This is a genomic window from Brucella sp. NBRC 12950, assembly GCF_030268145.1.
Taxonomy (GTDB): Bacteria; Pseudomonadota; Alphaproteobacteria; order Rhizobiales; family Rhizobiaceae; genus Brucella.
Map to the genome: position 1 here is coordinate 1 of NZ_BSQC01000017.1, position 113142 is coordinate 113142.

Sequence of the window (113142 nt, forward strand, 5' to 3'; positions counted from 1 at the left end):
CAATACGCCACGCAAATGTCTGGGGTACAAAACGCCTGCAGAAGTCTTTCGGCAAAAATTAGTCGCAAACAGACATCGTTATGCGTAAGCTCAAACGGCAAAAGTCGCGCTTCAGCATGACCTCACATTGGGTTGGGTCCGTTTGTGCGTGCTGTAACCGACTGACGACTGCGACGCCTGCTCTCTTTTGAAGAGCCAACCGATGTTTAACGCTGGCTCATAAACGAAACCGGATGAAACAGTGCTCATCCGGTTTTAGCCTAAGCTTTAGATCTTCTGCCCGACATCGATACGATTACCGTCCGGATCTTCAAACACAAAAGCCCGCAAGCCGTAATCCTTGTCCTGCAAGCCTTTTATGATCCGCATACCGTTCTGTTTGCAGATGTTGTGCAGAGCATCAACATTATCGACCAGCATATGTGCAATGTTGAAGTTTGCAGCTTTGTGATCTTTCTGCAGTGAAAGATGCAGTTCACCTTTCTCATTTCGGAGGATCATAAAGCCAACAGGATTTCCGTTTTCGAAGACTTTTTCGAAACCAAGAATTTCACCGTAAAAATGATAGGCTCGGGCCATGTCTTTGACAGGAATCATAGCCGCAATTCGTCCGAAACCGACATTCTGATTAGCGATATCGTTCATCGCATAACCTCTGTTTGCGAAGGCTCAATCTTCAGCCAGACGGTGCTTCTGAAAGAAATGCGCTTCAGTGTTTTTGTGAGAAGGACGGTGCCAACACATCTACATTTATGCTGTTTTTATCGGGATGGGAACTGTTTCCGTTTGATTGTAATCATTTCCCTGATGCTCCATTTCAATGTAGCTGCTGATTGTCGATCTAGGATCCCAATCTAAGACCAAAGCATGCGTGTAATAGTTGTCTGCTTAGGCTATTACCTCCATGCGCCGACTCCGATCGTCAGCCTAAGCGCTTCGCGTACCGGAGAGCGTTGTTTCCGGCCTAAAGCCGGTCTGCAAGGAAGGTAGATACCATGTTGGAAGCACGTATCAGGAACACGTCTCTGCGTGATAAGATCAACACTGCGGAAGAAGCAGCAAGCCTGATCAAAGATGGCATGATTGTCGGCATGAGTGGATTTACCCGCGCTGGCGATGCGAAAGCTGTCCCACTCGCAATGGCTGCACGCGCTGCCGCTGATCCATTTCAGATTACGCTGATTACCGGTGCCTCCCTTGGCCATGATGTCGATAAGCTGCTGACTGAAGCGCATGTTCTGGCGCGCCGTATGCCTTTTCAGGTGGATCGCACATTGCGTGCAGCGATCAACCGCGGCGAAGTCATGTTCATTGATCAACACCTGTCCGAGACTGTCGAACAGCTGCGCTCCAACCAGATCGGCCCTATCGATTATGCTGTGGTCGAAGCGCTGGCCATCACAGAGAATGGCGGCATTATCCCGACAACGTCGATTGGAAATTCAGCGAGCTTCGCAATTCTGGCCGAGAAGGTCATTGTCGAGGTCAACCTGAACCAGCCATTGGCGCTGGAAGGGCTTCACGACATCTATATTCCAACCAAGCGCCCTTCCCGTGATCCAATCCCGGTGACGGCTTGCGACAGCCGTGTCGGCCTGCCCTATATTCCGATTCCACCTGAAAAAATCGCCGGCATTGTTATTACGCATGAGAACGACAGCGCCTCAACGGTCGAACCTGCTGATGGCGAAACCGTTGCGATTGCGTCGCACCTTATCAAGTTCCTGTTGAATGAGGTCGAGGCTGGTCGTCTCGATCTGACGCTTAACCCGCTGCAAGCTGGTATTGGCACTATTGCAAATGCAGTTCTGAACGGTTTTGCCGAAAGCCCGTTCCATAATCTTCGCATGTATAGCGAAGTGCTGCAGGACAGCACCTTCGATCTGTTCGATGCGGGCAAGCTTGATTATGCATCCGGCTCGTCTATCACACTCAGTCCTACCTGCGGCGAGCGCGTTTTCAACAATATCGACCGCTATCGTGACAAGCTGATCCTGCGTCCGCAGGAGATCAGCAATCATCCGGAGGTCATTCGTCGTCTGGGCATTATTGGCATCAATACCGCCCTTGAGTTCGACATTTACGGCAACGTGAATTCGACCCATGTCGATGGCACCCATATGATGAACGGTATTGGCGGTTCCGGTGATTTTGCGCGCAACGCCTATATCTCGATCTTCGTGAGCAAGTCCGAAGCCAAAAACGGTGCCATATCGTCAATCGTGCCGATGGTGACGCATGTTGATCATACTGAGCACGATGTTGATATTCTGGTCACTGAACAAGGCCTCGCCGATTTGCGCGGCCTTGCGCCGCGTGAGCGCGCAAGCCTGATTATCAACAATTGTGCGCATCCGGATTACCGGGATCAGTTGAATGACTATTTTGGACGTGCCTGTGAGCGCGGAGGTCACACCCCTCACCTGCTGGAAGAAGCATTCAGCTGGCATAGCCGCCGCAAACAGACAGGCTCGATGCTGAAATAGTGGCTTGCTTGAAATTGGATGTATGAAACGGCGGCGGAAGCCGCCGTTTTGCTTTGCAATTAAGTGGAACCTTATTCTCATTGGAACGTTAACCGGCACATCATTTCTGCAAAGAAACGATGGAGATCGGGGACAGTCTCTGGCTTTATCGAGCCGTGCTTCCCAAGGTTTTGAAGACTGAATTCGGTGCAGCGATGGAACAGCCGCCGAGTGACACAAATAACAGCCGTTCCGGGAAGGGTCCGACTGCCTATGTCTATCCTCATTAGTCTGCTGATAACAATTCTGGTTATCTTCCTCGTTCTTTACCTTATCAACATGCTGCCGCTTGATGGGAAAGTGAAACAGATTGCCCAGATAATCGTCATTATTATCGGTATCATATCGCTTCTGAAGTACCTGGCAGTCTTCTAATCGCCCGCGATATCAAGATTTCAAAGCTGAAGGACGCCCAAAAGGCGTCCTTCAGTTGTTTTACGTTATTGATCGCCAACATCGTAAATTAGTAACGTGTTAAAAATTTCATCGAGTGTTATTTCTTTTAAAGATAGTTGTCGTAGAGCTAATCTATGAGTAATATATTTTGGCTGCACTACTTTAGATTGTGTCAATAATAGCACGCATATATAAAAAATTGCATAAGTGCAGGAACATGCCTTTAATCGCTAAAATGTTCGGCCTATAAGGCCCACGGCGATCAGGCCTGTTCACAGAGGGTTCAGAGACAGGCACCTAAAAACATCTTCATCGGGGTTTGGGGGAGTTCATCGGCATGAAGGCAGCTTTATGGAAGGCAGCGTTGATAACGTTGTCTGTTGTGCTGTTTTCCGTTGGCTCCAGTTTAGCCGTCGGATTCTTTTCCGGATCGATGCCGGGCGTTATTGCTATCAGCCTTAGCGCCGCTATCCCATTGGCCACGGCCTTCCCTTCACTTCTCTATATTTTTCTGCAGCATAGCAAACTTGGTGAAGCCTATACGCAGCTTGAAAAAGCGCATAGTGAGCTGCAGGCGCGCTCGCGCGTCGATCACATGACCGGGCTGCTCAACCGCGAAGCATTGTTTGATGCGATGAAGATCAGCCGTTCACGTATTGAAAGCGGGACGCTTCTCGTTATTGATGCCGATCACTTCAAAGCGATCAATGATACGTTTGGGCATAGCGTTGGTGATCGCGCACTCAAGCTGATTGCTTTTGCACTGCAGAATGTGACGCGTAAAGGCGATCTCGTAGGGCGTATTGGCGGCGAAGAATTCTGCGTTTTTCTTCCGGGTGCAACGGGGGAAACCGGTATTCGTGTCGCACAGAGAATACGCGCGGAAGTAGAGAACACACCATTCCACGCTACTGAATATCAGGTGTATCCACTGACGATCAGTATCGGTGTGGCGTCTGCACCGAAGAATGAAACCAACTCGCAGGTGTTAAGCCGCGCTGATCGTTGCCTTTATATGGCCAAGCAGCGCGGTCGAAATTGCGTCGTCTTTGATGAAGAAAGCGGTCGTATTACGAGTGCGTCCGTCGTTTCGATCACCAACGGACGCGAAGTCGCGCGCGGATAATTTAGTCCCAGGGCGTGACTTCTTCTTCGGACCAGCCGACAGGCACAAATCCCATCCTTTGATAAAGCTGTAATGCACGCGGGCTATCGAGCGTGTTGGTGTGGATAGCCACTTTCTGCGGGCTATGGGACCAGGCCGTGGAAATTGCTTCATTGAGGAAGAACTTACCCAATCCCCTGCCCTGATAGTCGGGAACCAAGCCGAAATAGAGAATTTCAGCCGTTTCAGGTAATGCAGACAAATCCAGTTCGAGAAGGCCAGCCGGGTTGCCGTCAGCGTAAAGAACGTGAATCTCGGCAGTTTCAGCGTGAATAGCCTCGGCCACTTCCGCATCGCTCTGCACGCGACGCATCATCCAGTGATGCTGGCGTCCAACCTGTTCGTAGAGATAGCGATAGAAATGCACCGGCATTTCGGTCGAGCGCATTATGGCAAGGCGCAGGCTGGAGGGAACCGGAACCGACAGCGCAGGACGCGCTGTCATTTCCAGATGGGTCACTCTGGCCATCATTTTTTCAGTCATGCTTATTCTGCTTCGCCGGTCACTACAGGCGTATCCTGCCTGCTGCCCCATTCACTCCATGAGCCATCATAAAGCCGATTGTCTTCATGGCCAAGCGAGGTCAATGCCAGGGTGATAACGGCAGCGGTCACGCCGGAACCGCAGCTGGTGACGACTGGTTTATTGAGGTCTACACCGGCACTGGCGAAGATTTCGCGAAGGCTGTCGAGGCTTTTCAGCTGACCGTTTTCAGACAGGGAACCGACCGGAACGTTGCGAGCGCCCGGCATGTGGCCGGAACGCATACCTTCACGCGGTTCTGCATCGCGGCCTGTGAAACGGCCTGCGGCACGCGCATCAGCAATCTGAGAGCTGCGTCCATCCACGATTTTGCTCATTTCGGCAAAATCAACGACCTTTGACGCATTGAATGAAGGCGTGAAAAGTGTTGCAGCAATTTTTGTGACTTCATCCGTGACGGGGAAGTTTGCTGCCTTCCAACCATCAAAACCGCCATCGAGAACCAGAACGTTCTTCACACCCATCACGCGGAACATCCACCAGACACGCGGTGCGGAAAACATGCCGGGGCCGTCATAGACCGCAATGGTTTCATCCGCCGTAATGCCCATTGCACCTACATGGCGCGCAAAAAGCTCCGGCGATGGCAAAGTATGCGGGAGACCCGAATCCTTGTCTGCAATCACATCCTGATCAAAGAAAACTGCGCCCGGAATGTGTGCTGCATCATATTCATCGCGCCCATTGCGACCGGCTGCGGGCAAATACCAGGATGCATCCACGATTGCGAGACCCGGCTCGCCCAGACGAGCTTTCAGATCATCGCGGGAGATAACAAATGCGCTTTTGTCGGACATGATTGCTCCTGAACTTAAACTAATGGTGCATTGCCAAATCGAATGCGGAAGCGGCGGTTTTCCTTGCCCTTCTTTTCGATTTTGCCGATGTGGATTTCACCCACTTCCTGCGTTTCAGAAACGTGTGTTCCGCCGCAAGGTTGCGAATCCACCGAACCATTTTCGCCGATAACCACCAGACGAAGACGGCCTGCACCCACAGGTGGGCGCACGTTCTTCGACTTCACAATATCCGGATTGGCCAGAAACTCTTCGTCGCTGATCCAGCGAAGCGTAACTGGATCATTGGCTTTCACCATTTCCATGAGTTTTTCGGTAACGGATTCCTTGGTGTAGCTCGCATCAGGAAGATCGAAATCGACACGGCTTTCCTCTTCACCAACCGCAGCACCGGTGATTGGAAACGGGCAAGCGACAGAAAGAAGATGGCAGGCTGTATGCATACGCATCAGCTTGTAGCGGCGCTCCCAATTGATATGCAGAACCAGCTTCTCACCAATAGCAGGGAGCGCCTGCCCTTCGGCAGGCACATGGACGATTTCATTTTTGCTTTCACCGGTCACGGTTGCAGCAATTTCAATACGTGAGCCATCGGCACGCTCAAAAAAGCCGGTATCTCCCGGCTGACCGCCGGAAGTGGCATAAAAATTTGTCTGATTAAGAATAATCCCGCCGGTATCTGTCAGGGCAATGACCGAACCCTCCGCGGTTGAAAGATATGCATCTTCGCGGAACAGAGCTTCAGTCTCGTATGCCATGATTATCCCTCGTACGGTATGTGAACATCAGTTTTCGTTTCCAACCAACCCGGCACAGGCAGATCTTTGCCGCGCAGGAAAGCAGGGTTGAACAGCTTGGACTGGTAACGATTACCATAGTCGCAAAGCACGGTCACGATTGTGTGGCCCGGCCCGAGATCTTTTGCAAGGCGGATTGCACCGGCAATATTGATGCCCGAAGAACCGCCCAAGCAAAGTCCTTCCTCCTGCACCAGATCAAACAGAATATCGAGCGCATCAGCATCGCCAACACGGTAGGAAAAATCGGGTATGAAACCTTCGAGATTGGCCGTGATGCGCCCCTGCCCGATGCCTTCAGTGATGGAATCACCTTCTGATTTCAATTCGCCCGTGGTGTAGAAGGAATAAAGCGCTGCACCATGCGGATCAGCGAGAGCGATCTTGATATCCGCATTCTTATCCTTGAGGCCGAATGCAGTGCCTGCAAGTGTGCCACCTGAACCTACAGCCGAAACGAAGCCATCGACCTTGCCATTGGTATCACGCCAGATTTCCTGCGCTGTCGTTTCAATATGTGCGATGCGATTGGCAACATTATCGAACTGATTGGCCCAGATTGCGCCATTGGGTTCGGTTTTGGCGAGTTGCTCGGCCAGACGCCCGGAAAGACGCACATAATTGTTCGGATTGCGATAAGGCGCGGCAGGAACCTCAATCAGTTCAGCACCTAGAAGGCGCAGTGCATCCTTCTTTTCCTGGCTTTGGGTTTCCGGAATAACAATAACGGTGCGATAGCCAAGCGCCTTGGCAACAAAAGTAAGACCGATGCCGGTGTTTCCTGCTGTACCTTCAACGATAACGCCGCCGGGCTTGAGCAGTCCGCGTTTTTCGGCATCACGGATGATGTAAAGCGCTGCGCGGTCCTTGACCGACTGTCCGGGATTGAGAAATTCGGCCTTGCCGTAGATTTCGCAACCAGTGATTTCAGAAGCCTTTTTCAAGCGGATCAGTGGTGTATTGCCGATAGCATCGAGTGCCGAATTGAGCATGGCTTCCGTTCCTTCTGGTTGACAGGAAACTATGTGGAAGCACGACGTTCTTCAAGCAAGCGGGGAATAATTTTCCAATTGAAATTGCAAGGACTAACTCACCAATCCAGCTAAAACGAAAAAACCGCCCCGTTAAGGGCGGCTTTTAGAAAAAGTAGTGCTGCGATTAAGCAGCGCGTTGGCCGCCACCGCCGCCACCTGGACGACGTTTGCGATGGAATGGACGCTTTGGCTTTGCTGCGCCTTCTGCACCTGCAGGCTTTGAACCTTGGGAAGTCTGGCCCGAACGATGTTCGCCAGACTTTGCCATCTTGTTTGCAGGACGGCGATGCTTCTGCGGCACAGAGTGCGAACCTGGCTTGCGGTCCGAACGTGGCCGGTCTTCTGCATCATCGAACTTTGGAGCCGGTGCTGGTGCAAGCTTAACCGGAGCTTCCTTGATGGTCAGCTTGTTACGCGTAACGCGTTCAACCGCGCGCAGCTTCGAATCTTCTGTTGCTGCATCGTAAAGCGTGATCGAAGCACCGCTTGCGCCGTTACGACCGGTACGGCCAATACGGTGTACGTAGGTTTCAGGCTCATCCGGCAGATCGTAGTTGACGACGTGGCTGATGCCCGGAACGTCAATACCGCGTGCGGCGATGTCGGTCGCAACCAGAATGCGCAATGTGCCATCACGGAAGCCGTTCAGCGCGCGCTGACGGGCATTCTGGGATTTATTGCCGTGGATCGCAGCAACGTCGAAGCCATCACGTTCGAGATGACGCACAACCGCATCTGCACCATGCTTGGTGCGGGTGAAGACGATGACCGACTTCATGCCCTTGTCGCCCAGAAGTCCGGAAAGCAGACGGCGTTTTTCCTTGGTTGGAACAGGATGCACGACCTGCGTGATTTCAGCAGCTGTCGTACCCTGTGGAGCAACTTCAACGCGAATTGGATCGCGCAGCAGGCTCTGAGCGAGTGCAGCGATTTCCTTTGGCATGGTTGCCGAGAAAAGTGCTGTCTGACGGTTCTTGTGCGTGCCCTTGGCAATGCGCTTCACATCGTTGATGAAGCCCATGTCGAGCATACGGTCAGCTTCATCGAGAACCAGCCAGCGGGTTTCCGACAGATCGACGCAGTTTTCGCGGACCAGATCGGTCAGACGACCCGGCGTTGCAATAAGAACGTCCACGCCACCCTGCATACGCTTGATCTGGCTCAGGCGTGACACGCCGCCGAGAACAAGTGCGGTGGAGATATGGGCCTGCTTGGCGACAGTGCGGATTGTTTCTTCAATCTGCACGGCCAATTCGCGAGTTGGTGCGAGGATCAGCGCGCGTGCGGTCTTGCCCTTGCGCTTGTCACCAAGTGCGATGATTTTCTGCAGGATCGGCAAGCTGAATGCAGCGGTTTTGCCAGAGCCGGTCTGTGCGATACCCAGAATGTCGCGACCTTCCAGCTGGTGCGGAATAGCCTGTGTCTGGATCGGCTTTGGCTCGGTCATGCCAGCAGCTTCAACGCCTTTGAGCAACACGCCGGTAACGCCAAGAGCGGCAAAGCCGCCGGTGTTTTCAGTAGTCAATTTAAACTCTTTCGGCGGCACCGCAAAGTTGCGGTCCGCTTTAAAACTTCGGACAAGCGCAACTTGCCGAACGGGAATATCTTGGATGTACGACGGGACGCCGGAATACTCCGGTCGACTTGCGCTGCCGTGCCCGAAACCAGTCGGGTCTCCCCTGCTATCAGACCATTCTGACTGCAAGAGGCGAGACGCAACAAGTCCGATTCCGGGAAGGCTGAAATTGTTCAGCCCATGCGCCTAAGCCGCCATATGGGGTATTATGCCCCAAAAAGCAAATGAATTTTGCCTTTAGTTCAATCAGATGATGAAATCTGCCAGCACCTGATTGTCGGTAATATCCTGATAAGCCCAGCCTGCTTCCGCAAATTTCTTTTCGAGAATTTTGAAGTTTGCAGCGTCCTTGGTTTCAATACCGATCAGCACAGAACCGAAATTGCGTGCAGATTTCTTCAGATATTCAAAGCGTGCAACGTCATCTTCCGGACCGAGCAGATCAAGGAATGAGCGTAGCGCACCGGGACGCTGCGGGAAGCGGAAGATGAAATATTTCTTGAGACCTTCATAGCGAAGCGCGCGTTCCTTCACGTCTGGCAGACGCTCAAAATCGAAATTGCCGCCGGATACGACGATGACAATGCGCTTGCCTTTGAGTTCGCTTTTCTTGAAATCCTTGAGCGCATCAATGCCGAGCGCACCGGCAGGCTCAAGGACGACGCCCTCAATATTCAGCATCTCGACGATGGTTGAACAGAGGCGATTTTCCGGAACCGTGATGACAATATTTTTGTCGAAGCCTTTGAGAAGCTTGAAGTTTTCCTTGCCGATCTCTGCGACGGCTGCGCCATCGACAAAATTATCGACTTGGCTAAGTTTGATACGTTTGCCTGCTTCAAGGCTGCCCTTGAGGCTTGCAGCGCCCTGTGGCTCAATGAAGCGATAGGCAGTCTTCCAGCCCAGAGCAGTGAAATATTGTGTCACGCCGCCCGAAAGGCCGCCACCGCCAACTGGAAGGAAGACAAAATCCGGCTTCTTGCCATCCGGCAGCTGTCGTTCGATTTCGAGCGCAACAGTCGCCTGCCCTTCGATGATGCCTGCATGGTCAAATGGCGGCACCATCACGCCTTTATTTGCCTCTGCATATTCTTGCGATGCAGCATAGCAAACATCGAAAATATCGCCGACGAGCTTGATTTCGATAAATTCCGCACCGAAAGCACGGGTCTTGTCGATTTTTTGCTGTGGCGTTGTTACAGGCATGAACACCACGCCCTTGCGACCAAAGTGGCGACAGGCGAAGGCAAAACCCTGCGCGTGATTGCCAGCCGATGCGCAAACGAAGACCGCATTTTCGTCAGCAGTTTTTACCGCGCGCGAAATGAAGTTGAAGGCGCCACGTATTTTATAAGAGCGAACTGGTGTCAGATCTTCGCGTTTGAGCCAAATTTCCGCGCCGTATTTCCGTGAAAGATAGTCATTGAGCTGCAAGGGCGTCTCTGGAAAGAGCGCGCGCATGGCAGTTTCAGCTTGAGCTACGGCTTTAACGAAGGCGTTCATCGGTCAGCTTTCTGCATTCATAACAATATTTGCGCATGGCTACATGGCTTTGAGAGCGCAAACAAGCTTGAAACGATAAACTTGAGTAAAATTGTAATGTTTTATCTAGGAGAATGGGTGGTGCGGTCGGCGGGACTTGAACCCGCAAGCCTAAAAGGCGACGGATTTTAAGTCCGTTGCGTATACCAATTTCGCCACGACCGCAGCTGAGGAATTCTATGTCATGATTTGTGAAGCAAATTCAAGCTGTTTCCAGCGTTTTAACAACTGGATTTAATGACAGTGGAAATTGTCGCGAGAGTGCCGCCGAAAATATTCAACAAATTACCCGCAACGATTTCGGAGAATGAAAGTTATAGTGAAAACAATCAGTCGCATGCGGGGTCTCCAGTTTGAAAAACACAGAAAACCAGTTGCAGCATTCTTCTGCCGGGGATTAACTGTGCATACACAGAATGGAGTCTGGGCATGACGAATACCCCGCAGCAGGCCGTTACGGCTGCAATGCTTGCCATCGGCGATGAACTTCTCTCAGGACGAACGAAAGACAAGAATATCGGCCATTTAGCTGATGTTTTGACAACTGCCGGCATTGATCTCAAAGAGGTCCGGATTGTGCCTGACGACGAAGATTCGATCGTTTCTGCACTCAATGCGTTGCGGCCGGGCTATGACTATGTATTCACCTCCGGCGGCATCGGTCCAACCCATGATGACATCACTGCAGACGCCGTATCACGCGCTTTTGAAGTGCCATGCATTTATGATGAAAAGGCGATGAAGCTGCTGGGCGACAATTACGCCAAGCGTGATCTGGAGTTTACGGACTCACGCAAGCGCATGGCGCGTATGCCGCAGGGCTCGGAACATATCGACAATCCGGTATCCGCTGCGCCCGGCTTTCATATCGGCAATGTCTATGTGATGGCTGGCGTGCCGTCTGTGTTTCAGGCGATGCTCGACAATGTTCTCCCAACCTTGAAAACTGGCCGCAAGCTTTTGTCGAAGGCCGTGCGCTGCCCGTTTGGTGAAGGCGTCATTGGAGCACCGCTCACCGCGATCCAGAAAGAGAATCCTGAAACGATCATCGGGTCTTATCCGAAGTTTGAAAATGGCCGGTTCAGTACGGAACTGGTGGTGCGCGGCAGTGATGTCGCCAAGATCGATATTGCTGTTGCTGCAATCGAAGCGATGATTACAACGTTGCAAAATCAGGGAGCCGCTTGAAATCGGGTGGTTTTGCCTGCTCGCGCAATCGCATTATATGCTAAAATAGAAGTATAGCCGGAAGGAGATCTGATATGTCCTACAAGACGGTGGTAGCCTATTCCCGCAGTGAAGCCGAGTTGAAGCGGGTTCTGTCTGCAGTTGGGCTTTTGATGCGAAAGTTTCCCGACATTCACGTCATCGGACTTTACTCTATTCCCTCTCCTATTGTGTATGCGGACCCGAACGGATTTATCGATCCGGGCATGTTTGAGCTGCACGACAAGCAGCACAAGGAAATCTCCGAGAGGCTACAAGAACGCTTTGAGGAGGAAATGCGCCGTCAGGGTGCAAATCATGAGTTCCGCATAACCCGTTCGGAAACCGGAACGGCAGCTGATGGCGTTCTCACATCCTGTCTTGGTGCGGAACTTCTTGTGGCTGGGCAGCCAGATCCTGAAGATGCGGCAACTAATGACGAAACGGCGGATACGCTGGTGTTTAATTCCAGCTGCCCGGTTCTTCTCGTTCCGCACACACCCGTTATTGCAATGGAAGCGTTGGACCGCATTGTTGTGGCATTTAATGGCAAACGCGAGGCGGCACGCGCCACTTTCGACGCGCTTCCTTTGATGAGGAATGCAAGCCGAACTGAAATTGTCTGGATTGATCCGCCTGAGCGCGAAGGTGAGGATGAAGCACTTGCAGGTAGCGATCTTGCTGAATCCATTTCTCGTCATGGACTTGCCGTAAGCGTAACGCCACTGGCATCTCATAATCGTTATGCGCAGGATGTCTTGCGAGAACACATCATAGCGCAGCGTGCCGACCTGTTGGTCATGGGCGCCTATAGCCACTCAAGGCTCCGTGAGCTGGTTTTCGGCGGTGTTACCCGCGCCATGCTCAATGACCTCCCTATCCTCACGCTTTTCTCGCGTTAGAGCGGTTCCAGTTACAGCGGTTCCAGTTAAGAATGAATCGTTAGAACCGCTGTAACTGTTTGTTTTTACGCATTATCCGACGCAAAACCGCTTCACACTTTTGCTGGAAATGCTGTAATACTGAATCATTGGAACGGTCTTTTTTGTTTTATCGCATTATCCCACGCAAGACCGCCTCGCACTTTTGCTGGAAATGCTCTGAACAGTTGCTTGATACGCCGATTTTGATCGGCGTATCATTTTTTTGCTTCTAATTTAGCGATCTATAGGCGTGCGATCTCACGCCGCTCTTGCACAATAGGCATTTTTGCGGTTATCAGCATCACCCGGCGCTGACTGTGCCGGGATAAAGCCTTTCTGCATTGTGCTGCATGTGAAAACTTCACTGTGCGCGAATAAAGAAAGCCTAAACAGTTCAGCGCGAATGGCACCCGTCATCGCGCATTTTTGGTTTGATAGGTCCGGCATATCTCGACCGGACCCTCCATGGAGCGTTTCGATGTCGTTGCCCGATAAAGCCTTTCCCGTTTCCTGGGATCAGTTCCACCGTGATGCCCGCGCGCTTGCCTGGCGTATTGCAGATATGGACCGCGAATGGCGTGCCATCGTTGCAATCACCCGTGGTGGTCTGGTTCCTGCGGCCATTGTTTGCCGTGAACTCGGCATCCGCCTCATCGAAACGGTCTGCGTTGCGTCCTATCACGATTATACATCGCAGGGCGAAATGGAAATTCTGAAAGGAATTAGCGCTCCGCTTCTCGAAAATGGCGGCGAAGGCGTAATCGTGGTCGATGATCTGACCGATACTGGCAAAACTGCAGCCATCGTTCGTGAAATGATGCCAAAGGCACATTTTGCAACTGTTTATGCAAAGCCAAAAGGCCGTCCGCTGGTCGATACATTCGTAACGGAAGTCTCTCAGGACACCTGGATCTACTTCCCATGGGATATGGGCTTCACATATCAGGAACCGATCGCTGGCGGAAAACGCGGATAAACGAAAATAAATGAAAGACGATTGCGGTGGTAAATTCGCCGCAATCGCACTATATTGAAAGTCAGCCGAAATGAGATGGAGGCATGTCACCAAGCTTTTGAGTTAAAGCGATGTGGCTGCTAATTTCAGCAAAACCTTAAAAATAAAAGCATTTTCAGCTTCTTATTCTGAGGCCCTGTTAAACAAATCCATTGTCATTTTGGCGAATCAATCCATTCTGTTTGGAAATTGGTGGGACTTTCGCGGTGAAAACACAGGCCAAAAAATTTGTTGCGACAGAGAAGCGTATTTTGACGCCTTCTGGTCGTTTGCAACAAGTTGCGGCACTGGTGTACCGCTATGAAGATCATGAATTGCAGATACTTGTGATCACCAGTCGTGGAACGGGTCGCTGGATTATCCCAAAGGGATGGCCGCAGGTCGGTCGCACGCTTGCAGATACTGCCGCTCGTGAAGCTTATGAAGAAGCTGGCGTTCGCGGTGAGATATCGTCTCAGCCAATCGGCAGCTTTGATTACTGCAAAAATGACCTGCCACCTGAGTGCATCAACCAGTTTACGGTTGCAGTCTATGCGTTGCACTTTGTCGAACGCGCGAAAGATTGGCCGGAACGCGAACAGCGCGTTTGTGAATGGGTCTCACCCCGTGAAGCTGCTGCGCGTGTGGATGAAGTCGACCTGAAACGCATTCTTCTCGACTTTGGCGACTCGCCTATCGCGATTGCTGCCGAGTAACCTTCTGCTTATAAACGATTTTTGAACCGTCATGCATCAGTCGTGAATGGCTTTTGCGGTGTCCGGTGTTCTGTATTTTGTTTTTCCGGCTAAATTTTTTGTCTTTCACATAACCGTCATTCTCCCCGTTATCCACATTTGCCCCCAGAGCTTTCCCACAATATCTAGCGTCTGCGGCCTTATGGTAAACCAATGCTTGACGCTCATGTCCGAGTCGTTTTTTATGAGCCTGTCGTTGCGTGAGTGGCGTGGCCGAGCGTAGTCAATTTAGTCGGTCTTTTCTTCAAACTAGTTGAATTCCTAGCGGGCGTTGCGTCGAAAAGACGTGTATCGCGCGGGGTTTTTTGCGTCTGAAACTCAGGCCGACTAGGTGTGACGGAAAGCTGGATTTATTGATGGCGGCGTCGCATTAATACTAGATTTAGTATTTTCAATCATGGTAACATACCAGATGGGGAAATCCTGATCTGAAAGCTTGCTCGACTTCGAATAAGTTCGGCCACTGGCCGGAGCGCTGATACGCCTCTCATGAGGATGTTTGGCCAGATGAATTTCCGAGGAGTTCGCTTCTCAATACGATTGCCCTCTCACCTGTTGGGAGGACGTTCGAAACAAATCGACGCGATGCGTACCGTGGCTGGCAGGCCGAGGCTGAAATTTATCGGTCTGGCCACTATATATAGAACGTTTGGATGGGACAGATGAAGATCGAACGCCGTTTCACGAAAGAGAATCAGTCGGCCTATGCCGATATTGAATTCCGCACAGCGACCAGCGAGATCAAGAATCCCGATGGCTCTGTGGTGTTCCGCCTTGAGAACATCCATGTTCCTGCGCAGTTCAGCCAGGTTGCTGCTGATATTCTCGCGCAGAAGTATTTCCGCAAGGCTGGCGTTCCCGCCAATCTCAAGAAGGTTGAGGAAAACGACGTTCCTTCCTGGCTTTGGCGTTCGGTAGCGGACGAAGACAAGCTTGCGAAGCTCCCTGAAGGTGAGCGCTTCGGCTCCGAAATGGATGCGCGTCAGGTTTTTGATCGTCTCGCCGGCACCTGGACCTATTGGGGCTGGAAGGGTGGCTACTTCGATACGGAAGAAGATGCGAGTGCTTTCCGCGATGAACTCGCTTACATGCTGGCGACGCAGCGCGTGGCGCCAAACAGCCCGCAATGGTTCAACACCGGCCTGCATTGGGCCTATGGTATCGACGGTCCTGGTCAGGGCCACTTCTATGTTGACTGGCAGACCGGCAAGCTGACGAAATCAAAGTCCGCTTACGAACATCCGCAGCCACATGCCTGCTTCATTCAGTCCGTTGGCGATGATCTCGTCAATGAAGGCGGCATCATGGATCTCTGGGTTCGTGAAGCACGACTTTTTAAATACGGCTCGGGCACCGGCTCGAATTTCTCCTATCTGCGTGGCGAAGGTGAAAAGCTTTCGGGCGGCGGCAAGTCGTCAGGTCTGATGAGCTTCCTCAAGATCGGCGACCGTGCAGCGGGTGCGATCAAGTCCGGCGGCACGACCCGTCGCGCGGCCAAGATGGTTGTCGTCGACGTCGATCATCCGGATATCGAAGAATATATCGACTGGAAGGTAAAGGAAGAGCAGAAGGTTGCTGCTCTCGTAACCGGTTCCAAGATCGTCAAGCAGCATCTGGCTGCCATCATGAAGGCTTGCGTCAATTGCGAAGCCGGCTCGGCAGAAACCCGGGATGATTGCTTCGATCCGTCAAAGAACCCTGCCCTCAAGCGCGAAGTTCGTGCTGCCAAGAAGAATCAGGTTCCTGAAAACTACATCAAGCGTGTTATCCAGTTCGCACGTCAGGGCTACACGGACATTCAGTTCAAGACCTATGACACCGACTGGGATTCGGAAGCCTATCTGACAGTCGCAGGTCAGAATTCGAACAATTCGGTATCGCTCAAGGATGAATTCCTGCGCGCCGTTGAAGAAGATGGCGAATGGAACCTGACTGCACGCCGCGATGGTCGCGTCATGAAGACGCTCAAGGCGCGCGATCTTTGGGAAAAGATTGGTTATGCTGCCTGGGCTTCGGCCGATCCGGGCCTGCACTTCAACACCACGATGAATGATTGGCACACCTGCCCGACCGCAGGCCCAATCCGTGCGTCCAATCCGTGCTCGGAATACATGTTCCTTGATGACACGGCTTGTAATTTGGCATCGATCAACCTGCTGACCTATCGCAATAAGGACGGCTCGTTCGACATTAACGCATATGAGCATACTGCTCGTCTGTGGACGATGGTTCTCGAAATCTCGGTGATGATGGCGCAGTTCCCTTCGAAGGAAATTGCTCGTCTCTCCTACGAATACCGTACGCTCGGCCTCGGCTATGCCAATATTGGCGGCCTGCTGATGACCAATGGTATTCCTTATGACTCCGATGAAGGTCGCGCCATCGGCGGCGCCCTCACCGCGATCATGACCGGTGTTGCCTATGCCACGTCAGCTGAAATGGCGCATGAACTTGGCGCGTTCCCAAGCTATGAGCCAAACGCTGAGCATATGCTGCGCGTTATCCGCAACCATCGTCGCGCCGCTCATGGCGAAACCGAAGGTTACGAAGGCCTTGCCGTCAATCCGGTTGCACTGATTGCTGAGGATTGCCCAGATCAGGACATGATTACCCACGCACGCGCTGCATGGGACAAGGCACTGGAGCTTGGTGAAAAGCACGGCTACCGCAATGCGCAGGCAACCGTTATCGCGCCAACCGGCACGATCGGCCTTGTCATGGATTGCGACACAACCGGTATCGAACCAGATTTCGCGCTGGTAAAGTTCAAGAAGCTTGCCGGCGGTGGTTACTTCAAGATCATCAACCGCGCAGTTCCTGAAGCGCTTCGCACACTTGGTTACGCTGAAAGCCAGATCGCTGAGATCGAAGCTTATGCAGTCGGTCACGGCAACATCAATCAGGCTCCAGGCGTCAATCCATCATCGCTGAAGTCGAAGGGCTTTACCGATGAGAAGATTGAAGCGCTGAATGCTGCTCTGAAGAGCGCATTCGACATCAAGTTTGCTTTCAACAAGTGGACGCTGGGCGAAGATTTCTGCAAGGACGTGTTGAAGCTTACCGATGAGCAGCTCAACGACTTCTCGTTTGAAATGCTGCCAGCACTTGGCTTTGCCAAGAAGGACATCGAAGCAGCCAACGTTCACGTTTGCGGTGCAATGACCCTTGAAGGTGCGCCTTTCCTGAAGGAAGAGCATTACGCAGTGTTCGATTGCGCCAATCCTTGCGGCAAGATCGGCAAGCGTTACCTCTCGGTCGACAGCCACATCCGCATGATGGCCGCTGCCCAGCCGTTTATTTCGGGTGCGATCTCCAAGACGATCAACATGCCGAACGAAGCAACGGTTGAAGATTGCAAGAGCGCTTACCTCCTTTCCTGGAAGCTGGCCCTCAAGGCGAATGCACTTTATCGCGATGGTTCCAAGCTTTCGCAGCCGCTCAATGCGTCGCTCATCTCTGACGATGAAGACGAAGATGATGCAGTCGAAGCGCTGATCGAAGCACCTGCTGCAGCGCGCGCCGTTCAGATTACTGAACGCGTTGTCGAGAAGGTCATTGAAAAGATCGTTCACGAGCGCGAAAAACTGCCGAACCGTCGTCAGGGTTACACGCAGAAGGCAGTCGTTGGTGGCCACAAGGTTTACCTGCGCACTGGTGAATTTGGTGATGGTCGTCTCGGCGAAATCTTCATCGATATGCACAAGGAAGGCGCTGCTTTCCGTGCGATGATGAACAACTTCGCCATCGCTGTGTCGCTCGGCCTGCAATATGGTGTGCCGCTCGAAGAATATGTCGAGGCTTTCACCTTCACGAAGTTCGAGCCTGCAGGCATGGTTATCGGCAACGATGCCATCAAGACGGCAACGTCGATCATCGACTATGTATTCCGCGAACTGGCAGTGTCTTACCTTGGCCGCAACGATCTCGCTCATGTTGATACGAGCGATTTCTCCAACACGGCACTCGGTAAGGGCATCAAGGAAGGCAAGACCAACCTCGTTTCCACTGGCTGGACCCGTGGCTACAAGCCAACGCTGGTTTCAAACAGCCCTTCGGGTAACGAATCCAAGGGGTCGGCACAAACGTCTCCATCGGTTTCGAATGTAACGACACTCAAGTCTTCGTCTCCTCGCCCGGCGACTGTCGGTCTCGTGACGGATGGTGCAACTGCATTCAAGCGCGAGTTTGAAGAGCAGCCAGCAGCAGCGCCACAGCAGGACAATGTTGCTGCGACTGAACTGTTCTCGGATAAGGCGGCGTCTGATGCGGCATCTGCCCGTGCAGAAACTGCTAATGCTGCGAAGAAGCTTGAAGCTGACCGTCGCATCAAGTCGATGATGCAGGGCTATACCGGCGACAGCTGCACGGAGTGTCAGAACTTCACGATGGTTCGCAATGGCACCTGCCTTAAGTGCGACACCTGCGGCGCGACAAGCGGCTGCAGCTGATCTTTAGAGCGCTACCTGTTTTGATTGAATCATAGGTAACGCTCTAATTATTCGTCTATTCTTATTATTCTACGCAAAACCGATACAAACATTTGCTGGAAATACTTTAAAGATTAGAGATGATATAAAAGACAGGCCGGATTTTTCCGGCCTGTCTTATTTTATATTAGAGATTATTAGCCGGATATTGGTTAAATTAGTCAGCGTTCTTTCTAAGAAGAAAATTAAAAATATTGGAACTCAATTGTCTTCTCTACGTTCAACTAATGCAACCGAGCGTATAAAGGAGATAATTATGCTTAGAACAGCACTTCTGACAACGACGTGTGCATTGTTTATTGGTGGTACAGCCTTCGCGCAGACTGCGACACCCGCCCCCACAGATGCGCCCGCCGCAGCACCGGAAATGCCGGTTTCGTCCCAGAATATGTTTGGCAGCCCGCCAGCGGAAAATGCCGATCAGGTTGGCTTTATGGAAGCCAAGGATGGCCAGATGCTCGTTTCGAGCTTCATCGGACAGAGTGTTTATGAGAGTGATGCACCTGACGCAGCCTCAGTCGGTAAGTTGAACGATCTGATTGCAAGTCCGGAAGGTGAGATTGAAGCAGCCGTGATCGGCGTCGGTGGTTTCCTTGGCGTCGGTGAAAAGGATGTCGCGGTAAGCCCGGATCAGCTTCAGCTTGCAACGCGTAGTGATGGTAAAAAGTGGCTTGTCATCAAGGCTTCAAAGGAACAGCTGACAGAAGCTCCGGCTTTTGATCGATCCGCCCTCTTTGCGGACGGTGTTGCTGATAAAACAGCGACTGGCGAAACCAATGCGCCGGCCGCAGATACGCCAGCAGCTGACCCAGCACCCGCACCAGCCACACCTGCCCCCGCGCAGTAACTCTGAAATCCTTGTGTCCTGTATGGTAAAAGTCCTGGCCTTTGGCCGGGGCTTTTATTTGAAATGAGGCTCGAAGGTTGATTTCAGAAACTCATCCACGTACCAGTGTTTCACAATCACCAGATCATTTGGCTTAGTTTATTCGGGAAAGTCTATTGTCGGAATTCTTTATTGCCCATCCCTGGGCGCAAACGGTTGCATCCCTTGGCGGTCTTTTTCTTGCGGCGTTTGTCGCAAACTTCCTTATCAAAGCGATACTACTGAAGGTTCTCGACAGGATCGTTCAACGGACGGCATTTGGTCAGGATGAAGAACTCAAGCAAAATGGCGTGATTGGCCATCTGGCTAATATCGTTCCGGCGTTGATTATTTCGTCGGGCATCGCAGCTGTACCTGAACTGCCACAGACGGCACTGACCGTAATCAGCAATGTAGCGACGGCATTCATTATTCTGACACTGGCTTTCACGGTAAGCGCTGTTCTGAGCGTGGTTGATACGCTTTACAGCCGCCGCGAAGAGTCCAAAGATCGCCCGATCAAAGGTTATATTCAGGTCAGCAAGCTCGTAATCTACATTATCGCGATCGTGTTGATCATCGCGACGCTTCTTGATCGATCACCTGTGATCCTGCTGTCTGGTGTGGGTGCCATGGCCGCGGTTCTTATTCTGGTGTTTCAGGATACACTGCTCTCGCTCGTTGCCAGTATGCAGATTGCTTCATCGAACATGGTTCGCGTTGGCGACTGGATCGAGATGAAAAATCTCGACGCGAATGGCGATGTGGTCGAGATCGCGCTTTATACGGTCAAGGTGCAGAATTTCGATAAGACAATCACCACGATTCCGATCCGCAAGCTCATCACCGAGCCAATGAAAAATTATCGCGGAATGCAGCAATCCGGTGGCCGACGCATTAAACGTGCGCTGTTTATCGATCAGGCGACAATCCGCTTTCTGAACGAAAATGAACTCCAGAGCCTTGCTTCAATCGATCAGCTCACAGGCTATCTTTCAAAGAAGGAAAAGGAAATCGCCGACTGGAATGCAAAGCTTGGCGACAAGGCAAAGAACCCGGTCAATACGCGCCGCTTCACCAATATAGGAACGTTCCGCGCCTATGTGGAAACCTATTTGCGAAACCATCCTGGCGTTCACAAGGGCATGACGCTTCTTGTGCGCCAGATGGACCCGACACCGGATGGTTTGCCGCTCGAAATCTACTGCTTTACCAATACGACCGTCTGGGCGTCTTATGAACAGATCCAGTCCGATATTTTCGACCATCTCTATGCAGTGATGCCGGAATTCGGCCTCTATCCGTTCCAGAATCCAAGCGGCGGTGATTTCCGCAAGCTCAGCCTTGCGGATTTGCCTGCCGTCACTGCAAAGCCTTGATGATAGCGGTCTGAAGTTCGGGAACCTTGTAACCCGTGCGCGACGGTGTAAGACCAAGGCGAATAATGGCCAGGTTCATCGAAGGTACAATGATCAGGCTCTGACCATCATGGCCCGACATCCAGAAGGCGTCCGCCGGGATGCCTTCTGTACCCGCTTGAATGCCAGCACTTTGCAGCCATGTCTGAGCTGATCCGTAACGCCCCTGCGATGCTGTGGCTGGCGTCTGCATCAGACGTACAAAATCCTCGCTCAAGAGCTGCTTGTCGCCGACCTTACCCTTATCGAGCAGAAGGCGGGCGATGGAGAGCCAGTCGCGCGCATTGGCATAAAGATAAGATGAGCCGACGAATATGCCGCTCGCATCTGCTTCCAGCGTGGCGCTTGCAATGCCCAATGGTTCAAAGAGCACTTTCTGTGCGTAGGTAAATGCTTCTTCAGGCGTGTCGAAGCTTTCCATATAGAGCTTTGACAGGATATTGGCCGTGCCGCTCGAATAGTTGAATTTGGTGCCGGGCTGCGCTTCCAGTGGCAGGGAAGCTGCAAATTCGGTCATGTTGTTTTCGAGGAAAAGCATACGGGTAACGTCTGTGACATTGCCATAGTCTTCATCGAATTTAAGGCCGCTTTGCATCCCAAGAAGATCGGCAAGCTTGATCTTCGAGCGGTCGTCACCTTCCCACTCTGGCAGAAGATGGTCGCGCTGCAGGTCCATTTTGGCTTCCGAAATGCGCATACCAATCAGCGTTGCCATAACGGATTTCGTCATGGACCAGCCCAAGAGAGGCGTATCGGCATCAAAGCCCTGCGCATAGGTTTCGGCTATGATCTGGCCGTCTTTCAGCACAGCCACGGCTCGCATACCGGGGCCTGCCAATGCTGGGGTTTCGATGATGTTTTGAACGGCCGGGTTGATATTGATGTCTGCTATGAGAGCGGCTGCATCCATGGGCATCGTCAGTTGAGGACGCAGATCTTCATCATGTACGTTGGCGCAGCCAAGGCCCGGACGATAGACAACTTTGCTTGGCGCGAAAAAGCCAAAGATATGCGAAGTGACTGTTTCACTTCCGTTATCGACTGACACATCGACAAATTTTAAAAGCGGGTGGCCCGGCGCCTGCACATCAAGCGCCAGAACCTCCTGCGGGTTGCGGTTTGCCAGAAATACATTGGAGCAGACGATCTTTGCGGCATAGCCGGTGCCGACTTTGAGAAGCTCCGGTGGCCGAAAGCCGAGCCACAAAACGACACCCAACAGGATTAAGAGGACAATGGAACCGGCAATTTTCAAAAAGCGTATCATATTCCCTCCCATGAGCCTGAATAGTGAGGCGTCTAACTGCCTCTCGAGAGCCAGTAATCCATGCCTTCTGCTGCGGCCTTCGCAATCGCAAAACATGCGGTGAGAAGATGGCCGCCTGTAGGTGCTTCCCAGTCAATCATTTCACCAGCGACAAACACGCCGGGTAGCTTTGTGAGCATATAATGCTCATCGATTTCGCTCCATTCTATGCCGCCTGCGGAAGATATAGCTTCCTGAATGGGGCGTGGACGAAGGAGCGGAACTTCCAGTGCCTTGATGGTTTGCGCCAGTTTGGCGGGGTCTTTTTCGCGCTGAAACTCGAGCACAAGTGCGGCCTTTACACCGGTAAGGCCCGCACCCTTTCGCAAGAGATTACTAATACTTAGCTTCTTATCCTGACGCGAAAGATCAAGTGTCAATCGTTCAAGCGTACGGCCCGGTGCCAGATCGAGAATAAGGTTGGCATGGCCATCGCGTTCAAGGTCATCACGCAAAGCAGCTGAATGTGCATAGACAAGACTGCCTTCCACGCCGCCACGCGTGATGACGAATTCGCCCTGCGTTACACCAGCCTTGCTGGAGATCGTTACCGACTTGAGCGGTTCTCCCGCAAAACGTTCTGCAAAGAGTTCGCTCCAGCTGACATCAAAGCCGCAATTGGCCGGACGCATAGGAGCAATCTGAATACCCTGCTCGGTGAAAGGTTCAAGCCATGCACTATTGGAGCCTAACTTGGGCCAGCTTGCGCCACCAAACGCGAACAATGCTGCATCGCAGGATATGGGCTCGATACCCGCCGGAGATTCAATGAGTGGCTTTCCGGATTGGAATCCGATCCATTTATGACGGGTCAGTATTTTGACATCCTGCGCTTCCAGTTTTCGCACCCATGCGCGAAGAAGTGGTGATGCTTTCATGACCTTGGGGAACACGCGTCCTGAAGAACCCACAAAGGTTTCAGCGCCGAGCGCATCCGCCCAGTCGCGCAAATTCTGCGGTGTGAATTGCTGCAATGCAGGCCAGAGGCGATCATTGCTCGCACCATAGCGCTGGGCAAATTGCGCAAAATCTTCTGAATGGGTGATGTTGAGACCGGATTTTCCCGCCAGAAGAAACTTGCGTCCAACCGTCGGCATCTGCTCGTAAATTGTGACCGAATATCCAAGCGCAGACAAATGCTCGGCGGCGAACAGTCCTGCTGGTCCGCCACCGAAAATCGCAATCACGCGCTCACGCATCGCTGTCTGCACCGCACTCACGCATCAATCTTCTTTCTCCAGCATTTCTTTAACAGCAGTTGCTAACTGTTTGAGAGAGAATGGTTTTGGCAGGAAACCAAACTTGGCATCTGCTGGCAGATTGCGTGCAAAAGCGTCTTCTGCATAACCCGAAACAAAGATGAACTTGATGTCTGGATGAGTCTTGCGCAATTCGCGCAACAGAGTCGGTCCGTCCATTTCCGGCATAACAACGTCGGAGACGACGATGTCGACCTGACCGTTCAGCTCTTCAAGCACCTCGAGCGCTTCGACACCGGATGCTGCTTCGTGTACGGTATAGCCGCGCGATTGCAGCGCACGCACGCCGCCCATGCGCACAGCATCCTCGTCTTCAACGAGAAGCACCGTTGCGGAACCGGAAAGATCGGCAGCCTTTTCGACCTTCTTTTCCTTGACGGCCACGGGTGCATTATCTGCGCCCTTCTCTTCAATATGGCGTGGCAGGAAGATTTTGAACGTCGTGCCTTTTCCAACCTCGGAATCGCAATAGATGAAACCGCCGGTCTGCTTGATGATGCCATAGACCATCGAGAGGCCAAGACCGGTGCCCTTGCCGACTTCCTTTGTCGTGAAGAATGGCTCGAAGATTTTTTCGAGCACATCGGCTGGGATACCCGTGCCGGTGTCTTCAACTTCAAAGACTACATAGTCGGCTTCAGGCAGATCACGATAGTTGAGCTTTGCTGCTTCGTTTGCTTTGACATTGCGTGTGCGCAGTGTGATCTCGCCGCCCTCCGGCATTGCGTCACGGGCGTTTACAGCGAGATTGACGGCAACCTGTTCGAACTGGCCAAGATCGGCCTTAACAGGCCATACATCGCGTCCGTGTTCGATCTTGAGGCCAATATCCTTGCCGACAAGACGCGCCAGAAGCATACGCAGATCGGCCAGAACGTCTGTAAGATCGAGAACCTCCGGGCGGAGCGTCTGACGGCGCGAGAACGCAAGCAACTGCCGCACGAGCGAGGCCGCACGATTGGCATTCTGTTTGATGTTCATGATGTCGGGGAATGACGGATCGGATGCGCGGTAGTTGCTCAGTAGCAAATCCGAAGACATGATGATCGCGGTCAGCACATTGTTGAAGTCGTGCGCGATACCGCCAGCAAGCTGACCGACAGCTTGCATCTTCTGGCTCTGCGCCATCTGATTTTCTAGCGCTTTCTGCTCGGTGGTTTCGACAGCAGAAATGATCGCCGCTTCTTCGCTTGTTTCACCAAGATCGGTGACAGCACTCATATAGAAGCGAATGTGACGGTCTTCATTACCCGGCAGAACCGTGTCGACAGGCGAGATACTGGCCTGCCCTGCAAAGGCTGCAGCCAGTGCCTTGTTGAAGGTTTCGCGGTCGCGTTCATGAACGACATTTTCAAGCTTCACGCGATTATCGACCGCATCGCGATCAACCACAGGGGCGAAAATATCGAGGAACCGCGCATTGGTCCGCAGCGTATGACCTTCAGCATCCACTGCCGCAATGGCCATTGGAGCCGAATTGAAGAAGCGGGTGAAGCGCACTTCAGCGGAACGCAATGCTGCCGATGAATCCTCGCCCTCGGCGCGATCCAGCACGATTGTACGGCTTGTGCCTCGTGTGCCATCACGAGCGGCCTGAACGCGGTGATAAAAGCGAACAGCGAGGCTCTGGCCATTGCGCTTGATAAGATCAAGATCGATGACTGTGTTACGGCTGGTGCCTGGCTCTGCTTTGACGGCTTTAATCAATGCCATGCCACTGCCCGCAACAATGTCATTGAGCGTAAGCGAGCCGGGCGTGAACTGTGTCAGGTCAACGCCAAGCCATTCGGCGAGCGTTGCATTGAGATAGATGATCCGGCCTGAAGGATCAGCCGAGAAAAAGCCTGCTGGTGCATGATCAAGGTGGTTGATCGCTTCCTGCAGTTCCTGAAAAAAGCGCTCCTGTTCGGCGCGTTCATCGGAAATATCTGCAATCTGCCAGGCGACGAGTTGTCCCTTAAAGTCCTGTCCGCCATCGACCGGGCGCGCCTTGATCCGATACCAGACGGGCGCCGCCGAACTTTGACCTTCACGCGAGAGGCCGCCGGAAATGCGTACTTCTTCCTGCGCCGAATGACCGTCGCGAACTGCATTTGTGAGGCGATAAATAGCGTCTGAGGCGGCTGGCTCACTGGTCAGAATATTATCAAGTGACCGGATACCATCAGCGCTCGCAATACCAGTCATGCCCGCATAGGCGTGGTTTGCATAAACGATCTGGCCGCGAGCATCCGAAATAACGGTGCCTTCAGGCAACGTATCCATGAAAGTGTGTGCGAGATCCTGCTCACCATGGCGCTGGCTGAAATGGATGAGCCCAGTTGCTGCGCCAAAGAGATAGAAAACGCCGATCATGGACAAAATGCCCATGAGTATGATGGCGAAGCCATCACCAAGCTGGTCGCGGAATACAAAATAGACGAGCGCTGCGACCGTCAACACGACGCCGATAATCAAAAGCCGCAGAGCTGCACTTGAGCCACGCTTCGGCATGACGAGCGGTTTCGGATAATTATTGTCCGTCTGTCGCGACATCAGGCCCACTGCCCTTTCATGCTATTTGGCTGAACTGCATGGACGATAAACCGTCCGTTCGCCGTTTCTTCCAGCTCAAGCGCTATCTTATTCATCAAGCAAAACCAATCACGTTCCCTGCTTTATGTCTTGTGCCAGATTTTGACGCATATTGCAGGGTATATCCGATTCGCAGAATGCGTTAATTGCCTGACAGCACAAGCATCCCGACCTCAAAACAGCATGAACCAATGTGTTTTGCACTGTTTTGGCTGGGGATCATATGTTTCTCGTAAATTGATGGAACATTCCCAAGTCAGGCAAATTGAACTAGTGTTCTGCGAGATATGTGTTGTCGCGGTAGATGGAGCGCGGGGAAGTGTGGCTTCATCGACTGGATATTATTCGTTTTTAGTATGAGAGGGTTACCCGCATGAAGGAATGGCTCAGCGGTCTTGTTGGAGAAAGTGCCGCAAATATTGTCGGCTTTATCCTTATTTTTGCGATCATTCTTGGCGGAATTTTCGTTGTTCTTAGTATTATCCGTCGCTTTGGCGGCGGGACTTTTGCCACGAACGGTCGAACAGGACGCCAGCCAAGACTTTCAGTGATGGATGCAGCGGCGGTCGACAGCCGTCGTAAACTCGTTCTTATTCGTCGCGACGATGTTGAACACCTCCTACTCATCGGTGGTCCGACAGATGTCGTTGTTGAACAGAACATCGTTATGGAATCGCGCGCCAACGCACGGTCGCAAGCGTCACGTATCGAACCGGAACATATCGAACGTTTTCGCCAGCACGAAGCCAGCATCACAACTGAGGTAAGCGAGCGCCCGGCCCTTTCCCAGCAGAGCCAGCAGACGATTCAAAAAGACGAAGCCATTCAGCTCAATTCTCCAATTGATACGTCTGTTCAACGCAAGCCCGAGCCAGTCCGTGAAACGCCTGTGCAACAGGCTGCACCCGAAGCGCCGCAATTCCGTGCGCCTCCGCGCCCTCCTGTGCCTCCAGTAACGCCTCAGGCGCCAAAGGTTGCTGAAACGCCGGTTGCTCCAGCCCGTCCTCAGCAGCCGCCCCGCCCGGCCCCGAACTATCCTCCACAGCCACGCACCGTTCTTCCTGCTGCACGCCCGGCAGAGCAGCCGCAGGCACCGCGTTTGCATCCTGCCTATCCGCTTAGCCAGGTTTCGCGCGGTGTTTTGAGTTCGACATCAGGTCTTGGTGCCAGTGCGGCCGCAGCAGCAACGGTTGCTGCAGCTGATCTTGGTAGCGTGACGCCTGAGCGTGAAGTGGCGCCAAGCGTGAAAACCCCGGCACCAGAGATTGGCGACATTCTCCAGAGCCCTGCAGTCACAACCTCATCAGCGCCTTATTTCACGCCCGCGGCCCCGAAATTGGAACCTGTAGCTGTTGTTTCTGATCAAGAACCAGAAACAGATGACGGTCTCGAAGATCTGGGCGGAGCACTGCATGACGCGATCATGGCAGATCTCGAAACCGATACGTCTGCCGCATCTGGCAACAAAGAGCCGGAAATGCTGGAAGTCGATATTTTTGAAGAAGAACTTCTAGGATCTCTCGATATTTCGCCGAACGGCGGCAAGCCAAGTGACGATATCGAGGATGAAATGGAAAAGCTGCTTGGTGAACTGACCAAGGACGAAACACGCAAATTCTGATTTGCGGATAATACCAAACTCCTGAGCACGACTCAGGAGTTTTTGGTTAAGCACGAGTGGCGACTTTGATCGCGAGTGGTATCTATGTTGAGAGTTTGCAAGGTAGAACTGGCTTAGCGGGAACGCTTGTCGTTTTAGGCTTTGTGATGGTCCGTCTTCGGTCTCTTGGTATTATTCAAAACGTATGCGGCTTTCAGCACCGGCGATCTACACGTATCCCTGATATAAATCTGTGTTGGAGCGACGAGAATTTTGCGGGGCAACATATATGAAAAGAATAACAATTGTTATTTGCCTAATCGCATTTACGGCTGTCGTTACTGGCTGCGCTAATCGATCATGCCGAGATTGGCCGGGGACGTGCATTATTCAGTAATCGAAGCGCAGTTGGCGGATTAATCCGTATTTTCTCCCGAAGAGATTGAACGGATAAGGGCTGACAAGTGAGCGATGATGAAAAGTAAAATCGGAAAGCAGTTAGCACTGCTGGCGCCTTAATTGATGGCATCCGAGCTAGGTTCAAGAATGACGACATTCCGTCGAATAAACTGGTGAGTTTTCTTTTCAGCAGTAGAACCAACCAATAAAAAAGGCTGCGGTAAACCGCAGCCTTGGAATTTCTTATTCGACTGGATGAAGATCAATCGTCGCGATAGACCTTTTCGCGGCGCTCGTGGCGCTCTTGTGCTTCAATAGAAAGCGTTGCGATTGGTCGTGCATCAAGTCGTTTTAAACTGATAGGATCGCCGGTCTCCTCACAAAAACCATAGGTCCCCTCGTCAATACGGCCGAGAGCTGCATCGATTTTGGAAATCAGTTTGCGCTGTCTGTCGCGAGCGCGAAGTTCAATTGCCCGATCCGTTTCGGAGGATGCCCTATCCGCCAGGTCCGGGTGATTTGCATTTTCCTGCTGCAGCGCTTCTAATGTTTCGCGCGCTTCGCGCAGAATATCATTCTTCCATGCAACAAGTTTTGCACGGAAGTAAGACTTCTGCCGTTCATTCATGAACGGCTCGTCTTCAGTGGGCCTATAGTCAAGGTCGATCAATTCACTCATTCTGAATCACCCCACATCTAGGAGACGCGAGCGGTTATATAAGTCGATCGCAACAAGGACACAACATCAAACACACGCGTCTCACTACTTTTTAATTCATCAAAATTGTGTGATTTTGATGAAAAAATAAGCATTTTTTAAAACACAGATAATTAATTCAATTTTGTTTTCGTAAAAAACTTCAATATTTTAGATCGGTTGCTGCTTAAGAAATATAATTGCCGAATTAGCATAGCCTATGCTCTCGTTTTTGCCCATTATTGCAGCAAAACTACCTGTGTATATTGTGAGTGTTCGTCGAAAAATCGTCTGAAACTGCAGGTGGTGGGAGCAATCTTGCAGAAATTGTGGCATGGATTACGCTTCAGAAGCCTCAAAATGTTGTTTGGAGCCTTTCATGAGTCGCCTTTTTCTACTCCGTCATGCCAAGGCAATTTGGGCCAAGCCCGCGATGAAAGACTTCGACAGACCGCTGGATGAGGAAGGTATTTCCTCACTGGAACAGTTGGCACAAGCTATGAAGATGTCTGGTATTTTGCCTGACAGGGTTGTGCTCTCCGCCTCCTGTCGGACACGCGAAACTGCATTTGGGCTTATTGAGCGGCTTGGTATTGATGTTGAAACCGTTGTCGATGAAACAATCTATAGCGGTGGCGCAGGTGAATACATGAAGGCCATCAAGAACAATGCCGCCTCCGATCAACTCATGCTTGTTGGACATAATCCCAGCATAGAAGATTTGGCTTTGGCGCTATGTGGCGACGGTGAACCTTCGAGCCTTTCGCGTCTTGAAGCTGGCTTTCCTACCGCTGCTCTTGCGACAATAACCTTCGATGGGCCGCTATCGGAAATCGCGCGTGATCGTGGTTTTCTGGAGAGTTTTCCTTTGCCACGTTAAGACGCTTCATCATTCTATCTGCGGTCTCCTTGTTGATACGGCTCATGAATTCCTATCTATGGCTGTGACAGGACGTAATTCTCACGAGGAAACAATTGGCAAAACTGACCAGTTTCGGCGATGAAGCAAGGATCGCGCTCGACACGCTGACAGACCGAGCCACAGGCTTGATGTCTCCGTCGCTGAGATTGGGGGTAACAGGGCTTTCTCGCGCTGGTAAAACGGTTTTCATTACGGCTCTGGTGCATAATATGGTGCATGGCGGTCGCCTGCCCCTGTTTGAAGCTTACAAATCGGGACGCATCTCGCGTTCCATGCTTGAGCCGCAGCCCGATGATGCAGTTCCGCGTTTTCAATATGAAGAGCATCTTTCGGCACTGCTTGATGAACGTACCTGGCCGGATTCTACGCGTGCCATTTCACAGCTCCGTCTGACAATCGAATATGAAACAGCTTCTGCCTGGGGGCGCTGGCTATCACCGGGGCGACTTTCGGTAGATATTGTCGACTATCCCGGCGAATGGCTGCTTGATCTGCCATTGCTGGGCAAAACCTATGGTGAGTTCAGTTCAGATTCCTTCGCTCTGGCTCATGAGCCGACGCATATCGATCTTGCTCAAGCTTGGATTAATGAAGCAAAAGCAATTGTTCCCTCTGAAAACGCAGATGAGCTGACAGCGCAAAGGCTGGCCAAAAGCTTCACTGCCTATCTGCGCGCGGGGAAAGCTGATGAGCGAGCGCTCTCCACCCTGCCTCCGGGGCGCTTTTTGATGCCTGGCGATCTTGAAGGTTCGCCAGCACTTACTTTTGCTCCTCTGCCCGACCTAAAACCTGACGATTTTAAAACCGGCAGTCTGGCCGCAATGATGGAGCGTCGCTACGAGGCTTATAAGACGCATGTGATCAAACCATTTTTTCGGGAACATATCGCGCGGCTTGATCGACAGATTATCCTGATCGATGCCATGCAGGCCATGAATGCCGGTGGCGCTGTGGTTGCCGATCTTGAGCGTGCGCTGACCGATATTCTCTCCTGTTTCCGTCCGGGGCGGGCAAATCTGCTGACCGGGCTCATTCAGCGGCGCATAGGACGCATTCTGGTTGCTGCTACAAAGGCCGATCATCTTCACCACGAAAGCCATGACCGGTTGCAGGCAATCGTTCGCCGCCTTGTCGAGCGGGCGATTGAACGCGCTGATTTTTCGGGTGCCGATATCGACGTATTGGCTATGGCGGCTGTCCGCGCCACGCGTGAGGCGACAGTAAAGGAAGGCAAGGATACCTTGCCTGTCATTATCGGAACACCGCTGAAAGGCGAGCGTATCGACGCTGAAATATTCAACGGTGAAACAGAAACAGCTATATTTCCCGGTGATTTACCGAAAAATCCTAATGTAATATTCGAACCATCGCTTTCGAGTGATGAACCAGCCATTCGATTTGTTCGTTTCCGGCCTCCGCGGCTGGATCGCACGGCGGAAGGCATAACGCTTTCGTTGCCGCATATTCGGCTTGATCGTGCATTGCAGTTTCTGATCGGGGATCGTCTGGCATGAGTGAACAGCCTCCACGCAAACCCGCAGCATTTACCGTTCAAAAGCCGACGGATACAATTTCGCCCTCTGGAGCACCGAATGATGCGCCGCGCCGCCCGCGTGCGGTTGCCGATCTTGAGAAGGTCATTCCCGAGGTCGATGTCTTTGCACTGACGGATGAAGAGGCGGCCGAGCTGGAAGTTCTGGACCCTTCATTTGAAGCTCCGCCTCGCCGGCGATGGTCGTTGAGCAAAATATTGTTTGGTGCGTTGGGCATCCTTGTTTCATTTGCTATCGGCATCTGGACCGAAGACCTCATTCAGGCGCTCTTCACGCGCGCAGACTGGCTCGGCTGGACGGCGCTTGGCGTTGCAATGATTGCGCTTGCTTCTTTCATCGCCATCATCGTGCGCGAGCTTATCGCATTAAGACGGCTTGCCTCTGTTCAGCACTTGCGCAAAGACGCAGCCGATGCAGCGGAACGTGATGATATGACCGCTGCGCGAAAGGCGGTCGATGAATTACGGACAATAGCGGCCGGCTTGCCGGAAACCGCTCGCGGCCGTCAGATGCTTGATGGACTGACCGATGAAATCATCGATGGCCGTAATCTTATTCGTCTTGCCGAAACGGAAATTCTGAAACCACTTGATCGCGAGGCACGCGCACTCATTCTCAATGCTTCCAAGCGTGTTTCCATCGTAACAGCTATCAGCCCGCGGGCTCTTGTCGATATTGGCTATGTGATCTTTGAATCTGCACGCCTTATACGCCGCTTGTCACAGCTCTATGGCGGCCGTCCCGGCACACTGGGCTTTCTCAAGCTTGCGCGACGTGTCGTAGCGCATTTGGCCGTTACCGGTACGATTGCCATGGGAGATAGCGTTATCCAGCAGCTGATAGGTCATGGTCTGGCATCGCGTCTTTCGGCAAAACTGGGTGAAGGCGTGGTCAATGGCCTAATGACTGCGCGTATCGGGATTGCGGCGATGGATGTTGTACGCCCCTTCCCGTTCAATGCTGAAAAACGTCCCGGCGTAGGCGACTTTATTGGTGATATTGCCCGCATCAATGGTGAAAAGGTCAACAAGCCGACCGACCGAAAATAATGAGCTCTTCCCAATAATCTCTGTGACTTCAGCCGTCATGAAAACGAAGCGTTAACCATTCGAAACGATTATAAGCTTCACTATCAGGTGCTCGAATCTGTGATCCTTGCGCCAACAAAACACCCTGACGTTCGGTTGCGGAGTGTTTGTAGATCATCTATTGGAATGGTGCCTAGCGGTCGAGATTCCGGGACAGAGCTGAATATGAAAAACTACATCGCTGCATGCCTTACGCTACTGCCCGCATCGCTTTTTGCTGCGCCAGCTCTGGCTGCAGACAAGGATGAACAGTTTTTTCAGACGATTGAAGGCCAATGGTCCGGTCCGGGCGAAATTGTTGCCGGAAAATACAAGGGCACAAAATTTGTCTGCACTCTCGCAGGCACTACCCCTGACAATGCAGTTGGTATGACGCTTGATGGTTCTTGCCGCGTTGGTGTTTTCTCGCAGCCTATGAAGGCAACCGTGACGCGCGTCGGCTCCAATTATTCGGGCAAGTTTAATGATGGCGCTGAAGGTAAAGGCCTCAACGTTACCTCTGGCTCCGTAACCGGAAACAAGGTGGTTCTCGGTCTTAACCGAAAAGAGCTCAATGGCGCGATGCTTGCTCGCGTTGCCGACAAGAACACTATGAATGTGACTGTTTCGGTCCGCGTTGAGAAGGAACTTGTTCCGGTAATCGGTATGAGCCTCAAGCGTATAGATAATATCGCTGTTGGCAGCATCGCCAAAAATTAAGCGGCTCTGTGTAAAAATAGGGATTAGAGTGGTTACAATCTAATCCAGCCACCAGCCCGCATCAGTGCGGGCTTTTTCTATTTCAAAAGTGGCACAGGCCTTTTCCCACTCCGAAACAGTTTTACCCGCAATCTGAAGTGACGGCGCAATATCATTGAGCGGCACGAGCACAAATGCGCGCTCCTGAATGCGCGGGTGTGGAAGCTCCAGTGTAGGTTCGTTCATGATAATCGCCTCGCCTGCATCATCCTGCATCGCGAGAATATCAATATCGATGATACGCGGCCCCCATCGCTCCAGCCGAACGCGTTTGAGCGAACGCTCTACATCAAGACAGGTGTCGATGAGCTGAAGCGGCGCAAGTGCGGTTTCGATCTGTGCACAGGCATTGTGAAACCAGGCCTGATCGGTCTTTCCCCATGGCGGTGTGCGATAGACCTGAGAAACCGCGATAACATTGGTATCGGTGCGCGCATCAAGGAGTTTCAACGCCTTGGCCATCGAAGCGATAGGGTCATCGATATTGCCGCCAAGCCCAAGCCAGGCGCGATAAGGCAAAGCAATGCTCATCAGCGTGGATAAACCACCGTTACTTCAACATGATCAAGCACGCCTGGAACTGGTGCGTTAGGCTTGCGAATGGTGATTTCAGCACGTTTGATCTGCGGGAAACGCGCAGTCAGTGCCTTGCCGACATCAAGTGCCAATGTTTCAATGAGATAGCGCTGGCTGCCGGTGATGATGTCCTGAATGACTGTGAAGGCGATGCCATAATGGACCGTGCCTTCGATGTCGTCATTTTCAAGCGAGTCACCGGGATCGACATCCAGGATCGCATCAACGTAGAAACGCTGACCAAGTTTATGTTCTTCGTCAAAGACGCCGTGATGCGCGAAAAATGCGCAGTTCATGATGCGGATGGTGTACACGGCTCTGTTTCCTATTAATTCTTTAATCTGCTTTGCAGGATAGCATCGGCAACTGCAAGTGCGTCCCTATTAAAAGCGACATTGTGAACACGGAAGATGTCGGCTCCTGCCAATCGCATTGCAACCGACGTCGCAGCCGTTCCGATATCCCGCATCAATGGATCAGCCTGTTCTGTGATGGCACCAATGAAACGTTTGCGCGACGTTCCCACCAATAGAGGATAGCTGAAACGCTGCAATTCTTCCATGCGGGCCATCAAAGCGATGTCTTCATCCTTGTTTTTGCCAAAGCCAAAGCCCGGATCAAGCACGATACTGCCAGCATCAATACCTGCCCTGCTAGCAATTTCCAAAGATACATCGAGAAAGGCGAACTGATCAGCAATCACATCGGGGTCGGTATTTCTATCACGGCTCGTATGCATGATGACCAGTCCGGCACCTGTATCTTTCGCAACCTGAGCGATTTCCGGTTCTCGCTGAAGCCCCCATACATCATTGACGATATGAGCGCCCGCCTCTACCGCAAGCCTAGCTGTTGATGCGCGATAGGTGTCGATTGAGATTATGCAGCCAAACTCTTTCGCAAGAGCACGTATGACTGGAACAACGCGTGCGGCTTCTGTTTCGGCATCAACTAAAGCAGCACCGGGGCGAGTCGATTCCCCTCCGACGTCGATAATCGTTGCGCCATCGTCCAGCATGGTTTTCGCAACAATCAATGCCTTATCCAGATCATTGTGATGTCCACCATCGGAAAATGAATCCGGTGTGACGTTTAAAATGCCCATGATGACAGATTTTGCGCCCAATTGGAGGTTACGACCGTGGGCAAGTTGCCATTGTTTTATCATTGAAGAATATTCCAATTGTCTTTTCTGTCGGACTTTATGCAGCCAAACGGGCGATATGGCGTTTATTGATGGTCGTTATAGTTCTCTTGACGATTGCATGCCATGTTGCACATCAGTGAATGTACGAGTTTCTTTCTGGTTTTATGAAGAGGTGCCAGAACATGTCCTTTAAAAAACGAGTTCTGGCTTTGGGCTTAGCCCTCGCTGTTGTTGCTCCACAGGCAGAAGCTGCCTCCATTTTCCGGACGTTCAGCTATTATAATGTCAACGGGAAGACAGCTGCAGATCTCGACAAGGCACTGTCGCGCAGTGGCCCGTTTCTCAAGAAGACCGGTCAGCATCATCCTGGCGCTGCAGAAATCCGCTTCGATGCCAAGGTACGCTATGGGCGTGCTACGGGTGATCGCGCCTGCAAGGTTCAGGGCGTTTATGTGAATGTTCATGCAAAGGTCATGCTGCCGCGCTGGAAACAGCGCCGCAAGGCTGGCCCTGAACTCGCATTGATCTGGGATACTTTGTATCAGGATATTCGTCGTCACGAGGAAAGCCATATCGTTATCGCACGCAGCCATGCGAGTGAAATGGAACGTCAGATACGCTCATTGCGGAGCCGAACAGACTGCGCCACGTTGCGTGCAGACATCGATAAGGTGACGGAACGGCTTATGGCAGCGCATGATAAAGCGCAGGAGCGTTTTGATCGTGTTGAGACGATCAACTTTGAACGACGCTTTGAGCGTCTTTTGACTTATCGACTTGAGAAAATGACCCAGTAACGCCGGGGTCTATTTAGCTTGTTGCAAATTTTTCCTGATGGCTTGTGTCATCAGGGCAGCCTCGTGGAAACCTGAAAGAATGAGTTTCAGTTTTCCGGGGTAGTGGCAAACATCGCCAATCGCATAGATTTTTGGCTGCGACGTGCGAAACGTTTCAGTATTCACGACAATTGAATTGCCGAAACGCTGCAGATCCAATGTGGCAAGCGGATCGGGACGAACGATCTGGCCTTCTGAGGTAAATGCCCCAAGCCCCGAAGCAATCACCAGACATTTTGAGCTGAATAATGTTCCGGTGGCTGTTTTGAGCTGAATACCGTTTTCGCTAGCTGAAACGTCGATCACAAGCTGATCGAATTCGAAGGCAGGCTTGTAAGGCGCTATTTGGGTTAATAGTCGCCCAATAAGCTCTTCACCCATAATCTTTGCAAAAGCTGGAACATCGAAAATGGGCTTGTCAGCATAAAGCGCAGTACACTGACCGCCTGCTCGGCTCGCTGAATCAAACAAACGGCACGTAAGGCCGAACAGGCCCAGCTGAAAAACTGAAAAAAGAGCGACAGGCCCGGTGCCGATGATAGCGATATCTGAATGACGTTCGACTTCCATCTGCGCTCCCTAATGTCTCGCCGCTCTTTCCTTTTATTCTAGTTCTGGCGCTCAGGCACCTTAACGACAAGGCCGTCGATCTCATCGCTTACACGGATCTGGCACGAAAGACGCGAGTTTGGCTGCACTTCATAAGCGAAATCCAGCATGTCTTCTTCCATCGCATCCGGACCGCCAACAGTTTCAGTCCAGTCTTCATCCACATAGACATGGCATGTGGCGCAGGCGCAGGCACCGCCGCATTCAGCATCAATGCCGGGAATGCCGTTGCGAATGGCTGCTTCCATCACGCTCGATCCATTATCGGCTTCGACTTCAGTTCGCGAAGCGCCGTCAGCGGACACGAAGATAATTTTTGTCATTGTCAGTTCCTGCGCACCTTACACGGCGCTATTGATAGCTTTTGTTCCGACTTCCTTGAAGGAAACAACAGGCTTCTTGAATATCTTGCTGAGGCAGATACGGTGTAATCGGTTCAAGTTCAACCATTGCGGCGCTTTGGACTGAAAACTGCGCCAAAATGCCGTTCCTTTTCAACGTTCCTGCCCTAGATCACCTATTTGGACGAGAGCTCTTGCTGCATGGGTGATATAGGCATTATCATCAAGTTGGAATTATCAGTCCGTGTAGCGTTATCTTTTTGCCGCATGAATCAAACTATTGGTAGAATAAAAATAACAGATCTCTTTTAACGTGCATTTTTGTTAACGATTTGTAGCAGATGCATTATAGTGGTTTGTCGTTTCGGTTTGATTTCCACAGAATGATCGTTAACTTGAAAATGCCGGAAAACCGGGATTTTTTTAAACTGAACCCTTTTTTGTTAACCTTGTATTTAAAGTTTTAGACATCCGGCGCGGGCGCCTATTTCCTTAACAAGCCTGAGCCGATACGATGAAAAATGGCGGAGTAAGTTTTGTAACGGCTCTATGTTGATCCGGCCGTCGCAGTAATGAGTACGAGGTAGGCAAGGCTATGGCTTCTAAATCCAAGGCGCAAAAGCTCGACCACGAGGTTGAACAGGCACTTGAACAGGCACTCGACATCGATTTCGGTGACGATTTCGATATTGATATGGACCTGAGTGCAATTGACGAAGAATTCTCCGTCGATGACCTTGAAGAGCAGATTTCGCGTGCGGCCGAAGAACTGGTCGCAGAGCAGAACACGAAAGTGGTCGAAGCCGCGAAAGTCTCTCCTGTAAACATTACCACCGAAGGAACAGCGAAGGCGGAAACGATTTCTACCGTTTCAGTCATTGCAAGCCCTGCTGCGCCACCTGTGCCTCCAGTCGTCAGTGCAGTGCTTCCATCCGCCACGCCGGAAGCCGCTAACACTGCATCGAAGCCAGTCAACAAAGCCAAGGCACCAGTTCAGGACGCAGCACCAAAAGCTGCAACAGCTCCTGTTTCTCCTGCGCCATCCGTTGTAGCCGCCACGCCTGCCGCCGCTCTTACGCCTGCCAACGACGATTCGCGCAATGGCAGAGCCGTTGCTGCAGCACCGCGTCGCATTACCGAACGCTCGTCCAAGCTTTTCTGGACAACGACTGCCATGAGCGTCCTTTGGGCCGCCGGCGGCGTTGCGATCAGCAAGGCAATCAGCCCTGATGTGTTCTCCAGCCTTCAGGCAACCAAAGACTTTTTCACATCCCCTGCCGGTCTCGGCGTAACAGCTGGTGTGGCGCTGCCCGTCATCATGTTCTGGGGCTTTGCGCATCTGGTGCGTCGTGCGCAGGAAATGCACGTTGCAGCACGCAGCATGTCGGAAGCAGCGCTCAAGCTTTTGCAGCCTGAAGCCGCTGCAGGCGACCGCGTTTCCACGCTGAGCCAGGCTGTTCGCCGCGAAGTTGCAGCGATGAACGAAGGCATCGAGCGCACACTTGCACGCGCCGTCGAACTTGAAACACTCGTTCAATCCGAAGTTAATCAGCTTGAACGCGCTTATAGCGACAACGAAGTGCGCATTCGCTCGCTTGTCAGCGATCTGGGCAATGAGCGTGAAGCTGTTGTCAGCCATGCCGAACGCGTTCGCTCTTCCATTACTGGCGCTCATGAGCAGCTCAAGGAAGAATTGTCGAGCGCTGCCAATATCATACGCGATAATGTTGTATCTGCATCTCAGCAGCTCAGCTCGCTTCTCGGCGATTCTGGCGAACGTCTGATCGGCAGCATCAACGAAAGCGGCGGCGCAATTGCTGACGCCATTGAAAAGCGTACCGGCGATATTGCAACACGCATCACGACTTCCGGCGAAGCTTTTGCAAGCGAACTGGATACACGTATTGCGACGCTCGATCAGCAGTCGCGTGAAATTTCGGAACGCGTAAGCTCGGCGCTCGATGAGCGTACAGCTGGCATCGCAACTCTGCTTGGCGGCGCCACGCAGTCGATGGTCAGCGAGTTCGACGCACGCCTGACCCAGCTCGACACAACGCTGAACGAACGTGGCCGCTCGCTCCTTTCCGAGTTTGAAACACGCGCCCATGCGCTTGATAGCAGCACTGAAAAGCTGAACGCGGCTCTTGAAACCCGTTCGCGTCAGATCAACGAAAATCTCATTGCACGTACTCGTGAAATTGCAGAAACCTTCTCTGGTGGCCGCAATGCACTGAGCGCAATGATCGATGAAACGAAGACCAAGATCAGCGATGATCTGACTTCGATCAGCGAAAGCGTTGGCAACGTTCTCAACGAAAAAGCTTCGGCTTTTGCTGGCAAGCTTGCAGAAAGCCGCGATGTTCTGGCGTCTTCGCTTGAAGGTGAAACTGAACGCGTTTCAGCGGTTATCCGTGGCCATGCTGATACGCTTGCCGCACGCACAAGCGATATCGAAAACGCAATTAACAACAGCGCTTCGGCTCTGGATTCAGCTGCTGAGCGGCACGCGGCTATTCTTGCTGACAGAACAAGTGTTCTTCAGGAAGAAATGGCAAACAGCGCTTCGCGCCTCGATGCGACCTTCGCAGATCACTCGCGTTCGCTCGAAGAGCGTGCAGCCTCTCTGCAGGGTGTCATCGCTGGCAATCAGGCAATGCTTGCTCAGCTGATGGATGAACGTACAAGCGTATTGCGCGATAATTTCAACGAAAATCGTGAACTGATCGCTCGTACTTTTGATGAACGGGTCAATTCGCTGCAGACTCTTATTGCTGACAATCAGCAGGAGCTGGCACGCGTATTCGACGAACGCTCGCAGACGCTTAGCGAAACAATCGGTGCAAGCCGTTCTGCCTTTGAAGCAACGTTCAATGATCACGTTCAGCACGTCGAAGAACGCACGAGTGGACTGCGCTCGGTTCTCAACGATCACAACAGCGCCCTCGTCCATATCCTTGATGGGCATGAACAGACGATTGAAGGCCGCACCGCTGCAATCCGCGAAACTCTGACTGAAAGCACTGCGTCGCTCAGCCAGACCCTTCAGGATCATGGCGATATCCTTTCGCAGCGCACGACCAATCTGCACAACGCGATTGAGAACAGCAGCGATGCGATCAGCCGCGCTTTCGAAGGCCAGACCGGCATTATCGAAGAACGCACACAGACCATGGAAAAGGCGCTTTCGATTGGCGTCGACAATGTTCGTCGCGCACTCGAACAGAGTGCTGGTGTCGTAGCAGGCTCGCTGCGCGAGAAGATCACGGAAGCAGCCAGCACGCTTTCCGCTGAAGCAGCGAAGGCTGGTCAGGCTCTCGACGGCTTTGGTCAGAGCTTCAGCGCCGATCTCATCGCGAACCTCTCCGGCACTGAAGAACGCCTCGGCGAACGCGCAAATGCGATTGCAGAACGTCTGTCGCAGATCGAAAGCAGCATTGCTGATACCGCAACCAAGACAAGCGATACGCTTGCTGGTCACAGTGAAGCATTTGCCGCAAGCGTTGCCGATAACCTGGCTGGCACAGAAGCTCGCCTGAATGAACGTGCAAGCGCGATTGCCGGCGGTCTCGAAGCCATTGAAAGCCGCCTCACCGGTGAGCTTTCAGCAATTGAAGCCCGTATCGCAGACACTGCTACCAAAACCAGTGAAACACTGGCCGGTCATAGCGAAGCATTCTCTTCAAGTGTTACGGAAAATCTTTCCGGCACTGAAGCTCGCCTTGCTGAACGCGCAGATGCCATTGCAACGCGCCTCGGCGACATCGGTTCGCGCATCACGATGGAACTTGGTTCGGTTGAAGCCCGTATCGCTCAAGTTACCGATACGACTGCCGTTACGCTTGAAGAACGTACCCGTGAGCTGAATGCTGTCCTCGCTGCACGTTCACAGGAAATCACGCAGATCCTCAATGATACTGCTGAACCGCTTGTACAGCGTCTTGCAGATAGCGGTCGCGGCCTTGCTCAGCAGCTTGAAGAAGCAACCCATGCAGCAACTGACCGTCTTCGTTCGGAAAATGCAGCACTGGTCAACGCATTGGCCAGCCGTACGGCTGAAACAATTGCTGCTGTTCAGCAGGCGAAGTCTGGCCTTTCGGACAATGTCAGCGAACTGATCGACCGCCTCGCCGCTTCAAACGGTGAACTCGGCAAGCTGATCGACGCTGCTGCCCGCAACCTGACAGACATTGATGGTCGTCTCGTTGAAACAACCAGCAGCTTCGTTGAAAACGCAAACCGCGCTGCACAGATGTTCCAGGCTTCGACCGGTCTCATTGACAACAACATCGGAACGCTGCGTGCGCTTTCGGATGGTACCCTGTCGCAGATCGCTGATATTGCGGAACGCTTTGAAGAACACGGCAAGGTTCTCTCGTCTGCTTCGGACATGATCAACTCGGCTCAGAATGGCCTTGCAGGTACTCTTGAAGACCGTCACCTGGCGCTCGACAAGCTAGCTTCCGGTCTGGTTGAAAAGTCGGAAGGCATCGAGAAGCTGATGCAGTCGTTTGAAACGGTTGTTGCATCTGCCTTCCAGCGTGCTGAAGGACAGACTCGCGTTTCTGCTGAAAAGATGCGCGAAAGCGTTTCCGAGATCGTGGAACAGGCTTCGCAGAAGTTCTCTGCTGCCACCGACGATATCCGTCGCACGGCTTCGGAAATTCGCAGCGAACTCGACACAACCCGTGGCGAGCTCAAGCGTGGCGTTCTCGACATGCCTGCAGAAGCAAAAGAAACGACGAGTGCCATGCGCAAGGCGGTTGGCGAGCAGATCAATGCTCTCAAGGAGCTTGCTGAAATCGTCAACAAGTCGGGACGTCTGGTCGATGTTGGCGAAAGCCGTGCAGACCGCTCGGTTTCCCGTCCGGTTCAGACCCAGCGCGCTGCTCCAGCTCCGACACCAGTTCAAGCTCCTGTCGCGCCACGCCCACAGGCTCAGGCACCACAGGCTGATGTTGCAGTCCGTAGCCGCCCTGTAGAGGCACCAAAGGCCGCTCAGCCTGCGCAATCGGCTGAAAAGCCACGCGGTTGGGTTTCGGACCTTCTGGCTCGCGCCTCCCGTGACGATGAAGCTGCAGCGCCATCGCAGCCGCAGTCGACACAGGCTCCGCGTTCACCGAGCCACGTCGTTGAATCGCTCAACTCGCTTTCGGTCGATATTGCTCGTGCAATCGATCATGAAGCATCGGTTGAGCTCTGGGACCGCTACCGCCGTGGCGAACGCAATGTCTTCACCCGTCGTCTTTACACGCTGAAGGGTCAGCAGACATTTGACGACATCAAGCGTAAGTATCAGACGGATGGTGAATTCCGCCGCGCCGTAGACCGTTACATGGACGACTTCCAGCGCCTGCTTGAAGACGTTGCACGCAACGATCGCGATAACATGGTCACACAGACCTATCTCACGTCGGATACCGGCAAGGTTTACACCATGCTCGCTCACGCAAGCGGACGTCTGCGCTAATCGCGGACCATATAGTATGAAAGAAAAACGCGGCTCTCGGGCCGCGTTTTTTGTTTTGGAATGAAGACGGATTATCGAAGCTGCACGTCGCGAACTATCGAAACCGAGCAACAGAGTGAAACGAGTTCAAGGTGGAGCAAACCGGGATGAATAATCAGTTCATTGGACTGATTACACGCAAATCCCCGGCTCCGACGTTTCCGCGTCATGCACTAGAGCGTGTCGCGCTTAGTCGCACCCATGGCGCTCGCTCCAGATACTGTTAGTTGTCGCATGTTCGCGAACGCTAAATGAATCCATTTAGCTGCAACATGCTTTAGGCTGGCACGAAAAAAGCAGGCCGGAGATTATCCGACCTGCTTTGGAGTGTGTTTCGATTTGATTTGATTGGATTAGATCGACGCCCTAAGCCTTTTTATTTGAAGCATAATCTTATCGATCCTCGATTCACCCCGATAGGATTATGCTTTGACTTTAGACGCGTTCTGAAATGATTAGAGCGACGATATCGTCCAGCCCACGACCTCGCTTACAGTCCGATCAAACGCAGCGTCCAGTGCTTTGACATAGGCGCTGTTTGTCGCGCCACTGACCGGAACGGATGAGCGGAACACGCGCGTTGAGCGTACTTCACCATTCTTGTCATTCATCAGCTTCACGGCAAGCTCTACGACTGCAACACGCTGTCCACCGTAGACCTGAACGCCGAACATGCGCAGATCGGTGAGTATCTGATAATTGATTGCCAAGCCGTCGCCAGGACGGCCTACACCACCAAAGACACCCGTATTTTCATAGGCCTGCACAATTCGCGACTGAACGATATTCGTCAGGCGGTCGCCCCATTGTGCGCCCTTCAGATATTCGATTGAGCCCGGTGAAGAGCTGATAACGATATTTTCGCTGTCGAGGGCTTTCAACGCCGTAGGAGTCGGTATCAGCAATTGAATGCTCTTCCGGCTAGGGGAAGAAACATTGGGCTGCGGTGCCGAAAGGTTGAAAGTGTCGAGAGGCGTTGTCGTTCCACAGCCTGCGAGAAGGCCCACAACGAGTGCAGACACAGCAGAAGCTTTGATGAGCGAGCGGCGTGATTTCATATCAACGGAACCGATTCTGGAAATCAATGACGCGCCCTCCCGTTATACTGCGGTACGTTACCTTGTCCGCCGAAAATCAGACGCTGCGGATTGCGTTCGAGATCTGTAATTGCCTGTTCAATACGCTGGATCGAACGACGGCTGTCAACCACAACCGACTGAACATCGCGCAGACCTTGGCCTGAAAAACGCTGCAGATTGTCTGCAATCGGTCCGAGACGCTTGTCGAGATTGGTTGAGGTCTGGCGGATTGATTCAAGCGTGGCTTTTGCCTGCGCTACGACGCCATCCTTGTCGTCGCTAGACAGAAGCTTATCAGCCTTGGCCATGATACCTTCAACGCGAACGGATGCTGCATTCAAGCGGGCCATCATATCTTTTGCATCTGTGATGATCTGATTGATGTTGCCAGTATTGGAACCAAGTTCTTCAATCACATCGGCATTCTTCGCCAGCGCGTCTGTGAAAGTCTTCGTGTTCTTGATCGTGTCAGTCAGAGGGCCGCGCGCATCTTTTGCAAAGCCTTCCAATTCGCCCAAAACACTGTTCGCGCGGGCAAAGATGTCCTGTGCGGTGGCGAGAAGATTGTTGATTGAGGACGGATCGGCGTCGATACGCGCAACCGTGTCTTCCTTTGCAGCTTCGGTCAGAAGATTGGGTTCATCCAGACGCCCGCCCTTCAATTCGATGTAAGCCTGGCCTGTAAGGCCCTGAAAACCGAGCGTAGCGGCAGTTGAGCGCGTGATCGGCGTTGTCGCATTAACGCGCGTCTGCACGATCACCATGCCGGGATTGGTCTCATCGAGATGCAGGCGGCGCACATCACCAACCTTGATACCGTTAAACAACACCTGACTACCGATGCTGAGGCCCGTTACCGAACCCGGAATGCGCACATCAAGAGCAACCGAATCCCTCGCTTCACCGAAGCGGGCGATCCAGTACACGAAACCGAACGCCAGCAGACTGACGATCAGCGTGAACACTCCTACCAGTACGTAATTGGCTCTCGTTTCCATACCTTATCCAGTCTGCAAGCGGCTACCCGGCCGCCGTCTGCTTGGCGCCGAAGTGTCAATCTGGCGCGCGCGCTTGCCTTGAAAATAGGATTTAACCCATGGATCGTCTACAGTCAGCATGTCTTCAATGGAACCGCTGACCAACACTTTTTTGTTGCCCAAAACTGCAATGCGATCGCAAATCGCAAACAGACTGTCGAGGTCGTGGGTGACCATATAGACAGTCAGTCCCATTGTATCGCGAAGGTTCGCAATCAGCTCGTCAAAGTCTGCTGCACCGATCGGATCAAGACCCGAAGTCGGCTCATCAAGGAAGACGATATCGGGATCAAGAGCCAGTGCGCGGGCTAGTGCTGCGCGCTTGATCATGCCGCCTGAAAGCTCTGACGGGAATTTCTCAGCTGTATCCGGTTTCAGTCCCACCAGATCGATCTTCAAACGCGCAAGCTCATCCATAAGCTTTGGTGAAAGATCGAGATATTCACGCATCGGCACCTGAATGTTTTCCAGTACATTCAGCGCTGAGAAAAGCGCACCATGCTGGAACAGAACACCCATGCGCATATCGATGGCCATTTTCTCGACGTCGCCCAGACGATCGATGTTTTTGCCCAATATCTCGATATCTCCAGACTGCTTTTTATTCAGTCCGAGAATTGTGCGCATAAGCACCGACTTACCGGAACCGGACGGTCCGATGAAGCCAAGCACCTCGCCCTTGTATATATCAAGCGACAGCTTATCGAGAACAGGCGCACGACCGCCGAAAGAAACAGTAACATCACGCACCGATATGATCGGCACGGGCGCCTGATTGCTTTCCTCGTCGTGTGATTGTGGCTGCTGATCGATACTGCTCTCCATACCTATTCTTTATCCGAGCTTGCTCTGAGACTGAACCGCAAGCGAGAATCTCAAGTCTGATTTATCTCTGACTGTGTCCGAAATAGCCCATAAAAACAACGGATCGTCACACTTTTAAAAATCAATAGCGGCATAGAACATGGCAAACATGCCATCTACTACGATTACGACAAAGATCGCTTTGACCACAGAAGCAGTAACGCGACGCCCAAGCGATTCTGCGCTGCCGCCGACCTTCATGCCTTCAACCGAGGCGAGAATGCCAATGATCATTGCCATAAACGGCGCTTTAATGAGGCCAGCGAAATATGTATTGAGCGCCACTGCATCATGCAGACGGCTGATAAAAGCTTCCGGTGAAATATTTGAGTAAAACCAGGCAACGCCTGCAGCACCAATCAAAGCCGCAAGATCGGCGATGATTGTCAGCAGCGGCAGAACGACGACGAGTGCCACAAGACGCGGAAACACCAAAACGCCGACCGGATTAAGACCGATAACCGTAAGCGCGTCTGTTTCCTCGCGCATTTTCATCGAACCAATTTCAGCGGTAATCGCACTTCCTGAGCGGCCAGCAATCATGATGGCGGTCAACAAGACACCCAGTTCGCGCAGTACAAGAATACCGACCAGATCGACAACAAAGATTTCAGCGCCAAAATAGCGGAGCTGAAAGGCACCCTGCTGTGCGATAATCGCACCGACAATCGTCGACATAAGTATAATGATCGGAATGGCACCAACGCCCATACGATCCATCTGTGTGACAATAGCCGGGATAGGAATACCACTGCCGCGACCAGCTTTCAGCTGAGCTCCACGGATGGTAGCGCCAAGAATATGCATGGCCATTTTGAAATCGTCATAGATCGAGACGACGCCTCGGCCCAGCGATTCCAGCATACGAATAATGACGAATGGCTTTTTGACTTGCGGCACATCAAGTGTACGCTCGACGGCATTACCGACCTCTTCCATAAGCGGAAGCCAGGCGGGCTTAACACCCTCAAGACGAACATCGATATTTTGCGACTTCAGCCTCTGACGCAGACGCTCTATGAGCCATGCACCAGCCGTGTCGAGGCCCGCCACGTCAGTCGCATCTATGATGACTGCCTGCGAACCGCCAACTTTTTCAAGCTCGCGCATTTTCTTGTCAACGAAATTGACGCTTTGGGAAACCCAGCGTCCACTCAGGCTAACAAGACGCGCGCCATCGTGCTCGGCCAAATCAATCTTTGGCGCGACATTGGCAGCAGTACTTGCTTTGTCGGCAGTGTCGGTCAACATGGCCTAACCTCATACACGAGTCGTTGCACGACCGAAATACTGCGTCCTAAAGGGCATATCCATGCACAATAGCTTGAAAATCATTCATGAACGCTATCCCATCGCCGGGAAATTCACAATCTCCCGCGGCTCGAAGACTGAAGCCGCAGTGATCGTATGCGAGATCGGGCATAATGGCCTATTGGGGCGCGGCGAATGCGTTCCATATGCACGTTATGGCGAATCAATTGAGAGCGTAAGCGAACAAATTGAAGCCGTGCGCTCAGCTATTGAAAGCGGTGCCACACGTCAGGATATTCAGACGCTCATGCCAGCAGGTGCGGCCCGCAATGCGGTTGATTGTGCAATGTGGGATCTGGAAGCCAAACTCTCTGGCAAGAGTGTCGCCGATACACTTGGCACACCAACGCGGGCGCTGGAAACCGCCATTACAGTGTCGCTCGGAACGCCCGAAGAAATGGCAGAATCGACCGCGAAGGTCGCGCATTACCCTCTAATCAAAGTGAAAATGGGCGGCGACAACGATATCGAGCGTATTCACGCAGTTGCCGATGCGGCTCCAAACAGCCGCATCATTATCGATGCAAATGAAGGCTGGACTGAAGATAATATCGAAGAAAATATGGCGGCCGCAGCCAAAGCAGGCGTGGTTTTGATTGAACAGCCCCTGCCCGCCGGTAAAGATGATATTCTAAGCCGCATCGAACACCCGGTGATTATATGCGCCGATGAAAGCGTTCATACGTCGGTCGGTTTGGAAGATCTCGCCAAGCGCTATGATGCCGTGAATATCAAGCTCGATAAGGCTGGTGGCCTGACCGAAGGTTTGATTATGCGCGAAAAGGCTACTTCGCTCGGACTTCAAATCATGGTTGGCTGCATGGTTGGTACATCGCTTGGCATGGCGCCTGCCGTTTTACTGGCGCAGAAAGCCGATGTCGTTGATCTGGACGGTCCGCTGTTATTGGCACACGACCGTGATCCTGGACTGCGCTATGACGGGGCGCTGGTTTATCCGCCAGAGGCGACTGTCTGGGGTTGATTCTCGGTTCTGCTGAAAGGTTGTGCGACACTCTTCGTTGACGACAGAACGTTTTCGAAGATGTCCGCACAGGCTTCCCATGTGAAAGGCTTGAGCACTTCAGCGGGATCAAAGGCTGGCATTTCAAGTGCCGCAATGCATGCTTCATGCAAATCTTCGGACAAAACCCCCGCTCCTGTTGCGCCCACAACATCGGATGATCCCGGTACGGGAAATGCCGCCACAGGCAGGCCCGACGAAATGGCTTCCAGCAGAACGAGGCCAAACGTGTCGGTTCTGCTCGGAAACACAAACACATCCGCCGATGCATAGACACGCGCGAGGTCTTTGCCCTCTTTCTTGCCAATGAAAACGGCTTCAGGAAAACGGGTTTTCAAATCGTCGAGTGCCGGACCATCACCGACGATCAATTTCGTTCCCGGCAGTTTCAACTCCAGAAATGCTGGCAGGTTCTTTTCTGTTGCTACGCGTCCGACGCAGATAAAGACCGGCTGCGGTAGGTCCCTTTTAACATCGTCGCGTGGATGAAAAAGCGTGCGATCAACACCGCGGGTCCAAAGCTCCAGCCCTGTAAAACCACGTCCATGCAAATCGTCGAGGATTGATTGGGTTGGAACAAGTGTATGCGACGCCGCATTATGGAAGCGGCGCAAGAACGCATAAGTCCACTTTGGCGGAATTGGAAACCTGTCCTGAAGATATTCAGGAAAGCGGGTGTGAAAGCTTGTTGTAAAGCTCCAACCCATTTTAAGACATGCACGCCGCGCCATGAAGCCCAGCGGACCTTCGGTGGCGATATGCACATAGTCCGGCTGCAATTTCACGAGCCGTCGGCGGAAGGCTGATGGGGTCGTCATGGCCAGACGAATTTCGGGATATGTCGGACAAGGTACCGAACGGTAATCCTGTGGAGAGATGACAATCACCTCATAGCCACGTTCGGTCATCAGTTCACAGCATTTTGCCAGCGTTCTCACAACGCCATTTACTTGTGGATGCCAGGCGTCTGTTACGATGACTAGTTTCTTCATCTGCTGCCATTCACCGCTTTTCGGGCTGCTCTCGGAAGCCTGATTATTCTTCCACCTGGATTTGCGTCTTGCACGGCAGGGAGTGATGGTTTCTGGCCCAGACGCTCAGTCCATTCGAGCAATTCCATACGTCCATCGAAATGCTCGACAACCGCTGTGCAGCTTTCTACCCAATCGCCGGTGTTGATATATTCAACGCCGTTCATCTTCTCGATGGTCGCATGATGGATGTGGCCGCAGATAACACCATCGACGCCGATGCGTTGTGCTTCTTCTGAAACCACGTCTTCAAACTTGCCGATGAAGTTGACCGCTTTCTTGACGCGGAATTTAGCCCATGCCGAAAACGACCAGTAACGCAGACCAAACATTGCACGCACGCGGCTCATGATCGTGTTGATCCAGATGGCCGTATCATAAGCCCAGTCACCGAGATAGGCGATAAAGCGTGCATTGCGCACCACAACATCGAACTGATCGCCGTGAATGACGAGGAATTTACGTCCGTCCGCCGCTTCATGAATACCGCGGTTCATCACTTCGATGCCGCCAAAATGCGTACCCTGAAAATTGCGCAGGAACTCATCGTGGTTGCCGGCAATATAAATGATTGTCGCGCCCTTGCGGCTTTTGCGCAGAAGCTTCTGCACAACATCGTTGTGCTCCTGTGGCCAATGCCAGTTGCGTCGCAGACGCCAGCCATCAACGATATCACCAACCAGATAGATCGTTTCAGCATCATGGCAACGCAGGAAGTCCAGCAAAAGTTCGGCCTGAGCCGCCTTGGAGCCAAGATGCACGTCAGAAATAAACAGAGTGCGGTATTTCTTTGACTCAGTCTGTTCATCGCTCATTTGGTTGTCCTTCCGATGGCAACCCGGATTTGAGCGCAGAAAACCCGATTCATGTCACAGACATATGACGGTTAAAAAAGAGACGCAAAGCCAATAACTTCGCGTCTCTCAAATAGAATTTTCAATATATCTGAATGTTTATCTCAGAGGCTGAGATCAAATATGTCGATGCAAAACTAAGTGACTGTATCAAGCTTTGGGCCAACATAGATCGACTGTGGACGAATAAGTTTGTTCTCTTTTATTTGTTCACGGCAGTGTGCAACCCAACCCAAAGTTCGCCCCATGGCAAATACGGAGGTGAAAGCTGCGCGAGGGATATCAAGCTGTTCAAGCAGTAAAGCCGTGTAATATTCGACATTGGTTGACAGCATTCGTTCCGGCTTATGCTTATTCAACACAGCGATTGCTGCAGTTTCCACCGCCTCAGCCAAATGCAGCCTGTCTTTGTTAGCGTTTTTGCTCTCTATAATGCGATGAAGCGCAGCTTTGATTACATCGGCCCGGGGATCACGAATGCGGTAAATCCGATGACCAAACCCCATTAAACGCTCACCTTTGGAAACAGCCCTATCCAGCCAAACTTCTGCATTCTTGGCATTTCCAATCGCGTCCAACATATCAAGCACAGGAGCAGGTGCTCCGCCATGAAGTGGGCCTTTCAAAGCGCCGATTGCGGCCAGAATTGATGACGTCATCCCCGCCTGTGTCGAAGCAACCACACAGGCAGCGAAGGTCGATGCATTCAAACCGTGATCAGAAACAGATACGAGGTAGCTATTGAGGGCCTGAACATCAATTTCCTCCGGCATCCTGACATTCATCATACGTAGAAAGTCGACGCTATGCGGAAGAGAAGGATCGGGAGACAGCATCTGTCGTCCACGTTTCATACGCATAATGGCAGGAGTGAAAACAGCCGGAACTGCAACCATATAAAGAGCGGCTGTAAGGTCATCTCCGTCGGGGATTCTGGCCATCAGCGCACGCACGACTTCTATCGGCGGCAGTTCAAGCAACACATCGTCTATTGCATCGGTGTGATGAAAAATCTGAGCACGAGCCTCACCGAGCGCACGCTGAAGTTCCTCTCCCTTGGGAATGTCATCAAACAAGCCATCCCATAGAAGCTCAATACAATCCTCAAAACTGGTATGAGGAACAAGATTATCGAGCGATCGCCCACGAATGATGAGTTTTCCCGAAAGACCATCGACATCCGACAAACCGGTTTCGGCGACGACAATATTTTCAAGGCCACTGCGCATGACACATATATCCTAGTCTGTTTACTGAATTTTACTAAGTATAAGCCTCCAAAAATTAAACGAAACAGTGCTATATAGTTAGCTATTAAAGTAATTTCTTATATAAATTATCCCAGATAATGAGGGACACAAATTTTCAAAATCGAAGCGATATTCCCGGTAAAATTAAGGTCGCAATTATTTGAGTGGTAAAAAAGCGCGGAACAGGTGGACATTTCCGCGCGTCAACCAAAATCCGGTTGATTGCGACATTGGCTTGGTGGCATGTCTGTTGCCATAAAAGAAGCTGTTTCACTCGAAATACCATTCAACTGCGGAATAACTGCTTCTCGAAATCGGGCCTATAGTGATTTGATAGTTTGAGATAAGAACGATAATGGCTCAAAAGACGCAAATAAGCGTCCCTGCGCGGTTTCCTCCCCCAGCTGCGCGCATGAACCGGAAAGCGATGCGATAATGACGAATAAAAAGACCCCCTCCACTTCCACGCGTTCGGATTTTGACGAAGCGGCCCTGTTCTTCCACCGCTACCCGAAGCCGGGCAAGCTGGAAATTCAAGCCACCAAGCCGCTCGGAAATCAGCGCGACCTTGCGCTTGCTTATTCGCCAGGCGTCGCCGCCCCCTGCCTCGCCATCCATGAAGATCCCGCTGCTGCTGCCGAATATACGGCGCGCGGCAATCTGGTCGCAGTTATTTCAAACGGCACCGCGGTTCTTGGCCTTGGCAATATCGGCGCACTTGCATCCAAGCCAGTGATGGAAGGCAAGGCCGTTCTCTTTAAGAAATTTGCAGATATCGATGTTTTCGACATTGAAGTCGATGCACATGAAATCAACCGTATCGTTGATGTTGTTTCCGCGCTCGAACCGACCTTTGGCGGTATCAACCTCGAAGACATCAAGGCACCTGAATGCTTTGAAGTTGAAGAGCAACTGCGCGCCAAAATGAATATTCCGGTCTTCCATGACGATCAGCATGGAACGGCAATTATTGTCGCCGCCGCAGTGCTCAATGGACTGGAATTGGCTGGAAAAGAAATTGGCACTGCCAAGATTGTAACTTCAGGCGCTGGTGCTGCGGCGCTTGCCTGTCTTAACCTGCTGGTTAATCTTGGCGCCAAGCGCGAAAACATCTTTGTCTGCGATATTGAAGGCGTGGTCTATGAAGGCCGCAATACGCTTATGGATCGCTGGAAGGAAGTGTACGCACAGAAGACCGACGCACGCGTGCTGGCCGATGTTATCGGCGGCGCAGACGTTTTCCTCGGCTTGTCGGCGGCTGGTGTTCTGAAGCCTGAGCTTCTCAAGCAGATGGCTGAAAAGCCATTGATCATGGCACTGGCTAATCCAAATCCAGAAATCATGCCGGAAGCTGCGCGCGAAGCACGCGCCGATGCTATGATCTGCACAGGACGTTCAGACTATCCGAACCAGGTCAACAACGTCCTCTGCTTCCCTTACATCTTCCGTGGCGCACTTGATGTGGGTGCGACTGCAATCAATGAAGAAATGAAGCTCGCAGCGGTTCGTGCTATTGCAGCATTGGCTCGCGAAGAACCTTCTGATGTTGCTGCCCGGGCCTATTCGGGTGATACACCGACTTTCGGACCAGATCACATTATCCCATCGCCATTCGATCAGCGTTTGATCCTGCGTATCGCTCCTGCGGTTGCCAAGGCTGCGATGGAAAGCGGTGTTGCAACGCGTCCAATCGAAGACTGGGAAGCTTATACCGACAGGCTGAACCGCTTCGTCTTCCGTTCCGGCCTCATCATGAAGCCAGTCTTCGCGGCAGCCCGCGCGCAGAGCAAGCCGATGCGCGTGATCTATGCTGACGGTGAAGATGAACGTGTATTGCGTGCTGCTCAGGTGGTTATCGAAGAACGTATTGCTGCACCAATCCTCGTTGGTCGTCCACACGTTATCGAAACACGCCTTCAGCGCTACGGTCTAAAGATTCGTCCAGGCACTGATTTCGATCTTATCAATCCGGAAGATGATCCACGTTACCGTGATTATGTCGACCTTTATCTGTCCTATACGGGCCGTCAGGGTGTGACCCCTGAGGCGGCACGTACAATCGTACGTACCAACTCGACGGCAATTGCAGCGCTGGCTGTGATGCGCGATGAAGCAGATGCCATGATCTGTGGTCTGGAAGGACGCTTTGAGCGCCATATGCGCGTCGTGAAGCAGATTATCGGCAAGCTTCCAGGTATCAGCGATTATTCTGCCCTCAGCCTGCTAATTTCGCAGCGCGGCGCACTGTTCCTCACCGACACTTATGTCAGCGTAGAACCGGAAGCCGAAGAAATCGCTGAAATGGCAATTCTGGCTGCCAAGGAAATCAGCCGTTTCGGAATTGAACCAAAGGCTGCACTCGTTTCACATTCCAACTTCGGATCGAAAGAATCCGCAAGTGCAGAGAAGATGCGTCGGGCCGCAGCGTTGCTGGCAGAAAAAGCTCCAGAGCTTGAATCTGATGGTGAAATGCATGGCGACTCTGCGCTTTCGCAAGCTTTGCGGGATCGCGTATTCCCGAACTCGCGCCTCAAGGGCGAAGCAAACCTTCTGGTTTTCCCGAACCTTGACGCGGCAAACATCACGCTAAACGTGGTCAAGACGGTGACTGATGCACTGCATGTTGGGCCAATTCTGCTCGGCACAGCGCGCCCTGCCCACATCCTTACGCCGTCAGTTACATCGCGTGGCGTTGTGAATATGACCGCTCTGGCAGTTGTTGAAGCACTTCAGCGCTCGGGAGAATTGAAGAAGTAAAATAGAATAAGAACTTGCTATAATATATATTATCAATGTATAATAAACGCCAAGTATGAATAATCGTACTTGGCGTTTATGCTTTCTTAAATACAATACATAACAATCGATACGTACGAACAAACAGGACGGGCTTGTTCTATGAAGATTGCTTGTAGACGTTTTTTTCGCCTGGCATCGCCAGCGATGGTGTTAACGACCGCATTATTGATAGCCGGCTGTACAACCACCCAACCGGTGCAGCAATGCTCTCCAAAAGAGAAAGCGCGATTGTCGAGCAATGTTGCATCGACGAAAGCAAAACTTGAACAAAGCAAAGCTCAGCTTGCACGGACTCGTACTGAACTATCAAAGCAAAGCTGTTTCAGTGCGGGCAAATCCACATCGTGCACGCGCCTTAAGACGCGAGCGGATAAACTGCAGTCGGACGTTAAAACTCTTGAAAACCAGCTCTCTGAGCTAAATGCCACGATAGCTGGCAGATCGCACGCTGGTCGATATGTTCAGGCATGTTCGGCGACTTGGGCACCCGCTCGAAAAGCGCAGAAGGCTGCTCCCAGAAAAACAGCCTCAAACAAAATATCTAAAAACGACCAGACTAAAGTCGCGAAAACTGTAAGTGAACCGGTCGAAGATTTCGTTGTTCCACCATACGAAGCAACGGAATCGAGTTACGCGCCGACATCACAACCAAAAGTTCAACCAACTGACTATATCGCTCCGACAGCAACCACACCGCCAGCGGAGCGCACCTATACGGAAAGCTCGAAAGTTAGAGTAGTCGGATCTTCGTTCTATCCGGACCAATCAAAACCAGTAGGTCCGCAAGCTCCGGACCATGCGCCTGCCCCGTAAGTGCGATACGCAGGGGCATGAATAATGTCTTGCCCTTGCGTCCCGTCGCGATCTTCACAGCATCGGTCCATGTTTTCCAGGTCTGCTTATCCCAAGGAGCAGCAGGTAGCAGTTTAAAGGCTTCCTGCACAAACACCTGATCTTCTTCGGCTAGCTCCGGCTTTTCCGGCAGATCGCCATTGATGATCTGCCACCAATGAGCCGCATCGTTGAAACGCTCAAGGTTACCACGAACAGTTGCCCAAAAAGCCTCTGCCTTATCGCCTGAAATGCCGAGTGCTTCGAGACGCTCTTTCGCTTTCTCAAAAGGCATATCATGCAGCAAAGCGCGGTTAAGCGTATCAAGTTCTGCTGGGTCAAACTTTGCCGATGATTTTGAAATCGCAGCAAGATCAAAACGTTCTGCCAAGGCATCCATATCGATCGCTGCCGAAACGGACTCGGATGTTCCGATCAGAATGGCCAGCGAAGCGACCGACATAGGTTCATAACCGCTTTCACGTAAGCTACCGACCGAAAGAGCGCCAGAGCGCTTGGAAAGCCCTTCGCCAGAAACCGTGGTGAGCAGGTTGTGGTGGCCAAAGACCGGCGGTTCGGCACCGAGCGCCTTGAAAATTGCAATCTGCACGCCCGAATTAGTGACATGGTCGTCACCACGGATGATGTGGGTGATGCCAAGATCAATATCATCAACAACCGATGGCAGCGTATAGAGATAAGTGCCGTCTTCGCGAACCAGAACCGGATCGGACATGGAAGCCAGATCTACAGTCTGTGGCCCACGCACCAGATCATCCCAATGGACTTCGGTGCGTGTGGTTGCGAAAGGATCGCTTTCAAAGTTTGGTAGAAGGAAGCGCCAGTGCGGCTTGCGGCCCTCAGCTTCGAAAGCTGCCTTTTCGTCATCGGTCAGCTTCAGAGCTTCGCGGCCATAGACTGGCGACAAACGACGCGCGAGACGAAGCTTGCGACGGCGTTCGAGTTCGTCGGCCGTTTCATAGCAGGCATAGAGAAGACCGGCCTGCTTCAGCTTCTCGACAGCCTTGGCATACACATCAAAGCGCTTTGACTGATATTCGATCCGGTCAGGCGTAACACCCAGCCATGCGAGATCAATGGCAATAGCATCGGCATATTCCTGCCTGGAGCGTTCAACGTCTGTATCATCATAACGCAGAATAAAATTGCCGCCGTTCTTCTTGGCGTAAAGCCAGTTTGAAAGTGCGGTACGTGTATTGCCAATATGAATATACCCCGTCGGCGACGGTGCAAAACGAACTGTTACGGTCATTATGAAATCTCTCAGCGGTCGCGGAAGCGGTTCGTTATTGGATAACGACGATCACGTCCGAAATTCTTCTTGGTAATTTTGACACCAGGCGCAGATTGGCGGCGCTTGTATTCGGCCAGATTAAGCAGGTGCTCGATCCTTTGCACCGTCTCAAGCTGATGGCCACGCGCAACAATCTCTGCATTGCTCATTTCGTTTTCAACGAGGCATTCGAGAATGTCGTCCAGTACCGGATAAGGCGGAAGACTGTCCTGATCTGTCTGGTTTTCACGCAATTCTGCGGATGGCGCTTTTGTGATGATGTTTGTCGGGATAACCTCGCCAGAAGGGCCAAGGCTGCCAACCGGAACATTGTTGTTGCGCCATTCGGACAGAGCAAAAACCTGCATCTTATAGACGTCCTTGATGGGGTTGAAGCCACCATTCATGTCGCCATAAAGCGTTGCATAACCTACCGACATTTCCGACTTGTTGCCCGTGGTCACAACCATCGAACCGAACTTGTTGGAAATTGCCATAAGGATAGTGCCGCGTGCGCGGCTTTGCAGATTTTCCTCAGTAACGCCGCTCTCAGTGCCTTCAAACATTGGCTTCAATGCAGACAGAAAGCCTTCGACAGGCTCTGCGATAGGCACAATATCGTAACGCACGCCGAGCGCCTTCGCGCAATCAGCAGCGTCTTTCAGCGACTCTTCCGAGGTGTAGCGATATGGCAGCATCACGCAGCGCACGCGATCCTTGCCCAGCGCATCGACACCTAACGCCGCGCAAATCGCGGAGTCGATACCACCTGACAGACCAAGCACGACATCCTTGAAGCCATTCTTGTTCACATAATCACGCAGACCCAGCATACAGGCAGCATAATCAGCTTCCAAACCTTCTGGCAGCTTTGCCTTTTCAGCTGCTTCGCAATGCCAGCCCTCGCCGTCCCGCTTCCAGACAGTCAGCGTAATCGCTTCCGCAAATTGCGGCATCTGCAGGCTAAGGGTCTTGTCGGCATTGAACACAAAGGAACCACCATCGAAGACCAGCTCATCCTGCCCGCCAACCTGATTGGCGTAGAGCATCGGAAGTTCGGTTTCGATAACCTGTTTCAAAACGACCTGATAGCGGCGTTCGATCTTGGCGCGGTGATAAGGCGAGCCGTTTGGCACCAAGAGAAATTCAGCGCCGCTTTCAGCTAGCGTTTCGGCTACTCCGAGATCGCCCCAGATATCTTCGCAAATCGGAATACCAATGCGCACACCGCGGAAATTCACCGGACCTGGCATTGGACCCGGTTGGAAAACGCGCTTTTCGTCAAATTCGCCGTAGTTCGGCAGATCGACCTTAAAACGCTCGGCAATAATTTCGCCGCCATCCAGTACAGCAATCGAATTATGCAAACCGCTATTGCGTTGCATAGGCGTGCCGATAATAACGCCCGGACCGCCATCAGCGGTGTCTTTTGCTAGCTCACCAACGGCCTTTTCACAGGCCGCGACAAAGGCAGTCTTCAGCACAAGATCTTCCGGCGGATAACCTGCAATGAACAACTCGGTGAACATCACAAGGTCGGCGTTCATTTTGGCTGCTTCTGCGCGGGCTGCACGAGCCTTTGCAAGATTTCCGGCGATGTCGCCCATAACAGGATTGAGCTGTGCAACGGCAATACGAAGCATATCGAGATTCTCGCTGGTGCTGATCATGCCCAAGCTTTAGCGCGCTTGTGCAATTAATTGCAACGGATGGAGTTCAAGAACGGCTGTTCTTTGTCAGATCATATAGGTCGTAATAAGAATATAGCCCCATGTGGCAGCTACAAACACAATCGCGATCAGGACGGCGAGCGACCCGCAATCCTTGGCAATCTGAATTTCTTTATGAAAATCACGCGAGACTGCATCGCAAGTGGCCTCAATACCCGTGTTGAGCACTTCAACCAGAATGAGGAACAGGATCGATCCCGTCATCAGCAAGAATGCCAGCGCACTAGGAGCCAGGAAAAATGCGATTGGCAACGAAAGCAGAAACAGGACAAGCTCCTGCTGAACCGCTTTCTCGTGCTTGGCCAAATGCCGGAGAGCACGCATTGAATTGAGAAACGCCAGAATAATCCGCTTCATCGATGCCCCCAAGTGAGTTTTCGCCAAAATCAATAAGCGAATTCAGCCGAAACACAACAGGGCGGAGGATAAATCCTCCGCCCTGTATTGAATTGATGTGGTTTGATCCGACTAGGCGTTAACGGCCTGCTTTTCCGCACCTGAGTCACGTTCCTTCTTGAGCAATTCTGCCAGAAGGAAGGCCAGTTCCAGCGCCTGATCCGCGTTGAGACGTGGATCGCAATGCGTGTGGTAACGGTCGTGCAGGTCTTCCGCCGAAATTGCGCGAGCGCCGCCGGTGCATTCGGTGACGTTCTTGCCAGTCATTTCGACATGGATTCCGCCCGGATGCGAACCTTCAGCACGATGAATCGCGAAGAAGGATTCCACTTCCTTGAGGATGCGGTCGAACGGACGCGTCTTGTAACCGCCTGCGGTGATCGTGTTGCCGTGCATCGGGTCACAAGACCAGACGACCTTGCGGCCTTCACGTTCAACAGCACGGATCAGCTGTGGCAGATGATCGCCGACCTTGTCGTAACCGAAACGAGCAATGAGCGTCAGACGACCTGCTTCGTTTTCTGGGTTGAGAAGATCTATCAGACGGATGAGATCATCCGGCTGCAGCGATGGGCCACATTTCAGACCGAGCGGGTTCTTGATGCCACGGCAATATTCGATATGCGCATGATCGGCCTGACGTGTGCGGTCGCCAATCCAGATCATGTGACCTGAAGTGCCGTACCAGTCGCCAGAGGTCGAATCGACGCGTGTGAGCGCTTCTTCATAGCCAAGCAGCAATGCTTCATGGCTGGTGTAGAAATCGGTTTCACGGAGCGAATGATTGCTATCGGAGGTTATCCCGATGGCACGCATGAAGTTCATCGTTTCCGAAATACGCTGAGCCAGTGCTGCATAGCGCTCTGCCTGCGGGCTTTTGCCAACAAAGCCGAGCATCCACTGGTGCACGTTCTCAAGGTTAGCGTAACCACCCTGCGCGAATGCACGCAGCAGGTTCAGCGTTGCAGCAGACTGGCGGTAAGCCATGTCCTGACGTTGCGGATCAGGGATACGCGAAGCTTCATCGAAATCGATGCCGTTGATGATGTCGCCACGGTATGATGGCAGCTCGACGCCATTGAGCGTTTCCATGTCGGAAGAACGCGGCTTGGCGAACTGACCAGCAATACGGCCAACCTTAACAACAGGCTTGGAGGCACCAAACGTCAGGACAACGGCCATCTGCAAAAAGACGCGGAAAAAGTCGCGGATATTATCCGCGCCATGTTCTGCGAAACTCTCCGCACAATCGCCGCCCTGAAGCAGAAATGCCTTGCCTTCGGCAACATCCGCGAGCTGGTTCTTCAGCTTGCGGGCTTCACCTGCAAATACGAGCGGTGGATAGGTACGAAGGCGAGCTTCAACATCGGTCAGAGCCTGTGCGTCTGGATAAAACGGCACTTGCTTGATCGGTTTGTCTCTCCAGGAATTCGGGGTCCAGTTCTTCGTCATTTCACACCTGTTTTAATTATCCGCGCGATTTCTCTCGGATTTTGTCCTCCTTAACACGAAAGCCGGCATCCGCTTCTATTGGACAACTCAATGCCCAAACACGGAAACCGGCATACGTGATCGCGTTGATATAATGTAGTCGCTCGCTTTATACCAGCAAGAATCGTTAACAGGATCAGCGTGCGACGAAAGATTTAGCCGTCGACCTTTTCTCCGTTCACAACACGGTAGGTCGGCTTGTACATCGTGACCAGTTCTTCAGCCGCTGTGGGGTGAACGGCCATGGTGCGGTCGAAGTCATCCTTCGTTGCGCCAGCCTTGAGCGAAATGCCCAGAAGCTGTGCCATTTCACCGGCATCCGGCCCCATGATGTGGGCGCCAACAACCCTGCGGCTCTTGGCGTCAACGATGAGCTTCATCAGCATCTTTTCGTTACGGCCTGACAGCGTGTTCTTCATCGGGCGGAACAAGGCGCGATAGACTTCCAATTCTGGATACTTCTTCGCAGCTTCATCCTCCGGCAATCCAACGGTGCCGATTTCAGGCTGCGAGAAGACTGCAGTGGCGATCAGCTCGTGATCCGGCTTGGTTGGATTGTCCTTGAAGGCTGTTTCGAGAAAGCACATAGCCTCATGGATTGCCACCGGTGTCAGCTGAACGCGATTGATAACGTCACCGACGGCCCAAATATTGGAAACACTGGTGCGCGAATAGTCGTCGACTTCGATAGCACCCTGCGCGTCGGTTTTAACGCCAGCCTTTTCGAGACCAAGGCCCTTCGTGTTAGGCTTGCGGCCGATAGCCATCATGACCTGACCGACATTGAGTGTCTCGCCATCGGTCAGAGAAACTTTCAGTTCGCCATCAGACTGCTTTTCGACCTTTTCAAAAACTGCACCACAGATGATACGGATGCCTTTTGCTTCCATCGTTTCATGGAGCAGATGACGGATATCGGGATCAAAGCGCGACAGGATTTCTTTGCCGCGGTAGACAATCGTGGTTTCAACGCCCAGACCATGGAAAATATTGGCAAACTCGACCGCGATATAACCGCCGCCTGCAATCACGATTGCTTTCGGCAGTTCTTCCAAATGAAATGCTTCGTTGGAAGTGATGCAATATTCTGCGCCTGGAAGGGATTCGTGCACACTTGGGTGCCCACCGGTTGCAATCAGAATCTGGTCAGCGGTTACGCGACGACCATCTGCTTTCAGCTCAATAGTATGCTCATCGATAAGCTCGGCGCGGCTTGCAAAAATATCGACCTTGGAATTTTCCAGACCTTTTCGATAAAGGCCCTCAAGGCGGGTAATTTCGTTGTCCTTGGCTTCGATCAGTTTCTTCCAGTCAAAGCTCGATTTGCCAACTTCCCAGCCATAGCCAACGGCGTCTTCAAAATGCTCGGGAAATTGCGAAGCATAGACAAAGAGCTTCTTGGGAACACAACCACGGATAACGCATGTTCCGCCCATGCGATACTCTTCGGCCAGACCAACCTTCTTGCCCATGGCACCGGCCACACGCCCTGCCCGGACACCGCCGGAACCACCGCCGATAACAAAAAGATCATAATCGTAGCTGGCCATGGTGCTCTCCATTCAAAATCAACACTGCGCTTTATGTAAGCAAAAGAAAAAGCCCGGCCAAGTCGCCGGGCTTCTAAATTTTAGTTTACTGCAAGCAATTACTGCTGCGCTGGCTGCTCAGGGGTAGCTGGGGCAGCAGTTGCGCCAGCCTGCGCTGCGAGAACTTCTGCAACACCGGTTGCGAGGTCACGAGCAATGCCGTTCTGCCAGATATTTGCAGCCTTAACGACTTCACGAGTCACGATTGGGCCTTCAGCGAGAAGCTTCTTGCCTGCTTCCGAGGTGTAGAAAGCCGAAATTGCCTTGAGTTCATCTTCGCTGAATGCGTTTGCATAAGCGCGGGCAGATTCGGTTTCGAGGTCTGCGCGACGCGACGCAAGAGCGAGAGCCTTGTCATCAACGGTCTTGGTGATGAGAGCTTCGAGATTCGGATCTTTCTGGATGAGTTCGCCCTTCAGAGCGCGAGCTGCACTTGGCAGGATCTCATCAAACTGCTCCGTCGCATTGATAGAAGCGATTGCTGCGCGTGCAGCTTCCAGATGCGAAGCGGAAATTTCCTGTGCAGAAGCCGCATGAACGCCTGACATCAGGACAAGTGCGGAAAACGGTGCAATCAGACGGCGGAAGCCAGTTGCCGGGATCATATGGTCGGTACTCCGTTCAAACAATTCGTGTCGGCGCTTCAAGGCCGGTTCATGGTTCGGATACCGTCAGCGCCTGCGATAATCGCGGCCCGTGCCAGTCCGATGAAAAGTCCATGCTCAACAACGCCCGGTATGGCGAAGAGAGCGTCAGATAGAATCTTTGGATCGGGAATGCGGCCAAAAGATGCATCCACGATATAATGTCCACCATCCGTTACAAACGGCGAGCCATCTTTTAACCGCAGGACCAGTGGACCTGCAAGGCCACATTGCGATGCTGCCAACTCAATGCTGCGCAAAGTTGCGCCAAGACCGAAACGATTAACCTCAATCGGCAGCGGAAAGCGTCCAAGCGCTTCAACAACCTTCGATCCGTCCGCAATAACAATCATTGAGTCGGATGCAGCCGCGACAATCTTTTCACGAAGAAGCGCACCACCGCCGCCCTTTATAAGAGACAGATCGGCATCGACTTCGTCCGCACCGTCAATGGTCAGATCGAGATGCGGCGTTTCTTCGAGTGTCGTCAGTGGAACACCGAGTTCAGCGCAAAGAGCAGCAGTCCTCTCAGAGGTCGGCACACCGATGATCTTGAAACCACCGTTTACCTTTTCGGCCAGCAGACGCACGAATTCTTCGGCAGTTGAGCCTGTTCCAATTCCCAGACGCATTCCGTCCTTGACGTGCGTCAGTGCCTCTGCAGCGGCGGCGATTTTCAGCTTGCGTGCTTCATCCATGCCTGAATTCCTATATTCCCAGCGGATTCTCACCCGGCTCCGTGAACGCCTCTAGCATGTGCGTGCAGCGCAACAAAGCGCTCAATACAAAATATCGCGATTTTTGCGATAGGCTCTCGTTTCTGCGAGCAATTTGGCCTATTTGAGAAAGCGTTTAGCAATGCGCTCGCAAGTATCATTCCTGAAGGAAGTCACATGTCTGCTGTCAATTCCAAGCCCATTATCGTTTTCGATCTCGACGGAACCCTGGTCGAAACGGCTCCGGACCTTTTGGACAGTCTGAATCATTGCCTTGCTATTTCAGGCCTGCGGACCGCTGATAGTGAATCTCTGCGCCGCTTTGTTGGACAAGGCGGCCGCGTCATGATCGAGCGCGCTTTTGCAGCACAGCAGAAGCAGGTCGATGACGTGAAGCTTGATCACCTTGTCGAAGAGTTCCGCGAACATTATGCAGCGCATATGCCGGGTCACTCGATATTTTATCCTGGCGTTCTTGAAGCGATGGATCGCTTCAGCGCTAATGGTTACACCTTAGCTGTCTGCACAAACAAGTTTGAGGCTCTGGCCGTCAAATTGCTGACTTCTATGGGTGAAGCAAACCGTTTTGCAGCAATTTGTGGTGCAGATACCTTTGCTTATCGCAAGCCTGACCCACGCCACCTGACAGATACGATTGCCAAAGCGGGCGGAAATCGCGACCGCGCCATCATGGTTGGCGACAGCCGTACAGACATCGACACCGCCAAAGCAGCTGGTATCCCTGTGGTTGCCGTCGATTTCGGTTATACTGACTTGCCGGTACAGCACTATGAACCGAGCCGCGTCATCTCTCACTATGATGAGTTCACGCTCAATATGGCTGAACAGCTTCTGGAAGCAGTTGCAGATCAGGTCTGAAATAAGGATTGAGAATATGAAGCGATTTCTAATATTTACTGCTGTTTCCTCAACAGTATTATCAGCTAGCGCTTTTGCTCAAGACCAAGCACCGACAGGGTTGCCAGGCGTAGAACCGCAGAAGCCTATTGTATCTGCGCCTCCGCCTGCCCCGGAACCCAATTCGCAACCCGCCGGAAGCTGGAAAAACTTCCGCGTTGGCAATACCGATGTTTCGATTTCCGGCAGTGTTTCCGTCGATGTCGGAACCGGTGGTAGCCGCAGCTCAGGGCGCTAATCGTTCAAGTGCAGACCAGACAGCGGGCAGTTGGTTCGGCAAATCCTCTGCAATAAGCCCGTGACCGAAGCGTCGTCCAGCGTCAGCGTGTATCCACACAGCTGCACTTGCCGCCTCAAAGGCTGGCATCCCCTGTGAAAGCAGTCCGCAAACAATACCCGCCAGTACATCGCCGGATCCAGCTGTTGCGAGAAACGCTGTACCGTTTGCGTTGATAATGGCACGACCGTCAGGCGCAGCAATCACCGTATCCGGGCCTTTATAGATCACGACGGCATTGGCGCGGCTTGCGGCTTGACGCGCTTTATCCGTCTTTGAACTATCTGCTTCCGCAGCAATATCCGGGAAAAGACGTCGGAACTCGCCTTCATGTGGCGTGAGCACAAGAGCCGTATGCGCACTGCGCTTGGCCTTAAAAAGCTGATCTGGCTTATTTTCAAATGCCGTTATGCCATCCGCATCGAGCACCAGCCCTTTCAAATATTCTGCCTGCCCATCAATGGCGGAAAGGAGTGCCAAAGCATGATCTCGCGCAAATGACGGGCTGCCATATCCCGGACCGAGCACACAGGCAGCGACTTTGCGATCCTTCACAAATGTCTCTACTTCTTTGATATTGCGGGTTTCGCGTACTATGATGCTCGTCAGATGCGCAGCATTTGTCAGAAGTGCATCAGGCGGAGATAAAAGTGTAACTGCCCCAGCACCGCTCCGTGCCGCAGCCATTGCTGACAGTCGCGCGGCACCCGTTGAATGCGCAGGTCCGGAAAAGACGACCGCGTGACCACGACTATATTTATGCGTGTTGATTGAAAGCTGCGGCAGCTGACTTCGCCAAAGCTCAGGTGAGTTTTCAAATGTCTGGAGTTTGATAGTGGTCAAAACGTCATCAGCAATGCCAATATCTGCAACATGAAGAATTCCGCAATGTGCCCTGCCCGGTTGCAGCAAATGGCCCGGTTTCTTGCGGAAAAACGTCACCGTTGCGCGCGCATCGACGGCTCCACCCAATATTTGACCGCTCGCACCGGAAATGCCGCTCGGTAAATCGACAGCTATAACCGGAATGCCGGATGCGTTTAACTCTCCAATAACGGAAGCTTCGACACCCCCGATGCTACGCGTGAGGCCTGCACCATATAGCGCATCAATAACGCCTGCAAAATCGACCGGCGAAAACGCACTGAGCCGACGCACTTCTCCTTTATAGAACAGCAATGCCCGCATCGCGTCGGAGCCCTGCCGGGGCTGCGCAGTTCCAAAGCACATGACATCCATGCCAGCCTCAAGCAGAAACTGCGCGGCTACATAACCATCGCCACCATTATTTCCGGGTCCGCAAAGAACGGCTATCGGCCCCTTACCTGCAAACATGCCCAGAGCCACATGCGCGACCGCATGACCGGCGGCAAGCATCAGTGAAAAACCATCACGCGTGCCAGATTCGATAGTCAGTCTATCCGCACTCGACATTTCCGCTGGCGTCAGCAGTTCAAACATGGCTTCCACTTCCCCTTATTATCGAAGTGATTAATTACGCGGCACTTGCGCTCCATCAAGATTGATTAACTTCTGCGCATTTTGTCTATTTTTTATGCATCGCTAACAAGCTCGAAACCTTGTTGAATATCTTTCATACGGACAGCCTTGTCTCAATGACAATAATAATGCCACTCTGGGCCAAAGAAAGTTGCACTTCTGAAATTACTGAAAATGCGCTAGCCTTGACTTTGGTGCCATTTTCTCTGGGAGTGACAGGGCAACTTCGGGAATTTTTGCTTGAAAAAGCAAGGAACTTAAAAAATTTGATCGGCATAGATCGAGTTGGCACAGTTCATGCTTCTATATTTACGAAACGGGCACAATGTCCATTTCCGAACAAGAGCGGAGACAATTCTCTGATGAAAAAGATCGAAGCCATCATTAAGCCTTTCAAGCTCGATGAAGTGAAGGAAGCCCTTCAGGAAGTTGGTTTGCAGGGTATTACTGTAATTGAAGCCAAGGGTTTCGGCCGACAGAAGGGCCATACCGAGCTTTACCGTGGCGCGGAATATGTCGTCGATTTTCTTCCAAAAGTGAAAGTCGAAGTCATCGTCGCCGACGAAACCGTCGATGGCGCCATTGAAGCTATCCGCAAGGCAGCCCAGACGGGCCGCATTGGTGACGGTAAGATTTTCGTCTCCAATATCGAAGAAGTTATCCGTATCCGTACCGGCGAATCCGGCGTGGACGCGATCTAACGAAACCAAGTCTACCGACCATCGTCGTGCAAACAGGATACCAAAATGACGACTGCCAATGACATTCTGAAACAGATCAAAGACAACGACGTCAAGTTTGTTGACCTCCGCTTCACAGACCCAAAAGGCAAACTGCATCACGTTACGATGGATGTCGGCCTGATCGATGAAGAGATGTTTGAAGATGGCGTCATGTTCGACGGCTCTTCGATTGGTGGCTGGAAGGCTATTAATGAATCCGACATGGTTCTCATGCCAGATCCGGAAACGGCTCACATTGATCCGTTCTTTGCTCAGTCCACACTGGTAATTCTCTGCGACATTCTTGATCCGATTTCGGGTGAAGCTTATGGCCGCGATCCACGCACGACTGCAAAGAAGGCTGAGTCCTACATGAAGTCGCTCGGCATTGGCGACACTGTTTACGTCGGCCCGGAAGCTGAATTCTTCGTATTCGATGACGTCAAGTACAAGGTCGATCCGTTCAACACCGGCTTCAAGCTCGATTCGACCGAACTGCCATCGAACGATGATACCGATTACGAAACCGGCAATATGGGCCATCGCCCACGCGTCAAGGGTGGTTACTTCCCTGTTCCACCAGTGGACAGTCTTCAGGACATGCGCTCCGAAATGCTCACCGTTCTGACGGAAATGGGCGTAACGGTTGAAAAGCATCACCACGAAGTGGCTTCAGCTCAGCACGAGCTGGGTACAAAATTCGACACGCTCGTCCGCAACGCCGACAAGATGCAGATCCAGAAATATGTCGTGCATCAGGTAGCCAATGCCTACGGCAAGACTGCAACCTTCATGCCAAAGCCAGTTTTCGGCGACAACGGCTCGGGTATGCACGTTCACTTCTCGATCTGGAAAGACGGCAAGCCAACCTTCGCTGGCAATGAATATGCCGGTCTGTCGGAAAACTGCCTGTACTTCATCGGCGGCGTTATCAAGCACGCCAAGGCTGTGAACGCATTCACCAACCCATCGACCAACTCCTACAAGCGTCTGGTCCCTGGCTATGAAGCTCCAGTCCTGCTGGCTTACTCGGCTCGCAACCGTTCTGCTTCCTGCCGTATTCCATTCGGTTCGTCGCCGAAGTCGAAGCGTCTTGAAGTTCGCTTCCCGGATCCATCAGCAAATCCATATCTCTGCTTCTCAGCGCTGCTGATGGCTGGTCTTGATGGCATCAAGAACAAGATTCATCCGGGCCAGGCCATGGACAAGGATCTCTACGATCTGCCTGCAAAGGAACTGAAGAAGATCCCAACCGTTTGCGGTTCGCTTCGTGAAGCCCTGCAGGCGCTCGACAAGGATCGCGAATTCCTCAAGGCTGGTGGCGTATTCGAGGACGACCAGATCGATAGCTTCATCGAACTCAAGATGGCTGAAGTGCTGCGTTATGAAACAACGCCGCATCCGGTTGAGTTCGATATGTACTACTCGGTTTAATCGGGATTGCGCGTGGCAATCAGAGATTGCCACGCGCTCCGGTTACTTCTTTAAAGCGCCTCTTATGCGAAAACCGTTTTACGATTTTGGGGATGCGCTTGAGTTACCGAGGGGAACGACGTGCCAGAAGGCGCGCGAAAGAAAACCCGGCGAAAGCCGGGTTTTCTCTTTTTATACAGTTTGTTACAGCTATTAGATAAATAATAACTAGAGCGCTTGAAGTACGCGGGCTGCGACCATCATTTCGCCTAGACGCGTCTTACGACGTGCCTGCGCTCCAGCATCTTCGCCCCAATGTTCGACGGTCCAGTCTTCATCGAGATGGGCACGGTTCCAACCGTCTTCGACAGAGACTTCACCTTTGGCAATTGCCAATGCAATCAGTGCGGAGCCGGTCAGCGTGGTCATCGTGTGGAGCGATGCCAGCGCAATAGGATTCTTGAATTCCGACAGATGAATGCCGAAAGCTGAAATCGCTTCGCGTGACTGTTCGACATGCATCACACCTTCTGCAAGCGCAAAACGTGCGCCAAGGCTCTCAGCCCATTCGATCAATGGGTCCCATTGTTCGGTCTGACGCGCAACAAGCTCTTTCGGGCTCGCGGCGCGGTAACAGATCATGTCCGTTCCGGCAAAACGCAGAATGTCTTCTAAAACCGCTTGCGGGTCTTGTGCAATGCCGTCAATCGCGGTGTTCACCAAACGCGTTGCAGGCATTTTGGAAGGATCTATAACTTCCACCTGTGCACGGAATTCTTCCGCAATAATTTCCGCAGCTTCGCTTGTTGGGAGAAGCAGAACAGCCCGTGCCGGTGTTTTGACCGGACGACCATCGAGATGCACGGTGAACCCGCCTTCGGTTTCGGCAACTTCAGCTTTTTCATAAAAGCGCTTCGGCAGCGGTGTGCGCATCAGTTCCTGAGAGCGCTTTACCGGGTCGGTTTGCGAAATCGGCATTTCAGCTTGGGGATCGCTCAGAGTGTCGCGCATAATAATATCCAATTATTTTAGGTCAGGATGCGAAAGCATCCATTTCATGCAGAATCGCATGAAGCTCTTCAGGCTTGTTCATGACATAATGGGCGCCTGCATCTTTCAGTGCGTTGGGCTTATGATAGCCCCACGAAACACCAGCGGCACGCGCACCCGCTGAACGAGCCATTTGCATATCGTAAATCGCATCGCCGATCACGATTGTTCGCTCTGGTTCTATCCCCATTTCGGCACAGGATTCAAGCACCATAGCCGGATGAGGCTTGGACGGGCAATCATCGGCGGTACGAACGGTCATGAAATGATGTCCAATGCCATGACGTTCGAAAATCGAACGCACGCCACGCTGCGACTTACCGGTAACGATACCCAACAACAAATCATCGCGACTGCCAAGCTCAGTCAGAAGTGGCAGAATACCGTCATAAAGCGGCTCTGCAAAATCAGGGTTCTGACGGTACTTTACAAAGTTTTCCTTGTAACGCTGCGTGAGCCAGTGCGCCTGTTCGTCAACTTCGCGACCGAGCAACCGCGCAATAGCGATTGGAAGAGAAAGACCGATGATTGAGTGGGTCTGCTCGATTTCAGGCGGAACAAGTCCAGCGTCATTAAAACTGGCGACCATGCAATGGTGAATAGTGTCACCACTATCGACAAGCGTGCCATCACAATCAAAGAGAACGAGTTTCATCGGGCGGCTCCGGCTTTTGCTGGTCGATTGATGATAATGAGGCCTAGCCCGATCAGACCGAGTGCGGCAAAGATTTTCCAACCCAGTGGTTCATTGAGCAGCAATCCACTGAGGAGTACGCCGAAAGCTGGCGTTAGGAATGCAAAGTTGGACAATTTGGACGCCGGATACCGACGCACCATCCAGAACCACAATGGATATGTCACAGCTACCACGAACATTGACTGAAATAGAAATGACAGAACTGAGAGCATATCGGGATCGCGGATCAATGGTCCGCTCAAAGACATGAATGGCAACGGCACGAGTGCTGCTACGGCAAGCTGATAAAGCAACGTCTTCTCAGGCGCAGCACTTGCAAGCTTAGACCGCTTAATGACGAGCGTGGTCATTCCCCAAAGCATACCGGAAATCAGCGCAAGCAGATCGCCGTAGACCGCATTGGGGCCGGGACGGCTGATATGATCTGAAAAGACCACGAAAACACCAAGAAACGCCACGCACATGCCTATGAAGGCACGCATGGACATTCGTTCGCCCAAAAGAAAATGACTGCCGATAGCGACCCAGAACGGCATGACATTCATCATCAGCGTGACACGTCCCACACTGGTCAGTTCCATCGCCAGAAAGATCAGAACAAATTCGACACCAAAAAGAAGACCGGCCAGAATACCTGGCTTCAGTGTGCCATCACGGCCAAACAGCGGAATGCGCTTCCAGTAACACCAGAGAAAAACGCAAAGGCCGCCCAAAGCTGCACGACCTGCGGCCATGAGCATGGGATTAAAGCCGCGATTGCCGATCTTGATGGCAACCTGGTTAAGCCCCCAGGTGAACATGATGAACATGACGAGGGCAATTGCCAGCCCGTCGAACGACACCCGGCCCTGAACCGATCCTCCCCCCGTAGCCGACATCTTTACTCTTCCGCGTCTGCCTCATCAAAGCCAAGCAAGTTCCACGACTGCACCATATGCGGTGGCAGCGGTGCGGTGACATCAATAGTGCCACCCGATGGATTTGGGATGCGAATGCGGCGGGCGTGAAGATGCAATTTCTTCTGAATGCCGCCCGGGAATTCCCAGTTCTGGTCAGCTTCAAAGTATTTAGGGTCGCCGATGATTGGATGACCAATATGCGCTGCATGAACGCGCAGCTGATGAGTGCGGCCCGTGTAAGGCTCCATTTCCAACCACGTCAGGTTGTTACCGACCTTCTCGATGATCCGATAATAAGAGACGGCATGATCAGAATCCGGTTCACCATGCTGGCAAACACGCATCTTATCGCCATCCGGCGTTTGTTCTTTGACCAACCAAGTTGAAATCTTGTCTTCGCGCTTGCGTGGAACGCCCTTCACGAGTGCCCAGTAGGTTTTCTTGGTGTCACGCTCGCGGAATGCAGCGGTCAGAGCCTGTGCAGCACCGCGTGTCTTTGCAACAACAAGGCAGCCTGACGTATCGCGGTCAATACGATGTACGAGGCGAGGCTTTTCACCCTTCTTATTGCGCCATGCTTCAAGCATACCGTCCACATGCCGGACAAGGCCGGAACCGCCCTGCACTGCCAGACCCGCAGGCTTATTGAAAACAAAGACCTTGGCGTCTTCATAAATCAACATCTGCTTGAGGACATCACCATCTTCCTGACTGCGAATAGTGCGCGCAGTTACAGGACCGGTGGCCTTCTCATCAACGCCCAATGGCGGAATACGGACCGACTGGCCTGCCTGCAGACGTGTATCTGCCTTTACGCGACCGCCATCCACGCGAACCTGTCCGGAACGCAGCAGTTTCTGCAGGTGTCCAAACCCAAGTCCGGGAAAATGAACCTTGAACCAGCGATCAAGACGCATACCCGTCTCGTCTGCAGCCACATTCTTTTGTTCAACGCCTGCCATGGAAAACCCGATCAATACTTCTTAGGGGCACGAGCTTCGCGTGCCTGTCTCTGGTGCGTCTTACAGGCGTAACCGTCAGCCGGTCGCCGGAATGCGCTTTAAATCTGTCAATAGACGCGCCAAGGCCGGATTGCTAGGCATAATCGACGAAAACAACAATCTGCCACTGTAACAAAACTGCCTTAGACTCTTCACGGTCGGTTACATCTATTTTTAATTTATGGTCAACCTTGACACCCAATCGCCACTTCTTGCCGCCATTGCATATTGATAGAACAACGGGACTGCACCATTTAGTCCAGTGAAATAGAACGAGCGGGAGTCCGAAGGTGTCATTGCTCAAAATCTACTGGCGTGCCATGGAATATCTTGCGGCTGAGAAAGCTGCAACCATAACCATGTGTATAGCAAGCGTATTGGTTGCCCTTGTCATGCTGGCCGAACCGATCCTTTTCGGTCGGGTCATTCAGGCTATCTCCGACAAGGGAGATATCGTTACGCAGCTCGCCATGTGGGCCGCTCTTGGCGGGTTTAACATCATTGCAGCAGTCTTCGTTGCGCGTGGGGCTGACCGCCTCGCCCATCGTCGCCGTCTGGGCGTAATGATCGACTCCTATGAGCGCATCATCACCATGCCTCTTGCATGGCACCAGAAGCGCGGTACGTCGAATGCACTGCATACGCTGATCCGCGCGACAGACTCGCTCTTCACTCTCTGGCTCGAATTCATGCGTCAGCACCTGACCACGATTGTGGCTCTGGGCGCGCTTATTCCGGTTGCAATGAGCATGGACCTTCGCATGTCCATGGTTCTTATCGTGCTCGGTGTCATCTATGTGATGATTGGCCAGCTCGTCATGCGTAAGACCAAAGATGGCCAGACCGCCGTTGAAAAGCATCACCACAAGCTGTTCGAGCATGTGAGCGACACGATCAGCAACGTTTCTGTCGTGCAGAGCTATAACCGCATTGCCTCTGAAACGCAGGCGCTGCGTACCTATGCCAAAAACCTCGAAAACGTCCAGTTCCCGGTTCTCAACTGGTGGGCGCTCGCCAGCGGTCTTAACCGTATGGCCTCGACCTTCTCGATGGTTATCGTGCTTCTGCTTGGCGCATATTTTGTGACCAAGGGTCAGATGCGCGTTGGTGACGTGATTGCCTTTATCGGCTTTGCGCAGCTGATGATCGGTCGTCTTGACCAGATCAGCGCCTTCATCAACCAGACTGTGACTGCCCGTGCCAAGCTTGAAGAATTCTTCGAGATGGAAGACGCGACTGCTGACCGTCAGGAACCGCAGGGCGCAACCGATCTTGAAAACGTCAAGGGTGGCATTGTGTTCGACAATGTGACCTTCGAATTCCCGAATTCGGGTCAGGGCGTCTATGACGTTTCGTTTGAAGTGAAGCCGGGACAGACCGTCGCTATTGTTGGTCCTACAGGTGCCGGTAAGACCACACTGATCAATATCCTTCAGCGCGTGTTCGATCCTGCCGCTGGTCGCATTCTGATTGATGGCACCGATACGCGTACTGTCAGCCGTCGTTCGCTACGCCATGCCATTGCAACCGTGTTTCAGGATGCCGGTCTGTTTAATCGTTCGGTTGAAGAAAACATCCGCGTCGGTAATGAAGATGCGTCTCATGAAATGGTTCATGCTGCTGCCAAGGCTGCTGCTGCCCACGACTTCATTCTCGCAAAGGGCAATGGTTACGATACAGTGGTAGGTGAACGTGGTTCGCAGCTTTCGGGTGGTGAACGTCAGCGTCTGGCGATTGCTCGCGCTATCCTGAAAGATTCACCAATCCTCGTACTCGACGAGGCGACCAGTGCGCTTGACGTTGAGACCGAAGAAAAGGTCAAGCAGGCTGTTGATGATCTAAGCCAGAACCGCACGACCTTCATCATCGCGCACCGTCTGTCGACTGTCCGTTCTGCCGATATTGTCTTGTTCATGGACAAGGGTCATCTGGTCGAACGCGGCAGCTTCGATGAACTGGCTGCGCGTGGTGGCCGCTTCTCCGACCTGCTTCGTGCTGGCGGTCTGCAGCTTGAAGACAAATCTGAAAAGGCTCAGAACGAAGAAGCCGAAGAAAGCAACGTCATGCCATTCCCGGTTAAGGGCTCTGTTGCCTGATAGAGTTGCGTATCAATGAAAAAAGCCCGCTGCGAAATTCGCAGCGGGCTTTTTCTTACTAAAGAGGCACTTCAAATCGCAAGCCGTCGTAGCCGGGTTCTACGTGATCAGGCGTTTCACGCATAACCGTGTCGTAATCGAGCGGCACATGCATATGCGTCAGGATTGCTCGTTTTGGTCCGAAGAATTCGATCCACTCCAACGCCTGTTCCAGTGAGAAATGGCTTGGATGCGGGCGATATTGCAGCGCACCAATAATCAGCACATCGGCGTGGCGGATATATTTCAGGCTCTCATCCGGAAACGCGCTGACATCCGTGCAGTAAGCGACACTGCCAATGCGGAAGCCAAGCGATTCAATATCGCCATGCACCTGCATAAATGGCTCAAAGCGGATCGATCCGCCCGCACCCGTGATCGAGAATGCTGTTTCAGCCATTATGTCATGCATCGAAAGGATCGGCGGATAACTCGATCCCACTGGCGTCTCAAAACAATAGCCGAAGGCTTCAAACAGGCGGTTGCGTGTCAGCCGGTTAGCATACACATCCATCAGTCGCCGGTTTTCAACGACATAGGTTCGTAAGTCATCGATGCCGTGGATATGGTCGGCATGTGGATGCGTGTAAACAGCAGCGTCAAGCGACGGCACGTTGGCATCAATCATCTGGTCCCGGAAATCCGGGCCCGTGTCGATAACAACGACCGTGCTGTTCCCGTCGGCGTCGAACCTTTCAACAAGCAAAGCTGCGCGGCGGCGCTTGTTCTTTGGATTTTTGGGATCGCAATTGCCCCAATCACCATTGATGCGTGGCACACCGGGAGACGAACCGCACCCGAGAATTGTGAAACGCAGACAATTGCGAGGCGATACCACGATGATTATTCCCCGGTAGGCTTTGGCATTTTGGAGAAAAGCCGGAAGACATTTTCGCTGGTAATGTCAGCGATTTCTTCGCGGCTTACACCAATCGTTTCAGCCAACACGGCTGCTGTGTGCTGCACGAATGATGGCTCATTGCGCTGGCCGCGATGCGGCATAGGCGCAAGATAAGGCGCATCAGTCTCAACCAGCAAACGGTCACGCGGAACAATCTGTGCTATTTCGCGAATATCAGCCGAGTTCTTAAAAGTCAGAATGCCCGAGAATGACACGTAGCCGCCCAGCTCGACGCCCTTTTCGGCGAGAGCGCGTCCTGACGAAAAGCAATGCAGGATGAATGGAAATGCACCCTTCGCTGTCTCAGATTCCAGAATGTCAGCCATGTCCTGATCCGCGCTGCGTGCGTGGATCACAAGCGGCAACTGCGTACGACGTGCAGCTTCAATATGCACGAGGAAGCCCTGACGTTGGGCTTCTGGCGGCGCATAATCATAATGATAATCAAGCCCCGCCTCGCCTATGGCGACAACTTTCGGATGCTCTGCCAGCCGCACGAGATCATCGGCAGTAACATCCAGTTCTTCATGTGCGTTGTTCGGATGCGTACCAACCGAGCAATAGACTGAATCATATTTCTCCGTCAGTGCGAGGATCGTATCGAACTTGCGCACTCGCGTCGAAATCGTGACCATGCGTTTAATGCCAGCGTCGAGCGCGCGGTTTACAATAGCGTCGCGCTCGGGCTCGAAGTCCGCAAAGTCTAGATGGCAGTGACTATCAACCAGCATATTCAGCTCAGTTCTGTTCTTCCGCTTCCACATAGCGCGGGAAAACCGGCTGCGGTGCAGGCAGTTCTGCGCCACCGACAAGCGGATGCGCGCTTACGTCAGAGAACTGACGCTGATCTGCCGGGATTGCCAGAGTATCGAGCAGCTTTTCTGCCGACTGCGGAATGAAAGGCTGAACCATGATGCCAACGCGGCGGATCACTTCTGCCGTCACATAGAGCACTGTGCCCATGCGTTCCATGTCAGTCTTGCGCAGCGCCCAAGGCTCCTGCCCCGCAAAATAGCGGTTTGCTTCCGCAACAACGGCAAAGATAGCCCCGAGGGCGATGTGCAATGCCTGATCGCCGACAGCTTTCCGCGCGGTTTCCAATGCAGCATCAGCCTGATTGAGAATGGCCTTATCGGCATCCGAGAATGCAGCCGGAACTGGAACCTTGCCTTCGCAGTTCTTTGCAATCATCGATAGCGAACGCTGTGCGAGGTTGCCAAGATCATTGGCGAGATCGGCATTGGTGCGGTTGACGATTGCATCGTGGCTATAGCTGCCATCCTGACCGAACGGCACTTCACGCATTAGGAAATAACGCAGCTGATCAAGGCCGTAGCGTTCGACCAGTTCAAACGGATCGATGACATTGCCGAGAGATTTCGACATTTTTTCGCCGCGGTTGAACAGGAAGCCATGCGCGAATACGCGCTTTGGCAGCGGAACGCCTGCCGACATCAGGAATGCAGGCCAGTAAACCGCGTGGAAACGCGAAATATCCTTGCCGATAATATGCGCATCCGCAGGCCAGTAAGCCCACTTCTCGTCAGTCGTATCAGGATAACCGAGAGCGGTAATATAGTTGGTCAGCGCATCGACCCACACATACATGACATGCTTTTCATCGCCCGGAACAGGAATACCCCAGTCGAACGTCGTGCGCGAAATTGACAGATCCTTCAGGCCCGACTTTACGAAGCTAACGATCTCGTTGCGACGCTCCGCAGGCATGATGAAGCCGGGATTGTTTTCATAGAGTTCAAGGAGCTTGTCCTGATAATTCGACAGGCGGAAGAAATAGCTTTCTTCTTCAACCCATTCGACCGGCGTGCCCTGTGGACCGTAGCGAACATTGTCCGCACGCACCTCAGTTTCTTCTTCGCCGTAATAGGCTTCATCGCGCACCGAATACCAGCCCGCATAACCGCCCTTATAAATATCGCCATTGGCCGACATTGCCTGCCAGATTGCCTGGCTGGCCTTGTAGTGGCGTTCTTCCGAGGTGCGGATATAATCGTCGTGCGAGCTGTTCAGAAACTCACCCATGCGCTGGAAAGCAGCCGTGTTGCGATCTGCGAGTTCGCGGGGCGTGATGCCTTCCTTGCGCGCGCTCTGCAACATCTTGATGCCGTGTTCATCCGAGCCGGTCAGGAAGTGAACATCCTTACCATCCAGACGCTGAAAACGCGCCATGGCATCGGTCGCAATCAACTCATAAGCATGGCCGATATGCGGCTTGCCATTCGGGTAAGCAATCGCGGTGGTGATGTAGAATTTTTCGCGGCTCATCAGAAATCCGGCTTCTTCAAGTGTGATGTTTAAAAAACGTTAGCGGTGACATAACGCAACTAAGTCGGCATGTCACGTAAGCGGAGGCACGCCAGACCGAAAAGCGCGATGCGTTTTTTCCAAAAGGATCACAACTGCTTGTTTGCGGTCGAGATTATAGGTCTCGGCATTGAAAATTTCGCGTGTTAGTTCGCTCCAGTAGCGTGACCACTGATCGGCTTCGCGCAGTTGGCCCGAATCTGCATAGCGACGAGCTTCATCGGCGATGCGGCTCATGAGATAATCGCGGAACAGCTCATATTGAACCTCCGCCTCGCGGCCATTGAGAACGCTTGAAAGCGCCTGTGCTTTCGGCAGGTCGAAATTCTGCCCCTGCAAGATTGCATCAACCGTATCGGATACTTCCAGACCACCGTGTGCTACAAGCAGCAGCGCCTTGCGCACGCTGCCTTCTGAACGCGTGAGCAACGCTGGCGTGATGTCACCCGCATCAAGGCCAACACTTGGCCCGATATGTTCCAATGCATTAGTGAGTGGCTCATCCGCAAGTGGCTTGAACTGGATGCTCTGGCAGCGTGAACGGATCGTCGGCAATAACCGTCCCGACGAATGCGAAATCAGAATGAAGATTGCGCGGGCTGGCGGCTCTTCCAGCGTTTTGAGAAGCGCATTGGCAGCGTTGCGGTTCATGTCGTCGGCGGGGTCGACAATCACAATACGCCATGCGCCGTCAGATGCCGTGCGGGTCAGAAAATGGGTAACACGGCGAATTTCTTCAACGGGAATACCGGTTTTAAACTTGCCCGTCTTCTGATCAAAGGGGCGGTTGATATGCAGCACAGCTGGATGCATACCGCCTGCGATCTGCCGCCAGAGTGGCTTACTGAAATCAGGTACGCCTATAGTTTCAGGGGCAAGTGCTTGGTCTGCATGAGCCAGCATATGGCCTGCCAGATGAAAGCCCAGCGTCGCCTTGCCGATACCCTGTTCGCCCTCAAAAAGCAGCGCATGATGCATACGGCCTTCGCGATAGGCTTGCGCGAGAAAAGCTGCGATTTCACTATGGCCGGTGAGATAATCGCTTGCCGACGGTTCGGCCACGCCCTCGATGGAATCATGAGCTTTGGGGACATCGAGTTCTTCGATCACAGAAGACCTCTTTTCTTCAGAATTTCATCAGCGATGGCGATGATGTCGGCAGAAATTACATCTTGAGCGCGGTCCGCATCGACGACCGTGCAGCGGTCGGGTTCGGCTTTTGCAATGGCAAGAAAAGCCTGACGGCGCGCTTCATGCACGGCAATCGCTTCTTTCTCGAAACGATCCGCCTCGTCAGCCCCTCGCCGCCTATTGGCTCGTGAAAGACCTTTTTCCGCAGGAATATCGAGAATGATCGTGAGATCAGGCATGGCGCCGTCAATGGCGATACGCTCAATCGCCGCCATATAGGTGGCATTGAGATTGCCAGTAACACCCTGATAGGCGCGGCTCGAATCGATGAAGCGGTCGCAAAGCACGATGCGGTTTTCAGCAAGCGCAGGACGGATCAGCTGATCAACATGATCGGCACGAGCAGCGGCAAACAGCAATGCTTCCATGGCCGGACCATAGCTTTCGGCATTCCCGCTCAGAATCACATGGCGAACAGCCTCTGCACCCGCAGAACCACCGGGTTCGCGTGTTATTAATGGATCAAGCCCAAGAGCGCGCAAATGCTCTGCCAGCAAGGCGATTTGGGTTGATTTACCCGCGCCTTCCCCACCCTCGAATGTAATGAATAATCCGGTCAAATTGACTTCCGCAAACTGAATTATCGCCTGTTCAGGCTCTTAATCTATTTAACGGCGTTTATTCACAAGGTCGAGTATCTGGACCGCTTTTCGATCTGATTACATCAGATCAGCACGTCAGATATGTCTTCTAACGCGCATCACATCCGAAAACCGGTGCGCACTTTTCAGGAAGCGCGTTAAAGATACTTCCTCAACCAACCGGTGGAGAGTTCCATGACTGCGCCCATCGCTCGCTGCGATAGCGTACCAACAGGTACCTCCTGCGCCGTGTAAAGTGGCATCTGCTGAACGACATTGCCATTCAGTTCAAACTGCAGCGTCCCGACCTCAGTATCGGCTAAAACAGGTGCACTGAGCGGTCCCTGATATGTAATACGCGCTTTCAGCTTGTCGCGCCCTTCGTTGGGGAGCAACAATTCAACGTCAGCATTCACTTTCAGCGGAACACTGGACGCCGAACCACCAAAAACCTGCGCTGTGCTGACCTCTTCATTAGCCGCATAAATATCGACGGTATCGAATGAAGTCATGCCCCACTGAATGAGCTTTTTGGCCTCTTCTTCACGCTCTTTGATACTTGTTAGACCACTCATCGCCAGGAAAAGCCGACGCCCGTTCTGTTCTGCAGATCCAACAAGCGCATAACCGGACGCTTCAGTGTAACCCGTTCCCATGCCATCAGCATCGATATCGAGCCGCAAAAGCGGGTTTCGATTGCGCTGCATGATCTTGTTCCAGGTAAACGCTTCTTGCGCGTAATATTTATAGCGTTCCGGATGGGCGCTGTGGATGTGGCGCGCGAGTTTTATCAGATCCGACAGCGTCACCGTTTGTCCGGGAGCAGGCAACCCGGTGGAGTTCACGAAATTCGAGCCAGTCAAGCCCAGCTCTTTCGCACGCTCATTCATTGCTTGAGCAAAAGCACCTTCACTACCAGACAGGCCTTCAGCGAGAATGATGGCGCCATCATTGGCCGCCTGCACGATCATGCCCTGAAGAAGATCGGCAACGGTCGGGGTGGATTTGATGGCAGCAAACATGGTCGATGTGCCGGACGGCGCCCCGCCGGTACGCCAGGCATATTCAGTAACCGGATAGGTGGTTTCGAGTGTCGTTTTGCCTTTTTCAAGCGCCTCAAAGACAACTTCCGCTGTCATCAGCTTGGCAAGCGATGCCGGTGGGACTTTCATATCCGGATTTTTTGAAAGAAGAACTGTGCCGCTCTTGTCGTCTAACAAAAGCACCTGTGGCGCTTTCGTTGCAAAGCCTGCCTGCACCGTCTGCGCATAGCTCGGTGCGGCTATTAAAACGGCAGCGGCAACCGCCGATGTAATCTTTATGCTTATCGAGAAACGCCCCATCTTACACCCGTCATGCTTCTTCTTCGACGAAGCTACGCGGCGTTTCTGGCCGAAATCAGTCCGCACGAACGACAAAGGCGTCGGTCGCTCCAGCCTTCCATGCAGCGCGAAGCAGATCGTCGTTATTGCCCTTTTCGGCAAAAGCTGTCAGCTCGTAAATATCACCCTGCTCTGTCGGTATTTTTGTGCGCGTTACGCGCGCAGAGCGAGGCAGAGATTTTTCGAGCTTCATCGCATCTTCCAGCGAGTTAAACATGCCGATTTCAACATATTCACGCTGTTCTTCCGTATTGCGACGCTTCCATGCATCGGAAACAGCGTTTGCTGTCAGGATGCTGCCATAGGTACGCTCTTCGACATAGGCTGATGCAGCCAAGCGATCCGACGCATAGCCAAGACCGCCAATACGCGCTGCCGTGGCGACGCCAAAGCTGCCAGCCGGACGCTGCGATGGAACTGGAACGTTGGCAGGAAGCAACGGCATTTCACCATCGCCATAAGCGGGATTAACTTCAAATGGCGAAGATTGTGGAACCGGCATGGCTGCGATACCCGCAGGTGTTGGTGTCGGCGCATTCATGGCCATCATGACGCCCGTGGCTGGCTGTCCGATAGGATCGCCATTGCCCGAACGGTAAGACGCCATCAGATAAGCATCATCCTGCCCATCAAGCGGCGCACGCCCAACATATTCAACCTTCACATCAGCGGTACCATGATGCTGGTAATCCAGCATTTCGGCAGCCTTCTGCGACAGATCGATAACGCGATCACGCTCGAATGGCCCACGATCATTCACGCGAACAATGATGGAGCTGCCATTGAAAGTGTTGGTGACACGCGCATAACTTGGCAGCGGCATTGTTGGATGCGCTGCCGTCAGATGCGTCATGTCGTAGATTTCGCCATTGGCGGTCAGACGGCCATGAAAAGCGCTGCCATACCAAGAGGCGCGGCCTGTCGAGGCGTAGTTCTTGTTTTCTTTTGGATAATACCAACGGCCTTTAACCTGATAGGGTTGACCGATCTGGTTGCGCCCACCGCCGCGAGGCAGAGGCTTCCCTTGAACATTGGTAACTCGGGGGCTGGCTTTGACGCCGTATTTGGATTCGGCAAAATATTCTTTGGGGTGCTTTTTCTTCGATGACTTCGGTTGAGGGGCGCTTGCACAACCCGCGAGAGCCACGGCTAATGCCATGAATGTCAACATTGCAGTCGATCCGCGTTTTTCACGCTTAATCGATAGCCCTACGTTTCCAGCACGGTTTTGCCACCGGTTCGAACTCATACGCCACACGCCCGCAACTCTACACACGACCAGTCGATCGAAAATATCTATTAGGAATTAGTGATGTCACCGAATTATTGACGGATCATTAAAGCTTTTGCAAATCCCACAATTGAGTCGTTGTGGATGGTTAAATATCTGTCTCAACAAACAGGGAACTTTGGTGCTTCTAGCGCGTTGATTTTTCAACATGAAGGAGAAACAAAATGTTCCGTGCACTTATCCTTTGGCTTCTTGGCGTGCCTTTTATTGTAGTGCTGTTTATCTGGTACTTTTTCTTCTAGTCCGGGAACAATCCCGGAGTTGAGCCGTTACTTATACGGCTCTTATGACCTCCGAGCCAGTCACCTAACGTCATGAATTGGGCCCGTTCCATGAGAGCGGGCCATTTTTTATCTTATATTAGAATGATGTTGGTCGGTATGCTTCGATTGCTTTGCGGTGCAGGCGGAAATGAGCCGGCGTCCAGGTCGAGAGCTCGCCATCGGTATTCACCGGGCGTGGTTTTTTGGTGCGTATGATGACTTCCGTCGTAGGGAATGCACGCACATCATCCCATTTGGACTGGGTACCCTGTCGAAGACTTGGCAGAAGCCGCAACAGCTTCCACCAATGATCGACTTCGAGGCTATAAAAATCGAGCTTTCCATCGTCAATGGCTGCATCTTTTTCGACAGCCATGCCGCCGCCGTAAAACTTGCCATTTCCAACCGACACCTGAAGCGTCTTTATCTTTTCGGTTATGCCGTCATGTTCAAGATAGGCCGTGAAAAGCTCGGATCTCATCAGAATACGGCTAGCGGCGATGGCATAGCCAAGCTTGCCCCATTTCTTCTTGGCATCGGCACTGAGTTTTTGCGCCAATTCAGCACTAAAACCGATGCTTGCGACGTTGAAGTAGAGATGACCGTTGACCTCGCCCAGATCGATGGGGAGTTGCTGATAATTCAGTAATTGGCGCGTGGCTTCCGTTGGGTCTGCGGGGATGCCAATCGTACGAGCAAAGTCATTCGCGGTACCTAAGGGCAGAATAGCCAGTGGCAGTTTCGTTTCCATAAGTCCTTTTGCGGCTGCATTGAGTGTACCGTCGCCTCCGCCGACAATCACCAAATCAACATCGCGATTGCCAAGAATGACATCTGAAATTGTTTCGTCGCTTTTTGCAGTCTTCTCTACCAGTGATATCCCGCCTCGCTCCAGAATCGCGCGCATATCAGCGCTGAACCCTTTACCATTTCGGGCTTTCGGGTTGACGATCAGCAATGCTCGGCGCTTGGAAGCTATGGCCATAAACTACCCATTGAATATTCAAGTTGAATTATCGAACACCGGAAATGGCGATGGATTCTCGGATATCAATGGGGAAACGAGATGAATTCTTTTTACGGCTTTTAATGAATGCACCAGGATTAAACTGAGTGTCGCGAATACCATCAATTTCAATTATGAAAACGCTCTGACTTGATGTTACCTTATCACCACGGCGGGCGGGTATGATGTAATGGTAGCTTGTCAGCTTCCCAAGCTGAATGCGCGGGTTCGATTCCCGCTACCCGCTCCAATGTAACTCACTTGCTATTGGATGGAGATTGCAATGGCACGGTTAACACTCATGCTCGGCGCAGTTTCTTTATTGGCTGCGACCCATGTATCCTATGCGGCGCTTGCACCAAATTTTCAGCGCGCAAAAGAACTGAACGCTGTTATTGAAGCGGTTGCACAAGCCATTCCGAATTACCCGATCAGCAAGGTCATCTATCAAAAAGAAGATCAGTATCAGGTGATTGCTGGCCCTTGTTCCGTAAGAGCGACGATCGTTTCAAAGTCTATGAAAAATGGGATGGTCGGTCCGCGCCAGTTTGATGTGAAGTTGGGACAATCTCGTTGTCGCTGACATCACCCGCAATTTCTAATTAGCAATTGCTTGCATTTCTTCCTGTTTCCGGCTTCATGGGTTTGTTGAATTTTAAACTCATGTTTGGAGAAACTAATGGCAGAAACCAGCTCGCTCAACAAATATCAACCTCATGCCATTGGCATACTTCGTATTGTGACGGCATTGCTTTATATCGAGCATGGCACGCAGAAAGCATTCAGTTTTCCTATTGCCGGCCCTGATAGCCTGTCTGCATTGCAAATCGCATCAGCCTTGCTGGAGGTTGTTGGCGGCGCGTTGATCTTGCTGGGCTGGTTCACCCGTCCTGTCGCCTTCATCCTATCGGGTCATATGGCTTTTGCCTATTTCATGGCGCATTTTCCGAAAAGCTTCTTCCCAGTTGCGAATGGTGGCGATGCGGCAATTCTTTTCTGCTTCGTATTCCTGACGCTCGTCGCAACTGGCGCTGGCGCATTTTCGGTCGATAATCGTAACCGTTGATCGAAATCATTTCCTTAAGGCGGTCTATCTGACAGCTTCAGATCACATACAGTTTTCTTGTATGTGATCTGAACAATGCGGATGATCAAAAAATGAAAATACTCTTGATCGCCCTGGCCATAGCGGCCTTCCTCGTGTTTGGCTGCTTTCTGCAGACACACTTCGGCTCGTGGCAATAAGAGATCCAGCGAAGCGCATCCTTGATTAGTGAATTTGCGGCCTTACCTAGAGGTTGTAACGATCAAAGGAGTTCTTCATGCGCACCATGCTTGCAGCCATTCTTCTCACTGCGACTTCCGTCGGCGCTTTTGCAGCCGCGCCAGAAGGCGCAAAGTTATCCGAGATAATCGCCAAAATCGAGCAAACAGCCGATGTGCAATATATTGATGAAGTCGATTGGAATGATCGCGGTTATTATGAAATCGAATATTTTATGAAGAATGGGGCAAAGGTCGAAATCAAGATCGATCCCAAAACAGGCGAATCTGTTCGATAAAACGAATCTCCAGCAGGCGGCACATTAGTCAGATGTGCCGCTTCTTAGTGAAACCGCCATTTGATACGCTTTTTTAGCCGCTGAAATGCTCCCATTCCTCCATCTTTTCCACAAGATCAGCCTTAAATTAGAATTATCCGAATTTTTTTTATGGTCTTACGCATAGAAACGATTGACGCTGATCCCGTTCCCGCATACATGAGCACCGTTCCTGATCGAAAGCATCGGAACAATGCGCGGGTGTAGCTCAGTTGGTTAGAGTGCCGGCCTGTCACGCCGGAGGTCGCGGGTTCGAGCCCCGTCACTCGCGCCATTCCTCTCTTAGATAGAGGAATGTTCAGGGACAAAGTTTCCTTCCCTATCAATTAGATAGTTAAATTAGATAATGTAAACGCAGAGCGGAAGCTTTGCGTGTTTTCTTTGTTTTCGGACGAACGAAAAATGGCGAGCCTCGCGACCCGCCATTTAATCAAAACGTCTTATTCCTGCGTAAGGTTCAACATCGGAATGGCGCCGTTCGGCAGCATTGTCGTCGGAAGTTGTCCGTTCCACTTTTCGGCCTGTGTGAGCGAAACCAGACCCGGGTTATCGCGCAATGCATCACCACGCGCCTTGATGGCCTGAGCCTCAGCGTCACCTTTCAGACGAATGGCTTCTGCATCAGCTTGTGCCTGAAGCCTCACAGAATCAGCCTGCGCCTGCGCATCTGCACGACGGGCGTCAGCCTGCGCATTAGCCTGCGTCACGGTAATTTCCGCCTGCACCTTTTCACGTTCTGCGTTCTGCCGCAGACGCTGAACTTCGACCTCAGCAAGCATACGCTGCTCAATACTAGCCTCGTAGGCATCAGAGAAATCAATATTCTCGATCTGCACGCTATCGATGATGACCGGACCGCTTACGCTTTTCTGGATAGCGTCTGCGATTTCCTGATTAAGGCGACCGCGCTCCTGAATGGCTGTTACAGCTGCGAAGCGACCGAATACAGTCTTGCTTTCCTCGAACACGCGACGTTCAACCAAACGCGACAAAAGTCCATCTTCACCGCCATAAGTGGCGTAAACTTCTTCAACGCGGTCCGGTGGAATACGATAGTTGACCGAGAGGTTCATCGTTGCTGGTTGCTGGTCCCGGCTATAGGCCTCCATGCCGTTATAGATAGCTGCCTTGGATTGGACCGAAACGCGAACGACGGAATCTATCAATGGAATTTTGAAACCAAGCCCCGGCTGTGCAACGCCGGCCACCGCTCCATAACGCAGAATGACGCCACGTTCCCCCTCGTCGACAGTATACCAGGACCCCAGAACGACACTCAAAATGGCTAAGCCGATAAATGCGGCAATAGCAGTTGGAATATGACGCATATCATCTCCTGTTACGCTTAATTAATAAGTGCTCAATAAGCGCAAAACTCAGAGAATTGAAAACAAAACGAAGCTTAATTTTCGAGTATCGACAACTATTTTGATCTTACTAGATCTATTCTAATCAAGCAGAACCGATATTAACAAAATTATCCAAAATGCGGCGCGGAATCACCTCGTACATAATGCTCCAGAATATTGTTAAATCTGTACACACTATGTGATTCAAATATTATTTCCCTCTTATATTCAGCCCGTTATAGGGAGTTGTCTAATATAACTTTGACTAGTCACGAGGAAAGAACAATGAAAGCATACCTTCTCGCAATCGCTGTTGTGATGGCCGCTGCTTCACCTTCGCTCGCCTGCACAGCTGAAGACGTTACTGCAAAAGCGACAGAATTTTCTACAAAGATGCAGGAACTGGCAGCAAAGGACCCTCAGAAAGCAGCTGAAGTTGCTCAGAAGCTTTCCGGCGCGCAGTCGCAGCTCGCTTCTGATCCAACGAGCGCATGCAAAGTCTATGATGATATGATTGCTGAACTAAAGTAATTATCTGAATGGCGGCGTTCGAAATATGGATGCCGCCATTATCCTGAAAGCTAGAAAGTTAACTGCACATCCAGTGCCTTTTCGCACTCAGTCAAATCAGCGCCAAACTTGGTCAAAGTGGCTTCGTAGTCAGGCTCTTGCGTGCTATCGCTTTTAATATAGCCAGCAATTGTATCAATAATATCTTGGAGCGAGCTGGCTGCCGTATCGCACATTTTATAGGTTTGATAGCCAGCCTGATCTGTACTGTTCTGCGCTATCTCCCGCCACTCCGATTGCGCTTTTGCAACAGGTACTTTTACCTTGTCTTCCATCTCGACACCGAGAGCTTTTGATCGCCCTTCGGAATTTTCGCCCAGTTCGATATAGGTATAAAGCCCATCGACCACGGTTTTTCTAAGTTGAAGCGAATCCGTTTTTGCATCGGCAAGCGCCGGAGAAACCATCAGAAAAGCCATCACGCTGGTTAGGGCTGCTTTGCTGGATAAGCGCACGTCGAACTCCTGCTAAAATACGTTGGGCTTCTTAAAGCAAACTAGATTGGAAGCCGGAACCCGTTTTGCAGGATGTATTCGCAGTTCTGCTCATCACCTACTTTCAGTTCTTTACGGAAAATAGCGACATAATCGGCTGATTCAGTCGATTTCAAAGATGTGGATTATTCCATATTCGTTGTTTAATGCCAGCTGCAGAGAGCCGGCATTAAACGGTGGCTTCAACCACGCTTTTTGGCGCGAGACAGGCCGAAAAGCCCTGAAATAAGCAGTGCTACGCCCACACCCATGATACCGTAACCAAGAGCGCCAGAGCCGATCTCGGACTGGTTGGCCGACGCAATGGCCGCGGCTGTATCAGACGCCCCAGAGTCATTTACCCGTGCATCAATCATCGCAACGACGCCCGGTTCATTGCATTTGGATATAAATGTTTGTTGGGCTTCAGCGCTATCTTTGTAGAGGTTCTTGACGTTTTCCTCACAGCGCGACTGATCGGCCGGTGAAACACCCGATCCGCTGGACTGGAGATAGAACCCGCCACCCAAGAGTATTACTCCTACCACAGCCATAACGGCTGGAGCACCCGCCACACTTTTCTTAGCCATATTACCTTACCCTCTTAAAGTTGGGCGTAATAAAACCTGAGTCTTCTAATGAGACAAGGCACGAGCGCTCTTGGAGCAACAATAAGAATTAGGAAAGTTAAAAGTAACAGTGTCAGCGCAACGAAACTCGTAACGAATCTTTGTAGGCTAGATCCAAACGCGAATTTAACATTTGACCAGAAGGTTCAATGAACCTGTGAGCATCACCTAAATTTACGCTAAGTCATTGATTATATGGCGCACCCGACAGGATTCGAACCTGTGACCTCTGCCTTCGGAGAGCATACGGAAACGATTTCTCTCAGTTTCTCAAAATTTCTTTAGCCCGCTTTATTCCTTCATTTTCAATAACTTGCAACCTTACCATCCCGTAACGTGTTTCCGGGCACCTTCACGTTTTTCCATTTTCGTGGTGAGTATTCGGTGAGTAGAATCGCTAAGGCAGGGGTGAAATGGCGAAGCTTACAAAGACGATTGTGGATCGCGCAGATCCGCGTGAGAAGCAATATACCGTCTGGGATAGCGATCTTAAGGGCTTTGGTTTGTTCGTCAATCCGGCTGGATCAAAGACATATTTCGTCGATTATCGCACACCTGAAGGCAAGCGCCGCCGTATGACAATTGGTCGACACGGGAGTATCACGACCGAGCAAGCCCGCAAACTCGCCATCGAAACTCTTGGCGGGATTGTTTTACAAAAAGAAGATCCATTGCTTGAGAGACAAACACGCCGTAGTTCACTGACGGTGACAGATCTATGCGACAATTATCTGAAGGCTGCGAAGAAGGGCTTAATTCTCGGTCGGTCCGGTAAACCCAAGAAGTCATCGACCCTAGATACGGATACAGGCCGGATCGAGCGCCATATCAAACCGCTTCTCGGTAAATCCCTCGTGGTTGACTTGAAGAGATCGGACATATCCAAATTCATCAGAGACGTGACCGCAGGCAAGACGGCTTTTGAAGGGAAATCTGATAAAGCGAGAGGCAAAATCGTGGTTTCAGGCGGTGCAGGAACTGCAGCTCGTACGGTAGGTCTATTAGGTGGCATCCTGTCTTATGCCGTCTCAGAAGGCATTATTGAATTTAATCCGGCGCAGGGCGTCAAAAGACCAGCCGACAACCGCCGAGAAAGGCGACTGGTTGAGAATGAGTTTAAAGCCATCGGAAAGACGCTGAGGAACGCCGACACAGTCGCATGGCAGGGCATAATCGGTACTCAGCTACTCTTGCTCACAGGCTGTCGCCTGGGCGAGATCGTCAAGCTCCGATGGGAAGAGGTCAGCCTTGATGAGCAGTGTTTTCGGCTTGGCGACAGTAAAACTGGTGCTTCTGTCAGACCCATCGGAAAGGCTGCAGTCGAGGTATTGAGAAATATAAGGTCCGACAAAGCAATCGGATGGGTACTGCCCGGCATAAGGAATCCGACAGACCATATCGGCTCACTGGATGATCTGATCGAAAAAATCATGACTATGGCCGGCCTAAATGGCGTCACGGCCCACACATTTCGCCACAGCTTCGCGTCCGTAGCAGCGGATATGAATTATTCTGAGAACACCATTGGCGCCATAATCGGTCACGCTGGAAGCAGCACAACGAGCAGATACACTCATCGCCTCGATACCGTTCTTGTGGCTGCTGCTGACGACATAGCGAACAAAATTGAAAGCCTGATGGCTTGAACCTCAACTGTGGAAGGCCGGCTTTATCCACCGGTTTTCCACTGAGCATCCCCAGCCTTTCCCCGAAATTTCCACAAGTTGATCACTCGCGTTGACTCCGTTTTAAAAATAGAACAGAATAGGAACATCGATGGCGTAACCGATTTTATCTGACACGTTTGGCGGCGTGTTTTTGCTTAGTATGGAGTCCGTCATGAATGCGGTCGCTGAAAATTACGATGATGAAATCGAGTTGGTGCTCGCATATCACAAGGGAAACACCCGAGCTGCCATTGAGGCGCTTCTGAAGGACCGTGATTTCCTCATCAAGGAAATCGAATACGCCAGTCTTGCTATGTCTATGGGCTTTGCTCGCGGTTGGAAACCAACGGTGTTTTCAAAATGACCCGGTCACGCGGCGCACTAAGCATTACAAGCATCAACGCCACCTACCCTCATCAGGTCATTTTGGTCTTAACTGACTGGCATCGAGCCAACCTCATTCTGTTGCTCAATGACCGAGAGCGACTTGGCGGATATCGGCTTTGGACAGGAAAGCAGCATGGAACTCATGATTTCAATATTGCGCATTTCCCTACCAAGGAAGGACAGGAAGAATTCATCAGGTTGTACGGAGGCGTCCCCTATGACCCGTCTGACAAGAAGTCGAAACCGTGGGAGACGTACTTTGAAAGATGCGCAAGCCCAACACTCTAGCTGAAGTCCCGCGTGACGCCCGCTTTAAAGATCTTCCTAGATGGTACGAGCTGTATGGTTTCTGTTTTAGATGTGGCCATTACGGAAAAATCGAGATGCGGGAGATGTTTCGCAAGTTCGGCACGCAGACGATCATAATTGGCCTAGAGCCAAGGTTGCGCTGCACCAAATGCAAATCGCTTAACGAAAGCCAGTTTGGCGTGGCTAAAATGCCGAGGTAAATATGTCAGAATATAAAGCCGATAGCGGCATTGCAGGCCAGGCCGGGAGATTTGATCATTGGTGTGACGCTGACGGCTGCAAAGCGTGGGGAAGCTATGGCTATAAGACGAAGTATGGTCAGCTCTGGTTCTGCTACGAACACCGGCAACTTGGCGAAGACGCTTTAGCTGGACGGCGGTAATAAGTGCCCTACCTCCTTTTTAAAGGGAGAGAATTATGCAAGGACCAAAACGAGAAGGCCTATATCCGGATCGGGAAATTGATTGTCAGGAAGCTATGTCGCAAGGCATCGCGGATCTGATCGAGCAAGCTACCCTGTCTGGCACATCCGAAGCAGATGCTGCGGCTGCGATTTCCGACACAGCTATTCCAGGCATCCGTGATCTGATTGATGATGCCGTCGCGGCTGGTTGGGCACCAGAAGAAGCCGCCAGCGCGGTCAAGGTTGTCGCCGCTGGAATGTATCGCGGCTTCACTGGTACAGAGCCAGATGAGTAAAAACACACTTTTCAATGAAAATTCATTTTGATAAAATTTTGCCGCGCTTCGTGACAGGAAGCTGGGTCCACGCGAAGCGCAGCCCCGGCAACTCGATCACACCTCTCGTGCCGGGGCTTTCTCTAGTAGTGATTTACTTCGCGCGCAGTTCGATCGCCTTTAACCGCTCGGCAAAGAATATGATCTTATTCAGATCGTAAAGGCGGCTGGCTGCGTCCTTCTCGCCAAAACGATAGCAAGCCTTAAAGATGTTGCCGAGCGCAAAGGACATGCCTTTGTGTTCAATCAGATCATTGAGCTCGCTCGCGCCATCGGGCAGCTCGTAATAGCTGGTCGAGCCGCCGTCGGATTTGATCACGCTACTGGATCGCAGACCGAGATCAGTTAAATGCACAGGCTTCGGCATGAGATGCTTCATTGAGATCGGTTTATCCAAATCGCCTCGGAGGATCTCACGGTCAATTTTTGCGTCTGGCACCATTACACTTCCTCCCTCACCTTACGGTTTGGCTCTTCGAATTTCTCTGTCAAAGGACCGCCAGCCAGTAAGCCGCGCAGCGCTGACAGCTTATCTTCCACAAGCGGGCGAAAGCGCCTCGCTGCAAAAGGCGGGTTTTCATAACCAAACTGCGGGCAAGTTCCGCGATCGACACCCTTGAGACGAACGCCGATGTAAGAGCCGTGAATATAATGCTCAAAAGGTCCGATCCACTCGATCTCGTAAATTTCGCCTTCCTTCACCTCAAGGAATTGCTCAAAGCCAACGACTGAATCGATGCAGACGACTTTTTGGCCGACGTCGAATTGGTTCATGCTGAATCTCCTGCGAGGATGGCTTCGGCTATAATGCCTCCAGCAGTTCTATGGCTATCTGACCAGACATCGTCATCGTCAAAAACGCAAAGCGCTATAGCAGCACATCGCTGGCGCTCTGCAAGGACGGCAGCTTGCACAAGCTCTTCGATGTGGTGATCAAGTTTAATTGCTGCAATATTTTCGCCCATCACGCCGCTGCCCAATTCTCAATTCTTCGATACTCAACTGGCACGCCGTGCTGTTCAGCGCGATCAATGCCCATCTTTATTCCAGCGCTGATACCACGATCAGTGTAAACAACGCATTTCGTTGCCACGCGATACCAGGCGAGACCTGCCTCAATGCCCACCAACCGTTCATCGGGCTGTATATCGTCCAGCACTTGCGTATGCAGCAAATGGCTGGCAATCGGTGCCTCGCCTCGCCGCAGGCTGTCTAATAAGCAGACCCGCGCATATGTGGTGTTGGCTTCCACGTCTCCGCTGTAAGGCGTTTCGATAATGACGAGTGGCTGGTGGTTATCGTTATAAGTTTTTGGCGAGGAACTTATAAATGCCCTACCTTCAACAACCGCGCGTGCGGCTTTGTCTTCAGGTCCTTCTATCCATTCATCTCCCGGCCTGTTTACGCCGTATAGCTGGTGCAATTCCATATTCTCTCCTCGTGTTGTGGTGAAACGCCGCTTGGTGGGCGGCGTTGTTGGTTAAGCGGCGACCCGTTTTAAAATTACGGTAAAGCTTCCTACATCTAATCCGCCTGTTGTAACGCCAGTTAGATCAATAGTGGCCTCGTCACCGACGCGAAGTCCTTCATGCATCGCACAGCACAATGAGATTGCAGCAACGGTCATTGGGGTTGATTTGCCGCCGCGCTGCGATGCGACCTCCGCTAATTGGTTATTTATGCGCATAGGCCATGACTTCGCATAATAAGTAACATTCGGAGTAAGATTAGCCGCCCTACTCAGAAGCCACTGTACAATTTTTCTCATGCCGCCCTCCTCTCGCTTGCCGCATTGTCATTCGCAGCAGCGTACTTCCCAGCGACCATTTCAGGCCGGAGAATATCGCGACCAACTTCACCAAACTGCTTGCTATAGGTTATCCGCTTAGCTGATCGACCCGACAGCCAGCCACCTCCAGCCGCATAAGCGTCTGGTGCCGCGAGCGTTTCATGCTGCTCGACATACATCAGCGTGCCTTTTCTGGCATCGTCGCTGTGTCTGTGTCCGATATGAACATATGCTTGAAGCGAACGGCCAAACATTCCACGGAACATGCCAGCAATCGTGCCCTCGATATTTGCGACACCTCGCTTGTGCCCGTGATGATAGGCAAGCATCGTGCTGCCCCACTCGAACGCGTAATAGAGCGAGGGGGAATTATCGACAGTGATGCGCGGCTCGTTCTCGTACATTACGGCCAGCATTTCACGCAGCCAAGCAGATGAGGCTGGGTCGTGGTTGCCCGAAGCCATCACGACATGAACGCGCTCGTGCTTCTGCAAAAGCATGTCGATGATGCGGCGGATTGTGCGGATCACAATTCGAATGACTTTCTGCAGGCGGCTGTCTGCATCCAGAACATGCTTGTGGGCAGGTGTGACGCTTTCAAGCGCATCGTGGTGCATCAGGTCGCCGAGCTGAGCCAGAATGGCCGTGTGAGCGTCAGGCGCTTGCGCTACTGCTGCCGAGAACCAATCGAGCAATAGCTGCTCGGCAATCCGCAGATCGTAATCGCTGCCAGTTTCTTCGCGCCACGACATCATGCCGAAATGGTTGTCAGTGATCGTGAACTGGTTCAACAGATCATCGCGGCAGCCCTTTGGAGCTGGCAAGATCGATACGCGCGGCAGATCTTCTTTAAGCGCTTCAACCATGGCTGTGATTGCTGCACGCTGTTGGTCGGCGTCCGCACGTTCCATGATATGCTGAGTGACAATGCGGCCTTCGCTGTTAACGAGCGTCGTCTTGCCTTTGACGGCCAAACCGGCGGTAGCCTCATAGACCGGGCCAGCCTCTTTCGTCTGGCGCATGTATGTGCCGTTAGGTGTCTCAGTCAGGCTTTTGATTGCATAGCCGGGTAGCGTTTCCTTCGGACCCATCAGCCCAAGCTCGGCCGCGCGTTTAATGCTGTCGTGAAATGCAGACTTCTTGACGCCGCATGCGTGTGCAGCTTTCGTTATCGTGCCGTGCTGCTGATACGCAGCAACACGGCGGGCTAGTTCTTGTTTTGAGAGCATTTAGTGTCCTCGAAGCTCGTGTATTGACGGGCCTTTGATTTCAATCGTGGAGACCGGGCCGCCGGGCTTGCTGTCGTCGAACACGCCGACCACTAGACGGCCGGTATACCAAGCGAAGGTGTCCAGGTCAGTGCGTCCTGAAAATAGCAACGGGCCATCTTCAAATTGATGATGGCCATGAACAACGTGCCTTTCGCGATGCCCGCCTTCATACCCATCTGGATAGAGCATCCATTGCATGGTCTGCGGCGTTTGCTCATCAAGCGGAATTGTCTCGTCAACACCAGCATGAACGAATACGCGATGCTCATCGACATGGATGAGAGGCAAGGATTTGAGCCAGTCGATGTGCGCCTGTGGAACAAGCGTGAGTGCGGCAGAGATAGAGTCTCCTTCCTTTCCTCCATACGACAGAAGCGTCGCGCCGCCGCCGTTCGGCATCCAATAGGATCCTGCAAGTCCGGTGGCGAGAAGGCAAGTCAACATGATTTCCTCATGATTGCCCTGCAAGCATATCCACTTCCAGCGCTGCGGATCATCCGGGCCTTTCATCAGCCGTTCAATGATCTGCGCGCTTTGTGGCCCGCGGTCAACGTAATCGCCCGTGAAGACAATAGTGCCGCCAGAGTGGCTGCTTTGCTCAATGCGTTCGATTGCGGACAGCAATAAATCGTAACGACCGTGAAGGTCCGCGACTGCAAAAGTCTTGCTCATGCGGCACCTCTGGCGGCGATCATGGCGTCGGCTGCGCTGTAAGCTTCTTCGGCTGTGCTGCTGAGCTCAATATCAGTACCGTCCTTCTCAAACAGTTCATTTGACCGACGTAACCCTTCAAGCATTGCCAAACCAGCAAAGTGGTCGCGAAGGGTCATGCCTTCATGCAGACTGCCTATGCGGAACCCTTGCGGATTTTGCCATGTAAGGAATGGGTGAGCAGGCCCACCCGTGTTTACGCGCGCACCCGCGCCCTGTGCCTGTTCAGACATACAGTCTCCTCGTGTTGGTTGGTTTGCGGGTTGGTGGCCCGCAATTTGTCATTGTGGTGGAAGTGAAAGAGGCGTCAAGAGCAGATGAGAGTTGGTACATCTGAATCGCCGCTACCAACACATCATCTCAAGTGTTGAGTCCCCGTTATCCACATTTGCCCCCATAGCATTCCCACAATATCTAGCGTCTGCGGCCGTATGATAAACCAATACTTGACGATAGTTGCCGCTTCCATCATCAGTTGTACTAATTAGATGGTTTGGTATTTCGACGATGCAAATATTCTGCGATGAAAGTGGCGGCTGTGAGATAGGAACGTTAGTCGTTGCATCAGTAACGATTGATCAAAATATCGCAGATCGGTTTGTGAGAGACTTTCGAAAGAAAAGGCGAATATCAGGCGAATTGAAGGGTAGCAGTTTCAATCATGATGATAGAATGTGCTTTTTCGATATGCTTGACCGTATTGATGATGCGGCAAGTGTAGTTGTTGGATGCACTCGAACGGACAGAGCGGGTGCTTGGCTACTTCACAAAAAATCGCCTATACACATATACAATGAGTTGATATTTCAATCCTGTTCCGCACATTTAGAGGGTTATAACGGAAGCGTTACAATCAAACCAGATGGCGGTAAATACTCGGCGCCCGTGATGAAAGAACTAGAAATCGATTTGCATGGTCGATTTATTCAAAATTCCGAAGCAAGGTTTTCTATACAGTTTTCCGAAAGTAGCAGAACGAGTGGAGTGCAAATTGCGGATGTCATTTCAAATACTACTTACAAAGAAGTAGCTGCGGGAAATTTCGACCTGTCGGACAATGTCTATTGCGGCGGTCTGTGGCGTGGTGGACGCCTTCAGTTTCGAAATATCGATCTCGGCGAAGACAGACCAGAATGGCTGGAGGCCGCTGAATAGAAAAAAGGGTTGCCGGGAGCAACCCTTTAAAAAGATAGCGTCGGCACTTTACCGTTGTTCCTGCTTCGAGTTACTATCGGTGTCGCGATGGACCCCTCCTGGGCAGGCAGTAGGTGCGGTCACTTCATTTAGTGAACACTTTCCGTGACGCATGATTTGTATATGGCGTAGTTGACGGACCCGTCAAGTGAATAATCAACATATAATTGATAAATTACAGCAATTACTACTGTGAATTTGCACTCTTTCGTCACCCCCTCGCCCGCGTTGTCTTCTGCTCAAACACACGATCCATACGCTCAGTGAGCCCGTCGATGCGGTTTGCAACGCTTTCGATGGCGCGCATGATCTGTGAGGTCTGTTCCTGCATCCCCGCCTTTGTGGCGAATGTTTCGGCCGCGCGTAGTTTGTAGTCTGACAATTCCTGCCGCGTCAGCGCGGCAAGCGCTGTTGCTGCTTCGGCCTTGGCGGCCGTTTCGTTTCTCGCAGCGTTGATCTTGCTGTCGACGTACTTCCAAAGGCCAAACAGAAAGCCGAACAGCATCACGATGAAGCCGACAACGCCCATGATTTCAGTGCCGGTCATGCTTCGTTTCTCTTTAGATTAAACATAGTTAATATGCCCCTTTGTGTTCGCTTAAGGTCTTTGCTGATATGATTGCTGCATGAGACAGGTATCGAACAGTTTGATTGGCGAAATCTTCGGTGCGGTTCTGCGGGTTTTATGTATCGCGGTGCCGGTGGTTGTTGCACTGGCAGCTATAGTCTTCATCGTGAAATACGAAGAAAGACGGGCGTTCATGCCGAAAGAGCAAACACCGGGAGTGACGGAGCCTTTGGGCAACTGACCTCAAGGCCGTACCCCGCACAGCTTTTCCATTTTCTCATTCTCGGCCAGAATCTGGCGCTTGGTTTCTGACGTGTCGTCGTGACTGGCGTAGATCGCTCGCGCCACATCGCAATAGTTACCGCTTGTCGCGCATCCACTTAGCAAGCCGAGCGTCAACAGCGCTGTCATCAAGACGGCTGACTTCATTTTCTATCTTCCGTGCTTTGGTTGCGGATTGAGCGTCGCGCGCAGTCTGAGCCGTTTTGCTGTCAGACCGGCCTTTGAGGTACGCGCTGACAAGGACGGCCAGCGCCGCGCTAAGAACAACGGCGTAGCCTGTCAGCTTGGAGCGGAGGGCTAAGAGGAAGGTCATGCCGCAGATCCATTGGGCCAAGCTGTACCAGTTATATGTGCGACGAATCGCTCACCACACCGATGAGCGTCCTTCCTAGTTCGCCAAAAAGGCCTGCCGGGAGCGCCAACAACTCTTCCGTCAACTTCAGCATAGAATGCGCCCCATTCTGTACTTTCTCCCTTGGGAAGTTGTTTCACTTCAATCTTCAATTCGCTCATGTCTGCCCTCCTGTAAGAAGCAAGGACTTCGAACCGTCGCATTCGCGGCGGATCAGATACCCGTCGCGTGTTTCGGTTATGCCTTGCGCGAGAGTTAGCCTCGCATGGGTCCAACGCTGGACCTTTCCGCCAATCGCAACTTCTGCAGTCTGTGCTTCAGCGTCGTAATCAATTACGATTCTCACGCCGCCACCCTCTTCAGTTCGAGCCTACCTGTATGCCAGAGCCAGAAGCCGCCGCCCAAGGCAACGACAATCAGAGCAACCGTCAGGAATGCCCACGGATTTGAAACCGCGCCGATAAGGCCGGTCACGAACGTACCGCCACCAGCTGCGACAATGGTCTGCACCGTTTTATCCTTGAGCAAAGGCACGTCGTCAGGCTTCGCGTCATCAACAGACGCAGCTTTCATTTCTCGCGCTGCGGTCAAGCTGTCGAGGAAGTTGCGATAATAGCCAGCAATCAGCGTGGCCTTGTCAGTGCCGTTGACGATGGCTCGCGCGCCTTCAGGATCTGCTTTGCCCTTGCCGAAATAATCTGCGAGCTTGCGGCCGGTGAACTTGCCCAGCACCATGCCTTCAAAGAGGATGCGGATTGCAGTGGTAAGCTCTAGTGCCTTCTCAGGTGCATCGGCAATACCGAACTTCTTGTAATTGTCCTCGCCAGTGATCTGAGGAAGGCCTCGTCCGCGATAGGTCCAGCCGTCGTTGACACTGTCGTTGCCCATGCGACCGCCGTAGACCTTATTAGCAAGCTTTTGAGGCTGGCGAATATATGGTTGTGCGCTGGCTACAGTTGGGAACCGCTTCGGCCACGTCTTCCGAATTTGCGCCGCACTCGTATAATTCAGATTCTCAACAACCGGCTGCATCTTGCCGCCTGTCTCATGAAAGACCGTTGCAAGGATGTACGCGATCTGCTCGTCGGGTAGATTACGGCGCTCGGCCTCGGCCACGATAGCAGAGGTGCCATCAACCTGAGCCTGGCTCAAACGGCCGCCAAAAGGCGCGCGCCTCGCATACGCGAAGAACGTTGTTTTGTTCATTTGATTGTCCTAGATTGCCGCCACAACTTGTGAGGGCGGGTATGAAACGTTTGGGGATTATGGCGCTCTTGATCGGCGCTGGCTTGGGTGTGGCTGAATCGAAATCGCTGGGGGAATGCCGCAGTATCAGCAATAAGGCTGAACGGCTTGACTGCTATGACAGAATTGTCGACGCGCCAGTTGAGCACGTCAACCTCGGAGGCGAGGCAAGTTCTGGTTTGCCCAAACAAAAAGACTTGTCAGGCTTCTACCTTGGTGCGACCTTTGGTTTTGGTAGCAGCAGTAAAATTGATAGAGCAGATTACGGTTACGTGAATGGCATACCGAACGGCTATTCAGACTTCGATTTGTTTCGAGCAAACTCTCCAACTATCGGCATAACTGGCGGGTATAATGCGTTCTCAGGGAATACGCTTTTTGGCCTCCAAGTGGATATCACCGGAGACCTCACTGAAAAGAAAAGATCATTCGACCATCAAGAATATTCATACGAATTCCCACGACAAGGCGGGTGGGGTTGGTCTAGTTCACCACACGGTAAGCCCGTTGGGTCCGCTGATACATTTGAGTATGCCGGTGGTACGCAGAAATCAGCCGGGAGTTCATTCTATCGATACAGTGAACAAATTGCTCCAACACTTAGCCTAAGGTTTGGTCAGCAATTTGATAGCTGGATCGTCTATGGACGAGTTGGTGCCGGATTGTCTCGCATCAAGGAAACGTTTGGTTATGATGATTCCAAGTCTGTTCTATGTGGCAGCACCACAACTGAAACTCGGTATACTTCGCCAAATACAACGGAATATTGGACGGCTGCCTGCAATAATCCCTACAATGGTTCCATCACATCATCCTCGCGAACAGTCACTCGCCCGACGGCAACACTTGCACTGGGATCTGAGTATCACTTCGACCGCTACTTCACTCGCTTAGAGGGTGAGATGCGGCATACATTCCTTGACGAAAAGTTGGATTTCAGCCCGGCAAATGGGGTGACGCAGTATAAGGTAAGTACTGGCATCGGAATTCGTTTTTAAAGCCCCGTCGCGTTGATGCATCGTTTCATTGTGTTTCCTTTCGGCATGAAAAAAACCGCCTCAAGGGCGGTCTTTTTTGGGGATTTTACGATAGTAGGGTTGCCCGATGAACGAGCAGCAATCATTACCGCATGACCTTCCCCAAGACAGAGGTTGTTTAGATAATGTTTATTAGATGGTCCGGATTCGGGATGATTTCGGTTTTTGTGCTGATTGCAGGTATGCTGGGTGCGACTTTTCTGTTGCGCCCTCTTCTTATGCAGAGCATGGCGCTTCATCCTGCGGCTTATGTCGCTAACGGCATAGGTTTAATCGCTGGCGCCGCCGTGAACCTATTAGTTGCAACTGTTTTCAGAAAGATTTCCGATGAATCACATCACAGCTTTATGGGCATTAGCATGCTGGGTTGGTCGCTGATTGGCGGTGTCGCGGGCGTTGCTCTCGCGATATACGGATGGACAATGTAGTCCTGCCGCGTTGTGCGTCGGGCCATTGCCTTTTCCTAAGGCTGTGAGAATATCTGCATGCACGCCGTTCCAAATCCTCAACCCCGGTGCGCAACACCGGTTCAGCCCCCGCTGGCCGGGGTTTTTATCTGATCTTGCCTCACCCGCTACGCGCCCTAGTTCTTAACCATTCACTGTATCGAAGCACTTGCTCGTGTTACACCAGTGATAAGCCCCAGCTCGGAACGATTACCCACGGGCTGGGGCTTTTTTGTTCTAACCCTTGACGCCGGAACATTGTGATCTAGCTACTAGTTATTCACTGCACGACAGCCCCCGCTCGAATGCTAAGTGAGGAACCCCGGTCCATGGCTTGCCCGCCTGCCGGGGTTTTCTTCGTTCAATGCTGGGTTTAAAATCGACTGGCGCGGACCATCCTTAACGACGCAACTGGATGGCTCGCAAAGCCCCGACCGCACACAACCGGTCGGGGCTTTTCTTTTATGTGATCTTCTGAAATTATGAATTTGCACCAAAGGCCGCCCGTCAAAGTTGCCAGAGGTGTAACCCCGGATTTGACCTACCGTCGTCCGGGGTTTTTATTGTGCGTCCTGTACTTGCGGCCATTCAAACACGGGCAATTCAGCGATGAATTCTGGAACGCTTGGCTGATCGCGTTCGCCTTTCTGCACCTTGTCCATCTCGGCTAATGCATAGAGCCAGACAGCATCACGCCACGCGACGAACACTTGTGCTTCAGCGGCCCATTGTTCAATTGTCGAATTGACGTAGCTGGCGAGTGTTGCGCCGCTGTCGTACTGGCGTTCACTGGCTTTGGCATCAATCATCGCCTGAATTTCGAGGCGGTAAACGTCAACAGGGTTAAGGCCGGGATGATCCACTACCGGCTCGCCAGCTTCAACCGGAACTGTTTTCATTGGCGGTTGGATGCCGAATGCCTGATAGTGCATTGGCAGGCCCTTTTTACCTATCCTTGTGGCGTCAACAATTTCTTTAGTGTTCTGCATGTCTAAAACTTTCAGATATGGATTTATTAGCGGGAACATAATTGAGCAACGAACGTGACGATTACCTCCTCGGCGCAACCTTAGCGATTAAGATTGCAGTAGGAGCCATAGCCTTCAGGCAGGTCGCGAATAGTTTACAACCAGATATGGAGTTGAAAGCATTGAACGAACTTGCGCATCGCCTTCTTGCCAATGAAGCTATTGGGTCAAACGATCCAAATCGCGGCGACAAAATACGCTCAATAGGAGAGCAGCAACTCGATGACATAATTGGCAATATCGCTTGGCGTCAGGGATGATAAATTCTCCTGCCCCTTTATAGAATGTTCCGTGCGCAGATTTGAGCTCAACAACGCCTCGTGGGCATTCAGCCATCCTCGTTCTCCTCAAATTCTGGCTTCTCAAATTCGGGAATAAACCGGCCCTCGCTGTCGGTGTTCGGATCGAGATCAGAACGGACGAACGCATCGTTACGACGCCCGGTGACCATCCAAGCGATAGTTGCTGTGCTTTCAGGGTCTTCACAGATGATTGTGAATTTGCCGCTGTCGGCTGGCGCTTCAACCCAAACACGATCAGGTCCGTATTGGTTTTGCAGTGAGGAAACCATCACATCAGCATTGAGTGCTGCGAAGGTTCCATCCGTCATCCCGAATGCCGCATCAATATCGACAGTCATTCGGCCATCTACCAGGTCAACCATTCCGCGATAGATGTTGACGTATTCCGTGCTTTCTACGAAGCCATGCCGAAGGTTCTTATTGAATGGATCAAGTGGATGATCGATTAGGAACGTTCCTCCCGCCTTGGAGATGGAACCATAGAATGCTGTGTTGCCAGACCTATCAACCTGAAATGCACCACGGACATAATTCCCGGTTATGCCGTCGTACAAGTCCATAATGAACTGTTCACCAGAACCTAAAAACATCTTGTAGCTTGGCTGACGTCCCGACCAGCCGAAGTTGATCAAAGTCTGGCCTGTTCCGGGATTGCCAGAATTTATTGAGATGCCAGTAGTAAATGCTGCGCCGCTGTTGTTGGCTTTTGCGTTAAGTGCAGTCTGCGTAGCTGTGCTAATAGGTAAGCCAGTTTTAGCCTGAACTGTGCCGTCGCCTTGAATGTATTGAGCATTCGTCCCGGCAGACAGCGCTAATAAGGTTCGTCCTAGTGCTCCAAGATCGATCTGCTGAACGTCCTTGTTCGCGTCAGTGACGAGTGCCTTATTTGCCAAAAGCGCGATAGCTTTGAGCGCGCCGTTTGCGTCCGTCTGAAGTATCTGTTGGGCGGCAAGTGTCAGTGCGGTGAGTGCACCTGTACCGTCAGTCTGCAAAATCTGACGTGCAGCCAATGTGAGCGCCGCAAGCTTGCCAAGACTGCCGTTCGGGTCAGTCGGAAAGGGCTTCAGCTCATACCCACCAGTTGCGTTACCAACTGGCGCCTTGCCTTCCTCAACACCAATCTCAGCAAGACTGGAAAGAACGCCATTGCCAAGCAGCTCGATAAGAGTTGTCGCTTGCGCTGTCACACGGGCACCGTCTGGCAAATACCGCGCACGATAAGGTGCGTTTGTTAACGACGTGCCAGTCCATGGCGAGGTCAGTGTCAGCGACGTGTTGCTATTCACGCTGGCAATAACAGCCGTCAGGTTCTGGATTTGAAGGGTGTCGCCTTCACGGAACTTCGCCACATCAAACAGCGTACCTGTGCCGGTGACAGCCGTTGAGCCATTGGCGAGCGTAATCGTGCCAGAGGTGTAATCTGACAAAACAGCCATTGTATTCTCCGATTTTCGGATGTTTAGAGCGTTGCAGCTCCAAGGATGTAGTAGCGAACGCCAACAGGATCAGGGAACCCGGTTACACCCGGTCCCGCGCTGTTTCCCGGCGATATGTGAACGACGCAATGGTCAGAATTAACAACCGTCGCCATCGACTGGCGAAGCACCTCAACAGTGCCACTCCCCGGCGAAACATACATCGCGTGGTTGCCCTGCCTGAACATGTCACCAAACTCGACAATGACCTTTGGGAACACGAACATTCCCTGACTGTCGAAGTTGATACGGGCGCCAATATTGCCGTAGCGCCAGTTTACCTGATTGGCCGAACTGAAGTTCGCGGCCGGGATATAACCCTCAGCAAGTACGGTGACAGCGCTGAAACGTGTGTCGATCAGGATGTCGTTGTAACCGGGCACGGTGTCGCTTGAACCCGGCCTTTTGATCTGGAAATGCTCATTGCCGAGCTTTCTCACGACCTGATTGCCACCGCTCGTATAACCCTGCAAACCTGTTGCGTAGAGCATGAAGCGAATAGCAACGGAGTGTGTTCCAGTGACAGAGAACCGAATACCACCCGGCTCCACTTTGTAAAACGCGTCTGTGCGCTCTTCAGTGAAGCCGGTGTTCAAGTTCACTGGTGGAATAACGAAGCCCCAGCCATTCAAGCTGCAGATCGTGTCACAAACCATCGATGGCGAAAGATCAAAGTCGATGGATGCCGGTTTAGCAACAAAGTATGATCCACCTGGCTGAATAGCCGGTGTTTCTCCCATCATCACGCATTTTACCGGCGTGCGGTTGCTGTCCATGATCAACTGGCGACCGGTTGCCGTATCGACGCTAAAGCCCGGCCTCGCCATCTTTGCGCGCGTCGGCTCCAAGGCAAAGGCAAGTTGACCAGATATAGGCGTGCCATTCGGTGTCGGGATCGCCACGTTGTTGCACGGCAAATCCCAAATCATCGTTGTGACAAAATCCCAATCACCCGAAAGGTAAGCTTCAAATCCAGCTGACTGGTTTGATGGTCTAATGCACCAGCCCTGATATCCGAACTGGCTTGGTATGCGTCGATAGCCAAGGCCAGTCGGTTGAGTTTCATACGAGTAGCAGGTCACGCCGTAGTTGGTTACTGAGAAATAGTAAGCCGATGACGTGCTTGGCTTGAAATTATAGAGAATGCGAGCCGTTCCATCACCAGAGATGAACTTCATCTCTGCAAACGGGATTGTGCTCTGGATATCAGGCATTCTTCCGATAAGACCATAAATGTCATACCGAGCCGTGTTCGCGCCTGCGGTGGTATATGAGCTTTTCATAACCCACTGATCGGTCATAGCCCCTGTCTGCAAGCCGTAGAAACTACCCGGATCATAGCTACCCGGATAGTTCGATTTGTTCAGTGTCTGAGGCAATTGGAAATGACCAAACACGTAAGAAAGGTTGCTTGCCTCAGAATTGAAATAGAACCGGCTGAATGCACTGTTCGCCACACCCAGCGGATCGTCACCGTCGAACTTCATGATTTTCATTACGGGTCCGACACCAGGCTTCCAGCCAGCATACCAGTTGACCATTAGACGAAAATCCTGATGTAAGCGTTGGTACCGTCGCCGCGAATATCCAGCTTGCTGTTGTTCGACAAAAGCCGGTCGAATTTCAGCGTACCAAGCCGCACGTTCATGGCGTAGACCTCATCATTCTGAACAACAAACGGATACGTATACCCACCGCTTGCGCCGGGATTTGCGATAGCAAACTGATTGGAAATCACCACAAACTGGCTGCCTGTGGTGGTCACATTGACGAACCATCCCGCCTCTTTCCAACTGTCAGCAGTGCCAACGCGGGCGAATGCAGATATTTTCGTTGATGCCCCACCGCTGCCTGACGTTGCCGTCATCCGCCAAGCGGCGTTAGAGACAGTTCCATCGACCGATGCATTAACCTCAGTCAGAGCATTCGAAATGGCAGTCATATCGCCTTCAACGCCATCAACGCGGCTTTGAAGGAGGACAACCGTGCTTGCATCGGCCTTTGTGCCAAGGCTTACATTGATCTGCGTTAGCTGCTGTCCGATGGCGCTATTTGGTCCGGTCGCAACAAGGATATCTTCCTGCCACGATGCCCTCGCCGTTCCAAACGTGCTTGTAAGCTGACGCCGGATCTGCTGCATATCAGCATAGTTGCTGTTATGATTGTCCGCCGTGCTGGTTGCCAGTTCCTGCGCTTGCCTTTTCAGCTCACGCATGTCGTCGGTTATCCAGTTGATCAGCCCCGAAAGATCATCATCCAGACGGCCATAATCGACTGGGCTGTCGTCGCTTGTGGTTTCTTGCGTCAGAACCAACACGGGATCAGACCAAGCCACAGGACGTGTTCCTGAAGCCACCTTGAGACGATAGCGAACATTCCATTCTGACTTGCTGGTCAGGCCATTCACGATCTGAAAGACAGTTACGTCACGCGGCACGTAAGCCGTGAATACCTGTTCGGGGTCATTCTCTGGCCAATACTGAATATCGACGCCTTCAACAGTGATGTCGTCTATCGCGTCCCAGAACAACCGAATGCCGGGGTATTCTTGGCCATCATCGCCAATGACCTTGTTAGGGATGGCGTTGAAGTTGGATAATTGCGCCTGATAGTCAGGCTGGCCATTCGGCGTTGGAACAGGCGGATTTGTCGCGTATGCTGTTGGATCAAAGATGCCGTCTCCAACCTCCTGCCACGAGATGGAAACATCGCGAACGCTGTCGCTGCCCATTGCGCCAAGGGATTTGGAATGAACCTGAAACTTAATTGTGCGGTTATAGCGGGCTGATACCCACTGAACCCACTGCCCCACCTTCAATTCAAGAAACTTCGGATGGACGGTGAAGTTGCCGTTCGCCTGATAACGTGAGGCACGGATAGCGATATCTGCCAGACGGTCGCCTACACGCGGATCAGTAACGGCGGTGTAGTCAACCTTGGAAGCCAGTCGCTCGCGATCCTGAGCCAATGCAGCAGCATCAACACGCGTGGTAAGTGAAGTCGTTTCATAGAACAAGTCTGGGCTGACATACGAAGCCGCAACAGTGTTGACGAGCTCAGTCCGGGTACGCGTCAATGACAGCTGGAATGATTTCTCCCATGCGATGTCATTATCAGTGATTGTCGCAACCACTGCCTGATTAGCGCCTACGATTGGATATTCACCCGTAACGCCTTCAATCCAAGAACCCGCACAAGCTTCGCGCAATGGCGTCATGTTGGTTTCGTGCGTAACCCCGTCACCAGATGAAGCAATCAATGCCGCTGCATAACGCTTGCTACCGTCTGGCATGATTTCATCGCAGATATTCATCGCGGTGAACCATTCAGACAAAGGCAAACGGCTCTGGGCAACGCCTCGGCCAACGATTTTTTCAGTGCCGTTGTAGATGCCTAGTTCAAGATTATACATCATGACAGCGGGATTATCGGAGAAAGCCCAAGTATCCTGATTGTTTCTGCGCTGAGTTCCGGACCCGCCGACACTCGTGTCAAAGCGCGGGTCATACAATGGAGCGCCACGAACCTCGAACATAAGGCTCGGCGGCGAAGTCAGATTATCGGCCTCCATGCGTGACGTGACCACGACGTAACAGATACCTGCCCCACGATGATCTGAAGTCCAGCGACCAGGCGGATTGGCATCGGCAATTAGATTATAATCAGCGGCCTGATCCATCTTCCCCTGATAGAAGCGAACCCACACTTCGCCGCCTTCGTGGACACCCAGTACTTTCCTGCCATATGCAATGTCGTCAGGGGTTAAATTCTTCCATTCGCCATCCATCTGCACGCGCAAGAGCTCGACGCATCGAAAGTCCGAAAGCTTGAACACGTCCTGCACCATTCGGTTACCTTTACCGAATGCGTTGCGATAAACGTGATGCCCCATCGTGCCAAAGACGCCGAGGCCGACCTCACGCACGAGATTTTCGCCGTACTTAGTTTCTGTGGCAGAGGCCGAGGACTTAGGCGTCTGCTGAAAGATTGATGTGAGCGCGTATTTTGCGGCGACCAGAAGACCGCCAAGCACAATGTTTGCAAGGACGGTACCGCCGAATAGCCACGAGCCAAGGCCTACTAGCCCTGTCACAATAGAAACAGGGTCCGCCGCCGCAGGTGTTGCCAGCAGCGCGAAGATAATCGCCAGAATGTAAAACATCAGGAAACCTTGAAGGCCCTCTCGGCCATTGTGCGTGGCAGGAAGCGCAAACCGTCCTCGCCTTTCACCGCGAAGCCGTATTCACAGAAGTAGCCGACAGTTTTCTCAAAAATGCCGACGTCACCCCGCTGCGCCATCGCAACAGGCGTTTCTTCAAAGCGGTCGGCCAGGACGGCGCTTAAGCTGGCAAACCCTCGCTGCTTGATCAGTCGATAAGCCCCTGCACGGCTTTTGTATTTACTACGCACTTCAGCTGCAGGATCGATGCCTGTAACCGCTTCAATCGCGTCGGATGTGGTGAGAAGACAATCTGACTTTCCCCAGACCAGAGGCGTGTTTATGTGCGCCTCCGTGACAGCCACGAGGCGTTTTTCCCATTCCGGATGTCGCATGGCGATCCTTACGGTGCTGTGATGTGGAAATTCTCTCGCTTCACCACTGAGGCGTATTCAAAGAACTTGTCGCCCGGTGAAATAAGCTGCTGATCTTCGTGAGACGCGGTGCGATAGCCGTCGCGGTGATTTTCCAGCGCAGACGTTTCCACGTTGGCTTTGAGAACCATTTCGCCGCCATCTGTTTCGTGATCGATGGTGTCGATAAAGCCACGATACATCGGCTCGACGTGCAGCAGTTCGCGCGTGTCTGGATCGAAATAAGCATCCGACAAGATGACCGTGCGACCTTTGTAATCGACGCTTTCAATCTGTGCTAGCTTGTTAGGCGTCACGCCGTAATCCGCCGCTGTCGGCATGGTGATCGTGATCGGCAGAGCTTCCGCACCCATCTGGAAAGGCGGTTCTTCAATCCCAATAAGCTGGTTTGGAATGTAGGTGTTGCCGTTCCAAGTGAATTCGGACGAGCCATTCCACATATACCAAAAGCCGGTGCCGAACTGGAATTCGCCAAGAGAGCGCACAACAATGCGCCCCTCTTCCAGCAATTGCTGTAGACGGGTTGGGAAAGTCATTATTTCGGCACCTCGATCAGCTGGAAAGACGCGGTCGGTCGTGGACCTTTTGAAAGTTGGAAGCTGTCTTTCACAAGTCGGGTATTCATCTCGGGCTGCTTGAAGCGAGCCGTTGCACCGGTTGCAATGTACGAAGCAATCGGCTGATCCACCTTAATTGTAATTGTCGTACTTACTGCTGTTGCTCCCCCGCCATAGGCGACCTGCAAGAACTGGCGATAGTCGCCACTCTTGAGTGAGAACATATCGCCGTCCATCAGCTGCAAGCCTGGGACAACGCCGGTAAGCTGTACTGTATAGCCACCGGTCACTGTCCCACGAGATGCGGTGCCAGTGATATGTGTGTTGTTCGGATCACCCCAATAGGCCCGCGGGATACAGATGTGCTTCGGGCGGTAAACAATCGTTTCCATGCCGCCGCGAGCCGATGCAATGAAGGCCTGAAGCTGGACAGCCACACTAGCCTTCATCGGCAGTGTTTCCATATCTACGGTGCGATACGGATCAACGAATTCAACCGTCGACAGCACCCGACCGCCAAACTTCGTCTGACTGGTCGGATTATTAAGCATAGGGTAAGACGGCACAAAGCGGACGGTTGAGAGAAGATCGATCATCTAACTAATCCTCGCCTCGATGCCTGTTTGCTGTCCCTTGCAAAACGCATCGGACCTGATTTGTCGTATGCTTTGACTGTGCGCGAACTTGTGCTTTGAGACACGTTCTCAACATACGAATGGAAGTTGCCGTCGTTCTCGAACCGGGTCACAACATCCACACGCATCGGGCCAGCGGCTCCCGATCTTTGTGGAGCACTGAGTATCGGCATTGAGGGGGCTTTCAACGAAGCGAAGCCACCGCCCGCAAGTGCCAGGGACTGCCCTTTATTGATGCGTTCAAGCAGTGCTCGGTTCTGTTTGGTAGCCTTCGCGTTAACAACGAACTCGCCATCAGAGAGGCGTGCTGGAATGCTGTCGGTACGTGGTCCACCAGGTCCGCGGATCAAACCGCCTGTCGCAGCATGAACAACGCCGCCGTCTTTCTTGCCGACAATCCCAGAAACCAACCCACCAAAGATGCTACCTGATTGACCAAAAATGCCGTCAAAGAGGGATTGAGACACAATCTCGAGAAGCTTATCGAGAACTTTCCCCAAAGCATCTGCAAATGTCTCAGCTGCCGATTTTCCCGCTATCAAGTCACTGACAACGCCGCCAATCGCATCCCTCTCAGTATCACGCCATTCCTGCGCAGTTTGCTGTATTCTGCCATTTGCCTCATTGAACTTATTGGCTTCTGCGGTAGCTAAAGCCCACTGGTCGGTAGTCTGAGCAATCTGGGCGCGAAGTTCAGGAGTGATAGCAACGCCAGCCTTTTGAGCTGCATTGAGCAATTCCTGTTCGGTTCGCGCCTTTTCAGCTGCGAACCCGTAATCGTCAATCAGAGGGTTAAGCTGACGAAGCGCCTCTGTTTCAGCGACAAGTGCAGCTGTGCGGTCGTTAGCGTCCTGAACTGTCGTGTCGAATTTTTCAGCCGGTGTCTTTTTCTCTTTCTTCGGCTTTTTACCTTCGGCCGTGCGGCTTTCCTGTGCAGCAAGATTAGCTTTCGCGATGCGGTTAATCGCATCTTCTTCAAGAGCTATGCCGTCCTTAGTTGCTGCGTCGCGAACTTTCTTGCGCTCCATTTCGAGCGCGTGTTCTTTCTTGCTAAGGGCAGCAAGACGCATTTGATCGCGTTCATACTCATTCGCAGCTTCACGCTGCATGATATATGGATCTTTCGCTGAACGGGTTGAACGATCTTCGATGACCGTACGCGCGCCAGTTACCGCGGCCAGGTCGGCTGCAGCGCCGCGAGCGGCAGTTGACACCATTGCAAGCCGATCGAGGATCGGGCCAATTGCGTCCGCAACTTCCTGAAAGTTGTAGTCAGCGTTCGCCATAGCAAACAACGATTGCTTGGCATCTTCGGCAGATACCGTTCCTTCATTTACCCCATCACGAAGGCGAGCCAGCTCAGAGTATTGCTGCTCAGTAATAAGGCTCATTGACGACACTTGAGCAAAAGAGGCCAACATGTTGACCGCGGCTTCACGAGCGTCATCAAGCGCAACAACCGAAGCCTCAACTTCTTTGCTCAGCGAGTTCTGGGTATATGCGTCGTTCTGTCGGCCAGCCTGTTCAACGGCATTCCCCGATGATTTGGCAGCCTCCTCAACCTTCTTTAGTCGCTCGGCAAAGAGTGTTGCTCCTTGGCTCGATTCACCGACAGTTGAATTGTAGAGAATAAGCGACGAAACAACCGCGCCACCGATGACCATGCCTACAGGGCCGGCAGCGGCACCAAGACCACCGAAGGCTGTAGCCAGACCGCCCATTGTGCTTGCTGCAGCCAGAGCTTGCCTAAACTGGCCAAGAGCCACGCCAGCGGTTCCGAGCGTCCGGATCATGCCAAGGAGCGACCTACCAACCAAGGCACCCGCAATCACGGCGGCAACCTGCAAAGCGCCGTCAGCAACCTTGTCAAAGTTGTCGGCAATCATCACGAGCGCTTCGGAAATCTTAGCAGACACGCCAGCAGCACTGTCAGCATTGCCAACGTACTGGAGCAAGGCATTGTTTAGAAGTGTAAAGCCGTCGCCGATCGTGGCGGGCATGTCCGCAGCTTCCTGGCGCAGCGTTTCCATCTGGCTCGATAGGCCGCGAACAATGTCGTTGCCCGTGATCTTGCCCTGTGAACCAAGCTTGCGCAGACCGCCCACTGTCGTATCAAGACCAGCTGCCAGCGCTTCCGCGACACGACCGCCTGATTCAATGACTGTATTGAGGTTGTCGCCCTGCAATTTGCCGGTAGCCATAGCTTTCGCGAGCGCATCAATAACTCGTGCAGCGCGATCTCCCTTGGCTCCTGACACAACGAGAGCGTTGTTCAATGCCTCGGTATAGTTCAGCGATTCATCAGTATTGTAACCGAGCTCACGAAGAGCCGTGGCATTAGAAAGATAGCTTTCAGCAGTCTGTGAAAGATCGGAATAGGTACGGCGAGCCATCTCACCGAGCCGCCCCATCACCTCCGTGCCTTTATCGATCGAACCTGCGGCAAGGTTGACGCGAGACGTCATATCCGTCCACGTATCAGTCATCTTGCGAAGCTGATCAACACCCAGCGCTGCGCCAATGCCGGCAAGTGGCGCCGTAAGGCCGCTAAACGAGCGCGTGAAAATACTATCCAGATTCTTGTTCATCTGGCGGGCGCGTCGTTCAATCGCATTAAATTGGCGATTAGAAACATCATTGGCGCGGGCCAAGCTTTTTTCAAATGACTTGAAGTCAGCAGAAAGCTGAACAACCAGACTTTCGAGGTCGGTTCTTGCCATACTCAACGATGTCCTGATAAGAAAAAAGCTCGCAGTCACGCGAGCTTGGGGATGTGGATGAAAGTATTGGTCGGCGCGGCCTGCATCGCGGTTATCGCGTTCGTCGGGTACTATTTCTGGAATGAGTACCGGACAGCAGAAATGCTGAAGAGGCAGGCGTTCGCCACCGATTGCGGGAAAATTACGAGCAACAGTCCGACGTTCGACGAGGCTTACACCAAAGCGATCCCACAGGCCGAACACGTAAATCGTCTAAGGAAATGTCTCGATTTCTACGAGAGTGGGAAGATGCCGCAATAAACTGGCATCACCCAGCCTTAATCCAATCCCACAGATCGTCCTTTTCGGAATCTGACAGTTTACCCGGCTCGTCTGGCGTATTCGCTTTGATGTAACCATCAAGCGCAGCCATGTATTGCCACATCGACATTTTCCCAACGTCTTGCGGCGTAAATCCTAGAACTGCACCGTTTCCGTAGATTGCGGCAAATCTGATCTTTCCATTGGGGAGACTGTCGAGTTGTTCCCCTCCTGACTTGCCGCCCCCGGCTCCCCCAATGGCTCGTCAGGCGCTCCCTGAAGGGCGGTTTGCAAAATAGCTATCGCAAATAAGAGATTCTCAGCCAAATCAGACACACGCTCTTTGACGTATCTCTGAACCAGCTTTGTGGCTTCAGGCGGCTTCAAACCGCCACCGATGAGCCCCTGCCTGATAACATCAGCAATCTCACCAGACCGGCATTGCTTGTTGTGAAGCCGCTCAAGAATAACCCAGGGGCCCGCATCGCAGGCCTCCTGAAGTGCTTCGAGTTCGCTCCATCCAAGGCGGAATGTGTAATCATCATCCGCCCAGGTTAGCTCGATCGATGCGTCACGGCTCATTATGGTGTAGCCGGGGTAGACGTACGAACCATAACACCGTCAGACTGCAAGCTGACATTCAGGGTCGCGCGCTGGCCATTGGTTGCGCCCGCCTCAATGCTTTCAACATGCATGAAGCCTGTCCACGTAATGGTTTTTGCAGGAAATTCCCACTCTACCTTAACTGGAATGGATTCGAGACTGTCGACCGCATCTAGCCAAACATCGACGCTTTCAGCGGCAAGTACGCCTTCACCACTGATACTCATCGAAAGGCTGGTTGCATCGCGCCCAACCCAATCGACCTTATCAGGATCGGTACAGTCAGGAACATTGACCTCTTCAAGGCCCTTGTTGATTGTAATAGACCGCTGCGTGAAGCCGCATGGGTTTTCGTAGACAATTGGGTTGGCATCGTTGCCGATAAGGACGCGGAATTTGCCGCCCTTGATAGTCGTTGCTTGAGCCAATGCGGCCTCCAACAAAAAAGGCCGCTGATGGCGACCTTAAAAGAGAATGAGTGGTGAAATCCGGCTGTGCGGGCTACGGCGTCTCGATGACGGCGGTGTATTGAATCGAAGCCTGATTGATGCCGGGAGCGCGGATATAGTCGGTGCGCCAAGGATCGAAGGTGACGAGAGCGTTTACCGTGAGCGGCGGCTCCCATCGTTTAAGCGCTTTGTTGACCGCGTCAGCGATTTGCCTAACCTGTTTCTGACTTGGCAGAGACGACCAGCAATTAATTTGGAAAGTAACGTCAACCGCATCAACGCAATCGGCACTGTCATCAGAAGATGAAGCGCTGCCGAATGAAACATATGGATAGGTCGCGGCCGGTATATTGCCATTAGGATCGGCGGGAGGATTGTCATAGACCTTGTCCGCGCCGATTAGCGTTGTCAGCGCAGCATTCTGCGATAACCGCGCATAGATCGCGGTTTGAAGTTCCCATACGGGGTCCATCCATCAGCCTCCTGCGGCTACTGTTTTCGCTGCTTTGGTGATGGCTCGACGAATACGGCGTTTTGTTTCTTTGTCTTTGGCTCGCCACGTCACGTAGAAGAATGGTTGCTTGCCCTGACCGGGGTTCCTTGTGCCGGGAAACATGCCTTTATTGGCAAAGCCTACCGTGCCGAACTCAACCCAACGCGCGTAGTAGGCTTCTTTGTTGCCTGCATAGATTGTGATAGTCCAATCAGCTGCAAGGCTAGCTTCGACTGTCGCGATCACCATGCTGCCTTTTGGAGCTTTACCCCACGTCCAACCGATGCTTTCCCGTAGTGCTCCGTCGTCTTCAGCAACACGACGTTTCATCATGTCGACGATATCTTCGGCACCCTGCTCCATAGCACCGCGAACCATGTCGCGAGCGACTTTCGGCAAGCGTTTGAACTTCTGTTCGAGTTTAGCCAACCCTAAAATTCTAGCACCGATAGCCATCAGCCACCGCCTTGCACGACAGCGCGCATTTCGATGTACTGATTAACCTCGTCAGGGTTGGCACATGACTGGATCTCGTAATGAACACCGGTTCGCTTGTTCCTCGCTCGCCAAGAAGGCGTAACGCGACGTGTTCGCGGTTCGCTTCGCACGACAATCGTGTAAGGCTGGATGCCTTGCGTACGGGCCGCAATGTCGCTTTCAGAACCAAGGCGGGGCTGCAAACGAGCAGAAGTTTCGAACTTGTCTACCCACTCTTGGCTTGTGCCACCGCCTTCGTCCCGCACGGCTTCACGCTGCTGAAAGACGACTATGTTGTTGAGCGCACCTGCGCCTTTACGTGTCGCCATCCTTCTCACCTTTTTTCGGAGTTTTCAGCTTCAAAGCCTTCTTGGCTTGAACCGCAGCTGCCGCGCATGGTGTAGTCACAAGGCCGGACCAGCCAGCCTTATAAGCAATCGTGACTTGCGGAAGCGGCTTCCAGTCGAAATCATCGGAGAAGCGGACGTGGGGCATTACGGCACCTCTTCCTCAACCCGCCAAACCCGAAACGCCGAGAGCAGCGCTCGAACATGTCTCGGCAAAACTGCGTCTCCGCTGGATGCCGTGTCAGGCTCGCGATTTTCGTAAAGGTCTGCACCGACAAGCAGTATGGCCGCCGAAATAGCGGCATTAATGACGATGCCCTCAGGAAGTGACGGCGTTTGACCCGCCGCTACTACCTGGCGATCGAGGTATTCAGTGACCACAGTTTCTGCGGCCACCAGATAAAGCGTTAGCTCGTCGTCTTCATCGTCGTGAAAAACACGAAGGTGACGCTTGAATACAGCAAGATCAATCAGAGCCATCGCCACCACCTTCAGGTGGTACTTCCGGCTCCGGTTCGGGCTGAGGATTTGGGATAACGACCCCGGCGCCGATGTAGCTGGCTACCCGCCTCTTACGCGTCTTTGTCGATACTGCCATCTGATTTCGCTTTCTGCTTGGGCTTGGTGCCGTTGTCTGGCGTGCCACCTTCCGCTTCCTTAGTCGCATCTGTCTTGTCAGCCAAAGACACAAGGCCCTGTGCTTCCAACTGCCGAGCTTCACCAGCTTCAACTTCGAAAGACGGGCTCTTGCGTGTTTTTAGCTCTTTGCCGAGAGCAAAAGTCTTTAGGGCTTTAACTTCTAGAAAATCAGTCATGTTCTCTCCAATCTGGAAAAGGGGAGCCGAAGCTCCCCGTCCCCATTAAGCGCCTTCGACGTCGCC

112 protein-coding genes, 3 tRNA genes and 1 pseudogene (1 of these 116 only partly in view) are annotated in these 113142 nt (G+C 52.3%); 40 read left to right on the forward strand and 76 right to left on the reverse strand.

The window, feature by feature from the left end; genetic code table 11:
• Positions 1-267: 267 nt before the first annotated feature.
• Positions 268-645: a VOC family protein gene (locus tag QSJ70_RS23145; protein WP_215776475.1), complete on the reverse strand. Its 378-nt coding sequence runs from the start codon at positions 643-645 to the stop codon at positions 268-270.
• A gap of 350 nt (positions 646-995) precedes the next feature.
• Between QSJ70_RS23145 and scpC the strand changes: the two genes are divergently transcribed.
• From scpC to QSJ70_RS23160, 3 genes are all read left to right on the forward strand, one after another.
• Complete coding sequence (gene scpC / locus QSJ70_RS23150; protein ID WP_285540034.1) at positions 996-2486, forward strand: succinyl-CoA:acetate CoA-transferase ScpC; 1491 nt, start codon at positions 996-998, stop codon at positions 2484-2486.
• A gap of 252 nt (positions 2487-2738) precedes the next feature.
• Positions 2739-2900: a Thivi_2564 family membrane protein gene (locus QSJ70_RS23155; RefSeq protein WP_007875014.1), complete on the forward strand. Its 162-nt coding sequence runs from the start codon at positions 2739-2741 to the stop codon at positions 2898-2900.
• Between the two features lie 358 nt (positions 2901-3258).
• Entirely contained in the window at positions 3259-4047 is a 789-nt protein-coding gene (locus QSJ70_RS23160; RefSeq protein WP_007875013.1) for a GGDEF domain-containing protein, read from the forward strand.
• 1 nt (position 4048) lies between these two features.
• Here the strand turns inward: QSJ70_RS23160 and QSJ70_RS23165 are convergent, their stop codons facing one another.
• The 7 genes and pseudogenes from QSJ70_RS23165 to QSJ70_RS23195 all read right to left on the reverse strand — a co-directional run bounded on the left by QSJ70_RS23165 (position 4049) and on the right by QSJ70_RS23195 (position 10541).
• A complete protein-coding gene (locus tag QSJ70_RS23165) occupies positions 4049-4570 on the reverse strand; it encodes a GNAT family N-acetyltransferase (RefSeq protein ID WP_112812765.1) in 522 nt (173 codons plus the stop codon).
• A gap of 2 nt (positions 4571-4572) precedes the next feature.
• Complete coding sequence (gene sseA / locus QSJ70_RS23170) at positions 4573-5427, reverse strand: 3-mercaptopyruvate sulfurtransferase (RefSeq protein WP_285540037.1); 855 nt, start codon at positions 5425-5427, stop codon at positions 4573-4575.
• Between the two features lie 14 nt (positions 5428-5441).
• Complete coding sequence (locus QSJ70_RS23175) at positions 5442-6185, reverse strand: alanyl-tRNA editing protein (protein ID WP_064320629.1); 744 nt, start codon at positions 6183-6185, stop codon at positions 5442-5444.
• Positions 6186-6187: 2 nt separating this feature from the next.
• Positions 6188-7216, reverse strand: coding sequence for a cysteine synthase A (locus tag QSJ70_RS23180; RefSeq protein WP_215776471.1), 1029 nt, complete (start codon positions 7214-7216; stop codon positions 6188-6190).
• Positions 7217-7382: 166 nt separating this feature from the next.
• Positions 7383-9011, reverse strand: a pseudogene (locus QSJ70_RS23185) (DEAD/DEAH box helicase).
• A 69-nt stretch (positions 9012-9080) separates the two neighbouring features.
• Complete coding sequence (gene ilvA, locus QSJ70_RS23190; protein WP_007875007.1) at positions 9081-10337, reverse strand: threonine ammonia-lyase IlvA; 1257 nt, start codon at positions 10335-10337, stop codon at positions 9081-9083.
• 118 nt (positions 10338-10455) lie between these two features.
• Positions 10456-10541, reverse strand: a tRNA-Leu gene (locus QSJ70_RS23195).
• Positions 10542-10805: 264 nt separating this feature from the next.
• Between QSJ70_RS23195 and QSJ70_RS23200 the strand changes: the two genes are divergently transcribed.
• From QSJ70_RS23200 to QSJ70_RS23230, 7 genes are all read left to right on the forward strand, one after another.
• On the forward strand, positions 10806-11564 hold the full coding sequence (locus QSJ70_RS23200) for a competence/damage-inducible protein A (protein WP_215776397.1): 759 nt from the start codon (positions 10806-10808) through the stop codon (positions 11562-11564).
• A gap of 74 nt (positions 11565-11638) precedes the next feature.
• On the forward strand, positions 11639-12484 hold the full coding sequence (locus QSJ70_RS23205; RefSeq protein WP_105518531.1) for a universal stress protein: 846 nt from the start codon (positions 11639-11641) through the stop codon (positions 12482-12484).
• Between the two features lie 499 nt (positions 12485-12983).
• Positions 12984-13481: a xanthine phosphoribosyltransferase gene (gene gpt / locus QSJ70_RS23210; protein ID WP_007875001.1), complete on the forward strand. Its 498-nt coding sequence runs from the start codon at positions 12984-12986 to the stop codon at positions 13479-13481.
• A 245-nt stretch (positions 13482-13726) separates the two neighbouring features.
• On the forward strand, positions 13727-14215 hold the full coding sequence (locus QSJ70_RS23215; protein WP_285540042.1) for an NUDIX hydrolase: 489 nt from the start codon (positions 13727-13729) through the stop codon (positions 14213-14215).
• A 701-nt stretch (positions 14216-14916) separates the two neighbouring features.
• Positions 14917-18702 carry a vitamin B12-dependent ribonucleotide reductase gene (locus tag QSJ70_RS23220; protein WP_215776396.1) on the forward strand — a complete coding sequence of 1262 codons (3786 nt, stop codon included), beginning with the start codon at positions 14917-14919 and terminating at the stop codon, positions 18700-18702.
• Between the two features lie 295 nt (positions 18703-18997).
• Positions 18998-19588 (forward strand): PRC-barrel domain-containing protein, encoded by a 591-nt coding sequence (locus QSJ70_RS23225; RefSeq protein ID WP_007874986.1) that lies wholly within the window; start codon positions 18998-19000, stop codon positions 19586-19588.
• A 155-nt stretch (positions 19589-19743) separates the two neighbouring features.
• Positions 19744-20985 (forward strand): mechanosensitive ion channel family protein, encoded by a 1242-nt coding sequence (locus QSJ70_RS23230; protein ID WP_007874985.1) that lies wholly within the window; start codon positions 19744-19746, stop codon positions 20983-20985.
• Here QSJ70_RS23230 and QSJ70_RS23235 read toward each other — a convergent pair.
• The 3 genes from QSJ70_RS23235 to cckA are packed head-to-tail and all read right to left on the reverse strand — an operon-like array spanning position 20969 to position 26124.
• Entirely contained in the window at positions 20969-22291 is a 1323-nt protein-coding gene (locus QSJ70_RS23235) for a serine hydrolase domain-containing protein (protein ID WP_285540045.1), read from the reverse strand. The genes QSJ70_RS23230 and QSJ70_RS23235 overlap by 17 nt on opposite strands.
• Before the next feature lie 32 nt (positions 22292-22323).
• Positions 22324-23529: a TIGR03862 family flavoprotein gene (locus tag QSJ70_RS23240; protein WP_285540218.1), complete on the reverse strand. Its 1206-nt coding sequence runs from the start codon at positions 23527-23529 to the stop codon at positions 22324-22326.
• Between the two features lie 24 nt (positions 23530-23553).
• Entirely contained in the window at positions 23554-26124 is a 2571-nt protein-coding gene (gene cckA, locus QSJ70_RS23245; RefSeq protein WP_064322411.1) for a cell cycle histidine kinase CckA, read from the reverse strand.
• A gap of 412 nt (positions 26125-26536) precedes the next feature.
• Here cckA and QSJ70_RS23250 point away from each other — a divergent pair, with 412 nt between their 5' ends.
• Positions 26537-27784 carry a flagellar biosynthetic protein FliO gene (locus QSJ70_RS23250; protein WP_285540048.1) on the forward strand — a complete coding sequence of 416 codons (1248 nt, stop codon included), beginning with the start codon at positions 26537-26539 and terminating at the stop codon, positions 27782-27784.
• Between the two features lie 640 nt (positions 27785-28424).
• On the opposite strand, the gene dksA is transcribed toward QSJ70_RS23250, so the two are convergent.
• Positions 28425-28841: an RNA polymerase-binding protein DksA gene (dksA, locus tag QSJ70_RS23255; protein ID WP_007874975.1), complete on the reverse strand. Its 417-nt coding sequence runs from the start codon at positions 28839-28841 to the stop codon at positions 28425-28427.
• A 397-nt stretch (positions 28842-29238) separates the two neighbouring features.
• Here dksA and QSJ70_RS23260 point away from each other — a divergent pair, with 397 nt between their 5' ends.
• The 4 genes from QSJ70_RS23260 to QSJ70_RS23275 all read left to right on the forward strand — a co-directional run bounded on the left by QSJ70_RS23260 (position 29239) and on the right by QSJ70_RS23275 (position 33121).
• Positions 29239-29739 carry a SixA phosphatase family protein gene (locus QSJ70_RS23260; RefSeq protein WP_285540049.1) on the forward strand — a complete coding sequence of 167 codons (501 nt, stop codon included), beginning with the start codon at positions 29239-29241 and terminating at the stop codon, positions 29737-29739.
• A 95-nt stretch (positions 29740-29834) separates the two neighbouring features.
• On the forward strand, positions 29835-31295 hold the full coding sequence (locus tag QSJ70_RS23265) for a YcjX family GTP-binding protein (RefSeq protein ID WP_285540051.1): 1461 nt from the start codon (positions 29835-29837) through the stop codon (positions 31293-31295).
• Positions 31292-32383 carry a YcjF family protein gene (locus tag QSJ70_RS23270; RefSeq protein WP_285540053.1) on the forward strand — a complete coding sequence of 364 codons (1092 nt, stop codon included), beginning with the start codon at positions 31292-31294 and terminating at the stop codon, positions 32381-32383. The genes QSJ70_RS23265 and QSJ70_RS23270 overlap by 4 nt, the downstream gene beginning before the upstream one ends.
• A 204-nt stretch (positions 32384-32587) precedes the next feature.
• The gene (locus tag QSJ70_RS23275) at positions 32588-33121 is read left to right on the forward strand and encodes a hypothetical protein (RefSeq protein ID WP_007874968.1); all 534 of its coding nucleotides are present in this window, start codon (positions 32588-32590) and stop codon (positions 33119-33121) included.
• A 39-nt stretch (positions 33122-33160) separates the two neighbouring features.
• Here QSJ70_RS23275 and folK read toward each other — a convergent pair whose 3' ends face one another.
• From folK to folP, 3 genes are read right to left on the reverse strand one after another with little or no spacing between them, the layout of a single operon-like run.
• The gene (gene folK, locus QSJ70_RS23280) at positions 33161-33691 is read right to left on the reverse strand and encodes a 2-amino-4-hydroxy-6-hydroxymethyldihydropteridine diphosphokinase (RefSeq protein ID WP_285540055.1); all 531 of its coding nucleotides are present in this window, start codon (positions 33689-33691) and stop codon (positions 33161-33163) included.
• Positions 33691-34050: a dihydroneopterin aldolase gene (folB, locus tag QSJ70_RS23285; RefSeq protein ID WP_007874966.1), complete on the reverse strand. Its 360-nt coding sequence runs from the start codon at positions 34048-34050 to the stop codon at positions 33691-33693. The genes folK and folB overlap by 1 nt, the downstream gene beginning before the upstream one ends.
• Positions 34051-34064: 14 nt before the next feature.
• Positions 34065-34904 carry a dihydropteroate synthase gene (folP, locus tag QSJ70_RS23290; protein WP_112804786.1) on the reverse strand — a complete coding sequence of 280 codons (840 nt, stop codon included), beginning with the start codon at positions 34902-34904 and terminating at the stop codon, positions 34065-34067.
• Between the two features lie 161 nt (positions 34905-35065).
• Between folP and QSJ70_RS23295 the strand changes: the two genes are divergently transcribed.
• Positions 35066-35680 carry a DUF922 domain-containing Zn-dependent protease gene (locus tag QSJ70_RS23295; RefSeq protein WP_007874962.1) on the forward strand — a complete coding sequence of 205 codons (615 nt, stop codon included), beginning with the start codon at positions 35066-35068 and terminating at the stop codon, positions 35678-35680.
• 9 nt (positions 35681-35689) lie between these two features.
• On the opposite strand, the gene QSJ70_RS23300 is transcribed toward QSJ70_RS23295, so the two are convergent.
• Together QSJ70_RS23300 and QSJ70_RS23305 are read right to left on the reverse strand one after the other, a co-directional pair.
• Complete coding sequence (locus QSJ70_RS23300; RefSeq protein WP_285540061.1) at positions 35690-36100, reverse strand: NAD(P)/FAD-dependent oxidoreductase; 411 nt, start codon at positions 36098-36100, stop codon at positions 35690-35692.
• A gap of 227 nt (positions 36101-36327) precedes the next feature.
• Positions 36328-36651, reverse strand: coding sequence for a 2Fe-2S iron-sulfur cluster-binding protein (locus QSJ70_RS23305; protein ID WP_007874958.1), 324 nt, complete (start codon positions 36649-36651; stop codon positions 36328-36330).
• A gap of 1495 nt (positions 36652-38146) precedes the next feature.
• Here QSJ70_RS23305 and QSJ70_RS23310 point away from each other — a divergent pair.
• On the forward strand, positions 38147-42136 hold the full coding sequence (locus QSJ70_RS23310) for an apolipoprotein A-IV repeat region-like domain-containing protein (protein WP_502871717.1): 3990 nt from the start codon (positions 38147-38149) through the stop codon (positions 42134-42136).
• A 494-nt stretch (positions 42137-42630) separates the two neighbouring features.
• Here the strand turns inward: QSJ70_RS23310 and QSJ70_RS23315 are convergent, their stop codons facing one another.
• The 4 genes from QSJ70_RS23315 to QSJ70_RS23330 all read right to left on the reverse strand — a co-directional run bounded on the left by QSJ70_RS23315 (position 42631) and on the right by QSJ70_RS23330 (position 46406).
• The gene (locus QSJ70_RS23315) at positions 42631-43233 is read right to left on the reverse strand and encodes an ABC-type transport auxiliary lipoprotein family protein (protein WP_407976340.1); all 603 of its coding nucleotides are present in this window, start codon (positions 43231-43233) and stop codon (positions 42631-42633) included.
• A gap of 23 nt (positions 43234-43256) precedes the next feature.
• On the reverse strand, positions 43257-44252 hold the full coding sequence (locus tag QSJ70_RS23320; RefSeq protein ID WP_064320612.1) for an MlaD family protein: 996 nt from the start codon (positions 44250-44252) through the stop codon (positions 43257-43259).
• 3 nt (positions 44253-44255) lie between these two features.
• On the reverse strand, positions 44256-45116 hold the full coding sequence (locus tag QSJ70_RS23325; RefSeq protein WP_007874947.1) for an ABC transporter ATP-binding protein: 861 nt from the start codon (positions 45114-45116) through the stop codon (positions 44256-44258).
• A 114-nt stretch (positions 45117-45230) separates the two neighbouring features.
• Positions 45231-46406 (reverse strand): ABC transporter permease, encoded by a 1176-nt coding sequence (locus QSJ70_RS23330; RefSeq protein ID WP_064320610.1) that lies wholly within the window; start codon positions 46404-46406, stop codon positions 45231-45233.
• 61 nt (positions 46407-46467) lie between these two features.
• Between QSJ70_RS23330 and dgcA the strand changes: the two genes are divergently transcribed.
• A complete protein-coding gene (gene dgcA / locus QSJ70_RS23335; protein WP_285540066.1) occupies positions 46468-47448 on the forward strand; it encodes an N-acetyl-D-Glu racemase DgcA in 981 nt (326 codons plus the stop codon).
• Here dgcA and QSJ70_RS23340 read toward each other — a convergent pair.
• The 3 genes from QSJ70_RS23340 to QSJ70_RS23350 all read right to left on the reverse strand — a co-directional run bounded on the left by QSJ70_RS23340 (position 47418) and on the right by QSJ70_RS23350 (position 50601).
• On the reverse strand, positions 47418-48479 hold the full coding sequence (locus tag QSJ70_RS23340; protein ID WP_112804792.1) for a glycosyltransferase family 4 protein: 1062 nt from the start codon (positions 48477-48479) through the stop codon (positions 47418-47420). The genes dgcA and QSJ70_RS23340 overlap by 31 nt on opposite strands.
• Positions 48476-49333 carry a UDP-2,3-diacylglucosamine diphosphatase gene (locus QSJ70_RS23345; protein WP_285540069.1) on the reverse strand — a complete coding sequence of 286 codons (858 nt, stop codon included), beginning with the start codon at positions 49331-49333 and terminating at the stop codon, positions 48476-48478. The genes QSJ70_RS23340 and QSJ70_RS23345 overlap by 4 nt, the downstream gene beginning before the upstream one ends.
• Before the next feature lie 176 nt (positions 49334-49509).
• Positions 49510-50601 (reverse strand): citrate synthase/methylcitrate synthase, encoded by a 1092-nt coding sequence (locus QSJ70_RS23350; protein ID WP_285540071.1) that lies wholly within the window; start codon positions 50599-50601, stop codon positions 49510-49512.
• 456 nt (positions 50602-51057) lie between these two features.
• On the opposite strand from QSJ70_RS23350, the gene QSJ70_RS23355 reads away from it, so the two are divergent.
• On the forward strand, positions 51058-53379 hold the full coding sequence (locus QSJ70_RS23355) for an NADP-dependent malic enzyme (protein WP_007874938.1): 2322 nt from the start codon (positions 51058-51060) through the stop codon (positions 53377-53379).
• Positions 53380-54151: 772 nt separating this feature from the next.
• Here the strand turns inward: QSJ70_RS23355 and gltX are convergent.
• The 7 genes from gltX to rpiA all read right to left on the reverse strand — a co-directional run bounded on the left by gltX (position 54152) and on the right by rpiA (position 62094).
• On the reverse strand, positions 54152-55525 hold the full coding sequence (gene gltX / locus QSJ70_RS23360) for a glutamate--tRNA ligase (RefSeq protein ID WP_285540074.1): 1374 nt from the start codon (positions 55523-55525) through the stop codon (positions 54152-54154).
• A gap of 11 nt (positions 55526-55536) precedes the next feature.
• Positions 55537-57216: an NAD+ synthase gene (locus QSJ70_RS23365; RefSeq protein ID WP_064320604.1), complete on the reverse strand. Its 1680-nt coding sequence runs from the start codon at positions 57214-57216 to the stop codon at positions 55537-55539.
• Positions 57217-57282: 66 nt separating this feature from the next.
• Complete coding sequence (locus QSJ70_RS23370; protein WP_007874929.1) at positions 57283-57633, reverse strand: diacylglycerol kinase; 351 nt, start codon at positions 57631-57633, stop codon at positions 57283-57285.
• A 111-nt stretch (positions 57634-57744) separates the two neighbouring features.
• Positions 57745-59124: a class II 3-deoxy-7-phosphoheptulonate synthase gene (locus QSJ70_RS23375; RefSeq protein ID WP_007874927.1), complete on the reverse strand. Its 1380-nt coding sequence runs from the start codon at positions 59122-59124 to the stop codon at positions 57745-57747.
• A gap of 194 nt (positions 59125-59318) precedes the next feature.
• Positions 59319-60713, reverse strand: a complete 1395-nt coding sequence (gene gor, locus QSJ70_RS23380) for a glutathione-disulfide reductase (RefSeq protein ID WP_285540079.1) — start codon at positions 60711-60713, stop codon at positions 59319-59321.
• A gap of 98 nt (positions 60714-60811) precedes the next feature.
• A complete protein-coding gene (locus QSJ70_RS23385) occupies positions 60812-61357 on the reverse strand; it encodes a DUF2059 domain-containing protein (protein WP_064320600.1) in 546 nt (181 codons plus the stop codon).
• A gap of 38 nt (positions 61358-61395) precedes the next feature.
• Complete coding sequence (gene rpiA / locus QSJ70_RS23390; RefSeq protein ID WP_112804802.1) at positions 61396-62094, reverse strand: ribose-5-phosphate isomerase RpiA; 699 nt, start codon at positions 62092-62094, stop codon at positions 61396-61398.
• 195 nt (positions 62095-62289) lie between these two features.
• Here rpiA and QSJ70_RS23395 point away from each other — a divergent pair, with 195 nt between their 5' ends.
• Both QSJ70_RS23395 and QSJ70_RS23400 read left to right on the forward strand, forming a co-directional pair.
• Positions 62290-62991: an HAD family hydrolase gene (locus QSJ70_RS23395; RefSeq protein WP_112804805.1), complete on the forward strand. Its 702-nt coding sequence runs from the start codon at positions 62290-62292 to the stop codon at positions 62989-62991.
• A gap of 16 nt (positions 62992-63007) precedes the next feature.
• Positions 63008-63268 (forward strand): hypothetical protein, encoded by a 261-nt coding sequence (locus tag QSJ70_RS23400; RefSeq protein WP_151561764.1) that lies wholly within the window; start codon positions 63008-63010, stop codon positions 63266-63268.
• On the opposite strand, the gene QSJ70_RS23405 is transcribed toward QSJ70_RS23400, so the two are convergent.
• Positions 63257-64768 carry an NAD(P)H-hydrate dehydratase gene (locus QSJ70_RS23405; RefSeq protein ID WP_285540084.1) on the reverse strand — a complete coding sequence of 504 codons (1512 nt, stop codon included), beginning with the start codon at positions 64766-64768 and terminating at the stop codon, positions 63257-63259. The genes QSJ70_RS23400 and QSJ70_RS23405 overlap by 12 nt on opposite strands.
• 401 nt (positions 64769-65169) lie before the next feature.
• Here QSJ70_RS23405 and QSJ70_RS23410 point away from each other — a divergent pair, with 401 nt between their 5' ends.
• Both QSJ70_RS23410 and glnA read left to right on the forward strand, forming a co-directional pair.
• Positions 65170-65508 carry a P-II family nitrogen regulator gene (locus QSJ70_RS23410; RefSeq protein WP_007874909.1) on the forward strand — a complete coding sequence of 113 codons (339 nt, stop codon included), beginning with the start codon at positions 65170-65172 and terminating at the stop codon, positions 65506-65508.
• Between the two features lie 45 nt (positions 65509-65553).
• Positions 65554-66963, forward strand: coding sequence for a type I glutamate--ammonia ligase (gene glnA, locus QSJ70_RS23415; RefSeq protein WP_007874907.1), 1410 nt, complete (start codon positions 65554-65556; stop codon positions 66961-66963).
• A 207-nt stretch (positions 66964-67170) separates the two neighbouring features.
• On the opposite strand, the gene QSJ70_RS23420 is transcribed toward glnA, so the two are convergent.
• From QSJ70_RS23420 to QSJ70_RS23435, 4 genes are read right to left on the reverse strand one after another with little or no spacing between them, the layout of a single operon-like run.
• Complete coding sequence (locus tag QSJ70_RS23420) at positions 67171-67953, reverse strand: ATP12 family chaperone protein (protein ID WP_285540087.1); 783 nt, start codon at positions 67951-67953, stop codon at positions 67171-67173.
• Between the two features lie 22 nt (positions 67954-67975).
• Complete coding sequence (locus QSJ70_RS23425; RefSeq protein WP_285540089.1) at positions 67976-68647, reverse strand: HAD-IA family hydrolase; 672 nt, start codon at positions 68645-68647, stop codon at positions 67976-67978.
• Entirely contained in the window at positions 68644-69567 is a 924-nt protein-coding gene (locus QSJ70_RS23430) for a DMT family transporter (protein WP_079211840.1), read from the reverse strand. Before QSJ70_RS23430 ends, QSJ70_RS23425 begins: the two co-directional genes overlap by 4 nt.
• Positions 69568-69569: 2 nt before the next feature.
• Positions 69570-70550: an RluA family pseudouridine synthase gene (locus tag QSJ70_RS23435; RefSeq protein WP_064320594.1), complete on the reverse strand. Its 981-nt coding sequence runs from the start codon at positions 70548-70550 to the stop codon at positions 69570-69572.
• Positions 70551-70879: 329 nt separating this feature from the next.
• On the opposite strand from QSJ70_RS23435, the gene QSJ70_RS23440 reads away from it, so the two are divergent.
• Complete coding sequence (locus QSJ70_RS23440; protein WP_007874893.1) at positions 70880-72685, forward strand: glucan ABC transporter ATP-binding protein/ permease; 1806 nt, start codon at positions 70880-70882, stop codon at positions 72683-72685.
• Between the two features lie 58 nt (positions 72686-72743).
• Here QSJ70_RS23440 and QSJ70_RS23445 read toward each other — a convergent pair whose 3' ends face one another.
• From QSJ70_RS23445 to QSJ70_RS23480, 8 genes are all read right to left on the reverse strand, one after another.
• Positions 72744-73562 carry an MBL fold metallo-hydrolase gene (locus tag QSJ70_RS23445; protein ID WP_285540094.1) on the reverse strand — a complete coding sequence of 273 codons (819 nt, stop codon included), beginning with the start codon at positions 73560-73562 and terminating at the stop codon, positions 72744-72746.
• Between the two features lie 5 nt (positions 73563-73567).
• Positions 73568-74356 carry a TatD family hydrolase gene (locus QSJ70_RS23450; protein WP_285540096.1) on the reverse strand — a complete coding sequence of 263 codons (789 nt, stop codon included), beginning with the start codon at positions 74354-74356 and terminating at the stop codon, positions 73568-73570.
• Between the two features lie 7 nt (positions 74357-74363).
• The gene (metG, locus tag QSJ70_RS23455; protein WP_285540098.1) at positions 74364-75911 is read right to left on the reverse strand and encodes a methionine--tRNA ligase; all 1548 of its coding nucleotides are present in this window, start codon (positions 75909-75911) and stop codon (positions 74364-74366) included.
• A gap of 72 nt (positions 75912-75983) precedes the next feature.
• Positions 75984-77060: a DNA polymerase III subunit delta' gene (locus QSJ70_RS23460; protein WP_285540100.1), complete on the reverse strand. Its 1077-nt coding sequence runs from the start codon at positions 77058-77060 to the stop codon at positions 75984-75986.
• Entirely contained in the window at positions 77057-77701 is a 645-nt protein-coding gene (tmk, locus tag QSJ70_RS23465) for a dTMP kinase (RefSeq protein ID WP_285540102.1), read from the reverse strand. The genes QSJ70_RS23460 and tmk overlap by 4 nt, the downstream gene beginning before the upstream one ends.
• A gap of 179 nt (positions 77702-77880) precedes the next feature.
• Positions 77881-79065 carry a D-alanyl-D-alanine carboxypeptidase family protein gene (locus tag QSJ70_RS23470; RefSeq protein WP_285540220.1) on the reverse strand — a complete coding sequence of 395 codons (1185 nt, stop codon included), beginning with the start codon at positions 79063-79065 and terminating at the stop codon, positions 77881-77883.
• A gap of 55 nt (positions 79066-79120) precedes the next feature.
• Positions 79121-80353 carry a septal ring lytic transglycosylase RlpA family protein gene (locus tag QSJ70_RS23475; protein ID WP_285540104.1) on the reverse strand — a complete coding sequence of 411 codons (1233 nt, stop codon included), beginning with the start codon at positions 80351-80353 and terminating at the stop codon, positions 79121-79123.
• Positions 80354-80755: 402 nt separating this feature from the next.
• Positions 80756-81643, reverse strand: coding sequence for a lipid kinase (locus QSJ70_RS23480; RefSeq protein ID WP_113158558.1), 888 nt, complete (start codon positions 81641-81643; stop codon positions 80756-80758).
• A gap of 197 nt (positions 81644-81840) precedes the next feature.
• Here QSJ70_RS23480 and QSJ70_RS23485 point away from each other — a divergent pair.
• The 5 genes from QSJ70_RS23485 to QSJ70_RS23505 all read left to right on the forward strand — a co-directional run bounded on the left by QSJ70_RS23485 (position 81841) and on the right by QSJ70_RS23505 (position 83539).
• Positions 81841-81914, forward strand: a tRNA-Gly gene (locus QSJ70_RS23485).
• A gap of 51 nt (positions 81915-81965) precedes the next feature.
• Positions 81966-82247, forward strand: coding sequence for a hypothetical protein (locus tag QSJ70_RS23490; protein ID WP_285540108.1), 282 nt, complete (start codon positions 81966-81968; stop codon positions 82245-82247).
• 96 nt (positions 82248-82343) lie between these two features.
• Positions 82344-82730, forward strand: coding sequence for a DoxX family protein (locus QSJ70_RS23495; protein WP_007874863.1), 387 nt, complete (start codon positions 82344-82346; stop codon positions 82728-82730).
• 256 nt (positions 82731-82986) lie between these two features.
• Entirely contained in the window at positions 82987-83226 is a 240-nt protein-coding gene (locus QSJ70_RS23500; protein ID WP_007874862.1) for a PepSY domain-containing protein, read from the forward strand.
• Positions 83227-83462: 236 nt separating this feature from the next.
• Positions 83463-83539: transfer RNA gene (locus QSJ70_RS23505), tRNA-Asp, on the forward strand.
• Positions 83540-83705: 166 nt separating this feature from the next.
• Here QSJ70_RS23505 and QSJ70_RS23510 read toward each other — a convergent pair.
• The gene (locus QSJ70_RS23510) at positions 83706-84593 is read right to left on the reverse strand and encodes a prohibitin family protein (RefSeq protein ID WP_007874859.1); all 888 of its coding nucleotides are present in this window, start codon (positions 84591-84593) and stop codon (positions 83706-83708) included.
• A gap of 306 nt (positions 84594-84899) precedes the next feature.
• Here QSJ70_RS23510 and QSJ70_RS23515 point away from each other — a divergent pair, with 306 nt between their 5' ends.
• Positions 84900-85145 carry a hypothetical protein gene (locus tag QSJ70_RS23515; RefSeq protein ID WP_007874857.1) on the forward strand — a complete coding sequence of 82 codons (246 nt, stop codon included), beginning with the start codon at positions 84900-84902 and terminating at the stop codon, positions 85143-85145.
• A 50-nt stretch (positions 85146-85195) separates the two neighbouring features.
• Here QSJ70_RS23515 and QSJ70_RS23520 read toward each other — a convergent pair whose 3' ends face one another.
• Together QSJ70_RS23520 and QSJ70_RS23525 are read right to left on the reverse strand one after the other, a co-directional pair.
• Entirely contained in the window at positions 85196-85639 is a 444-nt protein-coding gene (locus tag QSJ70_RS23520; RefSeq protein WP_113498790.1) for a hypothetical protein, read from the reverse strand.
• Between the two features lie 221 nt (positions 85640-85860).
• Positions 85861-86247, reverse strand: coding sequence for a hypothetical protein (locus QSJ70_RS23525; RefSeq protein ID WP_285540114.1), 387 nt, complete (start codon positions 86245-86247; stop codon positions 85861-85863).
• A 452-nt stretch (positions 86248-86699) separates the two neighbouring features.
• Between QSJ70_RS23525 and QSJ70_RS23530 the strand changes: the two genes are divergently transcribed.
• From QSJ70_RS23530 to QSJ70_RS23545, 4 genes are all read left to right on the forward strand, one after another.
• Complete coding sequence (locus QSJ70_RS23530) at positions 86700-87932, forward strand: tyrosine-type recombinase/integrase (RefSeq protein ID WP_285540117.1); 1233 nt, start codon at positions 86700-86702, stop codon at positions 87930-87932.
• Positions 87933-88125: 193 nt separating this feature from the next.
• Positions 88126-88317: a hypothetical protein gene (locus QSJ70_RS23535; protein WP_285540119.1), complete on the forward strand. Its 192-nt coding sequence runs from the start codon at positions 88126-88128 to the stop codon at positions 88315-88317.
• 534 nt (positions 88318-88851) lie between these two features.
• Positions 88852-89031, forward strand: a complete 180-nt coding sequence (locus QSJ70_RS23540; protein ID WP_285540121.1) for a hypothetical protein — start codon at positions 88852-88854, stop codon at positions 89029-89031.
• Positions 89032-89066: 35 nt separating this feature from the next.
• Positions 89067-89348, forward strand: coding sequence for a hypothetical protein (locus QSJ70_RS23545; protein WP_285540123.1), 282 nt, complete (start codon positions 89067-89069; stop codon positions 89346-89348).
• Positions 89349-89481: 133 nt separating this feature from the next.
• Here QSJ70_RS23545 and QSJ70_RS23550 read toward each other — a convergent pair whose 3' ends face one another.
• The 8 genes from QSJ70_RS23550 to QSJ70_RS23585 form a co-directional block, all read right to left on the reverse strand.
• A complete protein-coding gene (locus tag QSJ70_RS23550; RefSeq protein WP_285540125.1) occupies positions 89482-89766 on the reverse strand; it encodes a hypothetical protein in 285 nt (94 codons plus the stop codon).
• 62 nt (positions 89767-89828) lie between these two features.
• Positions 89829-90161, reverse strand: a complete 333-nt coding sequence (locus QSJ70_RS23555) for a hypothetical protein (RefSeq protein ID WP_285540127.1) — start codon at positions 90159-90161, stop codon at positions 89829-89831.
• Positions 90158-90352 carry a hypothetical protein gene (locus QSJ70_RS23560; protein ID WP_285540128.1) on the reverse strand — a complete coding sequence of 65 codons (195 nt, stop codon included), beginning with the start codon at positions 90350-90352 and terminating at the stop codon, positions 90158-90160. Before QSJ70_RS23560 ends, QSJ70_RS23555 begins: the two co-directional genes overlap by 4 nt.
• Positions 90352-90816 (reverse strand): DUF7768 domain-containing protein, encoded by a 465-nt coding sequence (locus tag QSJ70_RS23565; protein ID WP_285540130.1) that lies wholly within the window; start codon positions 90814-90816, stop codon positions 90352-90354. The genes QSJ70_RS23560 and QSJ70_RS23565 overlap by 1 nt, the downstream gene beginning before the upstream one ends.
• A 51-nt stretch (positions 90817-90867) precedes the next feature.
• Entirely contained in the window at positions 90868-91155 is a 288-nt protein-coding gene (locus QSJ70_RS23570) for a hypothetical protein (RefSeq protein ID WP_285540132.1), read from the reverse strand.
• Positions 91152-92405 (reverse strand): oxidoreductase, encoded by a 1254-nt coding sequence (locus QSJ70_RS23575; RefSeq protein ID WP_285540134.1) that lies wholly within the window; start codon positions 92403-92405, stop codon positions 91152-91154. The genes QSJ70_RS23570 and QSJ70_RS23575 overlap by 4 nt, the downstream gene beginning before the upstream one ends.
• Complete coding sequence (locus QSJ70_RS23580) at positions 92406-93119, reverse strand: metallophosphoesterase (RefSeq protein WP_285540136.1); 714 nt, start codon at positions 93117-93119, stop codon at positions 92406-92408. It abuts the gene before it with no gap.
• Entirely contained in the window at positions 93116-93391 is a 276-nt protein-coding gene (locus tag QSJ70_RS23585; RefSeq protein WP_285540138.1) for a hypothetical protein, read from the reverse strand. The genes QSJ70_RS23580 and QSJ70_RS23585 overlap by 4 nt, the downstream gene beginning before the upstream one ends.
• A gap of 274 nt (positions 93392-93665) precedes the next feature.
• Here QSJ70_RS23585 and QSJ70_RS23590 point away from each other — a divergent pair, with 274 nt between their 5' ends.
• Positions 93666-94313: a DUF3800 domain-containing protein gene (locus QSJ70_RS23590; RefSeq protein ID WP_285540140.1), complete on the forward strand. Its 648-nt coding sequence runs from the start codon at positions 93666-93668 to the stop codon at positions 94311-94313.
• A gap of 250 nt (positions 94314-94563) precedes the next feature.
• Here QSJ70_RS23590 and QSJ70_RS23595 read toward each other — a convergent pair whose 3' ends face one another.
• Positions 94564-94899: a hypothetical protein gene (locus tag QSJ70_RS23595; RefSeq protein ID WP_285540142.1), complete on the reverse strand. Its 336-nt coding sequence runs from the start codon at positions 94897-94899 to the stop codon at positions 94564-94566.
• Between the two features lie 79 nt (positions 94900-94978).
• Here QSJ70_RS23595 and QSJ70_RS23600 point away from each other — a divergent pair, with 79 nt between their 5' ends.
• On the forward strand, positions 94979-95161 hold the full coding sequence (locus QSJ70_RS23600; RefSeq protein ID WP_285540144.1) for a hypothetical protein: 183 nt from the start codon (positions 94979-94981) through the stop codon (positions 95159-95161).
• A gap of 2 nt (positions 95162-95163) precedes the next feature.
• Here the strand turns inward: QSJ70_RS23600 and QSJ70_RS23605 are convergent, their stop codons facing one another.
• The 3 genes from QSJ70_RS23605 to QSJ70_RS23615 all read right to left on the reverse strand — a co-directional run bounded on the left by QSJ70_RS23605 (position 95164) and on the right by QSJ70_RS23615 (position 96760).
• Positions 95164-95349: a hypothetical protein gene (locus tag QSJ70_RS23605; protein ID WP_024898763.1), complete on the reverse strand. Its 186-nt coding sequence runs from the start codon at positions 95347-95349 to the stop codon at positions 95164-95166.
• A 362-nt stretch (positions 95350-95711) separates the two neighbouring features.
• On the reverse strand, positions 95712-95900 hold the full coding sequence (locus QSJ70_RS23610; protein WP_285540148.1) for a hypothetical protein: 189 nt from the start codon (positions 95898-95900) through the stop codon (positions 95712-95714).
• The gene (locus QSJ70_RS23615; protein WP_285540150.1) at positions 95897-96760 is read right to left on the reverse strand and encodes a chitinase; all 864 of its coding nucleotides are present in this window, start codon (positions 96758-96760) and stop codon (positions 95897-95899) included. Before QSJ70_RS23615 ends, QSJ70_RS23610 begins: the two co-directional genes overlap by 4 nt.
• A gap of 41 nt (positions 96761-96801) precedes the next feature.
• Between QSJ70_RS23615 and QSJ70_RS23620 the strand changes: the two genes are divergently transcribed.
• Both QSJ70_RS23620 and QSJ70_RS23625 read left to right on the forward strand, forming a co-directional pair.
• Positions 96802-97797 (forward strand): hypothetical protein, encoded by a 996-nt coding sequence (locus QSJ70_RS23620; RefSeq protein ID WP_285540152.1) that lies wholly within the window; start codon positions 96802-96804, stop codon positions 97795-97797.
• 191 nt (positions 97798-97988) lie between these two features.
• Positions 97989-98264 (forward strand): hypothetical protein, encoded by a 276-nt coding sequence (locus QSJ70_RS23625; RefSeq protein WP_285540154.1) that lies wholly within the window; start codon positions 97989-97991, stop codon positions 98262-98264.
• Between the two features lie 578 nt (positions 98265-98842).
• Here QSJ70_RS23625 and QSJ70_RS23630 read toward each other — a convergent pair.
• Positions 98843-99271: a hypothetical protein gene (locus QSJ70_RS23630; protein WP_285540156.1), complete on the reverse strand. Its 429-nt coding sequence runs from the start codon at positions 99269-99271 to the stop codon at positions 98843-98845.
• A 41-nt stretch (positions 99272-99312) separates the two neighbouring features.
• On the opposite strand from QSJ70_RS23630, the gene QSJ70_RS23635 reads away from it, so the two are divergent.
• Positions 99313-99570, forward strand: a complete 258-nt coding sequence (locus QSJ70_RS23635) for a hypothetical protein (RefSeq protein WP_285540158.1) — start codon at positions 99313-99315, stop codon at positions 99568-99570.
• A gap of 68 nt (positions 99571-99638) precedes the next feature.
• On the opposite strand, the gene QSJ70_RS23640 is transcribed toward QSJ70_RS23635, so the two are convergent.
• Genes QSJ70_RS23640 through QSJ70_RS23670 form a run of 7 tightly spaced genes read right to left on the reverse strand, consistent with a single transcriptional unit; the run spans position 99639 to position 109592 of the window.
• The gene (locus QSJ70_RS23640) at positions 99639-101048 is read right to left on the reverse strand and encodes a hypothetical protein (RefSeq protein ID WP_285540162.1); all 1410 of its coding nucleotides are present in this window, start codon (positions 101046-101048) and stop codon (positions 99639-99641) included.
• Between the two features lie 23 nt (positions 101049-101071).
• Positions 101072-102628 carry a hypothetical protein gene (locus QSJ70_RS23645; RefSeq protein WP_285540164.1) on the reverse strand — a complete coding sequence of 519 codons (1557 nt, stop codon included), beginning with the start codon at positions 102626-102628 and terminating at the stop codon, positions 101072-101074.
• Entirely contained in the window at positions 102628-105249 is a 2622-nt protein-coding gene (locus QSJ70_RS23650; RefSeq protein WP_285540166.1) for a phage tail protein, read from the reverse strand. Before QSJ70_RS23650 ends, QSJ70_RS23645 begins: the two co-directional genes overlap by 1 nt.
• On the reverse strand, positions 105249-105641 hold the full coding sequence (locus QSJ70_RS23655) for a DUF6950 family protein (RefSeq protein WP_502871716.1): 393 nt from the start codon (positions 105639-105641) through the stop codon (positions 105249-105251). The genes QSJ70_RS23650 and QSJ70_RS23655 overlap by 1 nt, the downstream gene beginning before the upstream one ends.
• An 8-nt stretch (positions 105642-105649) precedes the next feature.
• Entirely contained in the window at positions 105650-106216 is a 567-nt protein-coding gene (locus QSJ70_RS23660) for a hypothetical protein (RefSeq protein ID WP_285540170.1), read from the reverse strand.
• Entirely contained in the window at positions 106216-106833 is a 618-nt protein-coding gene (locus tag QSJ70_RS23665; RefSeq protein ID WP_285540172.1) for a hypothetical protein, read from the reverse strand. Before QSJ70_RS23665 ends, QSJ70_RS23660 begins: the two co-directional genes overlap by 1 nt.
• Positions 106830-109592 carry a tape measure protein gene (locus QSJ70_RS23670; protein WP_285540174.1) on the reverse strand — a complete coding sequence of 921 codons (2763 nt, stop codon included), beginning with the start codon at positions 109590-109592 and terminating at the stop codon, positions 106830-106832. Before QSJ70_RS23670 ends, QSJ70_RS23665 begins: the two co-directional genes overlap by 4 nt.
• Before the next feature lie 57 nt (positions 109593-109649).
• Between QSJ70_RS23670 and QSJ70_RS23675 the strand changes: the two genes are divergently transcribed.
• A complete protein-coding gene (locus tag QSJ70_RS23675) occupies positions 109650-109892 on the forward strand; it encodes a hypothetical protein (protein ID WP_285540176.1) in 243 nt (80 codons plus the stop codon).
• Between the two features lie 156 nt (positions 109893-110048).
• Here QSJ70_RS23675 and QSJ70_RS23680 read toward each other — a convergent pair whose 3' ends face one another.
• The 9 genes from QSJ70_RS23680 to QSJ70_RS23720 form a co-directional block, all read right to left on the reverse strand.
• Positions 110049-110474 carry a gene transfer agent family protein gene (locus QSJ70_RS23680; RefSeq protein ID WP_285540178.1) on the reverse strand — a complete coding sequence of 142 codons (426 nt, stop codon included), beginning with the start codon at positions 110472-110474 and terminating at the stop codon, positions 110049-110051.
• Entirely contained in the window at positions 110474-110923 is a 450-nt protein-coding gene (locus tag QSJ70_RS23685; protein ID WP_285540180.1) for a phage tail tube protein, read from the reverse strand. The genes QSJ70_RS23680 and QSJ70_RS23685 overlap by 1 nt, the downstream gene beginning before the upstream one ends.
• A gap of 73 nt (positions 110924-110996) precedes the next feature.
• Positions 110997-111416 (reverse strand): DUF3168 domain-containing protein, encoded by a 420-nt coding sequence (locus QSJ70_RS23690; RefSeq protein WP_285540183.1) that lies wholly within the window; start codon positions 111414-111416, stop codon positions 110997-110999.
• 3 nt (positions 111417-111419) lie between these two features.
• Positions 111420-111893, reverse strand: a complete 474-nt coding sequence (locus QSJ70_RS23695) for an HK97-gp10 family putative phage morphogenesis protein (protein WP_285540186.1) — start codon at positions 111891-111893, stop codon at positions 111420-111422.
• Positions 111893-112243 (reverse strand): phage head closure protein, encoded by a 351-nt coding sequence (locus tag QSJ70_RS23700; protein WP_285540188.1) that lies wholly within the window; start codon positions 112241-112243, stop codon positions 111893-111895. Before QSJ70_RS23700 ends, QSJ70_RS23695 begins: the two co-directional genes overlap by 1 nt.
• A complete protein-coding gene (locus QSJ70_RS23705; protein WP_285540190.1) occupies positions 112230-112409 on the reverse strand; it encodes a hypothetical protein in 180 nt (59 codons plus the stop codon). Before QSJ70_RS23705 ends, QSJ70_RS23700 begins: the two co-directional genes overlap by 14 nt.
• On the reverse strand, positions 112409-112741 hold the full coding sequence (locus QSJ70_RS23710; RefSeq protein WP_285540192.1) for a head-tail connector protein: 333 nt from the start codon (positions 112739-112741) through the stop codon (positions 112409-112411). Before QSJ70_RS23710 ends, QSJ70_RS23705 begins: the two co-directional genes overlap by 1 nt.
• A 92-nt stretch (positions 112742-112833) precedes the next feature.
• Positions 112834-113076: a hypothetical protein gene (locus QSJ70_RS23715; RefSeq protein WP_215779137.1), complete on the reverse strand. Its 243-nt coding sequence runs from the start codon at positions 113074-113076 to the stop codon at positions 112834-112836.
• A gap of 45 nt (positions 113077-113121) precedes the next feature.
• A protein-coding gene (locus QSJ70_RS23720) for a phage major capsid protein (RefSeq protein WP_285540194.1) crosses the window boundary here: on the reverse strand, positions 113122-113142 show its end. The gene runs 1188 nt beyond the window's last position; only the last 21 of its 1209 coding nucleotides appear in the window; the start codon falls outside the window, past its right edge; it ends in the stop codon at positions 113122-113124.

What these genes read in the sequence shown, in the direction of transcription:
- cckA (WP_064322411.1), bottom strand. Translation starts at nt 26,124, where the DNA reads ATGTCGCGACAGACGGACAATAATTATCCGAAACCGCTCGTCATGCCG.
- QSJ70_RS23310 (WP_502871717.1), top strand. Translation starts at nt 38,147, where the DNA reads ATGAACGAAGGCATCGAGCGCACACTTGCACGCGCCGTCGAACTTGAA.
- QSJ70_RS23370 (WP_007874929.1), bottom strand. Translation starts at nt 57,633, where the DNA reads ATGAAGCGGATTATTCTGGCGTTTCTCAATTCAATGCGTGCTCTCCGG.
- QSJ70_RS23145 (WP_215776475.1), bottom strand. Translation starts at nt 645, where the DNA reads ATGAACGATATCGCTAATCAGAATGTCGGTTTCGGACGAATTGCGGCT.
- QSJ70_RS23275 (WP_007874968.1), top strand. Translation starts at nt 32,588, where the DNA reads ATGAAAAACTACATCGCTGCATGCCTTACGCTACTGCCCGCATCGCTT.
- QSJ70_RS23615 (WP_285540150.1), bottom strand. Translation starts at nt 96,760, where the DNA reads ATGAACAAAACAACGTTCTTCGCGTATGCGAGGCGCGCGCCTTTTGGC.
- scpC (WP_285540034.1), top strand. Translation starts at nt 996, where the DNA reads ATGTTGGAAGCACGTATCAGGAACACGTCTCTGCGTGATAAGATCAAC.
- QSJ70_RS23675 (WP_285540176.1), top strand. Translation starts at nt 109,650, where the DNA reads ATGAAAGTATTGGTCGGCGCGGCCTGCATCGCGGTTATCGCGTTCGTC.
- QSJ70_RS23535 (WP_285540119.1), top strand. Translation starts at nt 88,126, where the DNA reads ATGAATGCGGTCGCTGAAAATTACGATGATGAAATCGAGTTGGTGCTC.
- QSJ70_RS23400 (WP_151561764.1), top strand. Translation starts at nt 63,008, where the DNA reads ATGAAGCGATTTCTAATATTTACTGCTGTTTCCTCAACAGTATTATCA.
- QSJ70_RS23670 (WP_285540174.1), bottom strand. Translation starts at nt 109,592, where the DNA reads ATGGCAAGAACCGACCTCGAAAGTCTGGTTGTTCAGCTTTCTGCTGAC.
- QSJ70_RS23625 (WP_285540154.1), top strand. Translation starts at nt 97,989, where the DNA reads ATGATTTCGGTTTTTGTGCTGATTGCAGGTATGCTGGGTGCGACTTTT.
- QSJ70_RS23395 (WP_112804805.1), top strand. Translation starts at nt 62,290, where the DNA reads ATGTCTGCTGTCAATTCCAAGCCCATTATCGTTTTCGATCTCGACGGA.
- QSJ70_RS23430 (WP_079211840.1), bottom strand. Translation starts at nt 69,567, where the DNA reads ATGTCGGCTACGGGGGGAGGATCGGTTCAGGGCCGGGTGTCGTTCGAC.
- folP (WP_112804786.1), bottom strand. Translation starts at nt 34,904, where the DNA reads ATGATAAAACAATGGCAACTTGCCCACGGTCGTAACCTCCAATTGGGC.
- QSJ70_RS23580 (WP_285540136.1), bottom strand. Translation starts at nt 93,119, where the DNA reads ATGAGCAAGACTTTTGCAGTCGCGGACCTTCACGGTCGTTACGATTTA.
- QSJ70_RS23180 (WP_215776471.1), bottom strand. Translation starts at nt 7,216, where the DNA reads ATGCTCAATTCGGCACTCGATGCTATCGGCAATACACCACTGATCCGC.
- QSJ70_RS23345 (WP_285540069.1), bottom strand. Translation starts at nt 49,333, where the DNA reads ATGAGCGATGAACAGACTGAGTCAAAGAAATACCGCACTCTGTTTATT.
- QSJ70_RS23325 (WP_007874947.1), bottom strand. Translation starts at nt 45,116, where the DNA reads ATGGAGAGCAGTATCGATCAGCAGCCACAATCACACGACGAGGAAAGC.
- rpiA (WP_112804802.1), bottom strand. Translation starts at nt 62,094, where the DNA reads ATGGATGAAGCACGCAAGCTGAAAATCGCCGCCGCTGCAGAGGCACTG.
- QSJ70_RS23530 (WP_285540117.1), top strand. Translation starts at nt 86,700, where the DNA reads ATGGCGAAGCTTACAAAGACGATTGTGGATCGCGCAGATCCGCGTGAG.
- QSJ70_RS23695 (WP_285540186.1), bottom strand. Translation starts at nt 111,893, where the DNA reads ATGGCTATCGGTGCTAGAATTTTAGGGTTGGCTAAACTCGAACAGAAG.
- QSJ70_RS23350 (WP_285540071.1), bottom strand. Translation starts at nt 50,601, where the DNA reads ATGCGCAGTGGCCTTGAAAATATTGTCGTCGCCGAAACCGGTTTGTCG.
- QSJ70_RS23435 (WP_064320594.1), bottom strand. Translation starts at nt 70,550, where the DNA reads ATGGCAGGCGTTGAACAAAAGAATGTGGCTGCAGACGAGACGGGTATG.
- QSJ70_RS23240 (WP_285540218.1), bottom strand. Translation starts at nt 23,529, where the DNA reads ATGCGTGAGCGCGTGATTGCGATTTTCGGTGGCGGACCAGCAGGACTG.
- QSJ70_RS23320 (WP_064320612.1), bottom strand. Translation starts at nt 44,252, where the DNA reads ATGGAAACGAGAGCCAATTACGTACTGGTAGGAGTGTTCACGCTGATC.
- QSJ70_RS23680 (WP_285540178.1), bottom strand. Translation starts at nt 110,474, where the DNA reads ATGAGCCGTGACGCATCGATCGAGCTAACCTGGGCGGATGATGATTAC.
- QSJ70_RS23410 (WP_007874909.1), top strand. Translation starts at nt 65,170, where the DNA reads ATGAAAAAGATCGAAGCCATCATTAAGCCTTTCAAGCTCGATGAAGTG.
- QSJ70_RS23630 (WP_285540156.1), bottom strand. Translation starts at nt 99,271, where the DNA reads ATGCAGAACACTAAAGAAATTGTTGACGCCACAAGGATAGGTAAAAAG.
- QSJ70_RS23510 (WP_007874859.1), bottom strand. Translation starts at nt 84,593, where the DNA reads ATGCGTCATATTCCAACTGCTATTGCCGCATTTATCGGCTTAGCCATT.
- QSJ70_RS23660 (WP_285540170.1), bottom strand. Translation starts at nt 106,216, where the DNA reads ATGACTTTCCCAACCCGTCTACAGCAATTGCTGGAAGAGGGGCGCATT.
- QSJ70_RS23595 (WP_285540142.1), bottom strand. Translation starts at nt 94,899, where the DNA reads ATGACCGGCACTGAAATCATGGGCGTTGTCGGCTTCATCGTGATGCTG.
- QSJ70_RS23545 (WP_285540123.1), top strand. Translation starts at nt 89,067, where the DNA reads ATGCAAGGACCAAAACGAGAAGGCCTATATCCGGATCGGGAAATTGAT.
- QSJ70_RS23160 (WP_007875013.1), top strand. Translation starts at nt 3,259, where the DNA reads ATGAAGGCAGCTTTATGGAAGGCAGCGTTGATAACGTTGTCTGTTGTG.
- QSJ70_RS23295 (WP_007874962.1), top strand. Translation starts at nt 35,066, where the DNA reads ATGTCCTTTAAAAAACGAGTTCTGGCTTTGGGCTTAGCCCTCGCTGTT.
- QSJ70_RS23155 (WP_007875014.1), top strand. Translation starts at nt 2,739, where the DNA reads ATGTCTATCCTCATTAGTCTGCTGATAACAATTCTGGTTATCTTCCTC.
- QSJ70_RS23305 (WP_007874958.1), bottom strand. Translation starts at nt 36,651, where the DNA reads ATGACAAAAATTATCTTCGTGTCCGCTGACGGCGCTTCGCGAACTGAA.
- QSJ70_RS23540 (WP_285540121.1), top strand. Translation starts at nt 88,852, where the DNA reads ATGTCAGAATATAAAGCCGATAGCGGCATTGCAGGCCAGGCCGGGAGA.
- QSJ70_RS23300 (WP_285540061.1), bottom strand. Translation starts at nt 36,100, where the DNA reads ATGGGTGAAGAGCTTATTGGGCGACTATTAACCCAAATAGCGCCTTAC.
- folK (WP_285540055.1), bottom strand. Translation starts at nt 33,691, where the DNA reads ATGAGCATTGCTTTGCCTTATCGCGCCTGGCTTGGGCTTGGCGGCAAT.
- gltX (WP_285540074.1), bottom strand. Translation starts at nt 55,525, where the DNA reads ATGACCGTAACAGTTCGTTTTGCACCGTCGCCGACGGGGTATATTCAT.
- QSJ70_RS23525 (WP_285540114.1), bottom strand. Translation starts at nt 86,247, where the DNA reads ATGGCTAAGAAAAGTGTGGCGGGTGCTCCAGCCGTTATGGCTGTGGTA.
- QSJ70_RS23330 (WP_064320610.1), bottom strand. Translation starts at nt 46,406, where the DNA reads ATGTTGACCGACACTGCCGACAAAGCAAGTACTGCTGCCAATGTCGCG.
- QSJ70_RS23450 (WP_285540096.1), bottom strand. Translation starts at nt 74,356, where the DNA reads ATGCTGGTTGATAGTCACTGCCATCTAGACTTTGCGGACTTCGAGCCC.
- QSJ70_RS23715 (WP_215779137.1), bottom strand. Translation starts at nt 113,076, where the DNA reads ATGACTGATTTTCTAGAAGTTAAAGCCCTAAAGACTTTTGCTCTCGGC.
- QSJ70_RS23620 (WP_285540152.1), top strand. Translation starts at nt 96,802, where the DNA reads ATGAAACGTTTGGGGATTATGGCGCTCTTGATCGGCGCTGGCTTGGGT.
- QSJ70_RS23665 (WP_285540172.1), bottom strand. Translation starts at nt 106,833, where the DNA reads ATGATCGATCTTCTCTCAACCGTCCGCTTTGTGCCGTCTTACCCTATG.
- QSJ70_RS23405 (WP_285540084.1), bottom strand. Translation starts at nt 64,768, where the DNA reads ATGTTTGAACTGCTGACGCCAGCGGAAATGTCGAGTGCGGATAGACTG.
- QSJ70_RS23605 (WP_024898763.1), bottom strand. Translation starts at nt 95,349, where the DNA reads ATGAAGTCAGCCGTCTTGATGACAGCGCTGTTGACGCTCGGCTTGCTA.
- dksA (WP_007874975.1), bottom strand. Translation starts at nt 28,841, where the DNA reads ATGAGTGAATTGATCGACCTTGACTATAGGCCCACTGAAGACGAGCCG.
- QSJ70_RS23165 (WP_112812765.1), bottom strand. Translation starts at nt 4,570, where the DNA reads ATGACTGAAAAAATGATGGCCAGAGTGACCCATCTGGAAATGACAGCG.
- QSJ70_RS23340 (WP_112804792.1), bottom strand. Translation starts at nt 48,479, where the DNA reads ATGAAGAAACTAGTCATCGTAACAGACGCCTGGCATCCACAAGTAAAT.
- QSJ70_RS23515 (WP_007874857.1), top strand. Translation starts at nt 84,900, where the DNA reads ATGAAAGCATACCTTCTCGCAATCGCTGTTGTGATGGCCGCTGCTTCA.
- QSJ70_RS23560 (WP_285540128.1), bottom strand. Translation starts at nt 90,352, where the DNA reads ATGGGCGAAAATATTGCAGCAATTAAACTTGATCACCACATCGAAGAG.
- QSJ70_RS23480 (WP_113158558.1), bottom strand. Translation starts at nt 81,643, where the DNA reads ATGGCCATAGCTTCCAAGCGCCGAGCATTGCTGATCGTCAACCCGAAA.
- gor (WP_285540079.1), bottom strand. Translation starts at nt 60,713, where the DNA reads ATGGCCAGCTACGATTATGATCTTTTTGTTATCGGCGGTGGTTCCGGC.
- QSJ70_RS23575 (WP_285540134.1), bottom strand. Translation starts at nt 92,405, where the DNA reads ATGCTCTCAAAACAAGAACTAGCCCGCCGTGTTGCTGCGTATCAGCAG.
- QSJ70_RS23690 (WP_285540183.1), bottom strand. Translation starts at nt 111,416, where the DNA reads ATGGACCCCGTATGGGAACTTCAAACCGCGATCTATGCGCGGTTATCG.
- QSJ70_RS23220 (WP_215776396.1), top strand. Translation starts at nt 14,917, where the DNA reads ATGAAGATCGAACGCCGTTTCACGAAAGAGAATCAGTCGGCCTATGCC.
- QSJ70_RS23205 (WP_105518531.1), top strand. Translation starts at nt 11,639, where the DNA reads ATGTCCTACAAGACGGTGGTAGCCTATTCCCGCAGTGAAGCCGAGTTG.
- QSJ70_RS23700 (WP_285540188.1), bottom strand. Translation starts at nt 112,243, where the DNA reads ATGGCGACACGTAAAGGCGCAGGTGCGCTCAACAACATAGTCGTCTTT.
- QSJ70_RS23420 (WP_285540087.1), bottom strand. Translation starts at nt 67,953, where the DNA reads ATGCGCGACACTCTGAGCGATCCCCAAGCTGAAATGCCGATTTCGCAA.
- QSJ70_RS23200 (WP_215776397.1), top strand. Translation starts at nt 10,806, where the DNA reads ATGACGAATACCCCGCAGCAGGCCGTTACGGCTGCAATGCTTGCCATC.
- QSJ70_RS23650 (WP_285540166.1), bottom strand. Translation starts at nt 105,249, where the DNA reads ATGTTTTACATTCTGGCGATTATCTTCGCGCTGCTGGCAACACCTGCG.
- QSJ70_RS23490 (WP_285540108.1), top strand. Translation starts at nt 81,966, where the DNA reads ATGCTCGGCGCAGTTTCTTTATTGGCTGCGACCCATGTATCCTATGCG.
- QSJ70_RS23705 (WP_285540190.1), bottom strand. Translation starts at nt 112,409, where the DNA reads ATGCCCCACGTCCGCTTCTCCGATGATTTCGACTGGAAGCCGCTTCCG.
- QSJ70_RS23475 (WP_285540104.1), bottom strand. Translation starts at nt 80,353, where the DNA reads ATGAGTTCGAACCGGTGGCAAAACCGTGCTGGAAACGTAGGGCTATCG.
- QSJ70_RS23500 (WP_007874862.1), top strand. Translation starts at nt 82,987, where the DNA reads ATGCGCACCATGCTTGCAGCCATTCTTCTCACTGCGACTTCCGTCGGC.
- QSJ70_RS23590 (WP_285540140.1), top strand. Translation starts at nt 93,666, where the DNA reads ATGCAAATATTCTGCGATGAAAGTGGCGGCTGTGAGATAGGAACGTTA.
- QSJ70_RS23495 (WP_007874863.1), top strand. Translation starts at nt 82,344, where the DNA reads ATGGCAGAAACCAGCTCGCTCAACAAATATCAACCTCATGCCATTGGC.
- QSJ70_RS23645 (WP_285540164.1), bottom strand. Translation starts at nt 102,628, where the DNA reads ATGGTCAACTGGTATGCTGGCTGGAAGCCTGGTGTCGGACCCGTAATG.
- QSJ70_RS23570 (WP_285540132.1), bottom strand. Translation starts at nt 91,155, where the DNA reads ATGAGAAAAATTGTACAGTGGCTTCTGAGTAGGGCGGCTAATCTTACT.
- QSJ70_RS23235 (WP_285540045.1), bottom strand. Translation starts at nt 22,291, where the DNA reads ATGATACGCTTTTTGAAAATTGCCGGTTCCATTGTCCTCTTAATCCTG.
- QSJ70_RS23585 (WP_285540138.1), bottom strand. Translation starts at nt 93,391, where the DNA reads ATGTCTGAACAGGCACAGGGCGCGGGTGCGCGCGTAAACACGGGTGGG.
- sseA (WP_285540037.1), bottom strand. Translation starts at nt 5,427, where the DNA reads ATGTCCGACAAAAGCGCATTTGTTATCTCCCGCGATGATCTGAAAGCT.
- ilvA (WP_007875007.1), bottom strand. Translation starts at nt 10,337, where the DNA reads ATGAACGCCTTCGTTAAAGCCGTAGCTCAAGCTGAAACTGCCATGCGC.
- QSJ70_RS23270 (WP_285540053.1), top strand. Translation starts at nt 31,292, where the DNA reads ATGAGTGAACAGCCTCCACGCAAACCCGCAGCATTTACCGTTCAAAAG.
- QSJ70_RS23565 (WP_285540130.1), bottom strand. Translation starts at nt 90,816, where the DNA reads ATGGAATTGCACCAGCTATACGGCGTAAACAGGCCGGGAGATGAATGG.
- QSJ70_RS23600 (WP_285540144.1), top strand. Translation starts at nt 94,979, where the DNA reads ATGAGACAGGTATCGAACAGTTTGATTGGCGAAATCTTCGGTGCGGTT.
- QSJ70_RS23385 (WP_064320600.1), bottom strand. Translation starts at nt 61,357, where the DNA reads ATGATCCCGGCAACTGGCTTCCGCCGTCTGATTGCACCGTTTTCCGCA.
- QSJ70_RS23555 (WP_285540127.1), bottom strand. Translation starts at nt 90,161, where the DNA reads ATGAACCAATTCGACGTCGGCCAAAAAGTCGTCTGCATCGATTCAGTC.
- QSJ70_RS23375 (WP_007874927.1), bottom strand. Translation starts at nt 59,124, where the DNA reads ATGACGAAGAACTGGACCCCGAATTCCTGGAGAGACAAACCGATCAAG.
- QSJ70_RS23315 (WP_407976340.1), bottom strand. Translation starts at nt 43,233, where the DNA reads ATGAAATCACGCCGCTCGCTCATCAAAGCTTCTGCTGTGTCTGCACTC.
- QSJ70_RS23550 (WP_285540125.1), bottom strand. Translation starts at nt 89,766, where the DNA reads ATGAAGCATCTCATGCCGAAGCCTGTGCATTTAACTGATCTCGGTCTG.
- QSJ70_RS23710 (WP_285540192.1), bottom strand. Translation starts at nt 112,741, where the DNA reads ATGGCTCTGATTGATCTTGCTGTATTCAAGCGTCACCTTCGTGTTTTT.
- QSJ70_RS23225 (WP_007874986.1), top strand. Translation starts at nt 18,998, where the DNA reads ATGCTTAGAACAGCACTTCTGACAACGACGTGTGCATTGTTTATTGGT.
- gpt (WP_007875001.1), top strand. Translation starts at nt 12,984, where the DNA reads ATGTCGTTGCCCGATAAAGCCTTTCCCGTTTCCTGGGATCAGTTCCAC.
- QSJ70_RS23365 (WP_064320604.1), bottom strand. Translation starts at nt 57,216, where the DNA reads ATGATCAGCACCAGCGAGAATCTCGATATGCTTCGTATTGCCGTTGCA.
- metG (WP_285540098.1), bottom strand. Translation starts at nt 75,911, where the DNA reads ATGAGCCGCGAAAAATTCTACATCACCACCGCGATTGCTTACCCGAAT.
- QSJ70_RS23175 (WP_064320629.1), bottom strand. Translation starts at nt 6,185, where the DNA reads ATGGCATACGAGACTGAAGCTCTGTTCCGCGAAGATGCATATCTTTCA.
- QSJ70_RS23355 (WP_007874938.1), top strand. Translation starts at nt 51,058, where the DNA reads ATGACGAATAAAAAGACCCCCTCCACTTCCACGCGTTCGGATTTTGAC.
- QSJ70_RS23640 (WP_285540162.1), bottom strand. Translation starts at nt 101,048, where the DNA reads ATGGCTGTTTTGTCAGATTACACCTCTGGCACGATTACGCTCGCCAAT.
- QSJ70_RS23655 (WP_502871716.1), bottom strand. Translation starts at nt 105,641, where the DNA reads ATGCGACATCCGGAATGGGAAAAACGCCTCGTGGCTGTCACGGAGGCG.
- QSJ70_RS23260 (WP_285540049.1), top strand. Translation starts at nt 29,239, where the DNA reads ATGAGTCGCCTTTTTCTACTCCGTCATGCCAAGGCAATTTGGGCCAAG.
- QSJ70_RS23425 (WP_285540089.1), bottom strand. Translation starts at nt 68,647, where the DNA reads ATGAAACTCGTTCTCTTTGATTGTGATGGCACGCTTGTCGATAGTGGT.
- dgcA (WP_285540066.1), top strand. Translation starts at nt 46,468, where the DNA reads ATGCACAATAGCTTGAAAATCATTCATGAACGCTATCCCATCGCCGGG.
- QSJ70_RS23250 (WP_285540048.1), top strand. Translation starts at nt 26,537, where the DNA reads ATGAAGGAATGGCTCAGCGGTCTTGTTGGAGAAAGTGCCGCAAATATT.
- glnA (WP_007874907.1), top strand. Translation starts at nt 65,554, where the DNA reads ATGACGACTGCCAATGACATTCTGAAACAGATCAAAGACAACGACGTC.
- QSJ70_RS23470 (WP_285540220.1), bottom strand. Translation starts at nt 79,065, where the DNA reads ATGGGGCGTTTCTCGATAAGCATAAAGATTACATCGGCGGTTGCCGCT.